We start from the raw sequence: 115,343 nt of genomic DNA, 5'->3' as shown, positions 1-115,343 counted from the left end.
TTTGGTGATCCCGATGGCCGCCACCCCCAGCAGCGGCAAGCCAACGCCTGACAATAAGAAGCCGATCAGCGCCGGCCACAAGTGGCTGCCGGCTTCTTGACCCACGAACACCGGAAAGATCAAATTCCCGGCGCCGAAGAACAAGCCAAACAACATGGTGCCGATGAAGACGAACTCCCGGCGCGTTAAGGTGTGTTGAGACATACTGGTCCTCATTTCTCACATGATTTTCCACAATTCTACCAACCAATTCTGGTAATTCTGTGACAAACGCATGAGAACGTACACACGAAAAAGGCCAGCACAGAATGTTTCACGTGAAACATTCTGTGCTGGCGCCAGTGAAGCCTAGGTAAATGCCCGTCAAATTGAGATGAACAAGCACCCTGGAGAGCCAACGACGTATCAGCACAAACCCAATTCAGTCAGCCTCACTTGGACAAGCTCAATGCTTAAACTGGTACCAAACACAAGCCAAGAATAGCTGACAGATAAGTCATTCGAGGGTACATAATCGGCGCAGCGAAGGCTAGCGGCGCAAGTAATGCAAGCTCGCCCAACAGTTGCGCGGCTGCCAGTTGATCAACGCGCGAACAATGGGCTTCATTCAGTTGATCAATAGCCACAAAAAGACACGATCTCATTGAACAGATCGCGTCAATCTTGATTACTAAATGCAGACTACGCCGCTTGGGCTGTTCATCATGCATTGACTATCCTGATTCGATCATGTAGGCCAGGTATTGCGCAGGCGCGTGGTGCGGCAAGCTGGTCAGGCCGTGAAACGATCAGCACAGTAAGACTTGTGGGCTGTGCAAGGCTTGCTGTGCTGATCGCGGCAAATTCAGAGACAAGCAGGCGAGCAAAGCGAGCGCTTGGCTCTGAATTTAGGCGGAAAACACGCGCTTTTCAGCGTGGTTGGAGCCGGCCGCACCGCCTGCGCCAGCTTGCCGCACCACGCGCCGGAGCAGCACCTGTCCGGACGCTAACGACTGTGGTCTTCGTCGAGCTGCGTGGCGCATCGCGGGCGCGGCTAGCTACGCTCTGGGGTCTTCGTCGAGCTGCGCAAAGCAACGCGATTGCGTATAAGCCATCCCGATCCAATGGCACAAACCGCCATCGGCTCAGGCTGTCTTATACACATCGCTAAACCCGCTTTGCTCCGCTCTGGTTTTCTGGTTATACCTGCAAATGCCGATGTTTGAGTTTTGGAAACACCCGCTTGTCGGCGACACCAACGATGGCGCCTTGGGCCACCAGGGAAAACAGCGTCCCGATATTTACCGCATACAATTGGCGGGTGAAGAATAAGCACAACAAATCGATGATAATCGGCGGCACGAACGAAGTCGGCTGGGCAATGGCGGCGTTGCCTTTCAAGAAGTGGAAGCGCAAGATCTGCATGAAGTCATCGTTTGGATGCAACACCACATTGATCCGCTGATAAATCGACGTCGCACACCCGATACACAAGATGCCAAACAAATCGATCGCCACGCGCGCCCACAACGGGAAAGCCACGATCGGCGTCATTTTCAACACATAAGCAAAGCCTGACACCAGGAATGAGAATGGGATCATGTACACGAAATTACCGATGATCCGCCGCCAATCGACATGGCGCAAGACGCAGGTGTTGAAAATCACCACCGCAACGCCTTCCACAAGCAGTACCGCCAACAGCGATACCCCGAAGGCATGGCTGAGGTTCACGGCACTAGACGTCCACAACGCCGAGCCTAAGTTCATCGCCACGGTCAAACCGTTGCCAAAGCCGTTGAGCGCCAATGAGAAAGCAAACATCCCCAACAGCGAAGCGCTCGATAAATGTGTCTCTTCTTGCCTTTGCACCGCCATACCACACCTCCGTTTTGCTCAGTATAGTCCGCATCGCATCAGCATACCAGCGCTATGGCCGTTGACCTGTAAATTTGTCCTACAGAGCTAAGTAATCGGCAAGATAATCGGCCATCCCGTCGCCTTCGTTATCATAAGCCGTAATCGCATCGGCGGCCGCCAACAGCTCTGGGCGCGCATTCTTCATTGCCACGCCCACGCCGGCGTATTGCAGCATATCCAAATCATTCATATCATCGCCAAACGCCACGATATCTTGTTGGTCAATGCCATAGGTTTGCGCGACGTAAGCCAACGCGCTAGACTTACTGGTATGCCCAGCGGTGACTTCAAGCGCCGTGTGCGCGCCACTCCATGCGCCCCAAGTCTTCGGCGTTAAATCCGGATATTGACTGGCGATGGCCGCCTCAAGCGGCGCCAACGTGGCTTCGTTGATAAACATCGTCACTGAAATCGGCGCCACTGTCAGCCCCGCCTCATCAAGCAAGGTCTCAGGGGCTGGCATATCCGGCAGAAACGGCACATCTTGATAACCATGATCGGCAACCAGCAGCTGCTTGCCTTCTGCCACCATCAATTGAATATCATAATCTTGCTTGAAGCGCCGCAGCGCCAGCGCCTTCGCCACCCGAATGGCGACTTGCCGCTCGCCGCGCCAAGCTTGATGCGGCTTATGGACCAAAGCACCGTTGAAGTTGATCATCGGCGTGTTTAAGGCCAATTGATCGTAGAAGGGTTCAGAAATCGAATCCGGCCGGCCTGTGGCGATCACGACCAAGTGCCCTGCAGCTTGCGCAGCTTGCAGCGTCGCCACGGTTTGTTGACTCAGCGTCCCTGCTTGATTCAAAGTCGTGCCATCCAGATCCAATGCGATCAATTTGCGTGTCATCAACAAGCCTCCATTTTTTAGCGTGTTTCTATTTTAGCAAACATTGCGCCAAAATGGCACCAAGCAATCGTCGCAACTCACCTCAAACCTTCCAAGGAGGCCCCCTTCATGCCAGGCATCACCTTATATACCGACGGCGGCAGCCGCAACACCGGCGTCCACAAAGGCGGCAAAGTCCGCCCTACCGACAAAAGCGCTTGGGCAGCGCTGTTGATCTACGGCGAACATCACAAAATGCTCACCGGCGGCGATTATGGCCGCACCAACAACTACATGGAGATCATGGCCGTCATCCAAGGCCTCGCTGCCATCAAGCAACCCAACTTGCCAGTTGCTGTTTATTCAGATTCCGCTTATGTGATCAACACCATGCACAATCGCTGGTGGGTCAAGTGGCAGCGCAACAACTGGCAGAAGAATGGCGAACCGGTGATCAACGCCGACTTGTGGCAACAACTGCTGGCGCAACTGGCGCGTTTTGACCAAGTCACATTCCACAAGGTCAAAGGCCACGCCAACGACCCTTACAATAATGCTGTAGACGCGGCGTTGAACAAGACGATGGATCAGCTGCAATAACGCCAAAGCGCCGCCCACACTTGATCAGTGCAGGCGGCGCTTGTGATTATGCCTTGGTCACTAGGCAGTCATCTGGATATTGTTGTTGCAAGTAATCAATGATCACTTCTTGCATCCGCGCGACAGAAGGCGACTTCTGGGTGGTCGGGTTCATCACCAAACATAACGTTCGGGCAAAAGGTTCCGAAAACGGATAAGTGTTGATATCGCCCACCAGCTTCTTTAACGCTAACTTCGGCAGCACCCCCAGGCCCAAGCCTGCTTCCACCATCGACAAAATTGACTGATCATCCAAGGAATAATGCAGCGAATTGGTCGATACGTTATAGCGATCCAACGCCTTCTTGGTATCGCGATCATAGTCGGATTGCTGCAAGATGAAGTTCTGATGCGCCATGTCGCGATCGGTCATGAAGGTGCCATTAGCTGGCGTGTAGGCCCGCGGGGTGATGCAATAAATCGGATCTTGCAGCAAGGGGATGGCGATCAATTGCTTGGCCACCGGCATCAGCGAGAAGCCAATATCGATGGTCCCTACGCGCACTTGCTCGGCAATTTCATTGAAGCTGGCTTGTACCAAAGACACCGCGATTTTGGGATATTGTTTCTTGAAGGCCAGAATGATCTCAGGCAGCCAGTTGTTGGATACCGATGAGAAGGCGCCAATGCGAATGCGGCCGGTGTTGATACCGTTGATGTTATCGGCGATTTGCACCAATTGATCTTCCAGGTTCAAGATCGACTGGATCGTCGGCAAGATCGTGGTGCCGTCCGGCGTCAGTTCCACCCCGGTGCGGTTTCTGATAAAAAGCGGAAAACCCAGTTCCGATTCCAACTGCGAGATGCTGTGCGACACCGCACTAGGCGTCACATTCAGCGCCTGCGCCGCTTGCATGAAGGTGCCTTTATCCACCACTGCACTGAAGACTTCATAACTAAAATTGCTCACAACGATCCCCCATTTTGGCCTGACGTGAATTTCCGTCATGTAAGTTTGAATAAGTTGAATTTTACTTAATCATAGCGACCTTGTATGCTTAAGTCAAGTTAGTACGAAAGGATGGGATCACGATGGAATTAGCACAACGTAATTATCAATCAGCGGCAGCAGGCTTAGAGGCATTGTTTGCCGCGAGTGCGCCAGACGTGATCTCTTTTGCCGGCGGCTATCCTGACCGCAGCCTTTTTCCTACACAAGCGCTCAATCAGGCTTTCGCCACCAGCTTCACCAGCGGCGATTCAGAGTTATTACAATATAATTCCGCCCGCGGCTTCTTGCCCTTGCGCCAGAAATTGGCCAAGCGCATGAGCCAAGACGGCATTCTTGTGTCTGCCGATGATGTCTTAATGACGCAAGGTGCCCAACAAGGCATCGATTTGGCGGCGCGCTTGTTGTTGGACAAAGGCGACGGCTTGGTGGTCGAAGGCCCCACTTATGTCGGCGCGCTGGCGGCTTTTGACGCGTATCAGCCGACTTATTACACCGTGCCAGTCGAAGCTGACGGCATGGACTTGCACGCCTTACAGAAGCTGTTGATGACACACAAGATCAAGATGATCTACACGGTGCCAGACTTCCAGAATCCTACCGGCACCGTAATGTCAGTGGCCAAGCGCAAAGCCTTAGTCGCTTTGGCCAACCAATATGACGTGGTGATCTTAGAAGACGGCCCGTATCGCGACTTGCGCTACGAAGGCGAGAACCTGCCGCCGATTCGCCATTTCGACACCCAAGGCCGCGTGATCTTCTTAGGCAGCTTCTCTAAGATCTTGGCCCCAAGCTTGCGCATCGGCTGGCTCACTGCCAGCGCTGCACTGTTAAAGCCGTTAATGGCATTAAAAGGCGGCGCCGACGTTGAATCCAGCACCTTAATGATGCAAGGCATCAACAATTACTTGGCTCACAACGACTTAGACGCGCACATTCAAACCATCCGTACTTGTTACAAAGCCAAGAAAGACTTAATGGTGCAAACTTTGCGGCAATACTTGCCAGCAGGTTGCAGCGTCAACGATCCGCAAGGCGGCTTCTTCTTATGGCTGAGCTTGCCGGCAGGCTTTGACGCTGAAGCGTTCATGTATGATACATTGTTGCCTAAAGCCAATGTTTCCTTCGTGCCAGCCAGCGTGATGATCCCTGGCAAAGGCTTGACCAATGGGGCGCGCTTGAACTTCACCGGCTGTTCAATGGCACAGATCCAAGCCGGCAGCCAAGCCCTAGGCGTTGCGTTAAGCACCGCCTTGCGCCCCTCTGCTGCAAACGTTCAATAAGCATCCATTGCCAATAACCCACCGCACGCGGTGGGTTATTTGTGTGATATCGCGCATTGCATATATTTTTTTCTTTAAATTTGATATTATGAGGGAAAAGCATATGGAGGAAAATGATGCAAAAATTAACTGCAGAATTCATGGGCACCTTCTTATTAGTCTTTATGGGTAGCGGTGCTGTGTTATTGGCCAAAGGCGACGCGTTGACGATCGCTTTAGGCTTCGGCTTGGCGATCACCGTGTCGGCTTACGCGTTTGGCGGGATCTCTGGCGGCCACTTCAATCCGGCAGTCACCACCGCCATGGTGATCAATGGCCGCACCCCAGCCTTTGATGGGGTAATGTATGTGATCGCGCAAGTGGTTGGTGCCATTGCCGCATCAGCATGTGTACGCGTGGCCACCAGCGCTTTGAAACTGCCAGCCAGCCAAATGGCTCAAACGGATTTCCCTAAGATCAGCGCCGCTTCCGCCTTCTTTGTTGAAGCACTGGCCACTTTCTTGTTTGTGATGGTGATTTTAGCCGTTACTGCCGATCGTTTCGGCAACGCCGATTTTGCCGGCTTAGCCATCGGCGTATCTTTGGCCTTATTGATCTTATTTGCCTTGAATCTCACCGGTGGGAGCTTGAACCCGGCACGTTCCATCGGCCCAGCCATTTTCGCTGGCGGCAGCGCCTTGCGTCATTTGTGGCTGTACATCCTCGCCCCGGAAGTCGGCGCGATCATCGCCGCTTTCGCCGCCCGCTTCTTACTGGATACAGAAGATTAACGATTCATAATGCGTATTCAATAAAAAAGGCGCTGAGCAACCGAATATTTCGGATGCTCAGCGCCTTTATTTGACTAACGGTGGATATAAGTGAAGCTGCTTGCGCCGCTAACCGTTTGAGTGTTCGGGCCGCCTGGATTGCCAAAGCCCATGCCGCCTTGTTGGACAGTGATCGTGTTGCCGGAAACACCAACAACATAAGCCACGTGACCATAACCGGCTGCGGCAGTCCAGCCGCCGAAGTTCTGGCCGCCGGCAACAACCACGATGGAGCCTACGCTAGGCGTGTGGTTGACCGTAAAGCCTTCAGCTGCAGCCGAAGCGCCCCATTGGCCGCCATTGCCCCAGTGGTTGCCAGCCCAAGGTGCAACTGACTTCACATACCAAGTGCACTGACCCCAGGCATAAGCGTTACCAGCGTTGTCGCTGGACGTCTTGTTGCCAGAAGCTGCTTGATAGGAGCTGGTGGTGTTGCTTGAAGCCGTGTTGCTTGCAGTGCTGCGGCTAGTCGCGGATTGGCTAGGCGTTGCAGTGCTGTTAGTCGTGCCATAATATGGCGTTGCACCTGCAACCCAAGCATTGGCGCCGACTTTGTACCAAGTGTAGCCGTTAGCTTGTGCCGTGGCAGAGTAGCTGCGCACAGCGCCTGCTGGTAAGGAACCAACGACGCCATAACCAGTCCCGGCATTGCTGCGCAGGTTGGAAACGACACTGGTCTTCACGCGGCCGCTGGCTGACGTAACAGCAGGGGCCGTCGTAGTTGCTTTAGCCGCTGTGCTTGCGGCAGGCTTAGCTGGCGTAGAAGCCGCAGTGCTAGGTGCAGCTTGGCTGGCAGTTGCGTTAGTCGTGGTTGCAGCAGGCTTGGCAGCCGGTGCGCTAGGTGCAGCTTGACTGGATGCAGCAGCACTAGGCGCTGCAGTGGCAGTTGTGGCCGCTGCCGTTGGCGTAGAAGCTGATGCTGCAGTAGTTGCAACAGCAGCAGTTGCCGCAGTTGCGGTCTTGGCGCCGGCAAATTCAGAAGCCCCGGCACTGGCGATCCAAGCGTTAGCGCCGACTTTGTACCAAGTGTAACCATTGGCCTTAGCCGTCGCAGTAAACGTCAGAACTTGGCCTGGGTAGTAGCCGCCGACGATCTTGTGGCTAGTGCTTGGGCCGACACGCTTGTTAGAAGCGTAGTTGACCTTAACTTGGCCGCCGGTAGATTGTGCGCCGGCATCGGCAACCCACTGGTTATCACCGATTTCAAACCAAGTATAGCCGTTCTTCGTGGCAGTGTTGGTGTAAGTATGGGTTTCGCCAACGCTTAAGCCGCCGATGATCTTAGCATCAGTGCCTGGTTGTTGACGCAGGTTGGATGAGTAGTTGACCTTCAAGCTGTTAGCCGATACGGTCTTGGATTGTGCGAACATCACACCGGCGAACACGGCGGTACTGGTCAATAAGGATGCGGTAAGTTTACTTAATTTCACGTATATTCCTCCTGGCGGGTTGCCTTCAATAACAATGGGCAATTAACGATCACAGAAAATTCATCTGTGTTCTAACTTTCAATAACTTGAGTCTAACAGGTGAATTTTACACAAGCATGACAGCACTAGCACATTTAGACTACATCCAGAATAATTTAATAACAGAAATCGCAACCGTTGTCTTACAGTGCTAATTTATCAATAACATTGTCCTGACACGTTAACCATACAAAACACCGTCATGACAGACTCTTGTAGTTAGCAAGAGCCTGCCATGACGGCGTTTTGAAAATAATCGTTTACTTTCGGCTATGCTCAGTTACGGCACACCACCCAGATGCCATTAGCGATGATGCACCACTTCGCTGACGGCTGTTCACCACGCAAGCCACTACCCTGATTCAAGCCTACTCTTCAGCAAGAGGCGCTGCTCACAGCGGCTGTTAGCCGATGTAGCCAATGATCATGGCCACCACCAAGATCACCAACACAATCGTCGTGATCCACGTATATAAGCGGTCTTGTTCCTTGATAAAGGCGTAAATCGACACCACCACCCGCAACACCGGCGTCAAGATCAGCAAGAAGATCCCAGTCATCAGCCAAGCATAGGCCTTAAAGTGGACCACGCCGCTGGCAATGGCAGTGATCGTGTGCGGATGCACCCCTGCTGGATAACCACTGGCGCCGGAAATCAACAACATGGCCATGCCGACAAGCATCACCGCCGCAGCCAGCAAAACGCCGATTTGCATGATCTTACCAATGATCAATTCGATGTCATTGATCTCTTTGCGCATATCATCGGTCATCAGATCGTCACCCCGAATCCTTTAAGCAGCATTTGGACACTCATATAGCCGATCACCGGGATAAAGATCAAGCGCAGCACCTTGGTGGGCATCACTTGCATCAGGCGCGTCCCAAGCGTTGCACCAACCAAGATCCCCAACGCGATTGGCGCAGCAATTTGCGGCTGCAAGGAACCGTTGAAGAAATACACCGTCGCACTAGCAGCGCCAGTAACACCCATCATCAAGTTGGACGTGGCAGTCGAAGGCTTCAGCGGCATTTGCATGATGGTATCCATCGCCAAGACCTTGAAAGCCCCTGAACCGATTCCTAACAAGCCGCTGGCCATCCCCGCGCCCAGCATCATCAAGAACCCGCCGGGAACATTGGTGACTTTGTATTCAACTTCTTGCTGGGTGTTCTTATCATAATACGCGCCATTCAGCCGCAGCTTCACCGCCGCAGCGTCAGGTTTGGGATCGCGCTGCTTGGCTTTTGTGCCGACGAGCTTGCGGATCATGTTATAAGTCGAAAAAAGCAGCAGCGCCCCAAACAGCATGTACAAGAATTTACCTGAAATCACCCCTGAAAGCACTGCCCCGACCACGGCACCAACCGTGGTGGCGATTTCTAAGAACATGGCCACGCGCAAATTAAGCATCTCGTCTTTGAGATAAGCGATCGTCGCCCCGGAACTAGTGGCGATCACGGCAATGATCGACGCGGCGATCGCATATTGGATCGGCAGGCCCATCACCAAGGTGATCACCGGCGTGACAATGATGCCGCCGCCTAAACCCAGCAACGCCCCCATCGCCCCGGCCAGCAGCCCCACGCCAACAAAAATCAGCGCTTGGGTGATCATGCCTTGCCAGTGCCTTTTTTCGGCGCGGCTTTAGTTGCAGGTTTGCGCGTCGTTTTGCGCGTCGTTGTTTTACGCGCGGTGGTTTTGCGGGCGGTTGTGCGCCGAGCTGGTTTCTTAGCTGCCGGCTTCTTTTCCGGCTCTGGTGCTGGTTTTGGCCGGTTGTGGTTTTCTTCGATCACTTGCAGCTTCGCCATGCCTTCTGCCACGATTGCGGCTTGTTGGGCAGACTTGGTGGCAGTATAGTCATCCAGCGTTGTCACCTCATCGATGCGCAGCCCAGAAGCGTTGACATCAGGTGAAATCACGATCAGGTACAAGCGCAGTTCCGCCATTTCTTCAGGCTCTATGAAGTTGATGATCTTCTTGGCGTCGGCAAAAGGCAAGTTGATGATCCCAGTTTCCAAGCGGATGATCGTCGGTTCTGGACTTTCAATCGTCAAAGACGCTTGGATCAGCTTGCCGTCAGCAATTGCTTGGTCAACTGCAGCAAACACCGGCGCCAGCGCCTGATCGAGCCCTTGCTGCTTGAGCTGATCTGGCGTGGTGGTAAAGTTCTCAGTAGCGAAGTTGCCGTCCATAACAGCATCTTGAAACGCCTTAGTATTGATTTGCATAGCATCCGTTCCTTTATTCAGATTCGTGACATGCCCAATGATAGCCTACTTATAGGTGCAGGTTCAACTTTTTCGGCGACAATTAAGGCACTCGCGCAGACGCGCAGGTTGTTGTACCATTAGACCAAGACCGACCAAACACATGGTCGAATATGTAAGGAGGTACGCTTGTGGCCACCAATCGGATCGGCGTGCGGGAATTCGTGGAGTTCACCGTGCGTACCGGGGACTTGAACCCGATCACCACTAACTCAAATAACACGGCTTTGATCGGCGCCAAGATCCACCGCCGCCTGCAAGCTGCCTACGACGACACCTACGAGAAAGAACTCTACCTTAAAGAAGCCGTCACCGTTAACGGCCAAGATTATGTCATCGACGGCCGCGCAGATGGCGTGCAAACCACGACCAAAGGCGTCATCATCGAAGAAATCAAAACTTCCGCCCGCGCCTGGGATCAGCTCACCCAAAACACCAAAGACCGCTACTGGGCCCAAGCGCGGGTATATGGCCATTTTCTGTGCAAGCAGCGCGACTTGGCCGAGATCACCTTGGATCTGGTGTATTATCAAACCTCTAACGATGCGGTGACGCGCTTTTCTGAAACTCACAGCGCCGAAGAGCTGAGTGTGATGTTTGACGACTTGCTGGCGGAATTCGGCGATTGGCTCAAGATCCGCTCTGACATCATCGCCTCACGCGACGAAAGTATCGCCAGCCTTGAGTTTCCGTTCCCCGCTTATCGCAAAGGCCAGCGCGAATTAGCCGCTGCGGCTTATAAAACCATCGCCGCTTCCACGCGGCTGTTCGTTGAAGCCCCCACCGGCACCGGCAAAACGATTTCCACCCTTTTCCCAACCATTAAGGCCATGGGCGAAGGCTTGATCACGCGGTGTTTCTACCTCACTGCCAAACAAAGCACCCGCCATGTGGCTGAGAATGCCATGGCGCTGCTGGAAGCGCATGGCTTGCATGCCAAAAGCATCACCTTAACGGCCAAAGACACCATTACCTTTGAAGACGAGCCTGACGACGCCAGTGTCAACCCGTATATGATCGGCTATTACGATCGGCTCAAGCCGGCGTTAAAAGACATGTTGGCCAACGAAGACAGTCTCACGCGCAAAACCATTGAGCTGTACGCCAAGAAACACACCTTGGATCCTTTTGAATTCTCGTTGGATGCCAGCTTGTTTTGCGATGTGATCATTTGCGATTACAATTATTTGTTTGACCCGGCGGTGTTTCTGCAGCGCTTCTTTGCCGAAGCCGATGACAGCAACTTCTTTCTGATCGATGAAGCCCACAACTTGGTGTCGCGGGCGCGGGACATGTATTCGGCAGAAATCGACGACGCGGCATTCACTGCGCTTAAAGTCGCCTTAGCCCCGTTCAAAGGCAAAGGTCTGCCTGCCATCAAAGCCAACATCACCAAATTGTTGACGGCGTTTGACATGGTAAGTTTAAGCATGGACAACCAACCGGAAGTCTTCCAAAAGGCGCCGGTAGAAGAATTCGTTGAAGCCTTAGACCATTTGAGCCAAAGTATCCATGAATGGCTCACCGGCGACTTGCGCACCGATCAGCAAGCCGTTGTGGACTTGCTGCTGCCGGTGTATTTTGTGTGTCTGGGGTTCTTGCGCATCTATGACTTCTATAACGACGCGTTTGAAACCAAACTCACCAAAGACGCCAAGCATTTGGTGATCAAAGAACTGTGTTTGGATCCCAGCGAATTCATCAGCAATTCTTTGGATAAAGGCCGCGGGGCGGTGTTGTTTTCTGCCACATTGTCACCTTTGCCCTATTATCAAGACGTGCTTGGCGGCCAAGAAAACAGCCTGGCTTACCGCTTGCCGTCGCCTTTTGACCAACAGCGCTTGGCGGTGCTGGTTGCTTCCAACATTCAAACCACTTACCGCATGCGCCAACAAAGCCTGCCGCAAGTGATCGCCAGCCTCACCGTGATGACTTCAGCCAAGCCTGGCCATTATCTGGTGTTTCTGCCGTCTTATGCGTACTTGGACATGGTCGCAGACGCTTTTGCCGCTGCCCATCCGGAAATGGCGGTGGTGCGGCAAGTCGCCAGCATGGACGCTGAAGCCCGCGCACAATTCCTGGATCACTTCCGCGAAGACGTGGCGCCGGTGATCGGCTTTGCAGTGTTAGGCGGGATCTTCAGCGAAGGCATCGACTTGAAAGGCGAGCAGCTGATCGGCGTGGCGATTGTTTCTGTGGGCCTGCCAGGGCTGAATTCGGAGACTGATCGGCTGAAGACGTATTTTGACGCGATCAACGGCAACGGCTTCGCTTATGCCTATCAGCTGCCAGGCTTTAACAACGTCTTGCAAGCCGGCGGGCGCGTGATCCGCGGCAAACACGACGCCGGGGTGATCTTGTTGCTGGATGCGCGTTTCTGCCGGCCGGATTACGCGACGCTGTTTCCGCCGCATTGGGCCCACGCGCGCGTGGTCAATGACTTAGATGACTTGGCCAAGCAGCTGACCAACTTCTGGCTGGCTGTCGAATAAGAAAGGACTAACATGAAAACGCCTTTGACCCTTGACCTGGAGAAAACCCTTTATGCTTATTGGGAAGCGCTAGGCGCCACTGCCGTAGAAGAAGTGACGATGCCCGATGATCAAGGCATCGTTGACACCTTGGTGCGCGAAGTTGCTGGCGATGCTGTGACTTGGTGCTGTTTTGAATTAAAAGTCACCAAAGCCGACTTCCATTCCAGCGCCAAACTCAGCTTCATCGGCAATTATAATTATTTTGTTCTGCCCGCCAGTCTTTATGCCAAAGTGGCCGCCGAGATCCCGGCTGGCATCGGCGTGTTCACCTATCGCAAATTCAACGCCCAAGCCGTCGCCGCAAGCGCCACGGTGCCAGACACCCCAGGTCAATTGACTATTGCCAAGCCGGCAAAATATCAAGCCTTGCAGGTGCCGGAAGCCGCCTTGACCACCCGCTTTATCGCCAGTCTCAACCGCGAAGTGCAAAAGGCCAAACGCATCGAACACGGCTTAAGCAGCTTCTCTAATGAACAATTGCTTAAAGAATTGCGCAAACGCAGTCAACGCTACGACGTTTATGACCCCGCTGACAACTTATACGACCAGTTTGCCGAAGAATTGACCAACACCACGATCCAAACCTTGCAAGAAGAAGTCGACGCCTTATGTGCCGAATTGGCCATGGCCAAATTGGAGGGTCAAGCGTGAAATATTATCCCTTGATCCGCGGGCGCCAATACGACTTATTGGCACTGACACAAATGGCTGACACATTAAATCCCAACATTATTCCCGTGCTTGAGCCAGTCAAAGACATCGCCGCTTTGCCGAAGCTGGTGGCGGCTTTTGCCAAGGCAAAGCACCCTTTGTATCTCATTGCGAACCCGCAAGTTGGCCAATATGGCTTGCTGGATCAGCCCAAACACGCTTTGCCTGACCCGCTGCCGCTGCCAATTCAAGCCGCGCGCTATTATGACCCGCTGGAATCACCTTTGCTCATCACCCAAACCAAACAACAAGTCGCCTTATTAAAGCCCAAGCAACTGGCGATCGTTCCAAATACTGCGCGGGTGCGGGTGCTGCATCACCCGTTGGCGATTTATCTAGAAGACCACTATCCCACCCGGGCGCGCACTGAAGATTATTACCAGATTCAAGATGAGCTATATCAATACCCCATAACGGCCTTGCCTGGTGTGGGCTTTGCTGATTATCCGCTTAGCACCCATCACTATGATGAGCACGGCTACCCGCAGCGCGCCATTGCCTTGCATTTGTTGTATCCGCGCCAAGGTGCGTTGTGGCTGCACCATTTTGTCTCGGTGAATAACGATGATTACAGTGCGCCTGGCGACAAATTCTTCGAAGCCGTGTCCACCTTGAAGCCTTTCTTGGCGGTGCATCCAGAGGCAACCACGCCGGCGACTGAGGCCTTGCTGGCGCTGGATCATTTTCCAGGATTAGGGACGCTGCGGCGCTTGCAGCTGCAACATTGGCTGACGATCATCGGCCGCTGGCTGGCCGCTGATCGCACTCGCCACAGTTTGCAGAATTAAACTGGTAAACTGCGTCAGCTGCCGATCGCTGCGATAGCGCAAAGTCACCCAGGTTTGCGGCAGCTTGACATCAACCAAGGGTAGCGGCACCACATTTGCCGGCAGCTTGATCAGATCCGCCAAGAAGCCCAGCGCCGTATTGGCCGCCACGGCATCTAAAACAACATGAGCATTATCGCTTTCAAACAAGACTTGCGGCGTTAGACCGTGATACAGCCGATCAAAGACTTGATGATTCAAGAAATTCTCACTTTGAGTCACAACTGGATACTGCAGCGTATCATGAATGGCCACATGCGTTTGCTGCGTTAAAGGGTGGGCGCTGTTGGCCAACAAGTGGAAGTGAATCGGCACCAGATATTCAGCCTGTTCAATTGCGGCACGCTCACCGATTTCACCGACAATGATCGCATCAACTGCCCCCACTGCCAGCTTCTGGCCTAACACCAAAGAACCGGCTTCAACAAAGCGCACATGTGAAAACAAGCCAGCCGCCTGCAACGCATTGATAATGGCCAATAAATAGCGCTCACTGATCGTCGGTTCGATACCGATCAGCAGCGTGGCTTTGGTCATGCGCTTGATCACCTCGCGATTGCGCTGCCAGGTACTCAACACCTCATCAGCCGTTTGCATCAGCTGCCGACCAGCTGCAGTGAGCCGCACGCTGTTGGTATGCGGATTGCGGATCAACAGCGCTGTGTCAAAATACGCCTCTAAACGCTTCACTGCTTGGGTAATGGTCGGTTGACTCACCGCGAAGCTCTTGGCCACTTGGGTAAAACTCAACACTCGACTTAACTGTTGAAAATATTCCAGATCTCTAAAATTCATAGGCACCTCATAAGCAGACGTAATAGGTCTGCTGTTTTTGACCATAATATCACTTAAATGCTAGAGTTGTTCGCATCACTGATAAGTGAAATTAATCGTGAAACCTGGTTTGATGATGCAATCAACAACTTACTGGCACCGCAATTTGGCCATTCTATGGCTCGGTGCATTCATGTCAGAAGGCGCTATTTCCTTAATCGTGCCGATCTTGCCCTTATTTCTCAAAACGCTTGGCCGCTATTCGCCAAGCCAGCTTAGTCTCCTTTCCGGCAGTATTTTTGCCGTGACGTTCCTCATTAAGGCCGCGGCTTCACCGCTATGGGGCAAGCTGTCAGACCGCATCGGCCACAAGCCAATGATGCTGCGCGCGGCTGGTGGCTTGAGCTTCTGTTGCCTGCTGATCGCCATCGCCCCAAATGTTTGGGTGATCTTACTAGCCCGTGCTATTCAAGGCATCTTCTCTGGCTACATCAACAATGCTGAGTCCATGATTGCCTCTGTCGCCCCCAAGCAGCGCAAGGGCTGGGCTTTGGGTACCTTGGCCACTGGCGATACGGCAGGCTTGTTGTGCGGTCCGATCATTGGCGGCGTGCTGGCCACTTTCGTCGGCTTTCGCGGCACGTTTCTGATCGCGGCGGTGTTAATGCTGACGGTATTTGGCTTGACTTGGGCTATGGTGAAAGAAACTTTTACCCCAGTTTCTGCCACCGCCCAAATGGGTATCCGCGACACCTTAGCCGCTCAGCCTCACGTTAAGCTACTGTTATTGATCTTCGTGTTAACACTGATCGTTCAAGCCACCAACAATGCCATCAGCCCTATCTTAAGCCTATATCTAAGCGAGCTGTTGCCGTCTGTTCCGCACCTGCCTTTGATCTCTGGCATTGTCGCAGCCTTGCCCGGCATCGCCACTGTGATTTCAGCTGGTTACTTAGGCCATTTAGGCGACTTGCATGGCCAGCGCAAATTATTGCTCATGGGATTGACTTTAGGCACAGTGGTTTATCTGCCGCAGATTTTTGTCACCAACATCTGGGGATTAAGCGGTTTGCGCTTTATCACCGGATTTTCGATCGCCGCTTTATTACCTGCCTTACAAGCCTTGCTGACGCAAAATACCAACCCTGACGCGTTAGGGCGGGTCTTTAGTTACAACCAAACTTTCCAAGCCTTAGGCAACGTGTGCGGCGCCATGATCAGCGCCGGGGTAGCCAGCGCGTTCGGTTACGTCCAAGTCTTCACCGCGGTGTGCTTGCTGGAGGCGATTGGCTTGGTGTTGGCTTGGCAGTTGAAGGGGTAAGGATTAACCCTGCTAATGTCCAATCTTCACTTAGGATAAGGCCACAACACAAGGCCAGTTTTGCTTCGGAAAGGATGCGCTCGGTTCAAACCCGCTTGCACACAATTGAGGTGAGCAAACTGCTCAAGGGTTCATCAGCCGATATCCGATCTTGATTCAGATACCGTAGGACAGGGGTTGCGTAGGCGCGTAGGGGCCGCATGCCGGTCAGGCCGTGAAACGATCAGCAGCACAAGCCAAGCGGGCTGTGCTTGGCTTGTGCTGCTGATCGCGGCAAGTTTGGAGACAGCAAGTGAGCAAAGCGAACCTGGCTCCAAACTTAGGCGAAAAACGCGCGCTCCTCAGCGCGGTTACAGCCGGCCGCACCGCCTGCGCCGGCATGCGGCCCCTACGCGCCGAAGCGACCCCTGTCCGGGCTTTGCCAAAAACTGCGCTTTGCTCAAATCCCCGCTTTATACGTTGTGGTCTTCGTCGAGCTGCGCAAAGCAACGGGCTTGCGTGTAAGTCATGACGCCGCTTGGGCAAAGTACGCCCAAACGTCATCCTGCCTTGCACTCCGCCCTAAACCCGCTTTGCTTCGCTCTGGGGACAAAAAAAAGATCCGTTCACAGATGAACGGATCCATTTTTGTGTATTTAGTGATTTTACAGAACGCGCACGCCGAAGCTTGGCATGAAGTACTTGGAAATCGATGCGATCTGAACGTTTTGGCCTGGCTTAGGCGCGTTGATGTATTGGTTGCCGCCAAGGTAAATGGCCACATGATAAGTGCTGCCGCGGCTGCCCCAGAAGACTAAGTCGCCAACTTGTAAGTTCGCAATGGAAACGACCGTGCCGGAGTATTCTTGGGCACCGGTGTAACCGCCGATTTCTTTGTTGGCGCCATTCAAGTAAGCGTAATGCGCCAAGCCTGAGCAATCAAAGGAGCTAGGGCCTTTGCCGCCCCAAACATAAGGCTTGCCCAGTTGAGCTTTAGCGACCTTGATCACAGCCGCGATCTTAGCAGAACGGCTGGCGTTGTTAGTCGTGGCAACCGGTGTGGTTGTAGCGGCTGGCTTAGTCGCAGTCGTGGTTTTAGCAGGCGTTGCCGCCTTAGCTGGTGTCGTTTTGGCTGGAGCAGCGGCTTTGGCTGGTGTTGCTGCTGGCGCAGGCGCTGGTGCTGGTGTCGCAGCAGCGCTGGAAGCAGGTGTTTGTGCCGCGGTCGTGGTAGTCGTCTTCATTTGGTTACTGTTGGCTTTGCCAGCATCACCTACAAAACGAGCCGCGATGTAGTTGCCGTCGCTTAATTGATACCAAGTTTCGCCATTGGCAGTGGTGGTGCCAACTGCGGTGACAGTCGTGCCAGCAGACAAGTACTTGCCAGCTGCTTGCGTGTAGCCAGCGGACTTCCATTCAGTCACAACGCTGTCGGTGTAAGTGACAGTCAACGATTGACTAGCCGTAGCCGTGGTTGCCGCAGTCTTAGGCGTTGCAGTCGTTGCGGCAGCGCTGGTAGTTGTCGTTGCAGCAGCACTGGTTGCGGTGCTGGTTGCAGCAGCCGGTGCGGCACTGCTAGTGGCTGTAGTTTGCGCAGTCGTAGCAGTCGTTGCGGTATCATCAGCGGTTTTGCCGGTAGTCGTGGTGGTGTCAGCAGCAGGCGCAGCACTAGCTGCAGAACTGGCAACAGAAGTTGTTGCCGTAGCAGTCGTTGCGGTGCTAGTCGCAGCAGTTGCTGCTTGAGCGGCTTGCTTGGAGCCTGCAGGCGCACTGAAGCGGGCCGGGACATAGCCACCATCAGCCAACTTGTACCAAGTTTCACCGTTAGCTTGCACCGTGGCAACAGCCTTCAGGTTGCTTGTCGCGGTCATGTAACGGCCACTGGCAGAAGCGTAGTTGGTGTTGTTCCAAATGGTCACAGCACCTTCAGTATAGGTTGCGGCAACATCAAAGCTGTCGGCAACGCTGGCAGTTGCTGTAGTCGTTGTGGCGTTGGCAGTTGAATTGTCAGCTGCGGCACCATCGACTTGGAGGTAGATTTCTGGGATCCACTCGTTTTGGCCGATTTGGTACCAAGTGGTTCCGTTGACGGTCTTTTGGCCAGTAATGGCGATTTTTTGATCCTTCACCACGTAACGTTTGACGCCTTGGAATGCTGGCTGCTGCCAGACAGTCGTAGCGCCGTCTGCGTAGGTGACGGTACCAGTAGCGGCACTGACTTGGTTAGGTGCGACGGCTAAGGTAGCGGCGCCGGCGACCCCTGCCAAACCAGCTGCGATTGCCATGGCCTTCTTTGACTCTGTCATCTAAATTCCTCCAATCGAGAATTAAGCTTGCTTTTAATAGCTTTAAGTTTTCTTTAAATAGATAATTTTAGGATAACACGATTGCCCGCAGCATACACCCGAATACCTGTTCGTCGATCTTTCTGAAAGCGCAAAAAAAGCCGTTACCGCGGCGTTTCACCCCGTTAACGACCCTATATTACAATCCCTTTACAACTGCTAATGCAAGCGCGATCATGTCATCGAAACTAGTTTGCCGCTCTTGAGCAGTCGTTTCTTCTCCGGTGACCAAATGGTTGGACACCGTCAAAATCGCCAAGGCGCGGCGAGCATACTTACGGGCCAACAGATACAATGCCGGCGTCTCCATTTCCGTGGCCAACACGCCATATTTGATCAGCTTGTGACGATCCATTTCGTCATTATAGAAGCGATCTTCACCCAGGACATTGCCGACTTTAACCGCTAAGCCGCGCGCTTGCGCCAGATGATACGCTTGATCCAACAAACCAAAATCCGCCAGCGGCGCAAAATACATCCCTGCGCCAAACGTATTCAAGATAATACTGGAATCTGTCGTCGACCCTTGCGCCAGCAGCACGTCGCGCACTTTGACCTCAGGATTCAACCCGCCGCAAGTCCCGACACGGATCAGCATCTGCACGCCGTAATCGACCATCAGCTCTGTGGCATAGATACTCATCGACGGGATCCCCATGCCAGTCGCCTGCACCGACACGCGCTTGCCGGCGTAGGTACCGGTATAGCCATACATGTTGCGCACGCTGCTGTAACAAACAGGATCTTCAAGATAAGTCTCGGCGATGTATTGCGCGCGCAGCGGATCGCCTGGCAACAAAACAACCGGCGCAATCGCGCCTGGTTTGGCATCAATATGTGTACTCATCACTTACCCCTTTGTGTGCAGTGCTGCCAGAAACGAGTGGCCCACGCCATTGCCGGCCACCCCGAAGTTGGCCAACACCGTGGCGCCAAGATCGGCAAAAGGCGAGCGCACGCCTAAGTCACCGCCATGCAAAAGCGCCTTGCTATAAGCGATCAGCGGCACGAACTCGCGCGTGTGGTCGGTGCCTTGATACGTTGGGTCATTGCCATGATCTGATGTGATCAACAACAGGTCATCTTCGCCCAAGGCTTCAAGCAACTCGCCTAAGCGATGGTCAAACGCCATCAGCGCCTCGCCATCGCCTTGTGGATTGCGGCGGTGGCCGTACATCGCGTCAAAATCCACCAAGTTGGTGAAGATGAAACCTAAACGCTTGCTGCGCACGGCCTGGATGGTTTGCACCATGCCATCGTCGTTGCTGACAGTGTGCACCCCATCGTCTAAGCCGATCCCGGAGAAAATGTCATTGATCTTGCCGATGCCATAAGTGGCCACGCCGGCTTGTTGCAAGCGATCCAGATCCGTTGGTGCAGTGGGCTTTAACGTGTAGTCGTGGCGATCTGAGGTGCGCGTGAAGTTGGTCGCACTGTCGCCGACATAAGGCCGCGCGATCACTCGCCCGATGTGATAGTCGTCGATGGTGATACTGCGGACATATTCGCAAATGTGATACAGCTCATCAAGCGGGATCACTGCGGTGTTGGCTGCGATTTGCAGCACCGAATCGCCTGAGGTGTACACGATCAAATCGCCGGTTTTAAGCTGCTGCTCGCCGTATTTTTTGATCACTTCTGTGCCAGAATATGGCAGATTCACGATCACCTTGCGCTTGGCAAAAGCCTCGATTTTGTCGATCAATGCCGCAGGAAAGCCATGCGGGAAGAAGCCCAGCGGTTGCGTGACTGGCAGGCCCATCATTTCCCAATGGCCATCCATTGAATCTTTGCCGGCAGAGATCTCAGCCATTTTGCCATAATAACCCAGCGGCTCAGGCACCGGGCCGACGCCTAAGATCGGCCGCAAACGGGCGATGTTGCCCAAACCGAGGCGCTGCCAATTCGGCAAGTACAAGTCCCCGTCAAAATGATCCCCGATATGCCCTAGCGTATCGGCACCAACATCATCGTACTTGTCAGCATCTGGCGCTTCGCCGATGCCAATCGAATCTGTCACGATTGCAATGACCCGTTTAAATTTCATGAGCAGCCTCCTTAAGAATTGTCACGCCTGCACTGGCGCCGATGCGATCATCACCGGCATCGATCAACGCTTGGACTTGCGCGTAATGGTGGATGCCGCCTGCGGCCTTGACGCCTAAGCGCGTGCCCACGGCGTGTTTCATCAACACCACATCATGCACCGTGGCGCCACCGTCGGCAAAACCAGTCGAGGTCTTCACATAATCTGCCCCAGCGGCTTCGCTGAGTTGGCAGGCTTTGACTTTCTGCGCGTCAGTCAACAGGTAGGCTTCAATGATCACCTTCACCAAGCCGCCTTTGGCATGCGCGGTATCAACCACGGCTTGGATGTCGGCTTTAACTTGATCGTCATGGCCGAAGCGCAACTCACCGATGTTTAGCACCATATCCAGTTCAGTCGCGCCTTCATCCAAGGCGTGATTGGCTTCAGCAACTTTGACCATGGTAGACGTGGCGCCTAGCGGGAAGCCGATCACGGTACACACATTGACGCCGCTTCCTGCAAGTACTGCCGCGGCGCGCGGTACCCAATACGGGTTGAGGCACACTGAGGCAAACTGGTAGCGCAAAGCTTCATCCAACACGGCGTCAATGTCTGCTTGCGTCGCATCGGCTTTCAACAGGGTGTGGTCGATATACTTGGCTAACGGCTTCATGCAATCGCTTCCTTCTGTTAGTTTAATCTCATTCTACCATATTCCTCGATTCCTGCCGAAACCCCGCCTGAAAGCGCACAAAAGCGCGCGACGTTGATCGCACGCTTTTGGTGTCACTGATAGTTTGTGGGTAATGCTCGGACAGGTCTTGCTGCGCGTCGTGGGGGAAGCGGCGGCGCAGGCGGTGCGGCCGGCTCCAACCGCGCTGACAAACGCGCGTTTTGCGCCTAAGTTTACAGCCACGCTCGCTGCGCTCACTTGTGTCTGTAAACTTGCCGCAATCAACTCAGCAAGCCAAGCACAACCCGCTTGTCTCACTGAGTTGATCGTTTCACGGCCTGACCACCGCTTCCCCCACGACGCTCCGCAACCCCTGTCCTACACGGTAGGAATCAGCTTACAATTTGCTAAATCGATCCTTGATCACGCGATATCGCAACCTGAAACAGCTGAATTAGGAAACGACGATTGCGGCAGCTGAGACGCAGGCCAAATGGCGTCAGTGGTATCATTATTCTTGGCCACGGAACGGAGCGCAACGCGCGCAGGTGTCTGGAACAAGACCGCGTCACAGAGACCCACTTTGCTGCGAAACGCAGCTCAGACGCGATGTTCGCTCTGGCGGCTCACTGCTCTACTTCGATTGCCACACCGTCTAACCGGAGCACAATGCGACCACCAAGTACCATTTCCCACACAAACCGTTTCGCCCACTGGTCTCTAGCAAGCTGCAACCTGAATCCTACTGTGTAGGACAGGTCTTGCGGCGCGTCGTGGGAAAAGCGGTGGTCAGGCCGCGAAACGATCAGCACAGTGAGACTTGCGGGTTGTGCAAGGCTTGCTGTGCTGATCGCGGCAATTTATGAGACAGGCAGGTGAGCGCAGCGAGCGCCTGGCTCATAAATTAGGTGGAAAACGCGCGCCCTTCAGCGCGGTTGGAACCGGCCGCGCCGCCTGCGCCGCCACTTTTCCCGCGACGCGCAGCAAGACCTGGCCGGCCCCGACCAGCTTATTGATACTGTTGCACAACCGGCGTGGCCAAGGCTTCGTCGATATGAGCAGGTTCCAATTCGTCTAAGCATTTGATACCAAACGGCTGATAATGTTCGGCGATATCGATCAGCGGCTGAATATCTTGCACACCTTGGCCTGGCACCACGGTTTTGATCAAGCGCGGCGCATCTGGCGTCCACTGGTAGTCCTTGATATGCACCGCCACGATGCGTTCACCGAAGCGCTCGAAGGCCTCCTTCAAGATGCCTTCTTCGTCATGTTGACCTGGCAGCAACAAGTTGGCTGGATCAATGATCAGCTTCAAGTTCGGTTCATCAGCAAAATGCGCCAATAACTCCGCGGTGCGATCCAGCGTATACAGCGGATGGTTCGCCCCCGGTTCAAGTGCCAAATATGTCCCGGCGGCATTGGCAGCCGGCAGCACTGTTTTCACCGATTCGACTAAGTCATCTAATGGCTGCTGGGTGAAGTTCTTCTCGGTGTACGGAAAACCTGCAACTACTGACCCGGTTTCAGTCGCCACGAGCCGCGTGCCAAATGCCGGCGCCATGCCTAAGTATGTCTTTAACCGATCCAGTGCGGCCTTGCGTGCTTGCTGATCGGGATCGATCATATTCACATAACAGCTCAAGATCCCTACTGCCACGCCGTGATCAGCAAAGACCCGCCGGACGTAATTGCCTAAGCCTTCAGAGATCTTGTTACCGTGATCGGTTAAAGTCGGCAAAGACAGCGGCAAGGCAAATTGCAAGGTGTGGATGCCGCGCTTTTGTGCAGCGGCTGCGATGCCTGCAATATCATCTTGAACAGGCAGATCATGCCCGCGGAACCCGAAATCATAACGCATAGTATTCCCTCCATTTTGATCATTAAATTCATTATACTCGTGCGGCCCATGGGCTTAGAAATACAAACGTCTCCGCTCCGAGGCCATTGCCGGCGACGGCGCGAAGACGCTTGAATTGTGGCTAGACTTGTCTGATCACAACGTCCGGCTGGACTTGATGCTGTCTAGCGCTTGGGCCAGTAAGCTGTAGTCCATGCCTGAGTTTGCCTCAAATTGATGAGTCTCCAGCTTGTTGAACTCTTGAGCCAAGAAGTAGGCGCTTAAGTAACGCTTCAAGATCTTCTTGGAAGCCTTGAGGTCATCTGCTTCGTCAGGTTGATAGGCACCGACAACGGTATAAGCAAACTTCTCTGGATCCAGTTGTACTTCTTCTTTTTTGGCCATAACACTCACTCCCTCAATGTGCGAAGCGGCGATTAGTCGTTCGCTTCTTCTTCAGCGCGGCGCTTAGCTAATTCAGCGTCAACATAGTTGATCCGCTTTCTGCTCAATGGGTAGAAGAGGATCAGCGTCAAGCCGCCTAAAATCATGCACCCGGCAGGAATCAAGTTCCCGATCATGTAGATTCGTTGGATAACTGCAGCAGACTGTTCGGCACCACCAGTTGTGGAAGAAACATAGCCGATCGCAGTCAACATGAAGCCGCCTAAGCCACCACCAACGGCTTGCGCGCACTTACGAGCAAAGGAGTTAACACCATACACAGTACCGTCTTCACGAAAACCCGTGAGGTATTGGTGATAGTCGATAACATCGGTGATGAATGCCCAAACCATCAGGTTGAACATCCCAGAACCCAAGGTAGCTAAGAACAAAAGCACCAAGTACAGCCATGGGTTAGTGATGTGCATGAAGTACATCAGCAAGTACATTGCCGCCCCGAAGGCCAAGCAAGCAATAGAAGCTTCCTTCTTACCAAAGTTCTTGATGAGTTTGGTGGCAAAAGGTGCCAATACCACGACAGTCCCGTAAGTGAACAGCAAAGCGATAGATAAAGCCTGCTTGTTGCGGAAGTAGTCAGTGAACATGTAAGTGGCTAAAGTCCCAGACAAGTTCTGGTTGATAACCAAGAAGAAATCAGCGAAAACCAAGGCCATTAAGGCTTTGTTGGTAACTAAGCCCTTGAGCAGCTTCTTAGCAGAAACTTTCTCAGTCTTTTCAACTTGAACACGTTCAGTCGTCATGCGATAGATCACGTTGTAGCAAGCAAACGCGATCACAGCGCAGATGATGGAAACCATGAAGAAACGGTTAGCAGAAACAGTTTGTTGACCAGCTGCGTTCTTGGAGTAAACCAGCAGTGGAATCATAAAGCCGGTAGTCGCACCACCGACGGCACTGCCGATCGAACGCCAAGTGGACAAGCTGGCACGATCGTTAGGATCACTGGAAATCGCAGAAGCCATGGAACCATAAGGGATGTTGATGCAAGAGTTCAAGATCCCATATACCAAGTAAGTGATGAAGATGTAAACAACACGCAAGCCCATGTTCCAGTCTTTAACAAATGGCAGGAACAAGATGACCGTGATGATGGTGAATGGGTACTTGACCCACTTGATCCACGGACGGAAGCGTCCGTTCTTAGTTAACGGTGTGATATCGGCCAAGCGGCCCACAGTGACATCGGCGAAAGCATCGATGAACCGTGCACTCAGGAATAACATCCCGACGACGGCACCGGAGATCCCTAATGCGTTAGTGTAATAGATGGTCAAGAAACTGTTGACCAAGCCTAAGATGAAACAGTTGCCAAGGTCCCCAAACGCATAACCGATCTTATCGACCCAGTTAAACGGGTGGGCATTGGTCTTGACCATTTTCAGGCCGGCAGCGGCTTCAGCCGCGGTAGTGTCCTTGTCTTTCATGATTGATTCCCCTTAATTTATTTTCGGTACGCATAGCCCGATTTAAGCGGGGCTCATGCACCTTAGTGTTAAATACATCGTCGCCGTTGCCGCGGCGGGATGCTGTTTAATAATTGCTGATGAAATACGAGTTTAATAGAATTCTTTGAGGTACTCAGTTAATGCCAATTCAGCCATCGACTGGCCATAAGGCATTGATGAAGTCTTGACGTGGTTGTAGAAGTCTTTGGTTTCGCCCATTGGGGTACCACCAGAAGTCCGGGCCAAGCCGCCATCTTCGTCGATGTTGTCAAACAAGGCCTTAACGCCTTTAAGCGCAACATCACGATACGACGGATCGATGTAGTGATCATGCACAGACTTCAAGATGCCATAAGTGAAACCGGCAGTCGCAGAACCTTCCAAATAACTAGATGGATCGTCGATCAACGTGTGCCACAAGCCAGTCTTTTCGTCTTGGTACTTCTTTAAGGCGTCGATTTGGTATTGCAAGTTCATGATGACAAAATCACGCAATGCGTCGCCTTTTGGCAGATCCCATAAGTTGAGCAGCTCTGGGAAGGCAATGGTGATCCAAGAATTCCCGCGGCCCCAGAAGGCACCGGCGAAGTTGTCACGCCGCAAGAAGCTCCAACCATGGAACCATAAGCCGGTTTTCTTGTCTTGCAAGAATTGAATGTGCAACAGCACTTGCTTCTTGGCTTCTTCGATGTACTCCGGCTTGTTCAAGGTCTTGCCAAGCTTTGTGAGCGTCAACACACTCATCATCAACGTGTCGGCCCACATTTCGTCTGGGTTGAGATCCCCATATGTGACATGTTGGAAGCCGCCTTTTTCAGTACGCGGCAGGCGGTAGTACAACCAGTCGCCCCAAGCTTCCAAATGTGGCAGGTAGGACTTGTCGCCAGTTTCTTCGTATAAGTATGCCAGCGTTAACATCTGAACCATGGTGTTGATGTTCTTCTCAACTGGTGGTTGTGCCAAGTGACGATCGAACCAATCCTTGATCGTTGCTAATACTTCAGGCTTGCGGCTGAGTTGATAATACTTCATCATCCCGTACAACCCAACGCCTGACGTCCATTCCCAGAAGTCGAAACTCTTGTTGTCGATCAGGGAACCATCTGCAACCTTGACGAAGAATTCGCCGGTGGGATCGCTTAGATGAATCTCGTTATCGATCAAGAGGTCGATCTTGGCTTCGACTTCTTCTTTCTTATATGCCATAACATACACCTCAATCTTTCTGTTGTGTGCTGCTCTCGCAATCGCTTACAAGTATTATTTAATAACTATTTCACAACTTCGGCAATGGCAATATCTGATGTCAATGAGACAAATTCACAGGTCGGCCCTGATGTGTTACTCAATACGTACTCAACTACGTTTATCTCATCACCCTCTGCAGCCATGAGATTAGTGATATAATTCCGAGATGAAACGTTTTTTATCGATTATTGTTTAGTCGATATCTCGAAAACTGTGAAAATGTCCTGAATGGACCATAATTTGTTGCACAAATCTCCACACAACAAATTGTAAGTAAAATCACAAGATGCTAAACTTGAGACAGCAGTTAATGGTTACGTTTTCATCAAAACATTATCATCTAATCAGGAGGTCTCTCATGACAACGATCAATGTTCTCGATTACGGCGCCGACAACACCGGTACCCGCTTAGCTACCCAAGCGATTCAACAAGCGATCAATGCCGCCGCAGCCCAAGGCACGGTGCGCATTCCCGCTGGTACTTATCTCACCGGGGCGCTGTTTCTGCACTCACATATGACGCTGGCTTTTGATGCAGGCGCCAAGTTGCTGGCTACCACTGATATCACCCAGTTCCCTGAACGCTTCGCGCGGGTCGCTGGGGTGGAAATGAACTGGCCGTCAGCGATCTTGAACCTATTGAACTTGCAAGACGTCACGATTTGCGGCCCTGGCGTCCTTGACGGCAACGGCCCATTCTGGTGGGCGAAGTATTGGGGCGAAGATCAACAAGGCGGTATGCGCGCCGAGTATGACGCCAAAGACTTGCGCTGGATCGCCGATTACGACATCAAGCGCGTGCGCTCAATGCTGGTGCAGTCGTGTTGCAACTTAACCATCAAAGACTTGACCTTCCAGCGCGCGGGCTTTTGGAACTTGCAGCTGACGTATTGTGATCAAGTCGAGGTGCAGCACGTTACCGTCCAGGAATCCAACGGTCCCAGCACTGATGGCATCGACGTTGATTCCTCAACGAATGTGCGTATCCATGACTGCTCCTTGGCTTGCGGCGACGATTGCATCGCCATTAAGTCCGGTCGTGACGGTGATGGTTTGCGCGTCAACAAGCCCAGCCAACACATTGAAATCGACCACTGCCAGATCCACTCCGGCTATGGCGTCACCATTGGCAGTGAAGTCTCCGGCTCGATTCGCGACATCCACATCCACGACATGAATTTTGAAAACTCCGGCTGCGGCTTCCGCATGAAGTCAGCCGTTGACCGCGGCGGCGTGATCGAAGACATCATCGCCGAAGACCTCACCATGACCAACGTCCAATTTCCCTTCTCTTGGATCTTGACTTGGCACAACCAATATAACCACAAAACCGCCGTGGACTTAGCTGACAAGCCGGCTGCTTGGCGCGCAGTGGCCGCCCAGATCCCAGAAGACCAACGCATCACCCAAGTGCAAAACATCACCGTCAAGAACGTCACGGCGACCTTGACGCCAGATTACGCACTGCCGGCACGGGCCTTTGACCTGGTGGCTTTGCCTGAGAAGCCGATGACCAACATCCAATTTGAGCATGTGTCGCTGCAAGCCCATGAATTTGGTCATATCGTTGCGGTTAATGACTTGCAGCTTAACGACGTGGACGTTTCCGTCAAAGCTGCTAACACGCAAGCAAACGATGAGTACGACAATCGCTAAAGCGTATTTTTCTCGCCGATAAACACAAGCCTGCCAAGCAATTCAACGCTTGGCAGGCTTGTTTTGTTGTGCAGGAACTTATCGCGCTGCACAGCCCAACGCGGGTGCAATTAGCTACGCCCTCGCACTCGCGGCAAAGAACGCCACAAGTGCAAGGACTAGGCTAATTGACCCGCTAAGAACGCTTTGCTTCGCTCTGGTTTTTTCGTCGAGCTGCGCAAAGCAACGCGATTGTGTATAAGTCGTGACGCCACTTGGGCCAAGTACGCCCAAGCGTCATCCCGCCTTATACGCATCGCTAAATTCGCTTTGGGAAAAAAAACGCGGTTCGAGAAAACTCGAACCGCGAATACGCTAAGGGATGAGTAAGTGGCAGCTTACTTAATTAAAGATTCACCATCGATAAAGTCTGGGTTTGGGGTAATGGAGAAACGGGCTGCAAGGTCTTTGAGGTTTTGGTCCGTGATTTCGTTGACGAACTTGCCGCCTTGCGCTTGAACAGTGGAGTAGATCAAGGCCGCTTTTTCAGCAGTTTCGATCAAGCCGAAAGTTTCGTCGATGGAGTCGCCGGCACCAAAGATGCCGTGTTGTGGCCACAATACCAAACGGAACTTGTTCATTTGTTCAGCAGTGGCTTCACCAATTTCGTTGGTGCCTGGCGTCATGTACGGGATCACACCAACGCCTTCAGGGAAGACCACAACAGATTCAGCTTGCATCTTCCACAAGAGCCGTGAGAAGACTTTGGCATCAAGCGGTAAGGTGAAGCTCATGGCGATGAGGTTGGTTGGGTGGCAGTGCATCACAACGCGCTCGTTAGCATCGAACTTCTGGCGCACTTCATGCGTCATCAAGTGCGCTGGGAATTCACTAGTCGGCTGGCCGCCGTCGTTGAAGCCCCACAGCAAGTCAACAGAATGGCCGTCTTCGGCGATGCGGACCAAACCGGTATCGCGTTCTGGGAAGTCCTTGACATTCTTGAAGTAACGGCCGGTCCCAGTAACCAAGTACAACTGACCCTTCAAAGCGCTGGCGTCAAAATCGATTGGCAGATTGCGCAGTACTTTGTGGCAGTCGATATATGGTGCGACTTCTTCTGGCAGCAAGCGGTAGGAGACGTTACCGCCGTTACGTTCGTCCCAGCCATGGGTGTATAAACCGTTGGTGACTTTGCACATTTGACGGACATATGGCGAATCAACGAAAGCCGGTGCAAATTCTGGGTTCATAAACGTTTCATTAGACATGAGCAATAAACTTCCTTCTTAAATGTATTGTTTAACAATTGGATGAGTAAAATGCGGGATGTTGCGCGATTGGATCGTCGAGCTGCGTGGCGCGCCGCTCCGCTCTGGTTTTTGATTACCGCTTGAGTTGCACATCTTTTTCATACTGGCGCAAATCAGACAGCCAGTCTAAGCCAACCGGAGTGCCTTGTTCTTGGCAGAACTTGTCCCAAACAGCACCGAATGGATAAGACTTTAACTCTTCTGTTTCTGCCAAACGAGTGGTGAAGTCTGCGGCGTATTCAGCGTCTTTAAGCTGTTGGGTTGGTTCAAGCAAGGCCATTAGCAAGGCCTTCTGGGTGGCGCGAGCACCAACGACCCAAGCGGCGATGCGGTTGATCGTGGCATCAAAGAAGTCCAAGCCGACATGGATGCGATCCAAGTAGCCATCACGCACGATGGAACGGGCGATGCGAATCAAGGCGTCATCCATGATGACCACGTGATCAGAATCCCAACGTACCGGACGTGAAACGTGCATGTAGATGTCTTTCTTGGCAAATGGCAGAAAGGCTGAGAACTTGTCGGAAACGTCTTCTGTAGGATGGAAGTGTCCGGCGTCGATCGTCCACAGCTTGTTGCGGGTCAGCGCGTAGTTGTTGTAGAACAAATGCGAACCTGTGGTATAAGATTCGATGCCAGGCGCCCCGAACAGCTTGCCTTCAAAGGCGTCGTCCATATTCTTTTCTGGATATGGCGTTTTTTCGATTTCATCAAGGCTGGCGATCAGGCGTTCACGCGGTGTGCGCTTGTCGATTGGGTTGTCCTTGAAGCCATCTGGGATCCATAAGTTGTTAATGACCTTCTGGCCGAGCTTTTCGCCAATGTAGTTGGCAATTTCACGGGCCAACTTACCATGTTGGATCCAGTATTCGCGAATCTTTGGATCTGGTGAAGAAAGCGTCATGTTGTCTTTGACATTGGGATGGGAGAAGAACGTTCCGTTAAAGTCCAACCCTACGCCGGCCTGCTTGGCCCAATCGATCCAATAGTCGAAGTCTTCTGGCTTGATGTCGTTGAAGTCTTTCTTCTTGCCGTCTTTAGGCACCGCGTAGAAGGCGTGCAAGGCAACTTTATGGGTGCCTGGGATCAAGGATAACGCCTTGTCGAGGTCTTGGGTCAATTCGTCTGGGGTGCGGGCAACACCTGGATAATTACCAGATACGCCGATGCCACCGGTAAGTTCTGCGTCTGGATTCAAGAACCCGCGCACGTCATCGCCTTGCCAGCAGTGGATCGATAAGGCGATTTTCTTTAATGCAGCCATTGCAGCTTCTGTATCAACGCCGAGTTCAGCGTAGCGGTCTTTAGCAACTGCATAGGCTTCATCAACTGATTGTTTTTTAACCATGAGTTTTACTCCTTTTAGGAATTTACGATTTTTGTTATTAAGAACGCTTTGGGTTTCGTCGAGCTCCGCAGCCCAACGCGGCAGGATATAAGTCGTGACGCCGCTTGGGCCAAGTGCGCCCAAACGTCATCCCGTCTTATATCAGCCGCTAAATGCGGGCTGCTGCGCTCTGGGGTCTCGTCGAGCTCCGCAAAGCAACGCGATTGTGTATAAGCCATCCTGAGTCTATGGCCAAGACCGCCATTGACTCAGGCTGTCTTATACGCATCGCTAAGTTCACTTTGCTGCGCTCTGGGGTTAATCTAGGTGGAATACTTCCTCCAGATCCAGCGCCACCGGGCTTTCATCTGGGTTGGTTTTCATGATCGGCTTCATGTAATGCCACCACTTCTTGCAAACTTCAGTGTTGGCGATGGCGTTGTAAGCTTCAACATCTGGCACTTCCAGATAAGCCAAGGTTTGGCCATTCTCCCGATTGAGGTAAATGGAATAATTTGTGGCGCCGTGAGCCTTCAAAGCTTCCTTCATTTCCGGCCAGATCTCGGCGTGGCGCTTGGCGTATTCATCATAGCAACCTGGATTGATATACATCACTTGGGCGATACGCTTCATGCGTGCACCTCTTTTCTGGCCATGAAGGCCCGATATTTGCTCAACAAGTTCGGATCAACATGCAAATCCGGCTGGTAAGTCTTTAGATCAAAAGAATCTGCGATCAATTGCCGGCCTGCCGCAACATCTTTGACATCCCCGGCTTGGATCATTTGCACGATGATATTGCCCACCGCAGTGGCTTCACTAGGGCCTGCCACCACGGTGACCCCAGCCAGATCAGCTGTCAGCTGATCAAGCAAGGCAACATTGGCGCCGCCGCCGACAATGTTTAAGGTGTCAATGGACTTGTCGATGATCTTCTCCAACTTATGGATCGAATCGGCATAATACAAAGCTAAGTTATCATACACGGCCCGCACCAGTTGGCCTGGCGTTTCTGGTACGAATTGGCCGGTGGCTCGTGCGTAATCTTGAATCGCTGTAATCATATTGTCTGGATTGGTGAAGCGCTCATCGTTGACATCGATAAACAGCTGCATCGGCGTGGCTTTAGTCGCCATTGCCGCCAATTCTGGGAAACTATATTGGTCATGGTAGTCGCGCTTGATGCACTGCACAATCCACATGCCCATGATGTTCTTTAAGAAACGGTAAGTGCCATATGCGCCCCATTCGTTGGTATAATTCTCCGCATATGCGGCAAGCCCATTCTCCGGGGTGTTCAACTCAGCGCCTAACAGCGACCAAGTGCCTGAGCTCAAGAACGCCCAGTGCTCGCCTTTGCCTGGTGTGCCCACCACCGCGCTGGCGGTATCATGGGTGGCCACGGTGATGACTTCAGTTTCTGGCAAATCATATTTGTCATACCAGTCAGCCTTCAGCTTGCCGAGGCTGGTGCCGGCTTCAACCAGTTTTGGGAATTGGTCTTGGCGCACCTGCACCTTGTTCATCAAGTCTTTGTCGAACAACCCTTGGCGCAAGTTAAGCATCTGAGTGGTGGAAGCATTGGTGACTTCAGTGACTGCGTTGCCGGTGAGGACATACCCGATATAATCTGGAATCATCAAGATCTTATCGGTTTGCTTCAACTCGCTGCGATCTTCGCGATACAGCTGATACAGCGTGTTGAAGTTGAGGAACTGAATGCCGGTTTTCTCATAGATGTACTGCTTAGGCAGATCGGAGCACAACTCGTCGATGGCGTGATCGGTGCGGTTGTCGCGATAGGAAATCGGATCTTTAAGCTTCTTGCCGTCTTCACCGACTAAGACGTAATCTACCGCCCAAGTGTCGATGCCCAGTCGTACTGAGTCGATCCCTCGTGCTTTGATCTTCTGTAAGCCGGTGAAGATCTCATTGATCAAGCGGTCGATTTGCCAACGTTCATGGCCATCCGCCATTGCAAAACCATTCTTGAAGCGGTGGACTTCTTCAAGCTGCAGCTTGCCAGCAACTTTAGTGGCTAAAATCAGCCGCCCAGAGCTGGCGCCGATATCAACGGCAACATATGCATGCATGCTTCTCACCTCGTGTTTAGAATAACTACCAGTTTTACATTTTCCGCCACATAGATTCTTTCAAACGTGGCCAGGTAACAACCTGTATATCATCCATGATTCCCCTTGTCGCTTACCATTAAACCGTTTTCATGTTATGCTAGCAATGTCAAATTATAAGCCATTTTGGAACAAAATCACAGGAGGCCACAAATGGAGCTAAGCGTATTCAAGAAATTACAAGCACTCACCCCAGTGGAGATCCAGCAGAAACGCTCACATACTGTCTCTGACGATATCCCGCCTGATGCGATCGATTTAGAATCCAGCACCGCCAATAAAGTGCCGGTATTAAACGATTACTTCTTTCGCAACCGCAACATTTTCATCTCTAAGCACAACCGCTTCGCCCCGTATCCGGAACATACCCATCAGTTCTTGGAAATCAACTATATGCTGCGCGGCCATGTCACCGAAATCGTCAACGGCCAAGAACTCACCTTGTCCGAAGGCGACGTGTTGTTGCTGGATACTGGATCGACGCATTCCATCGGCGCCGCTGGCGAAAACGACTTATTGATCAATATCTTGTTTCGCGATCGAAACATTTCTTTGGACTTGTTGAATCAGATCCACAGTACCAAAAGTGTGCTGTACGACTTCTTGCTCAACCGCGTGGATTCGCAAACCAAAGATATGCAATATATCCTATTCTCCGCGCATGACAACCAGTCGATCCAAACCACCATTGATTCCTTGATTGAAGAATATTACCAACCTGATGATTTCTCCGACACCATCATCCAAGCCAGCTTGACCATCTTGATCGCCAAGCTGATCCGCAATTACCACGTGCAAGCCAAGCACACTTCCCCTAGCCAGAAAATCGCCATTCGCATGCTCGACGACATCCGCCAGCATTATGCGACCATCACCTTGGAAAGCCTGGCTGAAAGTTACGCCTATAATAAGAACTACTTAGGCAACTTATTCCGGCATGAAGTCGGCAAAACCTTCAGCCAAGCCTTGACTGAAGAGCGCCTGATCCGTGCGCGCGAATTGATTCAAACCACCGACCAGGCAATTTCCAGCGTTTGCTCACAAGTGGGCATCTCCAACCGCAGCTTCTTCTATCATAAATACACCGATAAATTCGGCCACACCCCTAAAGAAGATCGCAAGCTCGTCACCCAAAAAGCCGGCGTCTTCGCCGATCCTGCGCAATTATTTGAATGAACGCAACACAAATACCCGCAACTTCTGCGTTGCGGGTATTTGTGTTGCTGAAAAACCTGTTTAATACAGCAATAAATAATAGGTTATCTAAGCAAATCCCATGGTCTTGACCATAACAGTTTCACCCAATGCCTTCTGAAACACATCCACAGGTCCTTGAGACAATTTCCTGAAAGCGCTTGCCTTTGACGAGTTTTGTGAAATAATCAACATTGTAAAAATCTTACACCGGAGCGTGTTATCGATGAAGATCAAAGCAGCTGTTGTTCAAGAACAAAATGCGGATTTTGAAATTAAAGACGATATTGAATTATGTGAAATGGGTCCCGATGACGTGCAGATCCATATGGTGGCTTCAGGTATCTGCCACTCTGATGAAGCACTGCGCATCGGCGATGCCGTAATCGACTACCCGATTGTCTTAGGCCATGAAGGCTCCGGGATCGTTGAGAAAGTCGGCCCAGAAGTTACCCAATTCAAGCCAGGCGACCATGTTGTCTTATCCTTCTATGCTTGCGGCCAATGTAAGTCCTGCTTGAAAGGGATCCCGACACAATGTGAGAACTACGCACATAACAACTTGTCCGGCGTTCGCCCAGACGGCAGCAGCCACTTCACTGAAAACGGCAAGCACGTGGCTGACATGTTCGACCAAAGCTCCTTCACCACCACCACGGTTGTGCGCGAACGCAACTGCGTCAAGGTACCTAAGGAACTCGACTTACGCAAGCTCGGCCCGCTGGGTTGCGGCTACGTCACTGGTTCTGGCACGGTGTTGAACACCTTGAAACCAAAGCCTGGCGACACCATCGCCGTCTTTGGTACTGGCGCGGTTGGTTTGGCGGCCATGATGGCCGGCCGGATCTCTGGCTGCACTAAGGTCATCGGCATCGACATCGTAGATTCTCGCCTTGATTTAGCCAAGGAACTTGGCGCCACTGACGTCATCAACTCCAAAGACGTGGACGTGGTCAAGGCTGTCAAGGATCTCACCGGCGGCTATGGTGTTGACTGGGCCGTTGATACCACTGGGGTCACGGCTGTGATGGAAAACTCCATCAAGGTCTTGGCTCAAGGCGGCACCACTGCCACTATCGCCGTTACCCCTAACCACATCGATGTCGACACTTGGAACGACTTGTGCGTGGACGACAAGAAGATCGTCGGTGTTAACATGGGCGATTCCATTCCGCAAATCGACATTCCGCGCTTGATCGACTTCTACAAGATGGGCGTGTTCGACTTCGATAAGACTGAGAAGTTCTACAAGTTCGATCAGATCAACGAAGCCAACGCCGATTCCCGCTCCGGCAAGACCATCAAGCCAATTTTGGTCATCGACGAAGACTACGTACCTGGCAAATAACCTCTGACAACACAAAAAAGCTCGCACCGACTGTTCATTGGCGCGAGCTTTTTTGCGTGGTTGCGGCCGGAAACGGTACCTGATGGTCACGTTGTACTCCGGTCAGATGGCGTGGAACGGGGTGGGCGGCGGGCGAGCTAACTCGACAACTCCGCTACGCTGCGCCTGTCGAGTGGATCTCGCCCGCGCGCCTTGTTCTAAGCGACTCCGCGCTGCGCGCTACGTCGCTAAGAACAACGACACCCCTGACGCCATCTGACCTCCGCACAACGCGCCCAGCAGGCGCCGTTTCCTTCAAAGTAGGGTTCAGGTTAGGCCTGATATCGATCAGACGTTAAGCTGCCAGAATTCTAACCTGCCATGATTAGCGTAGGGCCAGAGTCGCGGAGCAGCGTGGGGCAAGCGGTGGTCAGGCCGCGAAACAATCAGCGCAGCAAGACAAGCGGGTTGGGCTTGGCTTGCTGTGCTGATTGCGGCAAGTTTGCAGACACAGGCGAGCAAAGCGAGCGTGGCTGCAAACTTAGGTGGAAAACGCGCGTTTCTCAGCGCGGTTGGAACCGGCCGCGCCGCCTGCGCCACCGCTTGCCCCACGCTGCGCAGCGGCCCTGGCCCGGCCCTTTTAACGTTGCCGATGCTTGCGCCATTGTTCGCGGGCGTAGTAGAAAGCATAACAAGCCAAGACAAACGGCACCATGTAATACAGCGACGGACGCTGGGTGGGATCAAAGACGATCAGTACGCAAGACAACAAGCTCATGATAAACGCCGCCCAAGGCACCACTGGATACCACGGGGTGACAAAGCCTAACTCGCTGACTTTGTGGCCTGCTTGGCGGAATTGTTTGCGGAAGTTGATTTCGCACAACGCGATCACCATCCACACGATCACCACTGCTAGCCCGGAAATCGACACCAGCACCAGATACACGGTATCGGCAGCAACGACGCTGGACAACAGCGCCAAGATCCCGCCGAGCATGCTGACACACAGTGCGGCAAAAGGCACGCCAAAGCGGTTCGTCTGCGCAAAGCGTTGCGGGATCATGCGCTCATTGGCCAAAGACCACAGCATCCGCGTCGAGGCATATAAGCCGGAATTGGCCGCCGACATGATCGCCGTAAGCACCACGAAGTTCATGATATCGCCGGCATATGGCAAGCCAATCGAGTTGAACACTAACACGAAAGGACTTTGCGTCACGCCAGCTTTTTGCCAAGGAATCAAGGCCGCCATCACGAAGATGCTGCCAATGAAGAAGATCACCAGGCGCAACAGCGTGGTGTGAATGGCTTTGGGGATGTTGTGGGCCGGGTCTTTGGTTTCACCGGCGGTCACGCCGATCAATTCGGTGCCGGAGAAAGCGAAGTTCACCGTTAACATCGTGGTGAACACACCTTTGAAACCGGTGGGGAACCAGCCGTCTTTGACCAAATTATGCAAGCCTGGCGCGTGCTGGAAGCCTTTGATCGGAATGATCCCGACAATGGCCAACAGCCCCACCGCGATGAAGGCGATAATGGCGACCACCTTGATACTGGAAAACCAGAACTCCGCCTCGGCAAAAAAGCGCACCGACAAAGCGTTAACCGTGAAGATCACCACCATGAATAATGCGCTCCAGGCCCAAGTGGGACTGTGCGGAAACCAGGTGCGCATGATCAACCCGGCAGCAGTGAACTCTGAGCCTAACGCCACTGTCCAAGTCAGCCAATACAGAATCGCTGTGGTGAAGCCGGTGGCGGGGTTGATGAATTTATCGGCATACACATGAAACGAGCCGGTTTCCGGCATCGCCACAGACAATTCGCCAAGGCACAACATCACCAAATACACCACCACCGCACCGATGCCATAAGCCAAGATGGTGCCGATCGGGCCGGCTTGATGGATGGTGTAACCGGAGCTGAGAAACAAGCCGGTACCGATCACGCCGCCTAGCGAGATCATCAATAAGTGCCGCGATTCCATTTTGCGTTCCAAGGTGGTATGGGTCTTCTCTTCAGTCATAAACGGCCTGCTTTCTAATTAGGTTGTGCACACATGTTAATTAGATTAACATTAAATACGACTAAGGTAACGACTAAATTGCGAAAGGCGGCTTTGCTCATGCATGATCCATTAACTCAATTACTTGCCCACCACCCTTATCTCGTCAACGATGGGGCAATGGCCACCGAACTGGAAAAGCGCGGCGTCGACACCAATTCGGCGCTGTGGTCGGCAGAAGCGCTGATCAATGCACCAGAACAAGTCACCGCCGTGCACCAAAGCTACTTCGACGCTGGGGCGATGATCGCCACCACCGATTCTTATCAAGCCAACCCGCAAGCTTTCGCCAAACTCGGCTATGCCGACGCCGCCTCTGCGCAGTTGATCCAAGCATCGGTATCCCTGGCGCAAAAAGCACGCACCGATCCCAACCAGCTGATTGCCGGGTCGATCGGCCCTTATGGCGCCTACTTGGCAGACGGCAGCGAATACACCGGCGCTTATACATTAAGCGAAAGTGCCTATCAGGATTTCCATCGCCAACGCATGCAGCTGCTGCAAGCGGCTGGCGTAAACTTCTTTGCCCTGGAAACCATGCCGAATTTCGCCGAGATCAAAGCGTTGGTGCACTTGCTGGCAACAGAATTTACAACCATGACCGCTTGGGTCAGCTTGTCAGTGGGCGAAAACCATGACCGGCTGTGTGACGGCAGTGACTTTGCTACAGTATGTGATTTTCTCAACGCACAGCCGCAAGTGGTGGCGATTGGCATCAACTGCACCGCAATGACCAATGTATTGCCGACGCTGCAGCACTTGGCACCATTGACAGCCAAGCCGCTGGTGGTTTATCCCAATAACGGCGACACCTATGACCCAAGCGACAAGAGCTGGCACAAGAATCCGCACGCCTTAAGCTTTAAAGACGCGGTGCCAACTTGGCAGCAAGCCGGCGCCAGGATCATCGGCGGCTGCTGCCGCACCACGCCAGATGACATTCGCCAAATCGCCGCTGTGCTACAATAAAGGCAAAATATTTGGAGGCAGATTGCTATGCAGATCACACCGATCACCAAGCCTTATCTCAAAGCCAGCCAACAAGTCGTGGCGCAGGCTTTTGCCCAAGCGCCGCACGCTTCTGGCGACGAAGCCCAGCTGGTTGCGCGCCTGCGCCAAAGTCCGTCCTACAACGCAGATTATGATGTGATCGCGTTAGTGGATGAACAAGTGGTCGGCGCGGCGATGTTAAGCCGGGCGATGGTTGATCGTACGCCAATTTGGGTGCTGGGGCCGCTGGCGGTGCTGCCAGATCATCAAGGCCAAGGCATCGGCGGGGCTTTGATCAGTTACTTGGAAGTGCAAGCCGGTGAAGACGAGCGCCGCGCCATTTCGATTCTTGGCGACCCCGACTATTATCAACGCTTCGGCTACCAACCAGCGCAAGACTTTGGCATCACGGCACCCATGGCTGTCGAAGCCAAGTATTTCCTGATCAAAGAACTGTTCCCCCAAGCGCTGCACGGAATAGCCGGGCAGCTGCAGTATGATCCGGCTTTTGGCATCTAGGAGCAAACTATGAACGAGCGCGTATTCGATTATCCATTCGCTAAGATTTATGCGTTATACGTCCAGAAAGTCACCCGTAAAAAGCGTTCTGTGGCAGAACTTGACGCGGTGTTGAGCTGGCTGACTGGCTACGCTGCCGCTGAATTGCATGATAACACCCAATCCTTGCGCGAATTCTTCGCCGCAGCCCCAATGAATCCGGCGGCCAAGCAGATCACCGGCGTGGTGTGCGGCGTGCGCGTGGAAAACATCGCAGACCCTTTGTTGCAACAGATCCGCTGGATGGATAAAGTCGTCGACGAGCTGGCCAAAGGCAAAGCCGTCGCCGCCATTCAACGCAGCTGAGCAAATTGTTTCACGTGAAACAATGTAAATCTGGTTAATAAATAGCGCAGCCTATGTCTCCCTTTTTAGGGTGGCTAGGCTGCGCTATTTAGCGCTTCACGATTTCATATAGATTTCTCAAGCATCACCATATCTTGCAAAGTGACCCCATTGGCCACGATCGGCGTCGCGTAAGCTGCAAAGAAGCCGTGCTTAACCGCGTAGAAGCGAAAACCGCGCTTGAGATAAAACAAGATATTCTGCACATCAGCATCCCCGGTGCCCACGATCACCCGCGTCGCCGCATGCGCATAATACGTATCGACAAACTCAACTAACGCCGTGCCGATTCCTGTCCCTTGCAGATCCGGCGTCACAGCAAGGTTCTTGATTTCGATTGTCTCAGCCTCTGCAGTGATCACCAACACAACGCCAATAATCGTGTCTTGTTGCTTAGCGACAAAAGCGCGCCCCGAGTCGATATATAAAGCGACTTGTCGCGCATCTTCATCGCCAATCAACAGCAATGGCAGCAGTGCCGACCGATCAGGACTTAGATATTCTTGAATATCGATCATCAGCACCTCACCTTCACCACGGCTCAATATGCAACAACAAAGCAAAGTTTACCGCACCAAGTACCACGCCCAGAACCACCCCGCCGCTGATAAAACTTGCCGTGGACAACCCCAGTCGACTCAACGCCGGCGCTAACACGCCAATGATCACGACCATCAAGAACAGCCCCATCCCAACAAGGTTCATCCAGCGCGGCCCTGCCGCCATTGGCAACAAGGTGAGCAAGCTGCCAGCCAATGCCGCAATGACCATTAAGGTGAAGATCAAGCCAATATCTGCGCCTAAGCCGCCTGCCAAATGAAACTGCGCCAAGGAATTCGGCGTTTGGCGCTGATCTGCCAACTCCCACAAGCCCAGACTCACCGCAACAAACAAGGCCCCTGCTGCCCAAACCACAGCTAAACCAGCCGCGATATGGCGCCGACTGACCCCGCAAGCCACGCCATAGCGGATCATGGCCGCACTTTGCTTGGCGGCGATGATCAAGCCCACCAATAGCCACACGCCTAACAGCGGCACCGGCATCACGGTAGTTTTAGGATAAATCAGGTGGTTGGTGACAAAATCCCGCATGCTCACCACCCACAATAACAACACCGGCCACGCAACCGCCAGCGGCAATAAGGTGTAGCGCCATTGTTGATGCACTAAGGCTTGCATTTTTGCAGTCATGCCTGGCCTCCTTGTGGCACATTCATCCGGCTGTAAAGCCACTTGGCCAGGAGACTGACCAGTACTGCCACTATCAGCAACGCCGTATCTGTCGCCCATAGATGCGCTGTGACATAATGACCCAGCGTCTGCACGCTAGGCAGCGCCTGACTGAGCAGATAAAAAACCATGGCCACGGCGATCACGCCAACTAAGTAACCAAATACCACGAGTATCCCTAAACCAAGGCGGCCATGCTTGCTTTTAGGCAGCATAAACAGCAGCGCCACCAACAACCCGACAAAACCAAACACGACTGCCAACAACCCTAAATAGCCCCACACGGCCCATAGCGGCCGATCAGTCAGCCAATGCGCGGAGGTATTGGTCAGCACGTTGAAGAGGCCTTGCAACAGCATTGCACCAGTGGCCATAATTGCCGCAGTCACTGCCAAAGCGCTGCCCATTGCCCGGCTCATCACCTTACGCGGCACACCGAGTTGAAAGCCCAGCCCAAAGCCGTAACTTGGCAGCGTGATGCCCAACACGAAGCCCATCATGCCGCACGCCCATGGCCAATCTCTGCCGAGGATCATCACATGCCAGAAGAAGGGCACCACATTGATCAATATGAACATTAATATGAGACCCATTCCGCTGAGCGGGCCGGAAATTTTCAACAGCTGTAAGGTGATCGCTTTATACTTCATCTTCATCACCATCTTTAGTTAATTCGATAAATAAGCGTTGCAACTGGATGCCATCTAAGCTGACATCAGCCGGCAGCGGCCGCTGCAGTGGCGCGTGCAGCGTATACGCCGTCAACATCCCGCCTAAGCGGGTGCTGGAAATCACCGGCACGTCGGTTAAGTAATCTTCGACTAGCGCCGCTGGGCCGCTCACCACCCGGCCCAGCTGCTGCAAAGTTTCCGTGTCTTCATCCAGACGGACCTGGCCGCGGTCGATCACCATCACATGGCTCAACAAGCCGGAGACTTCTTCGATCAAGTGCGTGGCGATCACGAACGTTCGCGGGCGCATGGCATAAGTGGCCAAAAACTCTTGATAGAACAACTCACGGTGATTGGCATCCAGCCCCAACACTGGCTCGTCTAAGAACACGAAATCACAAGGCACGCACAAGGCGACCACCAAGTTGGCGATGGTTTGATACCCTGTTGACTGCTTGCCCAAGCGCTCGTCCACGTTCAAGCGAAACTTGCGCGCCAACTCCGCCGCCAACTTAGTGTCGAAGCTGCCATACAACTCACCCACCAGCTTGAACAACTGCTTGATCTTGATTCCGCTAGGCCACAGCTTGGCATCAGACATCAAGAAAATACGATTCTGGGCGCGTTCGTTCTCAAACACCGACTCGCCATCTAAAGTGATGGTGCCGCGGCGCACCCGCAGGCGGTTATTGATGATCTTCATCAAAGTACTTTTACCCACGCCATTGCGGCCAAGCAAACCATAAATCGTCGCTTCTTGAAAAGTCGTGGTGACGCCGGTCAGCACTGGCTTGCCGGCAAAGTCCTTGTGGATATCTGTGATCACTAATTCACTCATCGCAATATGCTCCTCACTCTTGTATCGAAACGCCTTGATACGCGGCTTTGACAGCCAACCCCATCAGACATGCCCCTATCAGTTCAGCACCGATCCATACCCCGGCATGGGTCGTGATAAACGCCTTAAGCTCTGGGACTCCGGCATTAAACATGCCGATGAACATCGACCACCAGCCGCCAATCAAGATTGAGGCAACGAAAATCACCAGAAGCATCGCCACCCCAGGCCGCTTAGGCAAATACCCCGCGCCGATGACGCCGACCCACTCGCCGATCGCACCGCTGAACATCATCAAGGCGATCAAGTACCACCAAGAAGTCCCCCAGCCACCGGCAGTCATAAACCAGGGAAAGTCCACATTGACGAAAATGGTCTTGATTCCTAAACCGTATGTGATCAGCGCTTGAAACGCCACCATGACGGTGCTGCACACAATCGCGCTGATCGGCAACATCGCCCACAAGGCGCGGGTCATCGTCTCTCGACTGACCCCCAGTTGAAAGCCCAGCCCCAAACTATATCGTACAGTGAAAGCCGCAACCAGCATGCTAGCCAGCATACAATCATGGGGCCAATTGGCAACCAGGTGGGTTTGATGTTGCGCCAACGCCAACAGCACCACCAAACAAACATCAGAGCCAACGAACAATAGCCACCATTTCAAGTCATAGCGCAGATCCCGCTTAAGGATCGCTAAGAACTTGTTGCGCATCATGCGCGATGGCACATATGTCGCGTGCAGCAGATTATTCATCAGCCCACCCCTTCTCGATGGCTGCCATCAGCTCCGATTTGCTGATGCCCAACGTCTTAGCCGCTTGGATCAACGCTTGCACCTGTTCTTGATAGAAGGTCGCTTGCGCTTGTTTGCGCAACTGCTGGCGCGCACCTTTGACCACGAACATCCCGATCCCGCGCCGCTTCTCGATCAAGCCTGCGTCCACCAGCAGGTTCATGCCTTTAAGCACCGTGGCGGGATTGAGCTGATACGCCTTAGACACTTGTGTTGTGGACGGGATCTGCGTTTCTTCAGCAAAAGCACCGCTTAAGATCCCCGCTTCAAATTGCGTGGCGATTTGTTGAAACAACGGCACCACGCTATCACTTTCAAAATGCATCCGCTGCCCCCTTACTGGTTAGTTACTCAACCAACTAACCACAAGATACGCGCAGTGAAAGCGCTTGTCAAGCAAAAAAAGCCAGAGCGGAGCAGCCCGCACTTAGCGATGTGTATAAGATGGCCTGAGCTAATGGCGGGCTTTGCCATAAGCTCGGGACAGCTTATACGCAATCGCGTTGGGCTGCGCAGCTCGACGAAGACCACAGCGTAAAAGACGTGGACTCAGGTTCTTGGCTGAGGCTCGGCCAGGCGTTGCTCCGGTGCGCGGGGAAAGCGGCGGTGCAGACGGTGCGGCCGGCTCCAACCACGCTGAAAAGCGCGTGTTTTCCGCCTAACTTTTGAGCTTTGCACTCGCCTGCGGCTCGCCTTGCAAATCTCAAAAGTTGCCGCGATCAGCCCAGCAAGCCTTGCACAAACCTCAAGGCTTTCTGGGCTGATCGTTTCACGGCCTGACCGCCGCTTTCCCCGCGCACCTCCGCAATGCCTGTCCTACCATAGTCGAATCAGGATAGTACTTGGTGTGATGGCCAGTCATCGATAAATCGTGTTTACTCACTTGATGAGAATCAGTTTATGTATTGATACACACTGCAGAGACAAATACGAATAGCCGAAACCCAAGCAGCCCCACAAAAAAGTGCCAGCATCCCCCGATTCCACAATCAGGGACGCTGGCACTTTTTCATTGATTCTAACCGACTCGCCGCAAGTTTATTTACTCAGCGACCGCATCAACGTTAACGTCGCCCGCAAGGCTTTGCCTAGGCCGCCTTCCTTGTACACCAACACATTGGCGCGATACACCCGCACTGCAAACCAAGTGAACAAGCCTAAGAACGCCACTGAGATCACTAATGAAAGCCAAGCCTGCATGCTGGTGGCATAGCCCATCGTCGCGCGCACCGGCATGATCGAAGCGCTTAAGAACGGCACGAAACTGCCGATGCGGATGATGGTGCTGTCGCCGGCTTGGGCCATCAAGGCACCAAAGTAGCCGATCATTCCTAGAATCGACAGCGGCATCACGGCTTGTTGTACCTGTTCTTGATTAGCAACCAGCGACCCGGTCAATGCCGCCAGCACCGCATAACTCAACGTTCCCACCAAGAAGAACAGCAAGATCTGCACGCCGTTAACCGACAACAGCGCCGACAAGTCGAAGTTATCCAACAGCTGCTTGACGATTTTCTGTTTCATCAGCAATGGCCAGGCCACGGCGACAGCCACCGCATAAATCGCGATTTGCGTCAGCAGCAATAACAAGATTCCGCACAGCTTGCCGAAGAATTGGGTCGTGGCGCTGACTGAAGACAGCAACATCTCCATGATCCGCAAGCCTTTCTCCGTGGCGATTTCTTGCGCAAGAATGCTGCCATACACCAGCATGAACACCATCATCAAGATCGTGATGCCAAAAGCGATCCCGCGGTTCATCAAATCAGTGTTTTCGTCCTTGGCCACTTGCTTGCCGTCTTTGATGGCCACAGTGGTGGTGGTGAGCTTCGCCGGTGTCATCAACTGCGCCAATTGCGCTTGGCTCAACTTCAACTGTGAAGCCACTACTTGGGTGCTGCGCTGATTTAACACCGCACTTAAGCCATCTGTGTCGATGCTTTGGCCGCCGACGCGTGTCACCAAATGTGCAGTCAACGCGGTATTGCTTGGCGTAAAGCTCAATACCCCATCGACTTTTTCTTTGCGCAAAGCCTGATCGGCTGCGCTTTGTGAATAGATCTGGGCTTTGGTGTCGGTGGCTTTGCCAATTGTTTTGACCCAAGCGCTGTCAAGGCTGACCACCGCCAGTTTGGCTTGGTCTTGTGAGTTGCTCATCAAGCCAGCCAAGCCCAAAACCAATGCCGCCAGCAAAATCGGCGACACCACTAAGAACAGCCACGAGCCGCTGCGGGCGCTTTTCTTGTAGACTTGCTTGGTGACGATCCAGAATTTATTCATCGACTTCACCTGCTTTCATGCGGAAGATCTCATCAAGCGTCGGCGGCTGCTGGCTGAATTCAGGAATATACCCGCCAGCCGTCGCCGCGGCAAAAATCGCCTTGCCGGCCTCTGGGTCGCTTAGCGTCACAATTTGGCGTGCACCGCTTGGCTGGACCTTGACCACCCCGGCAAAAGCTTCAAGTTCAGCCTTGGTCAATGGGGATTGAATAAACAGCTTCGTGCGGCCGAAGCTTTGGCGGATCTGCCCGACTTCGCCGCTTAACACCACGGCCCCGCGCCGCAACATGATCAAGTGATCTGACAAGGTTTCGACATTGCCCATGTTGTGGCTGGAGTAGATGATCGCCGCCCCGTCATCGCGCAACATGCGGATGCCGTCTTCTAGAATCGACGCATTCACCGGATCCAAGCCGGTAAAAGGCTCATCCAAGATCACCAAGCGCGGCATGTGGATCAATGCGGCGATCAATTGGATCTTCTGCTGGTTGCCTTTGCTAAGATCTTTGACCTTATCGGTGCGCTTGCCTTTGACTTCAAAACGCCGCATCCACTCATCGATTTGCACCCGCACGTCGCGGGCTTTCATCCCGCGCAGCTGCGCGAAGTACATGATCTGATCTTCCACGCGCATTTTGGTATATAAACCGCGTTCTTCCGGCAAATAACCCAGCGCGTTGTAATCGGCTTGAGTCAGCTTGTGACCAAGCCACGAAACAGTCCCTGAATCCGGCTCGATGAAATTCAAGATCATGCGAAACGTCGTCGTTTTGCCGGCACCGTTCTGCCCGATCAAGCCCATGATCTCGCCTGGCTTAACGACGAAACTGGCGTCAGATACTGCCACCATATCGCCGAAGCGCTTGGTGAGATGCTTCACTTCTAACATAAACTCCTCCTACCTGATCTTCCAAGTCATACGCATCGGCCCAAACCGCACGCGATGATAAACCACTATGGCCACCAGTGCCACACTGCCGCCAATTAAACCGCCCCAGAACTCTGCACTGAAGCCGCCTAACACGCCGTACATCAACCCGCACAACCCCACGACCACCAAGACACTAAGGACAAAATTGCCCAGCGTCAGCGTTTGATCCACTTTCTTGTGCATCAATAACCGATAGCGCCGATAACTCGGCCCTAGTGCCAAGGTGTTAAGCACCATTGAAGCCGTTAACACCAACTGCGCACCTGCCGGCAGAATAAACCCGGCGATTTTCAACGCGTTCAACACCACCAACCCCACTAACACCAGATCAACGGCATACACCGCGTAATACACCATGCGCGCTTCTCTTCGCTGCTGGTCTTGCTTGACCAAATCGGCAGTGACTTTACTGTCTTCCAATAACAGCGTGTCTAATGAGAGATGATAAGTTTCCGCCAGCGTGATCAAGCTGGTGATATCCGGATAACTGCGCCCGGTTTCCCACCCTGACACCGTCTGGCGGCTGACGTGCAATTCATCGGCGATGTCTTGTTGGGTCAAGACGTTCTCCCGCCGAATCGCCCGCAGCCGATCGCCTAGGTCCATATGCGTCACTTCCTTTTGATACGCTTTCAAGATACTATAAATGTACCCAAAAACCGCCGCAAAAGCGAGCAACCAAATGTGGCATCAGCCAATATTTAGTCATGCCACGCTTAGCGGCGGCCAATCTTATCAATAATGGTCGTGCTGGTTTATTTCCCAGGCAATATGGCGTCGTTAAATCGCCCCTTCGAGTTGCAACAAGGCTTGCTTGCGCTTGATGCCCCCAGCATAACCAGTCAAGCTGCCGTCCACGCCGACGACACGATGACACGGCACCACCAAACTCAACGGATTGTGGCCCACTGCCCCGCCAATGGCCCGCGGCGAAGTATGATGGCCAGCTTTGGCCAATTGCTCAGCTAAGTCGCGATAGGTGACGGTTTTGCCATAGGGAATAGCGACCAGCGCTTGTTGCACCAGCTGTCTAAACGGCGTACCAGAATAATGCAGATTTGGCCGCGGCAATTGTCGCCCAGCAAAATACGCATCCAGCCATTGCCGCGTGGCTTGCAAGCTGGCGTTATCCCCAACTGGTGTCGCCGTCAAGTCAAATTGACCACCATAATAAGCTTGATCCTCAAACCAAACCCCATACAATGCCGTCGCTGACCCTAACAGCGTCAAATTGCCTAATGGTGACGCATAAGTTGTTTGTTGCAACATGCTTCCACGACCTTTCTGGCAAACTGCCAGCGCGTTTGTTCAGACTATTTTCTTCATGTTACCGCTTTGGTCCGGTATTGTATCTAGTCGATCAGACGTTCTTTAAAATGTTACCATAATCGGTCCTCATGACAGTTGATAATTGGCGCCAAGCCAAGCCAATCAAGGGCCTGCTTCGACGACGTAGGACAGGTGGTGCGTAGGAACGTGGTGCGGCAAGCCGGTCAGGCCGTGAAACGATCAGTACAGCAAGACAAGTGGTTTGTGCTTGGCCTGCTGTACTGATCGCGGCAAGTTTAACGACCTGCGGTGAGCGCAGCGATGCAGGGCGTTAAACTTAGTCGGAAAACGCGCGTACTTTGCGCGGTTGCAGACGGCCGCACCGCCTGCGCCGGCTTGCCGCACCACGCTCCGGAACAACACCTGTCCGGGCCTGACCAAGACTAAGTCCCCCGCTTGTTATGCAGTGGTATTCGTCGAGCTACGCAGCCCAACGCGGCGTGATATAAGTCGCGACGCCGCCAAGGCAAAAAGCGCCTTTGCGTCATCCCGTCTTATATCCACCGCTAAGTACGGGCTGCTTCGCTCTGGGCTATAATAATCACGAAAGAAGGATGCCTATGTCATTATCTGCAAAATGGCTGGCCCGCCTGCCGCTGGCCGAGATCCGCGCCGTCGTGCCAGTCGGCGGTGGCGACGTCAATCAAGCCTATCGCCTATCTGCCGCTGATGGCGAATATTTCTTATTGGTGCAGCCGCAACAACCGGCAAATTTTTACGCCGGCGAAATTGCCGGACTTGAGGCTTTTGCCCAAGCGCAAATCACTGCGCCGCGAGTGATCGCGCATGGCCAGATTTATGGCGACGCGTATCTTTTATTAAATTACCTGGCGCAAGGCTCTGGCAAGCAAAGCGACCTCGGTGCATTAGTCGCCAAGCTGCACAGCTATCAAAGTCCCAGCAGACGCTTTGGTTTCAGCCAGCTATACGCCGGCACCAGCGTCAGCTTTGCCAACCCTTGGTCAACGTCTTGGCGCGAGTTATTCGTCAATCAGCGCCTTGATGTGTTAGACGCCGCGCTGCGCACCAAACATTTATGGGGCGGCATGCGCCCGGCTTTCTTGGCTGCTCGTGCCAAGATCGTCGCCGCCTTGGGCCAACGCCATAGCCAACCGGTGTTGCTGCATGGTGATTTGTGGTCAGGCAATTACATGTTCTTGGCGGATGGCCGCCCGGCATTGATCGATCCGGCAGCATGGTATGGCGATCGCGAATTTGATATCGGCATTACCACCGTGTTTGGCGGCTTTGACGCAGACTTCTATGCAAGCTATCAAGCCCACCTGCCGCTAGATGCTGGCTATCAAAAGCGGCTGGCTTTTTATCGCTTGTACTACTTGATGGTGCACTTAGACAAGTTCGGCGCAACTTATGCCAATATGGTCCAACATGAGCTAACTGCGATATTAGAATAATGAGAAGCCGGCAGGCCCGCATTGTGCTCAAACCCCAAATTTTGTACCTTTTTTCCATGATTTGATGACAGTTGATTGCGTTAACTAGACAATTATGAACGTTCTATGACCAAAATGTGTCCGATAATTTGAGTTTAGAGTTGACTTTCATCCAATTTTAATCTAAATTGAAAGCATAAACATTAGGGGGCACATTTTATGAAGATGAAGAAGGGCTTGACGGCCGGCGCCGTATTACTAGCATCCGCCGCCTTACTCGCTGCCTGCGGGGGTAAATCCTCCAGCAGCAGCGATTCAAAGAAAGACACTTGGACACGCATGGTCGGCGACGTAATTTCCACCATGGACCCATCTACCAACACCGATGTCATCGGCGGACAGCAGTTGGTTGATACCATGGAAGGTTTGTATCGTTACAACGGCTCAAAGCTTGAACCTGCTTTGGCCACGAAAGTCGTTGAACCGACTAATGGTGGTAAGACTTACACGTTCCATCTGCGCAAGTCTACTTGGAGCAACGGCAAGGCCGTTACTGCCAAGGATTTCGTTTATGGCTGGAAACGGACGGTCAATCCTAAGACCAAGTCCCAATATGCTTACCTCTTCTCTGGGGTTGAGAATGCCGATGCCATCATGGCCGGCAAGAAAGCACCTTCCACGTTGGGTGTCAAAGCAACTGACGATTATACTTTGACGGTTACCTTGGAGAAGCCATTACCTTACTTCAACACGATGATGGTCAACCCTGTCTTCTTCCCACAAGCCAAGTCCATGGTCGACAAGGCCGGCAAGAAGTATGGTACGCAAGCTAAGTATATCTTGACTAACGGCCCTTACACGTTGAAGACTTGGAACGGTACTGGTAACACTTGGACTGAAACCAAGAACCCGAAGTACTGGGATGCCAAAGACGTCAAGGTCAAGAACATCCAAACCCAAGTGGTCAAGGATCCTTCGACTGCCAACAACTTATACAAGTCTGGTAAGCTTGACGATGCCAGCTTGTCTGGTTCCTTAGCTGCGCAAGCCAAGTCCAACAAAGACTACAAAGGCTTGAAAGAAAGTGCCACCTTCTATCTTGAACTCAACGAGAAGAAAGTGCCTGCCTTCAAGAACGCCAAGATCCGTCAGGCAATCTCCATGGCTATCGACCGCGAAGGCTTCATCAAGTCTGTCATCAAAGATTCGTCGATCCCAGCCAAGACTGTGACCCCGCAAGGCTTGTTCACGGAACCTAAAGACACCTCTGTTGACTTTGCCAAAGACGCTGCCAAAGGCGAAACCGGCACTTACACCGACTACAACTTAGCCCAAGCCAAGAAGCTTTGGGACGAAGGCAAGAAAGAAGCCGGCGTCTCCAGCTTAACTGTATCCATGAACTGTGACGATACTGACGCTTCTAAGAACACATCTGAATACCTGCAAAACGCCTTACAGAAACTTGACGGCTTGAAGGTAACGATCAACGCCTTACCATTCAAGACTCGTCTGGCTCGTTCTGCTTCTAAGGACTTCCAGATGGTCATCACCGGCTGGTCTGCTGACTTCCCAGATGCCATCAGCTTCTTGGATCTCTTCACTACCGGCGGTGCTTACAACGACGGTTCATGGTCCAACAAGCAATACGATGCTTTGATTGCCGCCTCTAAGGGTGCTGATGCCACTAACGCTACTAAGCGTTATGATGACTTGAAGCAAGCCGAACAGATCCTGATGAAGGACCAAGGCGTTGTGCCATTGTATCAACGTGTTTCCGCTCACTTGATCAACCCTGCTTTGAAGGGCGCCACTTACAGCCCAGCCGGCATGTACAACTATGTTGGCGCAACGTTGAAGCGTTAATCATAACTACTCGGCAGCTTGACTGCTGAAAACAAAAATCGTCCGTGCTAGTTTGAAAACTAGCACGGGCGATTTTTTTGGACCAGAGCGGAGTGGCGCGCTCTTAGCGGGTCAATTAGCCTAGCCCTCGTGCTTGCGGCGCACTATGCCGCGAGTGCGGGGGCGTAGCTAATTGCACCCGCGTTGCGCCACGCAGCTCGACGAAGAAAAATCGCCTCAAGCTAAGCTAATGACCAGCAGCAATCAGCAGCCAGAGCTTATATATGCCCGATACCGCAGTTAGCCCACCAACAACTAATATGATCCGATCAGCTGTCGACCATCGGCTCCGATTAATCTGATTATTTCCAGCCTCATTCTCACCATGCTTAGGGGCTTGTCGATAGGATTGTACGAGATCTACAACGACAGCACAACCAATGATCGCTGCACTAATCGCACTCAGGATGAACGACCAATTATTATCATCAGTCGGCATGCTCATAATCAGCAACCCAGCAATAATTAACACGGTGAAGCTCAATGCGAACAACTTTTTCCAGTGTAGTCTCAATACAACCACCTCACTTTGCTTAACAAACTGCACGCCATTAACATATATACCAAAGCATAATCAATTTCAGTTTCACTTTGTTACCACAAAGCCTTCACCCTCCCAAAGGACAAATTCTGGACATGCAAAGTACGCTCTTGGAAAACGCTTTCGCCAATTAAAAAGCTTGTAAATGACAAGTGTAGTCTTTATATCGAGTTTTCTCAGCTGCCCCTCGGAGATTGTCTCATTTCTGTGACTGCTAAAACTAAGCGTCCCATTTTCTCGGAATTGTCCAAGTCCCCATGCGGAAGATGCGTTAAAGTTTTCCATATGTTCAGCTCATCAGATTGGCCTGTTAAATCGCAAACGCCGTCAGAATTTATACTTATGTGGGCAGGCCATCAGTCACATAGTCGCGAGACATTTTTCAACGCCAAGTAACGCAAGCGGTTCTGCACCGCGATTCATACCCGTAGCAGCCGGAGCCGCTACGGGTAGAATGAAATAGGGCAAATAGTTTCACCGCCGAGAGCCGCTGCAACACAGTTCCCAGCTGGATAAGCGGTATCATCCAAGACATGCGCGACATCGACGATTTTTACGCGTCGTTGGTCTCATAGCCGACGATAGGAAACGGGCAATCTGGTCGCAACAATAATAACGCGCTTTTGACTACGCACCCATTGCGCACAGTCTTGGCCAATGCGTACAATAAAGACATTACCGCAAAGGAGCACACCTCATGTTTGATCTGCAATTTACGACCAATGCCGATAATGCCAGCCACATGGCCGCATACATGCGCAACCAGTTCCCGTTTGCCGGGCTCAAGACACCGCAGCGCAAAGCCGAAACCAAGCCATTGCTGAAAGCTGCGGCAACTTGGTCCAGCCAACAAATCCTCGCTCAAGTCGCCGAATTATACGCCTGCGACGCTCGCGAGTACCAATATGCCGCCATCGACTTGGCTCGCCATCATGTGCGCCAATATACGTTCACAGAGCTGACCAAGCTGGCGGGATTTGTCACCGTTAAACCTTGGTGGGACACGGTAGATGCATGGCGGCCTTTGTTTTGGGATTATGTGGCGCTGCATCCGGCGCAATTGCCTGATGTGTGGGCGCTGTTTTTTGGCCAAAGCGACTTCTGGCTGCGTCGTGTCGCCATCACCTTGCAGCTGCAAGCCAAGACTGACACGAACTTGACCTTGTTGACACAAGCTATTGATGCAGATCTAACGACAGATGAATTCTTCATCCAAAAGGCAATCGGCTGGGCTTTGCGCCAATATAGCAAAGTCGATGCCGCTTGGGTGCAGGCGTTTATTCAAGCACGGCCGCAAATGCGCAAACTGGCGATCAAGGAAGGCAGCAAATATCTATGAAACGACATATCACCATGATCATTGCCAGTTTGCTGGCAATGCTGGCCTTTGCGACTGGTTTGCACCATTATTATCCCTTGCAAGCCAGCGGCGAACCGCAACTGACACAAAACACGAAACCGGTATTATGGGTGACTTCAGATACCCATTTTATCGCGCCAAGTTTGCATGACAACAAGCAGGCGTTTCAATGGATCCAAGGCAGCGCCGCAGGCAAAGACCTGAAAGACCAGCCAATCGCCATTAAAGCCTTCGTGCATGCCGCCATCAAAGCGCGGCCCACGGCGGTGATCATCACCGGTGATGTCACTTTCAATGGCGAATTAGCCAGCGCGCACAGCATCGCCAAGCGCTTGGCGCCGCTTGAACAACACGGCATCCGCTTGTTGATCATCCCCGGCAACCACGATATCTACGATGGCTGGGCCCGCAAATTCAGCGGCAAAGACCAATTGCCGGTGGCGCAAATCAGTCCCAACGACTGGCAAAGCATTTTCCATGATGGTTACGATCACGCCGCGGCCAAAGACGGCAACTCGTTAAGCTATGCGGTGAACTTGAATCAAGATTATCAATTGCTGATGTTAGATGACAACAACTACACCGTCCAGCCTTCGCATTTGGCCCCAAACACCGGCGGCAGGCTGCGCGCTGCCAGCTTGCAGTGGATCCAAGCGCGGTTGGTCAAAGCCCAAGCGCAAGGCCGCAAAACCTTGGTGTTCATGCACCACAACTTATATGTGCACTCCAGCCATGTCTCTGACGGCTGGGTATTGGACAACGCCGCCAGCCTGCGCAAGCTCTTGGCCAAATACCAGGTGCCGGTGGTGTTTTCCGGCCACATCCACGCTCAAGACATCAGCGCCGATCCTGACGGTAAGTACGCCATCAAAGAGATCATCTCTGCCAGCTTCACCCAAACACCTGGCATCTTTGGCGTGGTAACCTTAACCAAAAATCACTTCCGCTACCGCACCGCAAACCAAGATCTGACGCCGGTATTGAAAACCAATTACCGCGGGCCGCTGCGTCATTATCAGCAGCATTTGAAGACGCAATTCATTGACACCCAAGCGCTGCCAATCGTTTTCCAACAAGCCAAAGAAGCCGGGCTTACTGGTGCTGACTTGCGCAACGCCACGAATTTCTTGGCGGAATTAAACTGGCGCTTCTTCGCCGGCGCCGACAGCAAAGGCTTGGCCAGCTTGAAGCAACTGCCCGGCTATTCCGCGGTGATGCACAACGCCACGCTTAAGCGCCATGTTCAAGACATGCTGGAAGACACGAACCTGCCAGATCGCCAGTTGGATCTGAACTACTAAGAATTTGCAAAGCGCCAGCAAAATCTTTGCCAATATTTTAGTTGCGTGCTATATTGACCTCAGATAGTCACAAAGTACTATCGTAATGACTGGGGATCATGCGCAGATTTCCAGCCTTACACAAACACAAACCCGCCTGGCGATCGATCGCCAGGCGGGTTTGTCGTATAACCAGAGCGCAGTGGCGCGCACTTAGCGGGTCGGATAGCCAAGTCACCGTGCTTGGGGCGCTTTTTGCCCCGAGTTCGGTGACGTAGCTAGCCGCACCCGCGTTGCGCCACGCAGCTCGACGAACCAAAGCGCAGTGGCGCGCACTTAGCGGTGGATATAAGGCGGGATGACAGTTGGGCGCTCTTTGCCCAATTGGCGTCACGACTTATATCACGCCGCGTTGCGCCACGCAGCTCGACGAACCAGAGCGGAGCAAAGCGCATTTAGCGATGCGTATAAGGCGGGATGACGCAAAGGCGCTCTTTGCCTTGGCGGCGTCACGACTTATACACAATCGCGTTGCTTTGCGCAGCTCGACGAACCAGAGCGCCTTATTCTAACGCTGCCAATGCCTTGGCTGGCACCTGCGACTTGGCGACAACGCTTGGGCCTTGGGTCACGCGCTTGGCGGAGACTTTGGCCTTCAGATAACTGCCTGGCGCTAACGGTTTTGGATCGGTACTTTCAGTCGATTCCCAGTCTACTTGCTTGGTGTGGCCTGAAGCATCCGCCCAAGTGAGGTCATACTTATAGTAGTAAACTTGTTGACCATTCTTTTTGTAATCGGCACCGTTATCGGTTTTGGACTTGTGCTTGGCGGCAGATTGCACCACCGCGTAGCTGGTCACCCCATTGTAGGTGGTGTTCCAATAACTATAAGCCTTGTAACCACCAAAGGCGACGATCACCAACACGATGATTCCGACGATTGCTTTGCGCATGTTGAACCCTCCCATATCTGTGTTGATTCTATTATCGCATGTTGGCGGCGCTGTGCCACGAACACTTTTGTCACTTGGCTAGTTGGCCGTTGATGTTCAACCCGTCGCGCCCGGCGTGCTTGGCGGCATAAAGGTATTGATCGACGCGATTATAAATATCCAGATAATGTTCGTCGCTGGCTTGCGCTTGCGTGGCGCCTAGCGACACGGTGATGGTGAAGCTTTCGCCATGCTCCCCGTGAAAAGGCAGCGCACTCAAGCGCTTGCGCAAGCGCTGGGCAATTTGGGCAGCTTCTTGTTGATCTTGGCAATCGCTATGCACCAGCAAGCAGAATTCCTCACCGCCCATGCGATACACCGCCGTTTCATCAGGCAAGGTGGCGGCAAAAGCGCGGGTTTCTTTGGCCACGGTTTCCAACACCGTGTTGCCCACCAAATGGCCATAAGTATCGTTGATATGCTTGAAGTGATCCACATCCAACTCCAACAGCCAAAAGCCGCCTGGCGCTTGATGATGCTTGTGGTAAAGCGCTTGTAGTTCAGTGTTAAAAGTCCCGAAATTCTTCAGCCCAGTCATGCGATCGCGCACCGCTTCTTCGCGATAGCGGTTATTCATGATGCGCAATTTCACCAGCATCCGCGCATATTCATAACAGATCACAAATTCAATAATCAATGAACTGACCTGCCGCAACCAGAATTCAGGCGGCTTGGGGCTGGCGCTGTTGGCTAATACCGCCATCGTTGCGATGCCGTACACTGCCATCAACGGATAAATCACCCAGCGCTTGGCCCACAAGCGCGAACCGCGCAGTGCCAACAAACCGGCGACCCCAGCCCCGATCACAGTCAAGGCCAATTGCAGCGGCGTCGGCATGCCCACGACAAACCACAAATACCCCACGATCAAGGCCACTGATCCCAGCCAATAGATCCAAGATACCATCAGCAAGTTAAACACGAAGCCGGCGATGATCAGCAAGTTGAAATAAGTCCAATGGTCCCCAGTGAAATGCGGAGCTTGATGGCCATCGACTAACGCCATCATCACCAAATACAACAGAAACAGCCAACAGCTGCCATATTGAAGGATGTCATGGAACCTTTTCATCCAGCCAGATTGCTTCTCACCAATCCAATACACCAGCGCCAACACGCCGCTAAATAATATTAAATTGGTGACGATCGCCGCCACATAGGCTAATAATGTCCACAGCATCCCCTCACATCCCTTCGACCCAATTATACCCATATTCAGTTGCATTTGGCGCGCCCGAATTGTGGTTGCACCGACTTTCACATGCGTAAAATTGGCGCTGGCCGCCTTGGTCGTTGTACGCTATGAGTAGCAGATAACTCAAAGACCCACTCACAAAGGGGTGTGCGTGATGCAAGAAAGCTATGCGTTGACTTTAACCGTGCCGCAACGTGAGCTGCTGTTGATCCAAGCTCAGATCCTTGATGCGCCGGTGCCACCGGATTTGCGTGACACCTTGACACCGCAGTCTGTTGTTGAAGCGCCGAAACGCTTATTCGTGTCAGAAGACGATTTGGTTTATTACGCCGAATTATTCATCGAAGCGATCCGCCGTTATCCGCCAGCCTTACTGGTGGCTATTGAAGCCTTGCGCCAGATCCAGCTATTTGGCGTACATCATCAAACCATCCACAGCCGGCTGCACACCTTGCCGCCGATCCCGGTGCTAACCCAAACGCCAGAAACCATGTCCGTGGCATTAAGCTACACCCAGCGCCGCGAATTGACCCGCTTCTTATCCCAATCAGTGCTGGCTGCAGCGCAAGGCTATAACCAATACCGCCTAACGCGGCTATTGCCGCGGGTGACGACTTTGGCGCGCTTGTTGCCTAATCGCTTCTCACTATTCGCCCAGCCGCTAGCCCTCACCAGTTTGGAAGCCTTGGCGCTGGGCTTGATGGTCCTGGCACTGCGCAACACCGCTGTAGCCACTGTGTTGCCTTTTGGCGGCAATGCTTGGCAGCGGGTGTTTACTCAGCTATTGGACCAAAGCAAACAAGTCGACGCGCATGTGTATACTTTGCTGAAAGATGTCGCCAATGAACCTTAACGCCACGAAGCGAAAATCGTCGCCAACCGCGCCGTCAGCAAATGGCCAAGCAACGGGTCAAAACGGGCAAAACTCATGCGCACACAGTTCTCACGCGTGCCAAACAGCCAATCCGGCCGCACCAGCACCCGTGCTTGCAAGAAGGCTTGATAGTCGCCGGCTTTCAGCTGTCTTGGCACATTCAAGTGCACCCATAAGTGGTTATTGGCTTGCGGCTGGGCAAAACTCAGCGTGCCTTCTGCGACAAAAGGCAGCAGTGCCGACTCAAGCGCTTGGCGTCTGATCGCCAATTGTGCTTGTTGGTGCGCCACAGCGTCATTAAAGTCTGCTTGTTTGAGAAACTGCGTCGCCAATTGCTGCGGAAACACCGAGATCTCCGCTTCCATTTGTTGGCGGATCTGTGCCAAGCGCGAAACGACCCCAGGCAGCGCAATCAGCCAGCCGATCCGCGCATGCGGTCCGATCAAAGACGACAGCGACCCGATCAACAACACATTCTGCGGATCCAGCTGATATAATGCCGGCAAGGTCTTAGGCCCTGGCACCAAACCCAGCAGATCATCTTCAACGATCGGCAGCTGCAAGCTGCGACAGCGTGCCAACAACGCTTGGCGCTCTGCCAAGCTCATGGTGGTGCCAGTCGGGTTCTGCCCGGTGGGATCGACAAACAAGAAGCGCACGTGATGTTGGTGATACACCATGCTTAACGCTTCAAGATCTAACGCCCCGCCAATGCGCGGCACGCCATACACCCGGATCCCTGCCGCTTGAAAAAGTGTCAGCTGATAGAAATACGACGGCGCTTCTATTGCAATCGCGTCGCCTTGGCTCAACAAACCTTGCGCGATCAGATAATAAGCTTGTTGCGCGCCGCTGGTGATCAAGACTTGTTGCGGATTGACGGCTAAGCCGCGCTGGCGGATCAAGGCTTGTTTCAACTCCAGCAGCCCAGTCATGTCCATGGCCGCTTCTTGTTGGACCAATGCCGCCAAAGATAAGCCGGCACTGCTGATGGGCAAAGCCAGATCTGCTGCAACGGTAGAGTTGGCCAAATCGATCGCGTCAGATTCGTGTTGCAGTGCCGCCAGCCGCACGGCATAAGGCTCTGGGCCGCTGAGGCGATTGGTGTTGAGGTAATCATGCCAAGCCACCGGTGCTTGTACACCCCATTTGCCAGGGTTGACCCAGGTGCCGGCGCCGACTTTGCGCAACAACATGCCGCGCGCAACTAATTCGGCTAACGCGCGCTGAATCGTGGAGCGATTGACGCCTAAAAGCGCCGCCAGCCGCCGCTCAGCCGGCAGGCGGGTGCCTGGCAGCAAGGTGCCGTTGTTGATGCTTGATTCAATCAAGTTGATCACCCGCAAATAAGCCGGGTGCTCACTTTGTGGTAGTTGCCATTGCATAAGCCGCCTCCTTAATGACGGTGAAGGGGAAAAGAGCCGGACCGGTGTTGCTGCGCGACGTGGGGCAAGCGGTGGCGCAGGCAGCGCGGCGATGCGGGGCTTGAAACTTAGGTGGAAAACGCGCGTTCTCAAGCGCGGTTGGAACCGGCCGCGCCGCCTGCACTGACGCTTGCCCCACGCCGCGCAGCCACCCTTGCCCGGCCCGCTTCCAACCACGTTCACCAAATTGGATGGGAATAATCCCAGCCAATTGGTGGTATTCAATGGCTTCAGCCTACCATATAGTGAACACATCACACAAGTGGAGGTCAAGACATGGTAGAAACTGGTACAACATTAGTTAAGCGCGGCATGGCGCAAATGCAAAAAGGCGGCGTCATCATGGACGTCGCAAATGTCGAACAAGCAAAAATCGCAGAAGCCGCAGGGGCTGTGGCGGTGATGGCCTTGGAACGGGTGCCATCAGATATTCGCGCTGCCGGTGGGGTTGCGCGCATGTCTGATCCAGCAATGATCCAAGATATCATGGCCGCCGTTTCGATTCCGGTCATGGCCAAAGCCCGCATCGGCCACATTGCCGAAGCCCGCATCCTCGAAGCCATCGGCGTGGATTACATCGATGAATCTGAAGTGCTCACCCCGGCCGACGAGAAATATCACATCGACAAAACCACCTACCAGGTGCCTTTTGTCTGCGGGTGTCGTGATTTGGGCGAAGCCTTGCGCCGCATCGCTGAAGGCGCGTCGATGTTGCGCACCAAAGGCGAACCAGGTACCGGCAACATTGTCGAAGCCGTGCGCCACATGGAACAAGTCAACGAAGACATCGCCCGAGTCCATGCCGCAGCGGACAATCAGCTGGTGACGTTGGCCCGCGACTACCGCGTGCCGCTGGACTTGCTGCAAGGCGTGCATGAAAGCGGCCAGCTGCCAGTGGTCAACTTTGCAGCAGGCGGCGTGTCCACGCCGGCAGATGCCGCGTTGATGATGAATCTTGGCGCCGATGGCATTTTTGTCGGTTCCGGGATCTTCAAGTCTGAGAATCCCGAGAAATTCGCCAAAGCCATTGTGACGGCCACCGCGCATCCGACTGATTACGCCTTGATTGCCAAAGTCTCTGAGCACTTAGGCGCCCCGATGCGCGGCATTGAGCTCAACACCTTAAGCGAAGCGGACAAGATGTCCAAGCGAGGCCTGTAGCATGACAACAATTGGCGTATTGGCGCTGCAAGGCGCCGTTTCAGAACATGTCACCATGCTCGAACAACTCGGCGCCACCACTAAACTGGTGTTGACCCCGCAAGACCTTGAAGGTTTAGCTGGCTTGATCATCCCTGGCGGCGAAAGCACCACAATCAAGAAACTCTTGATCCGCGAAGCGATGCTTGAACCGCTGAAAGCCTTGATTGCCCAAGGCCTGCCGGTGTTTGGCACTTGTGCGGGAATGGTGTTGCTGGCCCAGCCTGACGCTTTGGCGGCTTTGCCTGCCACGGTTTTGCGCAACGGCTTCGGCCGCCAAATCGACAGCTTCCAAATTGATCTGAACGTCGCCGGCTTAGCGGCACCATATCCGGCGGTGTTTATCCGCGCACCGTATTACAGCGCGGTTGATGACGCGGTATCGGTGTTGGCCACCATTGACAACACCCGCATTGTCGCCGCGCGTTATCACCACTTGCTGGTCACCGCCTTCCACCCGGAACTCACCGAAGATTCACGGCTGCATGCACTGTTCTTGCAAATGGTTGCTGAACGTTAATTGACGACAAAAATGCTGCTGGCTTGCATTAAATTGCAAAGCCAGCAGCATTTTTGGGTTAGGCCAGACGCGGCAGTTCTGGGCGGTCAAAATAATAGCCTTGTAAGTATGGGGCTTTGATGACTTTCATGGCAAATTCAGCGTCGACACTGTTTTCAATGCCGGAAACGATGAATTTCACCTGCGCATTCGGCGAGTAATGGCGCCAGTTAGCTTCATCTGCAGCGGTGAAACCTTGCGGATAACGCTGGCGCATCACATCACAGTTGATCTTAAACACATCCAGATACTGCAAGCGCGTATTGAACGCTGACATCGGTTGTTTGCCATCGACATTGATCATGCCCACGCTTAACCCAGCGGCGTGATAGCGCGGCGCCCAAGCGGCCAATTGCAGCACGTCGCAGTGAAAATCCAGCTCAACTTGCAAATCGATGAGTTCAGGATGTCTGGCCCAATATTGCTTCAAGATATCCAGCGTTTCTTGCGCGGCAAACTGCCGCTGCGTTAAATGCATCATGATCCTAGGACAGCCGCCTGCTGCCAGCAAGTCGCTGATGTAATTCAGCTGCACCGCCAACGGAATCACAAACACCGTGGGGAAGTTCCAGCGGTCATGGCCGTATTCATACCGTGCCAACAACACTTCTTGGGCGATCGGCGCGGCGTTTAAGTCTTGGGTAACCAACACATTCTGGCTGATCAAGGTCCGTGTGGCCATCACATGATGGTTCGCATGCTTGTTGATGGTGCGATCATTGATGGTGATCGCATTGCGGCCGTTGTGCTTGCTTTGATACAAGCTGGCATCAGCGCGCGCATACACATCATCAAAGCGCGTGTCACCTGGCTGAAGTTCTGCCACCCCAATGGACAAGGTGGTGCGCACGCTATATTCTCCCGCGTCAAATTGCTGCTGCTGCACCGCGCGCCATACCGCAGTGACGATTTCTTGCACCGCATGCAGCGACTCATCCAGAAATACGATGCTGAACTCTTCGCCACCGGTGCGATACAGCGAATGCGTCCCGGGATTGGCCCGCAAGGCATGATCAATGGTGCTGGCCACGCCGATCAACACATCATCGCCGACTAAATGGCCATAGTGATCGTTGATTTGTTTAAAGTGATCGATATCGATCGCCGCCACCGTTAAATGGTGGCCGCCGTCATGGGCCTCTTTGAAGAAGCGCGTCACATCCCGGCGGTAAATCGAAGCACTTTTGGCATTAGTGAGTTGATCATATTGCGCCATTTGCGCATTGGCGGCATTCTGCAAATCGATGCGATGATCGTGCGCCAATTGAATGGCGGTGACGATCACCATGACCAAATACATCGCCAGCGCCTGCACCGTGATGATCGGCGTGATCGTCAACCCCGCCGAATGCGGCGGCAGCAGCAGCCAGAAACACGATCCCAAATACAGAAACGCCAGCACATGGCGCACCACTTGGTAGCGGATCTGATCGCGCCAATGCCGCAACACGAAGATCCCGATCAGCGCGCCGATCACCGAAATGGCAAACTCCGGCCGATCAAAATACCCCATATGGTGCATTTCCCAAACATTGGCAACGCCAACCACACGGATCAGAAATTCCCACCATGTGGTATGCCCGTCCAACAAAATGAACGTTAAGACAAACAAGCCCATGTTATGAAACATCAACCCGGAAGCATTGGTGAACACCAGCCAGCCGACCATATGCAAGGCGGTACCGATGCCGATCGCCACCAAAACGATCACCACGCGCGCAACCCAAGCAATTACCGGCTTATCTTTTTGCAAAGAAAGCACGTACCGCCAGATCTGGCGATAGTATGTGATAAAACCTGCCGCAAACATAAACGAGATCACAAGCTGCGCAAACCACACCGACCCGCTTAGCGGCCCAGTCCCCAGGGTCGCCACATGTGTGGTGGCATTCATATCCATCATATCCATTGCGCCCCCCAAAGCTCAAACGACTGGATCCACCCGAACTGCCAATAACTAAATTTACGTCAAAATATTATAATATAGTATATCGCCTTCTGGACCCAAAGGAAAGTTAATCCCCTATACATTTTCACAAATTGGTTGCAGCACCGCAGCCTTGTCGCGACGCACCGTGTCTTGTCCAAGTAACCAGTGGTATATCCTCTGGCTAAGAATCTTTTACAAAAAAATTGCTAATAAGACATAAATGTAATCGCTTGTATCGTAAAATTGGTCCCTTGTCGTGACTAATACCCGGCTACCAGTTGCATTTCGTTACACATCGTAAAAAAGCCCGGGCAGGGGTTGCTGCGCGGCGTGGGGTAAGCGGCGGTGCAAGCGGTGCGGCCGGTTCCAACCGCGCAAAGGTACGCGCGTTTTCCACCTAAGAATTGAACCAGGCGCTCGCTTTGCTCGCCTTGCCTGTCTCAATTCTTGCCGCGATCAGCACAGTCAGCCAAGCACAGCCCGCCTGGCTGACTGTGCTGACCGTTTCACGGCTTGACCGCCGCTTACCCCACGCTGCTCCGCAACCCCTGCCCTACATCATTCGAATCAGTCTACAATTGTTCGGATTCACACCGAAACGCGCAAGATAAAGTGATTGGAAATCGGAGCCCAATCGTGCAGGAAACAGGACCTGGCAGCCGCATTGTGCCAAGACCAACCAGCGTCAGTGGTGCCGTTCTTCTTGGCAACGGAACACAAGGCGCGTGAGCGAAAGCCACTCGACAGGCGCAGCGAAGCAAAGTTGGTAAGTTACCGCCCACCGCCCCCTACGTTCCACGCACTTTGGCCATAGCCCCAGCTGCTCCCAGTTACCGTTTCCGACATAATTCGTTTAAAGCTGCGATACCTTGCCACGTCAGTGCGGATCCTACCAATTGGCATTAATTTGGATGATGTCGGACAGCTGTTACGAAGCGGCGTGGGGCAAGCGTCGGTCAGGCCGTGAAACGAGCAGCGCAGAAAGACATGCGGGCTGTGCATGTCTTTCTGCGCTGCTCGCGGCAACTTTTGAGCTTTGCAAGACGAGCCGCAGGCGAGTGCAAAGCTCAAAAGTTAGGCGGAAAACACGCGCTTTTCAGCGTGGTTGAAGCCGGCCGCACCGCCTGCGCCGACGCTTACCCCACGCTGCGCAGTAACAGCTGCCCGGGCCTACACGACTGTCGTCTTCGTCGAGCCGCGCAGCCCAACGCGGCGTATAAAAAAACGCCTTTGCCCACATCAAATGTGGCCAAAGGCGCAACTTGGTTAATGGACCAGCGTGCGCTTGGTGCCGCGGCGGTCGTAATCGCGCTGGTAGTTGCACAGCGCTTGATAGATCTTGGCGGCTTCAACATCATTGCCGCGCAATTCAAACATCCCGATCACCGGTGAGTTGAAGCGCCTTGCATAATGCTTGGCCGTCAAGCCGAATTGGGCGTTGAAGTTGCGATTGCCGGAACCGATGATGCCCAGCAAATTCTCGGTGTTGCCGGCATCAAGCTCATCGCGAAAGTCGACTGTCATCACTTCTTGCACGCCGTTATTGATGCCATCGCCGCCGTCTAAATAAGTCGGCACCATGACGAAATACGGCTGATCCATGATTGCTGGGTCAACGGATTCATCATAAGCCACCGCGTTGATCAAAGGGGCCTGGGCGTCTTTGGCATGTTGGGCTTTGGCATAAGCTGTCAAGCGCTTGGCAAAAGCCGCGGTGTTGCCGGAAATGGAAACATAGAACACGTTGATCATTTGTCGTCACCAGCTTCTGGATCAGAAATCACGTCAATGTTGTAATCGTCATCGCTCATGGCTTCAACTTGGCCCAGCAAGTAGCCGTTGCCGACTTGCGAGAAGAAGTCGTGGTTAGAAGTGGTGGTGTTGATCCCGTTCATGATGATCGGGTTGACATCAGCGGCACTGGTTGGGAACATCGATTCCTTGCCTAAGTTCATCAAAGCCTTGTTGGCGTTATATTCAACGAAAGTCATGACTTCTTTGGTCCAGCCGACTTGGTCGTAGCAAAGCGCTGCGTACTTCTCTTCGTTAGCGTAAAGCTTGTACAACAAGTCGTAGGCCCAGTCGTCTTGTTTCTGCTTCTCAGCGTCAGACAATTGGTTGTAGGCGATTTGGTACTTGTAGCCGATGTAGGTGCCGTGCACGGATTCGTCGCGCAAGATCAGCTTGATGATTTCAGCGACGTTGTTGAGCTTATTATTGCCCAGGTAATAAAGTGGGGTGTAGAAGCCGGAATAGAATAAGCAAGTTTCCAAGAAAACGTTGGCGACTTTCTTGTGCATCGGGTCTGGGTCGTTGCGGTACAAATCCACGATCCATTGCGCCTTGTTTTGCAAGTATTCTTCAGAATCGGACCATTGGAAGATCTCGTCGATTTCAGATTGGGTGTTCAACGTTGAGAAAATGGTGGAATAAGACTTGGCATGGACCGATTCCATGAATTGGATGTTGTTCAACACCGCCTTTTCATGCGGGGTAATGGCGCCGGTGGTCAAAGCGCGCATGCCGTCTTGGCTTTGCACCGTGTCCAACAGTGTCAACCCGCCAAAAACATGGCCAACCACCCATTGATGGGTGCTGTCGAGTTCACGCCAGTCATCCATGTCGTTGGATACCGGGATCCGTGTGTCCAGCCAGAACTGTTCGGTGAGTTTCTCCCAAGTTGCTTTGTCGACGGCGTCTGAAACGCGGTCCCAATTAATTGCCTGATAATTTGCCATGTGTTGCTGTCTCCTTCTCCGCTTAGGTGTTAGAATGTCACTTGCGCGCTATTTATACGAAAGCCTCGCACAAGTCATTAAACGCTAGATGTTGTCTGGCGTTTGACCATAACCACAATATACAGTATTATAGCATTATTCTCAATTACTGAATTCAAAGGAGTTGCAGTCATGGGCCTTAAAGCGATCGATCCAGAGCAAGTCACCTATTTTAAACTCAACAACGAAATCAACATCCCCGTCAACGGGCAGATCCCGTTAAATAAAGATAAAGAAGCATTGGCCGCGTTCTTCAAAGAAAATGTCGAACCAAACACCATGCAATTTGCCAGCTTGCAAGCCCGCCTCGACTACTTGGTCGAACATGACTATTATGAAGCCGACTTCTTGCACAAGTATTCCTTGGCGTTCATGCAAGAGCTGAGCGATTACTTAAAGGCCCAGGACTTCCACTTCCAGTCTTTCATGGCCGCTTATAAGTTCTATGCCCAATACGCCTTGAAGACTGATGACAACGAACAATATCTCGAATCTTTTGAAGACCGCGTGTTTGCCAACGCCTTGTTCTTCTCTGATGGCAACGAAGATTTGGCGCGCAGCTTGGCTGACGAAATGATCCACCAACGCTACCAGCCTGCCACCCCCAGCTTCTTAAACGCCGGGCGTGCCCGCCGCGGGGAATTGGTGTCTTGTTTCTTGCTGCAAGTGTCTGATGACATGAACAGCATCGGCCGCGCCGTGAACTCCGCTTTGGAACTGTCTCGTATCGGCGGCGGCGTGGGGATCACTTTGTCTAACTTGCGTGAAGGCGGCGCCCCGATCAAAGGTATCGAAGGCGCAGCTTCTGGCGTGTTGCCAGTGATGAAGCTCTTGGAAGATTCTTTCTCTTATTCCAACCAGCTTGGTCAGCGCCAAGGCGCCGGCGTGGTGTATTTGAACGTTTTCCATCCTGACATCATTTCTTTCTTAGGCGCTAAGAAAGAAAACGCCGACGAGAAATATCGCCTGAAGACCTTAAGCCTCGGCGTGATCGTGCCAGACAAGTTCTATGACTTGGTCAAAGCAGACGCCGACATGTACTTGTTCTCTCCATATTCTGTGGAGCGCGAATACGGCCAACCGTTCTCTTACATCGACATCACCAAAGAATACGACAACTTGGTGGCCAACCCTAACATCACCAAAACCAAGATCCGCGCCCGCGATTTGGAAACTGAGATCTCCAAGCTTCAACAAGAATCCGGCTATCCTTACATCTTAAATGTGGACACCGCCAACAACGCCAGCCCAATCGCCGGCAAGATCATCATGTCCAACTTATGCTCTGAAATCATGCAGGTGCAAACCCCTAGTGTCATCAACAATCGCCAAGAATATGATGTGATGGGCACCGATGTTTCTTGCAACTTGGGCTCTACCAACATCCCGAACTTAATGAAGTCCCAAGACTTCGGCAAATCAGTGGAAGCAATGGTGCGGGCGTTGACCTTCGTCACCGACCACTCTGAAATCGACGTGGTGCCTTCTGTGCAAAATGGTAACGACCTCGCCCATTCCATCGGCTTAGGCGCCATGGGCTTGCACACGTATTTTGCCAAGCACCATATGCACTACGGCTCGCCTGAATCTTTGGACTTCACCAACCAATACTTCTTGTTGCTGAACTACTATTCCCTGAAGGCTTCCAACAAAATCGCGCGCGAACGCGGCGTGGTGTTCCACAACTTTGAAGCCTCCAAGTACGCTGATGGCAGCTATTTTGACAAGTATATCAATGGCGACTGGGGCATCAAATACGACACCGTGCGCGAACAATTCGCCGGCATCGATATTCCGACTGCCGACGACTGGCACGAGCTTAAAGCCGCCGTCATGAAAGATGGTTTGTACCATCAAAACCGCATGGCTGTGGCACCAAATGGTTCAATTTCTTACATCAACGACACCAGCTCTTCCTTGCACCCGATCGTCAACCGCATCGAAGACCGCCAAGAAAAAACCATCGGCACGATTTACTACCCGGCTTCCGGCTTGGCCAATGACACCTTGCCATATTATCAAAGTGCCTATGACACCAACATGTGCAAAGTGATCGATGTCTACGCCGCCGCCCAGCAACATGTCGATCAAGGCATGTCCATGACCTTGTTCATGCGCTCAACGATCCCCACCGGCTTGTACCCATGGAAGAACGGCCGCACCGACAAAATGACCACCCGCGATTTGAACATCTTGCGCAACTACGCGCATGCGAAAGGCATCAAGTCGATTTATTATATCCGCACCTTCACCGATGACGACGACGAAATCGGCGCCAACGCTTGTGAAAGCTGCTCGATCTAACCGCAATAACTGAAAACCCCTTTGCCAACCTGGCAAAGGGGTTTTCTTTGATTGATCATGCAAGCGGTTCATTTTGTGCGTAATTTATTATCGATTATTATTATCCGCATATTAATATTGTATTTAACCTGATTCTCGGGATTTGGAACCTGAAATATCTATTAAACTTCTTTAATAGTTGGTCGCGAGAGGTGATTTATATGCTATCTTTAAGTTATTAACGACATGGAGGAAAATGCTGATGAACGCTTCTCGTATCACTGCCGGCGGCTTGCCTTTCGGACTTGCCGCGCGTCAACGCCGCATGGTGTCTGAGCTATTGTTACGCAAGCTTGCGCACCACGGCTATCCGGAAACTGCCATTCACTTCGATACCGACTTGACCAAACATCACGACCACGGCGCGATCAGCTACCAGCTGACATTCACCACCGTGAGCCAACCGCGTACTTATACCGCCACTGCCATCAAGGCTGGCAAACAATGGCGCGTTGAACTAGCCAAAGACGGCCAAACGCCTGAGCTGCTGCGCTAGAATTTGTATTAATTTAATAGTTTAAATTAGGTTTATGAACCCGTTGTGTTGCGCTTTATCGCTGTATATTAGAGCCATAGGATTTTTGCGATAATGGAGGCGACTTATCATGTCGATTGCGACTTTATTCAGCCACGAAGCCCGGCAGCACCGCGCTGTCGAGCACCTGGTGTTCAACTTGCTCGCCAAAAACGGCTACCCCGAAACCGCCTTGTTAATGGCCGATGAGCTCAAGCGTGATCAAACTGCGGATCATCCCACCTACCGCTTAACGTTTGCCACTTGGGAAAGCGATGAACAATACCAAGTCATCGCCGAGAAAAACTCAGGCAGCTGGCGCGTCGCTTTACAAGTCGGCGACCAAGCTCCGCGTGACTTGCAATAATTCATCACCAGCGGTTTACGCCTTTGCGTAGACCGTTTTTGTGTGGTCTAAAGGCCGGGCAGGGGCTGCTGCGCGTCGTGGGGGAAGCGTCGGCGCAAGCGGCGCGGCCGGTTCCAACCGCGCGGTGCGTATCTATCAGTCATGCATCATTCACTACGGGTTATATTTTCGACGGCTCTCGTTCGATCAACAAGAATCGTAAGCTGAAACCTAATTTGGAGGACAGTGTGACCGGGGGCAGCTGGGGCGGAGGCCAAATGGCGTCAGGGGTGTCGTTGTTCTTAGCACCGCAGCGCAACGCGCGGAGGCGCTTAGAACAAGGCGCGCGGGCGAGATCCACTTTGCGTACGGAGCGCAGCGGAGACGCAAAGTTAGCTCGCCCGCCGCCCACCACGTTCCACGCCATTTGGCCGTAGTCCCAGCTGCCCCCGGTCGCCCTGTCCGGCCTTCACCAGCCGTAAACTTCGTCGAGCTACGCAAAGCAACGCGATTGCGTATAAGTCGTGACGCCGCTTGGGCCAAGACCGCCCAAACGTCACCCCGCCTTATACACATCGCTAAAACCGCTTTGCTGCGCTCTGGGGGACAAAAATCCCCCTTCTGTTCGGGAAGGGGGATCATTTTGGTTATATACCGATCAACACTGTGACATGGTAGAACAGACTTGATCAGATCTTCTGTTGGATATCGTCGATGGTCACGACCAACAGCCGCGTCATCCATGGGAATTGGGCGTGCTTCTTATCAAAAGCCGCGCCGCTTGCGGTGAATTCGCCAGTGCCATGCACATGAAACCCTGCGCCTGGCCCAACGGTGCCTTCGACTGCCTTGGAACCAAACGTCAACGTGACATGGTTATCGTTGGCAAAGTCGGCTTCGATGCTGTGCATCCCCGCCGCTGGGATCAACAACTGGTTGTCGCTAACAGTCACATAAGACATCCAGGTGTTAACCACATGCGCCGGCGCGGCATTCACCGTGATGATGGTCACCGGGCCTTCGTGCTGCAACACTTCAAGAAATTTCTCGTTCAATGGCACCACCTCCTTCAACGATACCATTGTAACGCGGCAGCAATTTCCCTGTTAGCGTTTAATTGTCGGAAAAGTTATGCCATTCTGTTGTTTTGCCTGGAAATCGTGGCCCTCATCAGCCGCGTTTGTGCTAGAATAGCAGATATAAACAATTTTTGCGATAACGGAGGTCAAGCTATGTACACGCCGATTTGGAGTGCCACTACCGTTCCCTTAGATTTAGGCGCCTTGAGTGCGCCACCTGATCCAGAAGCCGGTGGCACGCAGCTGGCGATCATTCAATGCCGCCGCGAGTGCATCCTGCGCCTCAAAGGCCGGCCGTTGGCGCTTAAAACCGGCGACATCGTCTTGATCCACAATCCGATGCCGGCGCAATTGGAACCATATTCCCCGACTCGGCCGTTGCAGGCGCGCTTCTTCATCCTGCCGGTAGCCAACACCGTGGGCATCGGGCCTAACGCCATGATCACCAGCCTCTTGCAAAGCACCGACACTGCCCACATTGTCTTTCGCCGCATCGCCCATGAATTAACCAACGGCTATTGCGAACAACTGGCGCGCTTGATGCTGATGAAGCCGCAAGACGGTTATTTGCGTTATGAAGCGTCAATGGTGGCCAACTTGTTGTTAACTGAATTGTCTCGGGCCCGGTTGAATGCGATGATGATCATCGAATCCGACTTTCCAGAAGACAACTTGCGCGGCGCCGACAAGGCCCATCAAGTCGGCTTGATCCTCAATTACATCATGGCCCACATCGATTCGGTGACCTTGAAGTCTGCTGCTGAATACTTCGGCTATGAGCCTAACTACTTCTCGCGGTTGTGCCACGACTTGTTCAAGAAGCCCTTCTCTGCTGAGTTGCGCTTCATTCGCATGAACCAAGCCAAGAAAATGCTGGCGATGACGGCGCAAAGCGTCGCTGAAATCGGCTTTAGCCTCGGTTACAAGAACCCAGCTAACTTCGATCACACCTTCAAGAAGCAATTTGATATCACCCCTAGCGCTTACCGCCGTCAAGCGCAGCTGGCGCAAGCCAATGACACCGAAGTGCGCTAAGAGATTCAAGCATCCGAATATTACTTCACTAATGACTTGCAGCGTCCGTCAGGCGCCGCAAGTTTTTTGCTTTTTCCCACGTTTTGCCCTTGTAATACCAGAATTTTATGCCTAAACTTATAAAAGTTTTGTTTTCTGAAAATTCGATGCCGCAAGAAAGGAATTCCGCACATGAAACCGATCATTGCCTTACCTAGTGACGAATTAGTCGAGATCAATCCGCAAAAGCCTGACGACCATCCGGTATATGCGCCGCACGACGTCAAAGAAGGGGTGCTGGCTGCCGGCGGGATCCCGATCATCTTGCCGTTTCCCGACGACATCAGCATGGTTGACGAACTCGTCGCCGACATGGTGCAAACCTTTGACGGCTTACTGCTGCCAGGCGGCCCGGATGTAAACCCGCTGCATTTTGGCGAAGAACCGATCCCAGAAATCGGCATCACTGTCGACCAGAAAGACGTCTTTGAAATCGCCTTGATCAAAGCCACCTTGGCAGCGCACAAGCCGATTTTCGGCATTTGCCGCGGCATCCAAATCGCCAACGTCGCATTAGGCGGCACCTTGTATCAAGACCTTGGCGCCCAAGATCCGGATTGCACCATTCAACATTCACAAGCCACGCTGGGTCACTGGCTGACCCACCATGTTGACACCGTGCCTGGTTCGCGGGTCAATGAATTGCTTGGCGACCGCTTCTTGGTCAACTCGCGCCACCATCAAGCGGTGCGCACCGTTGCGCCTGGCTTGAAAGTCACCGCCACCGCACCAGATGGGGTGATCGAAGCATTGGAATCCGAGGCCGACGACAGTATCTTGTTGATCCAGTGGCATTCTGAGAACCTCTGGTACAAACATCCGGAACATTTGCGGTTCTTCACCGACTTGATCCAACGCGCCCAAAAAGCGCGCGCTTAATTTGGAGGCATTTATGAACGACGAACAACTGGTTGCACAACTCAAAGAGCACGGTGTGCGCATCGTTGAATTCTTATACACTGACTACACCGGCTTGTTGCGCGGTAAAACGGTGCTGATCGACCACTTGACCAAGCACTTGCATGCCGGCATGGGCATCACCAAAGCGATGTTTGCTTCTACCGCCCGTGATGGTTTGGTCGACGTTGAAGACATGACGGCAGTGGGCGAATTGCGCCTGGTGCCAGATCTTGATTCCTTGCACATCCTGCCTTGGGCGCCGGTGGCCACGATGATGTGTGACCATTACAACACCGATCACACAAAAGCCCCGGCTGACCCGCGCAACATTTTGCAGCAAGTCGTAGCCGACCTTAAAGCTGCCGGCTTTACCGCCCAAATGACTTATGAACATGAATTTGAATTGTTCACTGATGGTCCAGACGGCCGCCAGCCTGCCAATCCGAAAGTCTGCTTCTCCACTGAAGCGATGGATTTTGGCTATACCTTCTTGCCGGAACTTTTAGACCAGCTGCAGGCTTTAGGGATCGAGCCGGTTGAGTATTACCCAGAAGCCGGCGCCGGCCAGCACGAACTGCCGCAAGCACCAGCTGCGCCATTGGCTGCGGCTGATCATATGTTGAACCTTAAGCGGGTGGTTAAACATGTCGCTTTGACGCATGACTTGTATGCCACTTTTGCCCCAAAGCCGATGTTAGATTCTGGGGCAAATGGGGCGCATATCCACTTCTCACTGTGGGATGAAGCCGGCAAGAACGCCTTTTATGATGCTGATGCCGACATGCATTTAAGCGCAGTGGGCCGCCACTTTATCGGCGGAATGTTGGCGCATATTCAAGGTTTGTTGGCTTTGACTTGCGCGTCGGTGAACTCTTATCAGCGCCTGCAGCCAGGGCATTGGTCTTCGGCCTATGCAACTTTTGGCCAAGACAATCGCGAAGCGGCCATTCGTGTGCCGTCCAGTTTCTGGGGCGACGCGGCCAATGGGGCCAACGTCGAACTCAAAGCCTCTGATGCCACGGCTAACCCGTACATGGCACTGGCTGGGATCTTGGCCGCAGGGCTTGACGGGATCCGGCGGGAATTAGAGCCAACCACTCCAGTTGACGTTGATCCGGCGCAATTATCAGCTGAGCGGCGTGAGGAATTGGGCGTCCACCGCTTGCCAACGAACTTGCAAGAAGCGCTTGATGCGCTGGCCGCGGATCCTTTGTTCACCCAAGTCTTCTCGGCGCGCACCATCGACGCTTATGTGAAGGTCAAGCACGCAGAAGTCACCCACTTTGCCAACATGGCACCAGAAGCGATTGCCGCAGAACACCGCGACTTGTACTAAAGAGAGGCTATCATGTCTACTATTCACGATTATTTGGCCAGCGTGCCGCTGGTCGACCATCATTGTCATTATTTGATCAAAGCATCTGCGCCTAATCGCGCCAAGCGCTTGGCGCAAGTTTCCACCGAAGCCGACAACGCTTATCCGCTAAGCGACACCAAGAACCGCTTGGCTTGGCACGCCTTTATCGATGAAGCCAACCGCCGTGCCATTGATCCGCAAGCGCCGCTGCGCGATCTCACCGATGCTGAATACGCAACCTATAATCAGCGCGTCTTTGGCCACTACCGCTTCACCGATTTGTTCATCGACACCGGCTTTGTGCCTGATGACCCGATCTTAGACTTAGCAGAAACAGCCAAGCTGACCGGCACGCGGGTCCACGCGATTTATCGCATTGAGACCCACGCGGAAACTTGGTTGGACCAAACGGATAACTTCAACGACTGGTTTGACGGCTTAGCCGGTCAAGTCGCTGCCGCCAAAGCTAACGGCTATGTGGGCTTTAAGTCGATCGCCGCGTACCGCTTCGGTTTGCGCTTGACTAATCCGACGCAAGCTGAGGCTGTCGCCGCTTATAATCAATGGCGCGCCAGTGGCATCAACCGCTTAACCAGCCCGACGTTGATTTCATATATCCTGTGGCAATTGGCGCCGACGTTGGCTGCGCAACACATGCCACTGCAGTTTCACGTGGGCTATGGCGACGCGGACACTGATTTGTTTGAAGGCAACCCGCTGTTGTTGCGGCCGTTTCTGCAGGAATTCTGCCCGCAAGGTTTGCCGGTGGTGTTATTGCACTGCTACCCGTATCACAAAGAAGCCGGCTACTTGGCGTCGGTATTCCCGAATTTGTATTTTGACATCAGCTTGATCGACAACCTAGGGCCGCATTCTGTCCCACGGGTGTTGGATGAAGCGCTGGACCTGGCGCCATATTCGCGCTTCTTGTTTGCCAGCGACGCATCGACTTATGCTGAGATGTATGCCGTGGGCGCGCGCACCTTCAAGCAAGCCTTGGCGCAACACTTGGATTCATTGGATTATATTTCTGAAGCGCAGAAGCAAACGTGGTGTGACATGATCTGCCACGGCAATGCGGAGCGGCTTTACTTACACAAGGCTTAATTAGCTTATTCTGGAGGAATAACTGTTTTTATGAAAAAGAACAAATTGTCTTTGCTCGAAGTCCTCGGGCTTTCTGTTGCGATGCTGGCACCGACTGGCGCGATGGCGTTCAACACCGCCGGCGCCGTGACCAACGCCGGCATCACCGCGCCTTTGGCCTTCATCTTAGGCGGGATCGCGATGCTGTTTACCGGGATCTCTTTTGTCCAACTCGGCCGCAAAACGCATGGCGACGGCTCGGCTTATGCCTATAACCGCGTGGCGTTAGGCGAAAAGGCCGGCTTCTTGTCCGGCTGGTTATTGGTGTTGACGTATGTGACTTTTGCCATGAGCAGCTCGGCGATCGTTGGTAACTTCTTGAACGTCTTCTTGAGCCACTTCGGCATCCACTTGCCGATCCCGTTGTACATCGTGTTGGTGCTGCTGGTCGGCGGCGCCTTGTCCCATCGCGGTATCGAGTTCTCCACCCGCTTTGCGTTGACTTTGGAATTCTTTGCCGTTGGCGCGTTGGTGATCTTGGCGGCAGTGATCTTGGTGCATGGCGGCAACAACGGCTTGTCCACGGCGCCAGTCAACCCAAGCAACGCCAGCTTCTCGCAAATCGGCACCGGGATGATTTTTGCCTTGATGTCTTTTGCCGGGTTTGAAGGCGCAGCGACCATCGCCCCGCGCGGGAAGAACCCGAAGAAAGCCATCACCATTTCGATCTTAGGTTCCGTGATTTTCGCGGCGGTTTTCTACTTCATCATCACTTACATCGAAATCGTTGGTTTTGGCGTAGGCAACATTGCCAAAATGGCTAACTCTGCAGCGCCGGTCAACTACTTAGCCACGCAATACATGGGCAACGGCATGGCCACGTTCTTGGACTTCGCGGCGGCCATGAGTTACTTTGCTTGCTACTTCGGCGCGTTAAACGCCGGCGCCTTCATGCTGGAAGCCTTGTCTGCGCAAGGCTACTTGCATCCATGGCTGGCCAAGCTGTCAGGCGAGAAGCAAACCCCTTCGCATGCCTTGGATCTGATCACGGTATTGTCCTTGATCTTCTATTTGATCTTTGGGATCTTTGGCGGTATCGGCGCCGGGGATTACTATAACTGGTTTGGTACGCTGGGCATGATCCCGCTGCTGCTGGTTTATGTGCTGGTCAATGCCGGTTCAATGCGCTTCTTCTTGAAGCATCGCGATGAAGGCTTCGGCTGGTTCAAACACGTGGTGGCGCCGATTTTGGGCATCATCGTGTTGATCTACCCGATTTGGTCCAACATCTACCCGATCCCAGCTTGGCCGTTGAACATGTTCCCTTATATCACTTTGATCTGGCTGATCATCGGCTTCTTCCTGCCGAAGAAAGACCCGTTGGATCTGTAAATATATACAAACGCACCGCATCACGTCGCCGTTATTGGCAGCGTGGTGCGGTGCGTTTGTGGTTTGGGGTGGGGCCGGACTGGTGGTGCTGCGCAGGATGGGCAAGTGGCGGCGCAGGCTGTGCGGCCGGTTCCAACCACACCAAGTCCGCGTGTTTTCCACCTAAGAATTGAGCCAGGCGCTCGCTTTGCTCGCCTGCCTGTCTTGATTCTTGCCGCGATCAGCGTTGCGAGCCAAGCACAGCCCGCTTGGCTCACTACGCTGATCGTTTCACGGCCTGACCGCCACTTGCCCCACCCCGCTTCGCACCACCAGTCCTACATCATGCGTGACAGGTTCAGAAGCTGTCAGCTTACAAATTCTGGCGTTGTTGACGAAATTGACAGATTATAATCGACAGTTCAGCCAATTGTCACTGATAACGGTCTTATCGCAACCGGATATTCTTTCTGATGCGTATTGGCTCGCCACAAAGCAGAAAAGGAAAGCACAAGAAAAAACCACGTTAACACTTCTGGGAAAGTAGACGTGATTTTGCAATAATATGACGTTCGAAAAGCCACCGCTCTTTACGCGGCATGCAAGGATCCGATTATCGATCCGAGTCGCAGCTTCCAATGGTACGACAAATACACGATCAGCGCCGTATTCGCTATCGTGTATTTGTCGCAACAGGCTATGTCTAGCTGTGCCTGTTGGGTTTCGTCGAGCTGCGTGGCGCAACGCGGGTGCGGCTAGCTACGCCATTGCACTTGAGGCAAAGACCGCCTCACGCACAATGGCTAGGCTACCCGACCCGCTAAAAGCGCGCCACTTCGCTCTGGTTTCGTCGAGCTGCGCAAAGCAACGCGATTGCGTGTAAGTCATCCCGATCCAATGGCACAACCCGCCATCGGCTCAGGCTGCCTTACGCACATCGCTAAGTGCGCTTTGCTCCGCTCTGGTATTCAATTAAGTACTCAGCGCCGTAAGCCTACGTGCGCTGAGGTGGTCGTGGTGCAATCTGATAACGTCCTGGCATTGCCCAAGACTACGGACATTGGGCTTCATGGCGCTCTGGCGCTTTGAACGCACGAGCCGCGGTGCATGCCGTTACACATAACACCCTCAGATCAGCTCGTGTAGGGATGCCGGGTACAGACCAACTTGTACTTTGCCAGTCTCAACACCCCACTGCAGGTTGCAAAGATAATATAGCATGGCCCTCAGCATTGGGCAAACTTTTGCCGCTAAAGTTGGCTCCTTGTGCGGCTATCCCTTGTCTGACAAGGGGTCCAGTGCTATTGTGAGACTAATTTATCTGATAAAGCAGTGTCTGATACTGCAAATTCTGTGATTATCGCGCATTCCGAATTTCAAGGTATGTTGGCGAAAGAAAGGTTTCTCATGCATTCACAAATTCGTCGCACCTATGCTTATGCGCTATTGGCATATTGCGGCATCACCCAATTGTGGGTGATCTACTTGGCCCAGCGCGGGCTGAATCTGGTTGAAGTCGGCTTGTGCGAAAGCATTTTCCATGTGGCCAGCTTCTTGTTCGAAGTGCCGTCTGGTGTGTTGGCGGATCGCTTCACTTATAAACAAATGCTCACGTTCTCGCGGATTGCGGCGGTGCTTTCTGCGGTAATCATGTTGGCTGGCGGCAGCTTCTGGTGGTTCGCGGCGAGCTTTGTGGTGTCGGCTTGGTCATACAACTTGCAATCCGGCACGCTGGAGGCACTGGTGTATGAATCCTTGCAAGACGCCAAGCGCGGGGATGATTATCCACAAGTCACCAGCCGCTTGAACGCCTTCATTGAAGTGGCAGCTACCGGCGGGTTGCTGGTGGCTGGCACTTTGACGCATGGCCACCTAGCTGCGGCGTATTGGATCGCCATCGCCTTAGCAATCGGCGCGATCGTGACGGTGGCTGGACTCAAGGAGCCGGCGATGCACCAGGCTCGAGAACGCCCGGAAACGATTGGGTCGATCACACGCGCTGCCGGCAGTGCCTTGCGCCATGATCCTAAGCTGTTGGGGCTGATGCTTTGCGACGCTTTGTTGATGGCGGTGGCCACCGGCTATTACTATTACTTTCAAAACGTCATGCAAACGCGGCATTTTCCCGGCTGGCTGATCACCGCCAGTCTCGCTGCCAGTGCGGTGGTGGCGGTCTTAGCAATCCGCTTGGCCCCGCGCTTGCTGCACTTTAACGCGCGCAAGTTGCTGGTGAGCATCAGTGCCGCATTAGGCGTAAGCTTGCTGCTGGCGGGTTTGGCCAACAGTACCATGCTGATTGTTGTTTATCTGCTGAGTTACGCCTTGTCTGCGCTGCTTGAGCCGGTGTTTAACGTGTATTACAACGCCCGCATCCCCAGCGCCCAGCGCGCAACGCTGTTATCTGTTGCGTCGCTGCTGTTTTCATTGGCCATGATCGGCTTGTTCCCGCTGTTAGGCTGGTGCATCGGTGCCTTTGGGTTTGCCGCCACCTTCGCGGTTTTAGGCGGGGTGTTGATAAGTGGCACCTTGCTCGTTTCGATAGTTATCCACAAGTGGACAACTCAATAAAAGGCGTCATTGTTTTGATTTACGCACATATCCACAGCAGTTATCCACATTTTAGTGCAAAAAAATCGCCCACCGGCAGCAGCTGGTAGGCAATTTTTTTCTGATCAAGCCGGTGCGTGATCCAATGGACCAACAATGGCGTGCTTTTGATAAGGCGCTTCTAAGGCCTTGATGTCATCTGGGATCAAGTGTACCTCAAGTGCCTCGGCGGCTTCTTGCAGGTGCTTGACCTTGGTAGCACCGACGATCGGCGAAGCAACGCCTTTGGCCCACAGCCAAGCCAGTGCCACTTGACTCATCGTGGCGTTGTGCGCCTTAGCAATGGCTGCGACTTGTTGGATGATCGGCAAGTCTAGCGCCTCTGCTTGGTCGTATTTTTGTCTTGCCACGCGATCGGTGCGGCTGCGCAGCGTGTCCGTTGTCCAGCCAAGATGGCTTAAATGCCCTGCGGCCAAAGGACTGTATGGCATCAACGACGCACCCCACTGCTTGGTTAACGGAATAAGTTCCGCTTCGTCTTCGCGATACAACAAGTTATAGTGGTTCTCCATCGCTTGAAAAGTCGCCCAGCCATGCGCTTTTGCCGTTTGCTGCATCTGCTCAAACTGGCCGGCATACATGGCACTGGCGCCGAGTGCCCGGACTTTGCCGGCAACAACCAAGTCATTCAATGCTGCCATAGTTTCTTCAATCGGGGTGGTGTAATCGAAGCGGTGAATGATATACAGATCCAAATAATCGGTGCCTAGCCGCTGCAAGCTGCCGTCGATTTCGCGCATGATTGCTTTGCGGCTGAGGTAACCAGGGTTAAAGAACACTTTAGAGGCAATGACAACTTTGTCGCGGGCGACCTGATTGCGTTTGAGCGCCTGGCCTAAGTATTCCTCACTGGTGCCTTTAGAATAAGTGTTGGCCGTATCAAAGAAGTTGATTCCCAGATCCAAGGACGTTTTGACCATGGTCGTGGTGCCGTCAGCGTCCAGTGTCCAATCGTGCATGGTGCCGGCTTTGCCGAAGCTCATCGCCCCGACACAAAGCTTCGAGATCTCAATATCGGTTTGTCCTAATTTTGTGTAATCCATCAACAAGCTTCCCTTCACTAAGCCAAGTTATAATGTTTGCGTTTACATCTACTTGGTCATTGTAGCACGCTTGGCGGCTGATTCATCGATCACAAACAAATGACCCTGCACAAACAATTGCTGGGTCATTATTTTGATTCAGTTGTGAGACCCCTCGGCCAGAACCTAGTTGATCGCGTCATCCAGCATACGCATTCGAATACCGCAGGTCAGGTGTTGCGCAGGCGCGTGGGCACTGCAAGACGGTCAGGCCGTGAAACGATCAGCAAAGTGAGCCAAGCGGGCTGTGCTTGGCTCGCTTTGCTGATCGCGGCAAGAATCAAGACGGGCATGTGAGCGAAGCGAGCGCCTGGCTTGATTCTTAGGCGTAAAACGCGCGCTTTTTGCGCGGTTGGAGCCGGCCGCACCGCCTGCGCCGTCTTGCAGTGCCCACACGCCGAAGCAACACCTGACCGGGCCCTCACCCAAACGTCATCCTGACTTATGCTCCGCTCTCGTTGTTGATCAGATAGTCATCCTTGATGTGGTTGGTGATTGCCACATGATCGCGCACGTAATGCAGGCGAATGTTCTCGGTGAACGCCGCCGCATCGGCTGGCGCAATGATCACCAACCCGGCATTGGCCGCGTACAAAATGGCGTTGGCTGCGACTAACGCTGCGGCAGTGTTGTGCCGATACATCCCATTATTCTTGGCCAGCGCCATCAAAGTGGCCACCGCCTTATCTGCTGCAGAGCGATTCGAATTCAAGTATTCATTGAAGAACCCCGCTTCCGGTGTGCTGTCGTAATCTTGCGGCGGCAATTCGCCAGTCACATCCGTATAGATCTGCGCAAAATCCGCGAAACTGATCGTCTGGCCTAACCACTTGTCAAAGGCGGCGGCGATGCGCGCCGGTTCCGCGTCTGGCAGAAACGCCAAGGCACTGGCCACTAACGCCTGCTTGTGGGTTTGATATAACGCTTGTTCAGCCAATGCTGGCCCCTTCTTTCTGCTGCAAAACCAAATGCCCGCCACCAACATCTACCAACACATCATCTGGTTTGATCACACTTGGGTCAAAGGTCAACAATTGCTTGTGGGCTTCGTATTCCGGATCGGCATGCGGCACCGCCGACAACAGCGATTGGGTGTACAAATGCCTTGGATCTTGGTACACCAAGTCCGTGGGGCCGGATTCCACAATGCGGCCATGATACATCACCAACACACTGTCGCATAAATAGCGCACCATCGACAAATCATGGGCGATAAACAAATACGTCAAGTGCCGCGCTTGTTGCAGCTGCTTTAATAAATTCACGATTTGTGCTTGAATCGAAACATCCAGCGCCGAAATCGGTTCATCCAGAAACAAGCACGCCGGTTCTACCGCCAAAGCGCGGGCAATGCCAATGCGCTGGCGCTGGCCGCCAGAGAATTCATGCGGGAAGCGATTGGCGGCATTGGCGGACAAGCCCACCGCCTCAAGCAATTCGCTGATGCGCGCAAGACGTTCGGCAGCGCCGTGCACCAGATGGAAGTTATCCAACCCTTCGGCGATAATGTCGCCGACTTTTTCCCGCGGATTCAGCGATTCAAAAGGATCTTGAAACACCATTTGCACCGCGCGGCGAAATTCATGGCGCGACACTTGGTGAAGCGGCTGGCGTTTGAATAAGACGCTGCCGCCACTAATCGGGCCGATGCCGGCCAAAGCGCGCGCCGTGGTGGTTTTACCCGAGCCGGATTCACCGACTAAACCAACGATGCGGCCGGTGGGGATCGTGAAGCTGACGTGATCGACGGCTTTTAAGGCCCCTTTTTGAAAATGCACACTCAAGTCGTTAACCGTATACATATCAACCATGCTGCACCTCCTGATATTTCTGCCAGCGCGCTTGAATGCTGGCTGGCGGCTGATAACTAGGCGCTTGCGGATCAAGCAGCCACGAGCGCACCCAATGCGTGGGACTGATGGCGGAAATAGGCGGTGCTTGTTTGAAATCGATCCCTAAGGCATACGGGTTGCGCGGGGCAAAAGCATCGCCAACTGGTTCTTGATGCAGATCCGGCGGCGTGCCTGGCAGCGAGAACAATTCACTTTGCGCCGCTTCGTCGTTAGGCACCGCGTCCAGCAGCGCCCAAGTATACGGGTGTTGCGGGTAATAGAAGATTTCTTCGGCAGTGCCCACTTCAACCACTTGCCCAGCATACATGATCGCCACGCGGTCGGCAATGTTGGCCACCACGCCTAGGTCATGGGTGATGAAAATGATCGACAGGTCTTGGCGCGTTTTCTCTTGTTTGATCAAGGCCAACACTTGCGCTTGCAACGTGACATCCAGCGCAGTGGTGGGTTCGTCAGCCACCAACACCTTAGGCTTGGCAATCAAGGCCATGGCGATCACCACGCGCTGCCGCTGGCCGCCGGACAATTCATGCGGATATTTGCGCAACAAGCCTGGCGCATCGGCCAAGCCTACTTCAGCCAACGCTTGCCCGACGCGGGCTTGGATCGCCGCTTTGGCGAGGTGTTCATGCACCACCAACACCTCCGCCAGCTGCTTGCCAATGCGCATCGTCGGATTTAACGCCGACAGCGGATCTTGAAAAATCAGCGCCAACTCTGCCCCGCGCAGGCGATCATAATCGCGGCGCTTCAACTTGGTCAAATCTTGACCAGCATAACTTAGCGTCTGCGCAGTGACTGTGGCATTATTCGGCAGCAAGCCTAACAACGCCTTGGTGGTCACTGACTTGCCGGAACCGGATTCGCCAACGATCGCCAGCGTTTCGCCTTGATGCAAGTCCAGATCCACGCCGCGCACGGCAAACACTTGTCCTTGTTCTTCTTGGAACGTGACATGCAAGTCACGCATGGTAATGATATCTGGCATGAGTTTCCTTTCTATAACGCATCAACCACTGTCCCAACCACGGCGCCCAATACTGCCGCGGCAATCAGCCACCACCAGCGCACAGCCGCCAAGCGGTGCGAGAGCATTTTGAACGCGGCGATGAAGAGACTGGCGGCGACGACTAACCAAGCTAACGTATGCATCAGGCACCTCCGTGATAGCGCGGGTCTAACGCGTCGCGCAGCGAATCGCCGAAGATGTTGAAAGCCAACACGATCACCACCAGAAACGCGATGGGGATGTACAACTCGATCGGATGTTGCAGCATTTGGTCTTGGCCGTCGGCGATCAAGATCCCCAAGCTGGTGTTCGGCGCTTGGATCCCTAGGCCTAAGAAGCTCAAGCTGGCTTCAGCGAAGATGTTTGACGGAATGCTTTGGCCGATGTCTAAGATCAGAATCGACGCCATGTTCGGAACAAAATGCCGCGCCATCAACTTCCACAACGGCGTGTCTAACATTAAAGCCGCAGTCACGTAATCCTTGTGCCGCAATTGCAACACCAACCCGCGCGCCTGCCGAGCGCCATATGACCAGCTGGTGATTGCCAAAGCAAACAGCATCGTGCCTACGCCGTTGCCTAACACCGCCATGATGATCATCGTCAATAACAGCGACGGCAGCGAATTGAAGATCTCCAGCAGCCGCATCAGCAACTCATCGACCAATCCGCCGAAAAACGCCATCACCATGCCGTAAATCGTGCCGATCACGGTACCAATGGCGGTGGCCACCAGCGCCACCAACAGCGACACGCGAATGCCGTAGCAAACTCTGGTGAACAAGTCGCGCCCTAAGCGATCGGTGCCAAACCAATGCGTGCCATTTGGCGCAATATTGCGCAAGTTAATGTGTAAGGTATTTGGGCTTTGGTTGGAGAAAAGCGGCCCCAACACCGCAAACAACACCACCAAAATCAACACAGTCAACCAGAAAATCGCCAGTTTATCATGGCGCAGCTTGCGCCCGGCTGCCCGCCAGAAGCCCACACTTGGCGGGGTTTGAACGGCAGCCAGGTTCACGTAGGCAGCGCGTTGTGCTTCAGTCACAAAGTTAAAGTCTGTCGCAGCCATGTTAAGCCTCCTTGTGTGCGTATAATTTGATGCGCGGATCTGCCGCCATGTACAACAAGTCAGTGACAAACAGCGACCCGATATACAATGCCGCCAACAACACGGTTTCCCCCATCACGATCGTCACATCGCGATTATTCAACGCCTGGACGAAATATTGGCCGACCCCAGGAATCACAAAGATACTTTCGATAAAAACCGACCCGGTGATCGAAAAGGCGATCGTCATCGGCAAGCGCGTGATCACCGGAATCGCGGCGTTGCGAATGATGTGATGCGTCACCACGCGATATTCCGGCACCCCTTTGGCCCGAGCAGTTTGCACATAGTCTGAGCCTAAGATATCAAGCATCGCGTTCTTTAACAGCCGCGCAAAGCTGGCAATATGCGGCAGCGCCCCGGCAATCGTCGGCAGCAGGGTCATCGCCCAGCCGCCAAACCATAATTGGTCGCCTTCTGGCCAACCCAAAATCGGAAACCAGCCTAACTTGCCGCCGAAATAACTTTGCAACAGCAACGCCAAGACCAAACTCGGCACCGACATCAACAACAAGCTGCCCACTGTTACCAAGCGATCGACCCAAGTATTCTTATAAATCGCCGCCAAGATCCCAAACAGCAACCCCAAAGGCACCCCTAACAAGATCTGCTGGATCCCTAAGCGAATCGATACCGGGAATTTATCATGGATCACTTGAGACATCGTCATCCCCGGATCGGCAATGGACTCACCAAAGTTGCCATGCAGCATCGACGTCATGGTGATCTTGTAGCGTTCAAGCACCGGTTTATTCAAGCCGGATTCTTTGTAGACCCGGGCTCTGGCTGCTTCCGGCAAGTTATTGGTTTGCGCCGACAGCGCATCGCCAGGCACCGCCGCCAACAAGAAGAAGGTGGCGCTGGTGATCAGAAATAATGAAACCACTAACTCGATCAAGCGCCGAATGATCACTTTGAACATGGCAAACTCTCTTTCTTCAATAGATGGTACGTTGTTGTCGTCGCGGCATCACCAATTGATGTCGTGACGACAACAAGCGATGAGCAGCAATTGGCTGCCCATCGCCAGCATCAGTTACTTCTTATAGGCGTAAGTGTAGTTAAACTGCTGGTTAAATACCGGTGTTTGCAGATTCTTCACGCGCTTAGAAATATAGATCTGGGTCTTGGAATTCAACAGCGGCGCTGCCCCGAAGTCTTTGGCCACAAGTTGTGTTTGCAAAGCCGCGAAGGTCTTTAACAGTTCGTCGTCATTCTTGGCCGTTTGCAGCTGATCGAATAACTTGTCATAAGCTGCAGAGTCGTACCCGCCGAAGTAACGCTGGAACCCATTGCTGGAAACCCATAATGCCAAGGCGTTCTGCGCCGTCGCACTTGACCAAGACAAGGTGTAAATATCATAGGCGTTCTTATCACGCGTCGCAGAAAAGGCGGTGTCATCGGCAGTGACCTTCACCTGCACGTGAATGCCTAAGTGCTTTTCGAGCTGTTGCTTGATCACTGTGCCGGAATCGCTGGCAGCTGAAGTATCGGCCAGATAAACCAGCTTGACTTGATCCAAATCATCGCTCTTGCCTAATTCCTTCAAACCTGCCTTAAACAAGGCTTGCAGCTTGGCATCGGTGTTGTATTGCTGCTTGGCCGCAGCTAACACGTCACCAGTGTATTGATAGAAGTTCTTGCCGGCAACGGTTGCCGCTTTTGGTACCACATTATCGGTTGGTGTGTCTTTGCCATCGGAGACGCCTTTGTTATACGAACTGCGATCAACGGCCAAAGACACGGCTTCTCTGATCTTGGCATTCTTAAACAAACCGGAGTGGCCGCCATTGTGCTGGTTAAACACCAAGAAGGTGGTTTTGGCGCCTGGTTGCGCCACTTTGGTGATCTTGTTGCTCTTGGCCAACTGGTCAAAGTCGCCGGCAGTGGCGCCGCTTGCGCTGATGGCATCAAGTTGGCCAGATTGCATCAAGCTCAAGATGGTGGAAGCTTTGGTCGTGGTGGTGTAAGTGACCTTCTGCAACTTGACCTGCTTGGCGTTCCAATACTTATCGTTCTTCACCAACACCAGCTTGTCATTCTTCTTCCAAGACTGATATTTGAAGGGGCCGTTAGACACTTGGGCCTTGTAGTCAGTCTTCCAAGCTTTGTTGCCGACTTTCTTGATCAGATCCAAGCACACCGGATAGAAGTAAACACTGGAGATCTCGTTTAAGAAATACGAATCCTTATAGGCCAATTGGATCTTCAGCGTATGGCTGTCTGGCGCGCTGACCCCGACGGCTTTAGCCGCCGCTTTGCCGGTGTTATACGCCTGTGCGCCTTTGATGGCATAAACGGAACTGGCATGGGCAAAAGCGTTCTTTGGGTTCAATTCCCGCAAGATCGAATCCACATATTGTTGGGCAGTGACGGCTTTGCCATCAGACCACTTGCTGTTGCGCAGCTTGAAAGTATAGGTCAACCCGTCATCAGAAACCGTATAAGACTTGGCGCCAGTGGCGACGAGCTTATCTTTGCCGTTATGGGATTCAACGGTAAACAGCCCTTCTTCGGTGGCATTCATCACGTTCACTTCAGTCATATTGCGTTCGTCGTTAACGTCTAGCGTGGTCGGGTCGCTGTCTTGCACCAAGTTCAGTTCTTGTTTGGTACTGGAAGCACTTGAAGTATTGCCGCAAGCTGCCAGCAACAACCCTAAACCGGTGATTGCTGCTGAAAAAAGATAAAGCTGTCGTTTTGCCATGTGAATTTCCCCTTTTTGTGTGATCGGCGGCGAGCTGCGTAGCGCAACGCGGCGTGATATAAGTCGTGACGCCACTTCGCTCTTGTTTTATCGGCGAGCTGCGTGGCGCAACGCGGCGTGATATAAGTCGTGACGCCGCCAAGGCACAAACCGCCTTTGCGTCATCCCGCCTTATATCCACCGCTAAATGCGCGCCACTCCGCTCTTGGACAAAAAACGGCGCCTCGAGGATTGCTCCTCGAGACGCCGCTGACGCCGATTCAATTCGACGATGATCTACGGACGTGCACAAAAGAGCCGCTATGAATTAACATACCGTCACACATGCACATCATCATCATGTTCTTACGTGCTGCCATAAATCGTCGCCTCCTTGCAATTGATTGACCATAGTGTAATCGTATCTCAGGTTGCTTGTCAACGTTTTTGCGAAAAAAGTTGTTCGCAATGAAATCAAGCTCTAATCTTTGGTGCCCGTTTAATAGGCTTTACAGCACGGATTAGAACCCGATGATAAAATTGTCGAAGTGAAAAAACTTGTTTTTTGTCAGCATTCGCGGTTTAATCAAGGGCAAATCAAACAGGAGGCCCGCGTATGTCGATCACGACCAGCGACTTATTCGCTTTGCACACCTATTCACAACCCGTGGCAATGCCTGATGGCGTCATTGTTGTCGAAAATTGGCTGGATCAAGCCAGCAACAGTTACCAATCGCAAATGCGCTGCTTTGGCAGCCACGCGCCTGACTTTGGCTTCGATCACCGCCATGACACGGCACCGCAACTGGCGCCTGATCAAAGTCAATTGGCATGGTTGAGCCGCACAGGGGATGGTACCACGCAGCTTTTCAGCCAAAACTGGCACGGGGTCGCCTTGCAGCGCACCTGGTTTACCCAAGGCGTTAAGCGCTTCTTCTGGGATCACGACAGCCGCGGCTGGTTTATCCAGCCAAACTCAACGCTGCCAACAGATCCGCTGCCGCATCCGCTTAAGATCACGTCACTGCACTATCACCATAACGGCCAAGGTATCCTGCGCGAGGACTTGACCCATGAAGTGTGGCATCAAGGCTTCCTGCCGCAAGCGCAACGGCTGATTTTTCAAAGTCCGCGCGCTTTTATCTTAAAAGCAGTGGGCATTGACAAATTAGTGATCGAACAAGAAGCCCCAAGTAATGATCACAACGGTGCACCGAAAACCACCGTCAGTTTTGTTAACATCGACAATGGCCAAGTGAACCCGGTTTTCTCCGGCAATGGTCAGGTGCAAGACTTGGCCGCTGATGATGAAACGGTATTGTTAACCGGTGACCCTCTCGATCGGCAAGGCTTCTTAGGCAACACCTTATTCACGATTGCAAACGGCCATGTTCGCCGCTTGCTGGCAGATGACGATTTGGAAGTCGGCCGCCATGTCACCAGCGACACTCAATATCACCTCAATGCCCCAAGCGCGCGTTTTACCGCTAATGGGCAAGTGATCTTCACTTATTCCCGCGCTGGCGGCACGTACTTGGCAGAAACGACAAGCGATGGCGCCTTCAAAACACTGACCACGCCTACCGGAACCTTAGGCGACTTCGCCTTGGCTCAAGACGGCAGCGTATATTACACCTACACCAGCCACACCACAGTCAGCGCCTTATACCACGACACCACGTTACTATCATCTGCCATGCCTGACTGGCCAGCCCAAGCACCTGAAGTGTTGCACTTCAAGCGCGGCGCCTACACGATTTCCGGCTGGTACTTTAGGCCCAAAACCACCCAGTTGCATCCTTTGCTGCTTTCGGTGCATGGCGGCCCGCATGCCGCTTATGGCAACAGCTACATGCACGAATTTCAAGTGTATTTAAGCCAAGGTTACGGCGTGTTGGCGCTGAATCCGCGCGGCAGCGCCACATATGGCCTGGAATTCTTAACGGCAGGCATTGGCGATTATGGCGGTGAAGATTTTGCCGATTTAATGGCCGGTGTCGATCATGCCTTGCAATTAGATCCTTTGATCGATGCGACCAGGTTGTTTCTAACCGGCGGCTCTTATGGCGGCTTCATTGCCAATTGGGCGCAGACGCACACCACGCGCTTTGCCGGCATTATCTCAGAACGGGCCATCAGCGACTGGGTAAGCTTTATTAACACCAGCGATATCGGCTTCTACTTCGCCCCGCGCGAACTTAGCGGAGCTGATTACGCCACACTTTGGCGGCAAAGCCCGCTGGCCTATGCCGACGCGGCGCAAACACCGATGTTATTGATCCACAGCACCGACGACTTGCGCGTACCGCTTAGCCAAGGCGAAGAATTCTACACCGCCTTGAAACGCCGCGGCGTGCCGGTGACGCTCTTGCGCTTTCCTGAAAGCGACCATGAATTGTCACGCAGCGGCTTGCCGAACTTGCGCTACGAACGCTTAGCGGCTTCGGTGCAATGGCTGAATGAGTTACAAAATAACGAGGGATAAAATGGACGAAGATATTAAATTGTTAGAAGACTTGATCCGCGTCGATTCATCGACGTCTCACGGCAACGAAACCGGTGTCGCCAAAATCCTGCAGGCCAAATTACAAGCCGCCGGCATCCAAAGCCAATTGATCAACTATGCGCCTGGCCGCGACAACTTAGTCGCTGAAATCAACGCCGATGCGCCTGGGCCGGTGCTGGGTTTGACTGGTCACGAAGACGTGGTCGATCCAGGCGATTTAAGTGCTTGGACGCATGATCCATTTGACCCTTGGATCGATGGCGACCGATTATATGGCCGCGGTGCCGAAGACATGAAACCAGGCTTGGCGGCATTGACTTTGACGCTGATCCGCTTAAAGCAAGCTGGTTTCAAACACCATGTGCGATTACTCGCCACTGTCGGCGAAGAATATGGCTTGCTAGGCGCGCATCAACTCACTAAATTAGCCTATGTTGATGACTTAGCCGGCCTCATCGTGGGCGAAGGCGGCGATAACGCGTTGAAGTGGGGCCACGGCGGCTCATACAACTACAAAGTCATCAGCCACGGCCGCTCGGCGCATTCTGGCAACCCTGCCCAAGGGATCAATGCGTTGACGAAATTGGCGGCGTTTTATCAAGCTGAAGCGCACCTGTTTGACGACGTGCCGGCTAATCCTTATATTGGCAAATTCGTGCATTCGGTGACGATGCTGCATGGCGGCACGCAAATCAACACCATTCCCGACACCGCCGAATTGCGCGGCAACGCGCGGCCGACGCCGACTTTTGACAACACGCAAGTTACCAAGCGCTTCGAGAAATTGGTCAGCCAGCTTAATCAAACCGGCGAAGGCCGCTTGGAATTCGTGCCGATCCACAACATTATCCCAGTCACTTCAGACCCGAACGGCAAGCTGCTGACCACCTTGCGCCAAGCGGTCAAAAGTGTGCGCGGCTTGGACTTCACGCCGATTTTCACCCAAGGCGCCACTGACGCCAGTGCGTTTGTGGAAAGTCCGCACCACTTCGACGTCGTTTGGTATGGCCCAACGGCAGACGAGGGGGCTACCGGCCACCGCATCGACGAATACGTCAGCATCACCCGCTTTCGCCAAGCGCAGCAGATCTATGAACAAGTGATTAGGAACTTCTTTGCCTAACAGCGCGCCAACCACCCATGTTAGATAAGTGCACACCAAATACGCCTGTGAGATCTTTTGATTTCACAAGCGTATTTGGTGTTCTGATCCCGATTACGGTTTGGGGATCTGGTTAAGCTGTTCATTGGCCTTTTGAGCGATGGCTTGCAACATATGATCACTGAGCTTGCCAGTGGCTTGTTGTAAAGTCTGCTTCAAGGTCAACTGGGCCAATTGCGCTTGCATGGCCGCTGGGATCTTCACATTCTTGGCCACATCGCCAAACGCTTGCACGAGTTGTTGATTGATGGCCGCCACCAGCTTGGCCGCAGTTGGATTCTTCTGCAAGTCGACAATGCGATCATTCAACGAGTAGTAACCATCCGGTGCGGTAACTTGAATGGTATCAAACCAATTCGTCACCGTCGCTTGCGGCAAGCGATAACTGGCGTTGGGCTGGGTCACATGGCGGATCTTGATCTCATCACTGAACTGACCGGCTACGGCTTTAAGCTGGTGGACGCCAGTAATCGGCACCTTGAAGGTAAAGACCTTGTCGCCAGTTTCTTGGGCAAACTGCTTACCGTCAACTATTAACGTCACTTGCGGCTGGTTGCTGTACACCTTGATTTCAGTCGTGGTCTCGGCGCGATCTGCATACCGCCTTCCGCACAGGTGCACGAATGGCTCGGGACTTAAATAAGCTTTGTACAGATAAAAGGCGTCTTTCTTAAGCTTGCGGTCGAAGGTGACCAGCCCTTTATGATTGATGCCAGGTTCGCCGCTGTCGGCACGCCCGTCTGCGGCAAAATCAAACATGTTCCACGCGTGCATCGCCCACAGATATGGCCGCTTTGCCCACATTGCCAGCATATGTTCATGATACACGGCTTGATATTCCTCAGAGAAGTCGCCTTTGGCCGGTTTGGCCGCATGCAGCGTAACTAAAGCATCGGCACCGTATTCGGACAACCCGATCACTAATTGCGGATGGGCTTGATGGAAGGCATCCAACCAAGCTTCATTCTGTTCGAGTTCGCCCACATACCAGCCGTAATACAGGTTGTAAGAGCGGATATCTGGCACGGTGACTAGCGGCGAGTCCCCGTCTAACATGAATAAATTGGCCATAGTCGTCGGTCGCGTAGCATCTAATTGGTGGGCCAAGTCATTTAATTGCTGGTGAAACGCCAATAATTCAGAACCGTCTTCGCTGCCCACGGTGATCTCATTGGACAGGCTCCAACAAGCGATGCTGGGGTGATGGCGATTCTGGCAGATCAACTCCCGCAACTGACTCATGGCGTTCTCATCGCCGTGCGCCAGGCGCTCAGAGATCACCGGTACTTCCGCCCATACCACCAGCCCGTAGCGATCGCACAGATCATAGACATGTTGCGACTGCTGGTAATGGGCCAAGCGGACTGTGGTGGCGCCTAACTCACGGATCAATTCGAAGTCCTCATCTTCCATCGCCGCACTGACCGCGTTGCCAACGCCAGCGCGATCTTGGTGCCGGGCCACACCGCACAAGCGATACGCATGATGGTTCAAGAAGAACCCGTGTTGAGGATCAAAAGTCATGGTGCGAAAGCCGCAATGCAGCTGGACTTCATCAACCACCCCGCTGCGATCATGCAACCGGGCTGTGACAGGATACAAGAACGGATCTGCCTTGCCGTTCCACAAGTGCACAGATTCGATCGTCATGGTCGCTTGGGCGTGACCTGCGACCACTGCTGCTGAGCACTGTTGATCACCGACGATGAAATCAACCGTCTGCGCCGCACCTGCCACACTGGCATCTAAGTCAATGATCCCGGCTTGCGCTGCCACGCGGGTGCTGATGGTGATCCCGCTGTCGCCTGCATGATCCAAGGCAAAATGCGCCGGCTCGACTAACACCAAGGCCACCGGCCGATACAAACCGCCATAGAATGTAAAGTCCGCCCGTTGCGGATACACCGTGTCATTGACGCTGTTATCCACCGCAATGCTTAATAAATTCTCTTTCGCCAAGTCAGTTAGCGCCACCCGAAATGTTGCATAACCGCCGTGATGCGTCGCTAGCTTGCGGCCATTGAGATAAACCGTCGCCGACATTGCCGCCCCTTGAATTTCCAGCCAAGCGCTTTGCCCTTGATGAGTGGGATCAGCAAAGCGCTTCTGATACCAGCATGTGCCGCGATAGTAATCATTGCCGCCATCTTGGCCGTCTTGCGCATTCCAGGTGTGCGGCAAGGTGACCGGCGTTAAGTTTTCGGCCGGCTGAGCCGGATCGATCTGGGCTTTGGTGAAGCCCCAGCCATCATTGAATGCAAGCTGTTGTCTCATTGTGCACCTTCTTTGAACTGCAGTTGGCCAAGCACTTGCAAGCTGCGCTTAGGGTGGCGCACTTGGGTCTTTCGATCAACGGCCACCACACCAAAGTGCTTGGCAAAGCCTTTCTGCCATTCGAAGTTATCCAACAAACTCCAGCAGAAGTAGCCGTGCACCGGCACGCCGGCATCAATGGCAACTTGAATACTTTGCGCCGCCTCCTTAAGAAATGTGCAGCGCCGCTCATCATCATCAGTAGCGATGCCGTTTTCAGTCACGATCAACGGCTGCTTGAAGTCCTTGGCCACAGTTTGCAACACATGGCCGATGGCTGCCGGATAGTCTTCATAATCCATTTGCGTCATTGGCACATCAGCTGGGGCAGGCTGTACACCTTGCGGGCCGATCAGCTCGCGGCTGTAACACTGCACGCCTAAGAAGTCATCATCGGCAATGGCGGGCAAATAATGCGTGAACTCATCAGCCCAAGTTGCCGCCAGATTCTCCTTGGTCGCCGCACTGTCGTCGACTGGCTGCAAGTCGTGCAAACTCAAGGTCAACCCGACTTTAAGCTGTGGGGCCACGCGGCGAATAACCGCCACTGCCGCACGATGCGCGGCCATGATCAATTCATCCCCATGCGACGTGCGTTGCGATAAGAACGTCTGCGGTGTCTGGCCCTTCGCTAAGCCAAAGACTTGCTCAGATTCAGCGTTTTGCAGCTGCATTTCTTCAGGCAGCGGCAAGTTGATTCCGGCTTGCAGCTTGATGCCCATTTGGCGCATGATGCGCTGAGCGATCGCGGCGATTTGAATACCCATGTTGGCTTCATTGATTGTGCAAACATAATGAAGCTTGTCGCCAAGGCGCGTGATCACATATTCGACGTACTTAGCAAAAGCCGGCACAACTGAATCCGCCTCCCAGCCGCCTTGGCTGATCAGCCACTTGGGACTGGAGAAGTGCATCAGCGTCACCACCGGTTCCAACCCAGCGGCAAGACAAGCGTCGATCACCGCTTGATAATGCGCCAACGCCGCTTCATCAAAGGTCGTCGGGGTCGGCTGAATGCGGGCCCATTCGATCGAGAAGCGGTAAGCATTCAGCCCGGCCTGCTGCATCAAGGCAATGTCTTCTTGATAATGATGATAATGATCCACGGCTGCCCCAGACGGCTCGGCAAAAATCGAGTGTGTCTGGTGTTCCATCGCCCAATAATCACTATTGGTGTTGTTGCCTTCAACTTGATGTGCCGCCGTGGCGGTACCTAATAAGAATGTCATGACTTTGCCTCCAAATCGATCGTGTATTGATAATGTCCGGCGGTGATATCTTGCGCCCCAAGCGTCGGCAGGATCAAGCGCGTCGCAGTTGGCGTTTGGATATCAAAGGCCACAGTGTGCGCATCAACATAGCGCCAAGCCACCGCAATTTTCCCATGCCGGGACAAATACCTGCCAGCAGCGCGGCCTATGCGTTCATCGATGACTGGCTTGATCAAGACCCGCGCATAACCTGGCGCTGCTGGCTGGATTCCTAAGACGTCTTGATACAAGAACTGCGCCACACTGCCGAATGCATAGTGGTTAAACGACACCATGTTGTCATCGCCGACTGCACTGTCATTAACCGTGCCATCTGCCTGCAAGGCATCCCAGCGCTCCCAGATTGTCGTAGCCCCATTGGCGACTTCAAACAACCACCCGGGCTGCTTGGGATTCAACAAAACGTCATAAGCCAAATGTTCAGCCCCTGCTTCAACCAGCAGCGGCAACAGGTGTTGGGTGGCAAAGAAGCCGGTATTCAAGCCGTTGTGTTGCACATCTTCGACCAACTGACGCAACAGCGGTTGACGTTGCGCTTGGTCGGTCACCACCAGTGCCAAAGCCATCACTTCGGCCCCTTGGTAATCGGCTTTCATCGTACCATCGTCATGCATGAACTGTGCTTGATAAGCGGCTAAGCTGGCTTTGAGTTGTTGAGCATAGCGTTTGGCATCGGCTGGCTTGTCCAGGTGCTGGGCCAGTTGGGTCAAGGTGCGCAGATCATGGATCACGAACGCATTAGACACTTCACCGTTATGCATCGCCATCCAGGCAATGTCTTTGCCTGGCATCAGCCAATCGCCAAGATTGGGGCTCAACCACAAGTCATGGCCATGCATTTGACTGATCACAAAATCAACATAGCGCTTAAGGTTAGGATAAACCGCCGCTAGGGTTTGGGTATCGCCGAACTGTTGAGCCAGCATCTCTGGAATCAAGCTGATGGCACTGCCCCAGCCCAGCATGCTGAGCATACTCGGGACCATGGGTTTAGTGGCCGGCACTGTGGAGCCGATGTAGCCTTGCGGTGAATCCGCTTGGCTGTCGACCATATCTTGGACGAACTGTTGCATAAAGGCTTCAGTATCGTAGTTGTACGCCCCGCTCAAAGCATAAACCTGGGCATCGCCGGTATAACCCATGCGCTCATCGCGTTGCGGACAGTCGGTAGGTACGCTGAGGTAATTAGACCGTTGGCTCCACAATTGATTCTGATACAGCCGCTCAACTTGCGCATTGCCGCATTCGAAATAGCCGGTGCGCGTCATTTGGGTATGCAAGACGTAGGCCTTGATCAACCCTGGCTGATAAGCCACCCCGGCCACACTCACATAGCGAAAGCCCATATAAGTAAACTGGGGCAGGTACCAACCGCCGGCTTCGCCTTTGGTATACTGCAGCGTCGCCTTGGCTTGCCGCAGGTTAGCGGTGTATAACGTCCCGGCTTTGGTCAAGCGTTCCGCATGGCGCACCGTGATCGTTGCGCCTTGAGGCAGTAGGTCCAAGTTAATCGCCACGATCCCTGCAAAATTCTGGCCAAAATCCAGGATCGTTTCATCACCATGCAATTGCACCTTTTGCACCTGCATGGTTTGTTGTAAACGTACGGCCGTGGTACTTGGCGTCAATTGTGCCGGCAGCGAGCCATCATAGGCAACAGCTTGCCCTAGCGGGGTTATGGCAAGCGTGGCGTCGATCACTTCGCCATCATAGAAGCCGGCATAGCGATATGGCGAAGTCCATTCTGTCACCGTTTGATCTGAATACATTGGCCCAGTCGGCAAATTCAACTGCCAAGCGATCGCGTTGACCTGGCCATACAAGCCGGTTTGATTGTCGAAGGTGTAGCGGCCGGAATACCAGCCTTGCGCCAAATATGCGCGCAACTCATGCTCTCCAGCTGACAGGTCAATATGATAAGTCTGATAATCCAAGCGCTTGGGATAATAAGTATACCCCGGCGCAAACCACTCATCCGAAACCCGTTGGCCATCGATTTCAAACACATAGACTCCCAGTGCCGTGGCCTGCAGCGCAACGGCTGATGCCGCCTGGGCCAGCGAGAATTGCTGGGTAAAAACAATCACCCGGCCTTCTTGATAAGCTTGATTTGCACTGGTGATGAAATGGTTGAGCAGCTCATTCATCACCGTCACCTCCTAACTGTTCATGTTGAATGAACGCTGCACTGCGCTGCATCGACAACAAGCCAGAATTGTTGCACCAATGACTGGTACTTTCCAACACAATGGCTTGTACTTGATTGCGCTTGGCTTGCTGAATCAAGGCAGGCAGCGGCATCACGCCATCACCAAGTTCCGTGCTGCGGCTTTTCAAGATCGGACCGCTGCGCCCTTTTGAAAAAGGCACCCGATCAGTGAGGTGCATCAGGTGTTGGCGCGGGCCTAAATGCGCCATCACCGCTTGCACATCGACCCCGGCATCGGCAGCCCAGAACGCATCAAATTCAAAGCCCACCAGCTTTGGTTCAGTGGCTTCGATCAGCGCATCATAGCTGATCCTACCGTCATGCAGGCGTTGAAATTCGGTGTTGTGGTTGTGATAAAGCAGCTGCAAGCCTTGTGCTTGCACCAGTTGACCAGCTTGATTCAAGCGGCTGGCCAACTGCGCCACAGCGGCATCATCGCGATAATCGAATTGCCGCATGCCGGTGATCACCAAGTTGCGGGTCTGCAGCTTCTTCGCGGTGGCCAAATAGCCGCTGGGATCTTTAAGCAAGCCGTTTAGATCCACATGCAAAGCAATCACCGGCAGCTTGGCGGCTTCGATCAGCTTAGGCCAATCGAACTTGCCGCCGCCGCCCAGCGGCATGCCGGCTAAGCGGCACAACATCCTGACGCCTAAAGACATTCTGTGCAGCATGAAATCATTCAACTCGATGCCGCCAAAGCCTGCGTCGCGCACTGCTTGCAAGGTCGTCTGAGCTTGGTGCAAGCTGTTGAATTCCTGGCGCAATTGAAACTGCTGCACACCCCAGATCATGACGCTGTGCCATTGGCCCGATCCAAGACCGTTTGCAAGACTTGCCGCTGCGCGTCGTCCACATGGCTGGCAATGGCACCTAATGAGATCTCTTGGATATAGGCGGCTTGCGCAGCATCCAGATACTCAGGCGCCGCGGTTTTGAGATAAGCGATCACCGCTGGCAGCTTCAATAATTCACCCATTTTGGTTTGTTCAGTATACATAGTAATATCCTCCTATTGCTTGGCTTGTTGCTTGAGCTTGGCTTCGATGGCTGGGATCTTGCGTTCCAACTTGGAGAAAATGCCGGCAAACACGATAATCAATAACGTTGCTGCCAACGGGATCAGCGCGTATATGCTGCGGATCATCAACAAGCTGCTGGCCGGCTGAATCGCTTTGGCACCCACGTAGCCGGCAACGGACAACAAGACACCCATCAAGCCGGTACCTAACCCGTTGAAAATCGAGTTCACCAAGCCCACAGCCACATTGGTACTGCCTTCCATCCGCGGCAAGCCCAATGACTCGTTATATGTGGCCAAGCTCATGATGATCACGTTGCCCATGTAAGACAGCGGCAAGACCAGCAGGCTGATCAAGATGTTCCCGAAAATCAAGACTGGGATATTCTTGCCGGCAAAGAACAAGATGATGTAGCCGACAGCAGAAACGACCGCGGCCACTTGAATCAGATTGGCCACCGTTAATTTCTTCATCAACTTAGGAAAGACGAACATGACCGGCAGCATCACGATCGATAACACACCCATGATGCCTTGCAAGCGAATGTCGCCCACTACGTACTTGAAGTACTGTGCTGCAATATTCATCCCTTGGATCACGTTAAACATCCCCATGATCCCGGCGTAGACCCAGACGTACTTGTTCGTCTTGACCATTCGCCAAATATCTTTGACGGAAACACGATCTTGTTCATGCCCAGGCAATTCGATGTGATGCTCCGGCACAAAGATCAGCCGCAACACCCCGATCAGCATCAACGGGATCCCATAAATCAAGATCAGCGTGCGCCAGCCGCCATCAGAAGTGGCGAGATAGCCCATGGCAACTGGGAAGCTGGTGCTGACCACCACAGCCCCAAGCATCGTGACGATGCCGCCGAATGATGAGACCTTGATCACCTGATCGCGGCTGGGAAAAGCCCGCAACATGTATGGCGTCTCACCGGCAAACAACAACGAGTTGAAAATCGAGAAAATGAAGAAATACATCACGATGATCCAGGCGCTTTTCACGACGGTGCTCCAGCCTGGAGGGCAGCTGAATAGCAAGATCGTGCACAGCCAAGCGCCGATAATACAGAACTCCCAAGGCCGCCCTTTGCCTAACTTGGTATGCGTATTGTCGACAATGTAGCCGGCAAATAATTGCGTAACGGCTTGAATAAACTTGGAAATCATCAATAACGCGCCGACGAATGCCGGCGATAACTGCAGAACATCAGTACAAAACAGCAACAAGTAGCTGGTGACGATGACTTGCAACCCTGATAGCGACACGTCGCGACCCTTCCAAGCGAAGAATTTCCCTAATGGAAACTTCTCGGCTGGTTTAGTGTCAGCTGGTGCCGGCTGCGTTGCTGGTGCGATTTTCTTTTCCATTGCTTCAACCGACCTTTCTTTGTGATCGCTTTCAGGATATTATATAATGTAACCGGATTCTTTATAATTCATGCGAAATATTATAAAATCCAACGCATTTCATCAAAGGGGTAATATCATGCAGCCTGCGACTCAACATCATCTTCTGCCATTACTGGCCGACGCCTTCAATGTGCCATTGTTACATTATCGCACAGCCGATGCGGCCTTGATCGAATCATTTATCGCGCCGGTGGGCGACTATACGGACTTCTTGAAGCTCCAACCCAGCTTGTTGACGCCTGACACCCCACCAGTCAGCTGCCGCTTCGATCAGGCGTTCATCTGTTATGGTTATGTGCGCAGCACTAGTGACTTGATCATCGTGGGCCCGGGCAAGTTGTGTGCCTTAAACGATCGCGACTATCGCGAGTTTGAAAACCGGGTGCGCAAATTCATGCCGAAACTGGCGCCGCATGCTGCGACCTTCATTCGTCAAACGCCAATGTTGGGCCTGGAAACCATTCTCAAGGCGCTGTCGACTTTGGCTGCAATCTACAACGATACGGTGATCACCCCCCAAGAGATCCTGCCGCAAGAGCATCTCGACCAGACGCTGGAGGCAATTCGCAAGCAACTGACCGCCTACAAACAAGCGCAACTGATCGCGCCTAAGCGTCCCCAACCTGATATGCAAGACCGCATCGCGCTTTATGTCCGCCACGGCTTGCTTGATGAATTGAAAACCTACATCAACACCACCGATTACCAACTGCAGCGCCTAGGCCCCACCATGTTGCGTCACTACCAGAACGCCACGATCATCCTGAACTCTTTGTGCATGCGCGCCGCCATCAGCGGCGGGGCCAATGCCGACACCTGCTATGCTTTAGGCGGATTTTATATCGAACAAATCGAAGGCGTTGCCGACAGCCAATCCTTAACCACCGTGTCCAACGCCATGCTGCTCGATTATTGCCAACGCGTTCGCGCTAGCCAGGCCTTGCATGTCAAAGACCCGACCATCGTGGCTTGCTTGACTTACATCGAAAACCACCTGAACCAGAAGCTGACCGTGACCATCTTAGCGCAAGCCGTGAACTTGTCGCCCACTTATCTCTCCAGCCGCTTCAAGCAGCAAACTCATCGCAACTTGCCTGACTACATCAACAACCGCCGCATCGACGCCTCCAAAGAGCTCTTGGCCTATTCGCAGATGCCGATCGCTGACATTGCAGCTTATTTTGCCTTTGCCAATCAAAGTTATTATCAAACGCTGTTTAAGAAGTTAGTGGGCCAAACCCCGCTGCAATATCGCAAGCGCACTAGCAAATAACCCAAACAAAGCGCCACCCCGCAATTCAATGTGAATCGCGAGGTGGCGCTGTTTGGATGATTGGGCAACACTGCTTGATATCCCTGCCTTTAATTAACTTAAGCACCTTCCGCCGAATCGTCAAAATGCAGCGTGAACGGAACATTTATCTCAACTTTAAGCAGTTACGATCAGCTTTTAGTCCCAATCCAGCAGCATAGCGATTTAGGGTTGCAAGCGAAGGAATAGAATCCAAACGTTCAATTTTTGCCAATTGCGGCTGCTTCATCCCAATCCGGTCGGCGAGTTCCCGCTGAGATAACCCCTGCTTTAATCGTTCAGCATGCAAAGTCGCAAGCGTATCAATAACTTCCATTTCTGCAGCAGGAAAAACTGCATCCATCTTTTGCTTGAAATTGTCAAAGTCAGCCATTACCATTTCCCCTTTCGTTTCAGCCAGTCATCCATTCGAACCAAAGCACGCTTGATTTCCCGCGGACCGGTCTTATTCTGCCGCTTAGTGTAATGAGATAAGATGACGTAGCAATCAGACGGCAAAGAAGACGCGCTCCGGCAGTGGACGCAGCTCAAACAGCTTATATCTATATCCCTTCAAATTTCATTCAGCAGTGAGGATAAATACGCCTGCAAAATCTTCCTGATTTCGCAGACGTGCTCGTGTAAGACTATCCAACATTTTGACAAAACGCCATCTGGTCAAATTCTGCTTGCATGGTACTGGGATTTTCACGCGCTGAAACGGGGGTGCAATTAGCTACGCGCTCGCACTCGCCGGCAAAATACGCCGCAAGCATGTCCACTAAACCCGCTTTGCGCCGCTCTGGTTCTCCAGATATGCTTTCAGCACCACCGCATTATTGTGTTCAGTGTCCTTAGCCCCATACAGCAGCAGCACGCGCTGAGCGCCGCTGTTTTGCAGCATCGTGACAAACTCAGCCGTGGCTGGGTTGGCATCGAGTTCAGCTTGGTAACGCGTTGTAAATTCTTCAAACTTCGCTGGATCATGGCCGAACCACTTGCGCAACTCGGTACTTGGCGCGATGGTCTTGGCCCATTCATCTAACGCGGCTTTGTCTTTGCTGATGCCCCGCGGCCACACGCGATCGATCAGCACCCGCAAGCCTGTTGGCGCTTCGTGTTCGTAGATCCGATACGGCAATATTTCCATACGCTCACCTGCTTTCTCTTCTATTCTACGCGCATTTGCTTGTGCAGGCCTACGCTGATGTTTGACTGACCCTATCATTATGTGTACAAGAACGGGTACAATGGAATCATAACTTCTCGACCGACTGCTCACCTCAAGGAGATCAAAATGCGCAAATCAACTTATACCATCATTGGCAGCGTCATTGCCGTTGTCGTCATCGCAAGCGGCGGCTTCTTCTGGTTTCGCCACCACCAACAAGTCCAAGAACAACAAGCTGTTGCCCGCACCGCAAGAGACTACACGCAAGCTTTTGCCGCAAGACAATACAAATCAATGAGCAGTTACGTCGACACAACGCACCTCAAAGGCACCGGCTGGCATTACACCACCAAGTCGCTGGTGGCGCGCAATCAGGCGGTGTTTGACCGCATCGGCGCCAGTCACATCAAGCTTTCAAAGCTTAATACCACCAAGCAAAACGCCACCACCTACACCTTAAGCTTCACCGCCAACATGACCACCACCATCGGCAAGCTCAAGGCGCAACATTACACCACCACGATCAAGCAAGTCGGCGATGCTTGGCGCGTGCGCTGGGATCCCAGCATGCTGCTGCCGGAAATGGGCGCTTCAGACACTGTTCAAATCACGACCCTTAACGCCACGCGCGGGCAGATCTATGACCGCAACCATCAGCTGCTAGCCAAGAATGGCACCGTCATCCAAGCCGGCTTGCTGCCAAATGCACTAGGCAGCGGCAGCGCGCGCACTGCCAACTTGCAGAAAATCGCCACCGCTTGGTCGGTGAAAGTCAGCAGCTTGGAAACCTTGCTCAAGCAAAGCTGGGTCAGCGACGACACTTTTGTCCCAGTCAAAGTCGTCACCCAAACCCCGACTTTGACTGGTGCCAGTTACAAGACGATTGGCAGCCGCACCTATCCGCTTGGCGCTGCCGCGGCGCAATTGATCGGCTATGTCGGCACCGCAACTGCTGATGACATCAAACAAGACCCGACTTTAGCCGCCGACAGCAACGTCGGCAAAGCCGGGCTGGAACAAACTTACGACAAAGAATTGCGTGGGCACAATGGCGGCACCATCACCATTCAAAACGGCAACAACGTGCGCACCTTATTGAAAACCAAGGCCCAAGCCGGCAAAGACCTCACCTTGACCATTGATGCCGCCAAACAAAAAACCGCCTACACAAAACTAGACAACAAGGCCGGCAGTGTCGTGACGATGGATCCGCAAACCGGCGAATTATTGACCTTGGCCTCCAGCCCCAGCTACGATCCCAATAAGTTCGTCAATGGTATCAGTCAAAGCGACTACGATCAATATGCCAACAACAAGGCCTTGCCTTTTGTCAGCCGCTACACGCAGCGTTATGCCCCAGGGTCAACGTTCAAAATGCTCACCGCCGCCATTGCGCTGGATAACGGCACCATCACAACTAACACCACCAAGTCGATTTCCGGCTTGAAGTGGCAGCAATCCAGCAGCTGGGGCAGCTACCAAGTCACCCGTACCGTTGACGCCAGCCCAGAAAATATGACACAGGCTTTGGTCAATTCCGATAACATCTGGTTTGCCCAAGTGGCCTTGAAAATGGGCCAAGCCAAATACCTCGCAGGCCTCGCCCCATTCTTCAATACCCAAGCCAACGTGCCGCTTAATATGCACGACGCATCAATTTCAAACTCCGGCAAACTCGCAAGCAGTACCTTGTTAGCCGACACCGCATACGGCCAAGGCCAATTGCTGCTGTCGCCGATCCAACAAGCCGCCATGTACAGCGCCATTGCCAATTCCGGCATCATGCAGCAGCCGACTTTGATCAAAGGCGCTAACGCCACGCGCACCAGCGTCGTCAAAGCCGAAAGCGCCAAAGCCGTCAAAGCGGCCTTGGTCCATGTGGTATCAGACGCCAACGGCACCGCGCACGGTTTGCAAATGAGCGGCCACACCATCGCCGCCAAAACCGGCACCGCCGAGCTCAAGCAGAAACAAGACACCGACGGCAAACAAAATGGCTTCGTCGTCGCCATGGACGCCGATAACAACACGTATTTAACTGTCGCGATGTTAGAAAACGCCAGCTCAGGCGATGTGGTATCGCTGATCAAACCATATCTGCAAAGCCTATACTAAGTTATAAAAGGCCACCGACAACAACGTCGGTGGCCTTTGGCATATTATTCTTTAGTGCGCTCGATAGCTTCTAAGGCATCAGCCGCGGCTAACACCCCTTCGATCAAAGCCGCCAGCGCTTGGCGCGAAAGTTGACTCAAAGGCTGGTCAGCATAAGTAACTGCAGCAGTATCATCGCGCAGCATATGGCGCAGCGCTTTGAGCTCGGTGTCAACGGCATGCCTTGGCGCGGCCGTTGGCAAGTCGCTGTTGCCGACCAAATAATCTACCGACACGCCAAAATATCGCGCCAGCTTAAGTTTGGTTTCGTCATCCGGCTCGCGCAAACCTTGCTCGTACATGGAATAGGTACTGGTGCCGATGCCCAATACTTCGGCCACATCGGCTTGGCGTAATCGTGGATGCTCGTGTCTCAGATCTGTCAGTCGCTCTGCGTTCACTCAACCGCCTCCCTTTGTTTCTAGCCTATACCACAATTCTGTGGAACTAGAAATTCGTGCAAATCGTATGCAAGAATTCCTGCTCATGCATTATGCATTGCAAAAAAGAGGCGTTTGGTTCGGTATTTGATGTTCGTGTCCTGCACAACTTTTGCCGCGCATTAGAAAGTTACCAAGACATAGGTCACACAGTCGCGAGACATTTTGCAACGCCAAGTAACGCAAACTGCTCTGTACCGCGATTCATAGTGCGAATCGTGGTGCAGAGCAGCTTGCGTTATTGGCACAACCGCTTTATGTCTCAGCCTCGCGCATATTACCTAATGGAATGTGTTATATCCCGTCAGACTTGTGGTGACTGGGTTTACAAGTCGAGCTTTGATTCACACACACGTCAATGTTTGTTGGTTAATATAAACGTCTATGTATGTATTAATTAGCTTACTAATAATTAGTTAATTGACGGTTTTCATGTTAAACTATCTAAAGCAAGAAGTGATATGAGCGGTGGTCTTCTGACGAAAGTAGGTGATGCGATGGCAGATAATGCCAGACATCCTGAAAGAAAGGAGATCTGTATTGTTTACGATTGGTTGCATTCACGCAGCCATTCTTGCCTGTATCTATTTGGTAGGCTACTACTGCGATGCACTGAACTTCAGTGTTCGCAAAGCCACCAAGTTGGTTCGATCCTTGAGCCAGCTCGTACAGGCAGCCCGAACTTTCTGGGAAAAGTAAGCAAGCAAAAAGCCGCACTCATTCAACTTGGCCAGTTGATGCGGCTTTAGCTTAGCAATAATATGACCATCGCTCTTCTAGCGACCTTGCGAGGACGATTTGTCCCGAAAACACCGTGCGATGCACGGTGTTTTTGCATGGCTTAAGTATATCATGACAGCCGCCATGAGAACAACTGATGGAAGCTGTGTGCTCGTATCCTAATTCGAATATGTAGGCCAGGTACTGCGTAGGCACGTGGTGCGGCAAACCGGTCAGGCCGTGAAACGTGCAGTGTCAGGTGAGACCGCGCACTTTGCGAGGCTCACCTGACACTGCACGCGGCAACTTTTGAGATTTGCAAGGCGAGCGCCAGCGAGCGCAAAGCTCAAAAGTTAGGCGTAAAACACGCGCACTTCGCGTGGTTGGAGCCGGCCGCACAGCCTGCGCCGGCTTGCCGCACCACGCGCCGAAGCAGCACCTGGCCGGGGCCTTGCCGAAAGTCCCCGCTTGATACGCTGTGGTCTTCGTCGAGCTGCGCAGCCCAACGCGGCGTGATATAAGTCGTGACGCCAATTGGGCAAAGAGCGCCCAACTGTCATCCCGCCTTATATCCACCGCTAAGTACGGGCTGCTCCGCTCTGGGTTCTTCGTCGAGCTGCGCAAAGCAACGGGCTTGCGTGTAAGTCATGACGCCGCTTGGGCATAAACCGCCCAAACGTCATCCTGCCTTACACTCCGCCCTAAAACCGCTTTGCTCCGCTCTGGGTTCTTCGTCAAGCTGCGCAAAGCAACGCGGGTACAATTAGCTACGCCCCCGCACTCGCGGCATAATACACCGCAAGCACGAGGGCTAGGCTAATTGACCCGCTAAATGCGCTTTGCTCCGCTCTGGGGTTTAACTTTCTACCACAACCGTATCGCGGCCGGCGTGTTTGGCTTCGTATAAGTACGCATCGGCGCGGGCGATTGTTGCGGAATCATCCTCATCCTTGGCTTGCACCCGCGCGACGCCGCTGGAAATCGTTAAGTGGATCGTGTGGCCTGAGCTTTGCACCTCAAGTTTCTTTAGGCGCTTCATGTAATCGGCAACGATCTGTTGTGCTTGCGCAGTGCTGGCGCCACCGTGGATCAGCACGCTGAACTCTTCACCGCCGGTGCGGTAAGCTTCAGCTGGGAAATTCAAGTTGGCCAAGTAATCGGCAAGATCTGTCGCAAAGCTGCGCAACACATCGTTGCCAGTCAAGTGGCCATAAGTATCGTTGATATGCTTGAAATGATCGATATCGATCATCACCAAATGCACCGGCATCATCGTGCCTGCAGCCGACAACTTGCGATAGCGGCTGAAATCGGCAGTGAACTTGGCCAGGCTGTACACGCCGGTCAACGCGTCATGCTGATTGTCATAAGCCAGCGCCGAAGTTTCCTGCTTGCGGTAAGCCAACAGATAATCATAACCATGCGCCATGGCCAGCACGCCAATGAACATCGCGGTCACCGCCAGCGTTTCGCCCAGCGGATAGCCATAGCTGTACATATCAAACAGCCAGTATATCAAACTGATCCCCACCAGCACCACGCCATGTCGCAGATTATTGGCCTTGATCCAGTCTTGGTGATCATTCAGCGGGATCAGCAACAACAACGTCACGATAAACCAGCCTGTCGCCGCCAGATCCCAATTCCAAAATGGATAATACGTCGCAAACACCGCAACTAACAACCAGCGAAACACCTTGCGATCTTTAAGGCGCTTAGAAATAAAGATCAGCGTCCCATTGCGGATCGCATTGGCCGTCCACGTGTATGTCGAGCCGTAGATGCGCAACATTCGCACGAACAACAACAGCGCAAACACATAACAAGCGATCAGCACAGGCGTCGCCACGCGATGCTTGAGGTAATGCTGCGACAGCTCACCACCGAGATCCTCAAGCAGCCCCACCGAAGCCACGAACCCGATCATATAAAAGAAACTCCAGAAGAATGTATTACCGACTAACGCCATGGATAACTCCTACTTGGTTGTCTGCTTAAAACCGAACAATAAATTCTTGGGTTTAAGCATACAACATTTCTCATCACAATTCACCATTTTCACTATAGCATTTTCAGAATATTCAGGCCAGTTTCCAGCCAGCAAAAAAGCCATCGATAACGATGGCTGGCTTGCAGAACTTATTACCGAATTAACGGCTCGTATACGCACACAGTTTGATTGCTCGATGATGATTTGGGGGGGATCATCGGGAAACCTGAACAAGAACAAAACGACCCGTCACAGCAGGCTTAAGCCTCTGCGAACGGGTCGTCCCAAACTGATGAAAGCCTGGGTGAGCATTTATATCCACTTGTTCTTGATTACATGCTTCATCATAAGCCTCTGACGCCGAAACTGCAAGCATTTTTAAATAAAACGTTCACGGCATACCGGATTCGAAACTATTTTCATAAAAGCCGCATCGCCAAGGCGTTTTCACGCCATCAACAGGCTTGACCACCACTTTTGTATAAATGTCGCTACACTGGCAATAAAGAGGTGAATGATTATGGTAGAAAATCCCCGAGTTTACTACAACACATTAACTGTCCAACGCGCTGGCATCGGCTTCATCGTCGGTTTGATCAAAGAAGTGTACCGCGGCGAAGCTCATCCGCCAGCGCGCAGTCGCCGCTTGTTAACGTATCTGCCGCAGATCCCCAGCAGCCAACCAGGCCTGCCGGTTTTCCATGAACAATTATTCGTCAGCACCCGCAACGACTGGGCCGCGCAAAACCGCAGCGACCGCCTTACTGCTGTCAGTGCCTTCTTTAACGCCTACCCCAACGTCACTGCCGCTTTGTACTTTCGCACCTATGTCCCGGAGCACGGGGCAGAAGGCGGCGCTAAAACCACCTGGCACGTGCTGCCAGACACAACGTTTCCTTATCTGGTAGCCAGCGCCTATCAACAACTCGACGTCGACTTTGCCAGCTTCAAGAAGCGCAAGCGCGCCCGCTTGCCGCAACAGCCGCTGACTTACACGCAACTCGGCTACTTCTGGGGCTGAACCGTCAAGATGGTGTCTAAAGCCACATCGAAGGCTTCAATTGGCCACTCAGCCGGCGCATAGGCCATCACCGGAGCCGCCAAAGCCACAGTGACGCCGTGATAGCGTTTCAAGAAGCGGTCATAATACCCGCCGCCAAAGCCGATGCGATAATGGCTGTCAGTGGCATAAGCGATCCCTGGCACTACAAGCAAGTCAGGCTGATCATTGACAAGTGCTTCAGCGTACGCCGGTTCGGGAATACCGAACTTGCTGACGATCCGCGCCGATTCGCCAGGATCTGGCAAGAACGCCATTTGACGCTTAGGCAAGCACTTCGGGATCAGCACCTGTTTGCCGGCTTGCTTTGCCGCTTCAATGATCGGCGCAGTCGGCACTTCAATGGGACTGCTGACCGTCAAGCCGATGGTGTGCGCCGCTTGCCACTCAGGCATGGCCATCAGCTGTTGCAATAAACTGGCCCCAGCGGCTTGCGTTTGGGCCTGATCAGCTTGCATGCGCGCGATTTGTGCTTGGCGAAACATGCGCTTTGCTTCATTCAATTGACTACCTCCGCTAAGTTGTCACGTCACGATTCAAGGCTATTACACCACGCAGGGCCTCTTGAGGCAATATCTGAATTATTGGTGCATAAACCCTTACAACACTAAGGACCTGTGAAAACCGAGTGTCCGGTTTCACAGGTCCTTGTGCTTGATCAAATATTCCAATGCAGCTCATTGCCCTTAGGCAGCAGCCCTGGCTTGCCTAACAAGTAACCTTGATAAATATCTGCTGGATACTCACGCGTCAAGCGCGCCAAGCCGCTGGCAGTTTCGATGCCTTCAATGGCAAAATGCTTACCGCACTTGGCCGCCTTGCGATACCAAGGCTCAAGCACCGCCACCACATCGCTGAGGTCGTTAAACGGCCGCAGGTTCTGAAAAGCAAACTTGTATTCGTTGATATACGGATCCAACGCCGCCACTAAATCTGCGTCGTTGCCTTCGGTGCCAACATCGTCGATGCACACCGCGATCCCGGCGGCTTTGAAGCGCTTGGCTCCGGCGCGCAGCTGCGCCAAGTTCACTGCCGGATCTTTGCGTTCAGTCAGCTCCACCACCAATTCGATCGGCGTGCGCTGCTGGACGAGATGGGCCGCATTGGCGAAATCCGCGTCTATGAATTGACGCTGCTCCAAGTTGAACGACAACAGTTGAATGTGGTTATCCATATGCAGCAGCGCCTCAGAAAGCATGCGCCGAATATCGATCGCCGTGATCGCATTAAAGTCTTCTGGCAGCCGCCACTGACCGGCTTCATATTCGCGCACGAACAGCTCATAGCCGATCTGCTGCCGGCTGCCATCGCCGCGAAATTTAGGCTGTCCAATAAACCGTCGCACGTTTGTGTCCCCCTGATAGCATTGTACCTAACTGCAATTTGCTGATTAATGGCACAATTATATCGCTAAACTTGGCACTGTAGAAAGTACATTGTGCACGGTTTAAATTTGGCTTTTGCCGCTATCGTTATTTAATTGCTGCCAGCGCTTGTTGGGCCAGCGCGAAGTCACCCACTGTAGCACTGGAATTATTCGGCATTTGCGACAACACGATCAAATCATCCAGATCCGGTGTAGTCACATATCCGTTATTATATTGGTCAAAAAACTTCTTGATCTTCGGCAATTCCGCTTCGGAAAGCACCGATCCGCCTAGCACCAGCTTCGCCGGCCGCAAGTTAAGATAAGTGTTGAATAACATTTGCGCCACGTAATCACTGATGAAAGTGAACACCTTGTGATCCCGCGGCAAGTCTTGCCCAGGGATCCCGGTGCGGCCTTTGATCGACGGCCCGGCTGCCATGCCTTCAAAACAATGCCGGCCGTGGAATGGGCAAGTCCCTGCGTAATCATCGTCATCCCGCGGCACCACCAAAGCGTGACCCATTTCCGCATGGCCTAAGCCGCCAATAAATTCGCCATTCTGGATCGCGCCGCCGCCAATGCCGGTACCGATGGTGAAGTACACCAGCGAATCCACATCCTTGCCGGCGCCTTGCGTATATTCGCCATATGCAGAAGCGTTGACATCAGTAGTGAACGCCACTGGCACGTTCAACTTGGCTTTGAGATACCCCACCACATCGGTACCTGCCCAACCAGGCTTTGGCGTGGCCAAGATGTGCCCGTAAGTTGCCGACTGCTTGTCGATATCGATCGGCCCAAAAGAACCCACCCCCAGTGCCGCCACTGGATGAGCTGTGAAGAACGTCACGCACGCCGTCAAGGTTTCTTCAGGCGTCGTGGTTGGGAATTGCTCCTTCACCAAAATCTCGTGATCCTCATTGCCGACTGCCACCACAAACTTCGTCCCACCAGCCTCAATGCTGCCAAACTGTGTCATATGTATACGCCTCCAATAATGTTTGCCTATAGGATACCACAGAATGCAGGCCGATTCGCTTACAAAATGCAGAACCCGTGAAAAAGTTAACAATCATTAAGGGCGAAAAATAGATAGCGGCGGGCGCTGGAAAAAAATATAGCAAAATGAGCGACAATCCTGTCACCCGCCTTTTAGATAGAGCAGGCGATAGCGATACTGGATAAACTTTTATTGCCGTATTTGTACCTTATTAGTGATTTCGAAGTTTCTTGACTTAGCTGTTGTGTCGGAACTGATGGCTATTCGTAAACTAGGTCTATTGATGAGTTTCCGTTTATCGCACGACGTATTAGCTTCATTGAGATGTTGTAGGCTAGGTGTCGCGTAGGCGCGTGGTGCGGCAAGCTGGTCAGGCCGTGAAACGATCAGCACAGTAAGACTTGCGGGTTGTGCAAGGCTTGCTGTGCTGATCGCGGCAAATTCAGAGACAAGCAGGCGAGCAAAGCGAGCGCTTGGCTCTGAATTTAGGCGGAAAACACGCGCTTTTCAGCGTGGTTGGAGCCGGCCGCACAGCCTGCGCCAGCTTGCCGCGCCACGCGCCGGAGCAACACCTGGCCGGGCCTGACCAAAACCACGCCCTGATCAAGTCCTCGCCTTAGACGCTGTGGTCTTCGTCGAGCTGCGTGGCGCAACGCGGGTACGGTTAGCTACGCTATTGCACTCGGGATAAAGTACGTCCCAAGCGCAATAGCTAGGCTACCCGACCCGCTAAAAGCGCGCCACTCCGCTCTGGGGTACAAAAAAGAACCAGGTGCCGCCGTAAGGGCCCTGGTCCATCTAAATAGAAAAAGCTCGATTCATCGACACCCGTCGCACGTCATCCCACAAACGCACATACCAGGGAGGCGCTCCTTCCTCCCTATGTGTACTATAGCAGAGATAGAAAGCGTTGTCACGAGTTTTGTATGCGTTTTAACAAAATCACGCGACGGCATGGACGCGGATGCGGCGATAATCGGCTTCCCAATGATCATCGACCCACAAACTTGGCGCCAAAGCCGCATCGATTTCATCAAATAACGCAGCTTGATCGGCTTCTGGCACGCGCGCCAAATCTTCTTGGAAGAACTGAGCGATCCAGTTGCGCAAGCCGGCCTTGCCGTCTTTCAGCGGCGTCGGACGTGAGTAGACTTTGATCTGGACATCAGAGAAGCCGTGGCGCGTCAACAAGTCGCGATACTCGTCTTCGCTGGGAAAATAAAACGGTGAGGTATAAGTCAAATCGCGCTTAGCCAAAGAATTGGCAAAGGCGTCTTGGATCTGCTTGATATTGCCTTGCGCGCCAAATTCCGCCACCAAGACGCCTTCTGGCCGCAACAGACGGTGCATCACGTTGGCCAAGCGGTCTTGCGCCTTGATCCAATGGAAGCACGCGTTAGAAAACAGCACATCATATTGCGCCGGCTTGCCACCGTAGTTTAAGATATCTGCTACCTTGAACTCAACGGCTGGATAATGCGCTGCAGCGATATCGAGCATCTCCTCGGATTGGTCGATGCCCACCACGTCAAAACCGGCTTCTGCCAGCTCTTGGCTCAGCTCGCCGGTACCACAGCCGATATCCAACACCCGACCAGGCGCCTTGGGCATATCTGCGAGTAAACTCTCGCCATATTTGAAGACGAAATCGTGTTGTTCATCGTACTGTGCTGCATCCCATTCCATGGCTTTACCTCGTTAGATTTTAGTTAGACAATTAATATTTTATCATAATTTGCGCCTATATACAAAAAAGGCCCCGCTGCGGTAGCGTGACCATCTAATTTAACGATAATAACGATAAGCGCTGCACCGCCTTGACGACACCGTTGTCGTGGTTGGTCTGCAAGCGCTACTTCTCCTCCAGATACTTCATTGCGTCCATATACTTGTCAATGAACTGATCAATTAACTGATTAGCTTCACGGACCGATTTGTCAGTACCGGCGACTTGCTTTGGCGTTGCAGCAAACGAATCCATTTCCTGATGCGCTTTTTTGATCTCATTCATGTTCTTCACCTCTATGTCGTCATATGCACTCGATACTCGATATCGCCAACAATCAATTTAACGATAATAACGATAAGCGCTGCACCGCCTTGGCGACACCGTTATCGTTGTTACTGGTGGTGATGTAATCCGCATCGGCGCGCAGGCTGGCATCGGCATTGGCCATGGCGATTTGCACCCCGGCAAAATCCGCAGCGCGCACCTCATCGTCATGACAGCCAAAATAAATAATATCCCCAGCATACAAACGATACCGCGTCATAATGTAATCAATCGCCCGCGTCGGTCTTGCATCGCGACTGACAATGTCCAACTGCCGCTCCCCGCATGGCACCACGCGAATCTCGCGCACATGCAAACGATGTACAAAATCCGCCACCGCTTGCAGCGCGGCTGGATTCTCAGCGATCAAGCTGATCTTATAGACTTCCTTGAGCTTCGTGCTAAACAACACATGCATCGGCGTGACCTCTAAGCGCTTCTTGCCCAGCATCTGATAGCGCTGGCCGGCAGCTTCGCGCACCGCATAGCCGTGTTGTGCGTCAAAGACACTCACCCCTAAAGTCGGAAAACTCGCCAGCAAGGAGCGCACCAGCGCCATCATCGACAACGGCTGCAACGGCCAAGCACCCAGCAGACTTTTCTTACCAGAGCGTGGGGCGAAGATCATCCCACCATGAAACGCGATTTGCGGCGCGTCGGTTTGCAGCCGCTTAAGCACCGGCATGAATTCAAAAGGCGCGCGGCCGCTGATAATGGACAGCGGCACCCCCAGATTATTCAACGCAAAGGCGGTGGTAGTGGTCAAGTTTCCCAGATCATTCAACAAGGTGCCGTCTAAGGCTGTAAAAATATATTTGGCCACAACGGCACCCCCTTTTTCGACAACGGTTACATTTTACCATGCAAATCAGGTAATTACAGCCGATTATCCATGAAAAGGTTGTCACCGCACAGAAAAAAGGGACTTGTTTATCTGTTCCGCCAAGCCGAGCAGCCAAACAAGTTAAGTCCACTGTCTGCTGCAGCGAAAATATGATACGCAAAATCGCTTAAAAGTTGTAAGTCTCACGAGGCATGCTATAATGAGTTTAGAGAAGAAGTCATTGTCAAATGGCTCACAGATAGCGGCCTCCTGCCAGAGACCGCTTTTTTGTTGGGCGCCAAAAAGCCGTCGCTTCTGCCAAAGCGACGACTCCTTTTTTCGCCGTTTCCGGCGTTGGGTTAGAAGCAACTGCGATCAATTATCGACGCCGATCCAACCAGTCAGCGTATGTTGCAAGAACAATCCCCACCACGACTGGGGCGATAATATCAGAGAAGAAGTCTGTCAAATGGACCACCCCCTCTTGGGGCTAGTTGCCAGATTTGATTATAACAAACAAGCCGCTGTCATTACACCACATATTAACCGCTAAGTACGCTCAGCTTCGCTCTGGTTTTTTCGTCGAGCTGCGTGGCGCAACGCGATTGCGTACAAGTTGTGCCGGCACTTGGACCACAAGCCGGTCCGAGCGCCAGCCCATCTTATACACATCGCTAAGTGCGCGCCACTCCGCTCTGGTTTTTTTGGTTAATATTCAAACTGCCAGCTGGTTTCCAGATCATATGGGGCGCTTGGCAACAAGGTGATCGCTGACCAATCGTATCCGGCGGCTGGGGCGATTTGGGCTTCTAACGCGACCCCGTTGTGGGCGCCGATGTTGTGCGCGATGCCGGTGTGATCAAAGTGATTGGCGGTATACACCACCACCGCTGGCGCCGTGGTGGTCAAAGTCATGCTGCGGCCAGAAGCGCCGGTGAGTTTGGCGGCTTGGGCGCTGTGATTCAAGAATGGATGATCCAAACCGGCCCCGTCTAAGACTTGCGGCATCACTTCGCCCAGCTTGCGGCCCTTGGTGAAATCAAACACCGTGCCTGCCACCGGCTCCCAGCCGACTGCTGGCAAGTGTGCGTCAGTCAGCGGTGCGTAATAGTCGCAAGCCAATTGCAGCGTCGTGTCGTCCACCGTGGAATCCGGCCCGTCTAAGGCGAAATACACATGGTTGGTCGGATTAAACAACGTTGCTTCATCACTTACCGCATGCACGTGATACGTTAACGTATCGTTTTCAGCCAAGGTGTAGGTTACTGTGACCAAGACGTTGCCTGGGAACTGATTGTGCCCGGCAGGGTCTAAGAAAGTAAACGTCACGGTGTTATCGCGATACGTGCCGGTAAAGACTTGGGTATCCAAGCCTTCAACGCCGCCGTGGATCGCATTCTCGCCTTCGCCTTTAGGCAATACCGTTGCGGTGTTGCCGTGCTGCCACACATGGCCTGGCAAGCGGCCCACCACGCGGCCCACGGTGCCGCCTAAGAAGTTGCGGGCCTTGGAATAATCCTCAGGAGACGGCAGCGACAAGATCAAATTACTACCATCAGGCGTCAACACCGACTCCAGCGTGGCGCCATAGTTAAGCAGGCGCACCTGCATTCCGTGGGCATTTTGAATGGTGAATTCATATAACGGCTCGCCGCGCAGGCTGCCATAACGTTGCATCGTGACTGTCATGATCACGCCTCCTTTGCGTAAACTTCAAGTTCTGTCAGTGCCGGAAAACTCGACGCATCAACGTCTTTGACCAGATGTGTCAGTTTCAAGCTGGTGACCGTTTTGGCTGGGAAGGCAAAATGCTGCATGTCTGCCGTTTTCTGCGGCGCCAATTGCAACTCGGAGCCGTCTGAGAATGCCACCGTCATCGCCGTCCAATGCGAGTCATGCGGATAATCGGCGCGCAGCAACAAGCCGATGCCGTCGATGGTCACCGGCCGGCCGAAGTCCAAGGTGAACTCCGCGTCGTCGCGGCTGTCGATGCCCCAAGACTGATACGGATAGCGCCCGTGCACGTGATTGGCCACGATGCCGTCGATTGCGTTGCGCGCGTAGAAAACGTACTCCCCGCGCGTTTCGGCATTGGCGCTGGCATGCGGATACGCGCCAGTGTCGGCGTGTTGGTCATGCGAGTTCACCGCAACATTCTTACCTATTGCACTTTCATCTACCAACTTAGCCGTCACATAATGCCCTGACCCAGCAAAAGCACTATCAGGATACCCCCATTCACCTTGGTCATTGACGGGGATCGTAAAGCGCCACGGACTCTTAGTGATATACAGCACCGCCGGGCTCAACGCCGCGTCTAGCTGCACCTGCACATAGGCTGGTACACTCGCCAAGCGCAACTGATAGTAATCCCCTGGCGCGTATTCGTAATGGGTGGCTAAGTACAAACTTTGGTCATCACTGGCCGCCGCCACGATAGTATTGTCGTGATACAAACTCAAACTTAAATTTGCCATATCGTCCTCCAAATGTCTCATTGTCGCCAATATACCGCCCGATAGCGCTTGCGTCAACCGCTTTCATCTTGGCTAATGAGTGTTAGCGTTGGCAATTTATAACCAGTTAGTAAATATCTATTGACTGAATCTTCCCAGCTTTCATTTATTACTTATATTGTTGTTCTAGAAAGTTTAAGAGTTCGCTCGCACCGCAGAACTTGAGAACGTATTTTAACTCTGCAACAACATCAGTCACATTAACCCCGAGACGTCCGGCCATAATTGCATCGTATACGCACAAATGTAAATTAAGTGCAAAATCATTGTATGTTTTACTAGTGTCCAGAAGTTCTTTGTGAAATAATTCGTAATTATCTGGATCATTGCGATCTATTGCGAGTTGTATTCCGTTGAGCAAAAAGTTCAAGATGTCTTTTGAATAGTTAGGGTTATCTATATACGCCCTTGTTTTGAGAATCACTCGCTTGAATTTTACTCTGATGTACTCTTCACTAAAAACAAATAAGCAATTATAGAATAATACCACTTCAAACCGATTCCATGTATCAACTGTTTCCAGGTATGTTGTGATTTTCTCTTTTATCGCATTAGCGCTGTCAACCGAATACCATCCAGGGTCAACATCTTGTAATCTCGCGCGATATCCACAAACTAAATAATATTGAGCATACAGACTGTAATAGAAAAAGTCATTGGTCTGACGATAGTTCCGCAATAATTCACAAGAAATTTCATCATTGTAAGGCGCTGCAAAGCTCCGATGGACAAGCACTGAGCAATGCCTTTTACTTGATAATTGGCTGTTTTCCCTCATGAATTCATATTCTTCGAGACTGATGTTAAGCCGGTGACAGTATGCAATAAACAACTGAACCGGAAGATGAGTATCGTTTAATTCAAAGCTTGCCAAGGTCGATCTCGGCGAAATGTTCCTCGCTAATTGTTCTTGGGTTAGACCACGGTTAATACGCAAACTTCTAATCAATTCGCCGTCATTCATCATATTCCTCCAAATTAGATGTTGAGAACCTGACAAATCGTAATAATAGCGTTTTCATATGCGATAATAAGTTTGCACATGATGTGTTCCAATACAAAGGAGATGTGTACAATATAATCTGTGTCAAACCGGTACCAGCTATTTTGGAAAATTGAAGGCGCTTGCTAACAACTTCATTGCAGAGATTTAAACCTGCGTGGCAACAGAAGCCGCGTTAATCAAACGATTGGAGAATGTAATTATGAAAGCATTCAAAACATCAAGCATACTATTGACCGCCATCACAAGCATCGGCTTAATCACACCAACAGTACTGACCATACACAATAGTCAACAACAGGTATCCGCGGCGGAGCAGGCAACCATTAATCCAGCAAAAGATGATGCCAACACGACACCATCTCTTAATACCGCCAAAGCATTAAACAGTAGAGATTATGCTAACAATGGAATTATGACAACAACTAATGTAGTGGCTGGTGAATAATTTGTCCAAGTTATCTGTAACAGCTCCTTAACCCGTTATCGTTGTATAATAGATGCATAGGAATTCCCGGTATTCCGTCAATCCCCATGCACTTTACACAACCCTATCGGAGGCGTTATCCATGGTTTATCGTCAAACAGTCACGCAACTCTCAATTGAATCCTTTGGTACTGCACTGAGCACACCGCTCAGTGCAGACAACGAGTGGGTTCAGCTTGCGGATCAAATGCCATGGCAGAAGTTAAGCGAGGCATACCAAT

Annotated in this window: 104 protein-coding genes (1 of these 104 running past the window's edge); 35 read left to right on the top strand and 69 right to left on the bottom strand. The window is 52.8% G+C overall.

The window, feature by feature from the left end; all coding sequences use genetic code 11:
• From brnQ to ACGG90_RS06395, 4 genes are all read right to left on the bottom strand, one after another.
• Positions 1-204, bottom strand: partial view of a branched-chain amino acid transport system II carrier protein gene (gene brnQ, locus ACGG90_RS06410; protein ID WP_390407281.1) — the 5' end (the start) only. The gene continues 1,128 nt to the left of window position 1, outside the view; the window shows 204 of its 1,332 coding nt (coding positions 1-204); it begins with the start codon at positions 202-204; its stop codon lies beyond the left edge, outside the window.
• 248 nt (positions 205-452) lie between these two features.
• Positions 453-710, bottom strand: a complete 258-nt coding sequence (locus ACGG90_RS06405) for a hypothetical protein (protein WP_390407278.1) — start codon at positions 708-710, stop codon at positions 453-455.
• A gap of 469 nt (positions 711-1,179) precedes the next feature.
• Positions 1,180-1,857: a YczE/YyaS/YitT family protein gene (locus ACGG90_RS06400; protein ID WP_390407275.1), complete on the bottom strand. Its 678-nt coding sequence runs from the start codon at positions 1,855-1,857 to the stop codon at positions 1,180-1,182.
• A gap of 79 nt (positions 1,858-1,936) precedes the next feature.
• A complete protein-coding gene (locus ACGG90_RS06395; RefSeq protein WP_390407272.1) occupies positions 1,937-2,746 on the bottom strand; it encodes a Cof-type HAD-IIB family hydrolase in 810 nt (269 codons plus the stop codon).
• A gap of 108 nt (positions 2,747-2,854) precedes the next feature.
• On the opposite strand from ACGG90_RS06395, the gene ACGG90_RS06390 reads away from it, so the two are divergent.
• Positions 2,855-3,325 (top strand): ribonuclease H family protein, encoded by a 471-nt coding sequence (locus ACGG90_RS06390; RefSeq protein ID WP_390407269.1) that lies wholly within the window; start codon positions 2,855-2,857, stop codon positions 3,323-3,325.
• Between the two features lie 46 nt (positions 3,326-3,371).
• Here ACGG90_RS06390 and ACGG90_RS06385 read toward each other — a convergent pair whose 3' ends face one another.
• On the bottom strand, positions 3,372-4,274 hold the full coding sequence (locus tag ACGG90_RS06385) for a LysR family transcriptional regulator (protein WP_390407266.1): 903 nt from the start codon (positions 4,272-4,274) through the stop codon (positions 3,372-3,374).
• A 122-nt stretch (positions 4,275-4,396) separates the two neighbouring features.
• Here ACGG90_RS06385 and ACGG90_RS06380 point away from each other — a divergent pair, with 122 nt between their 5' ends.
• Both ACGG90_RS06380 and ACGG90_RS06375 read left to right on the top strand, forming a co-directional pair.
• Positions 4,397-5,596, top strand: coding sequence for an aminotransferase-like domain-containing protein (locus ACGG90_RS06380; protein WP_390407263.1), 1,200 nt, complete (start codon positions 4,397-4,399; stop codon positions 5,594-5,596).
• A 116-nt stretch (positions 5,597-5,712) separates the two neighbouring features.
• The gene (locus tag ACGG90_RS06375; protein WP_390407261.1) at positions 5,713-6,366 is read left to right on the top strand and encodes an MIP/aquaporin family protein; all 654 of its coding nucleotides are present in this window, start codon (positions 5,713-5,715) and stop codon (positions 6,364-6,366) included.
• Positions 6,367-6,440: 74 nt separating this feature from the next.
• On the opposite strand, the gene ACGG90_RS06370 is transcribed toward ACGG90_RS06375, so the two are convergent.
• The 4 genes from ACGG90_RS06370 to ACGG90_RS06355 form a co-directional block, all read right to left on the bottom strand.
• Complete coding sequence (locus tag ACGG90_RS06370; RefSeq protein ID WP_390407258.1) at positions 6,441-7,835, bottom strand: CHAP domain-containing protein; 1,395 nt, start codon at positions 7,833-7,835, stop codon at positions 6,441-6,443.
• Between the two features lie 443 nt (positions 7,836-8,278).
• Positions 8,279-8,647 (bottom strand): DUF1634 domain-containing protein, encoded by a 369-nt coding sequence (locus ACGG90_RS06365; protein WP_390407256.1) that lies wholly within the window; start codon positions 8,645-8,647, stop codon positions 8,279-8,281.
• The gene (locus ACGG90_RS06360; RefSeq protein WP_390407254.1) at positions 8,647-9,492 is read right to left on the bottom strand and encodes a sulfite exporter TauE/SafE family protein; all 846 of its coding nucleotides are present in this window, start codon (positions 9,490-9,492) and stop codon (positions 8,647-8,649) included. Before ACGG90_RS06360 ends, ACGG90_RS06365 begins: the two co-directional genes overlap by 1 nt.
• Complete coding sequence (locus tag ACGG90_RS06355; protein ID WP_390407252.1) at positions 9,489-10,106, bottom strand: hypothetical protein; 618 nt, start codon at positions 10,104-10,106, stop codon at positions 9,489-9,491. Before ACGG90_RS06355 ends, ACGG90_RS06360 begins: the two co-directional genes overlap by 4 nt.
• Before the next feature lie 170 nt (positions 10,107-10,276).
• On the opposite strand from ACGG90_RS06355, the gene ACGG90_RS06350 reads away from it, so the two are divergent.
• The 3 genes from ACGG90_RS06350 to ACGG90_RS06340 are packed head-to-tail and all read left to right on the top strand — an operon-like array spanning position 10,277 to position 14,178.
• Positions 10,277-12,637 carry an ATP-dependent DNA helicase gene (locus ACGG90_RS06350; protein ID WP_390407249.1) on the top strand — a complete coding sequence of 787 codons (2,361 nt, stop codon included), beginning with the start codon at positions 10,277-10,279 and terminating at the stop codon, positions 12,635-12,637.
• 12 nt (positions 12,638-12,649) lie between these two features.
• Positions 12,650-13,330, top strand: a complete 681-nt coding sequence (locus tag ACGG90_RS06345) for a hypothetical protein (RefSeq protein WP_390407246.1) — start codon at positions 12,650-12,652, stop codon at positions 13,328-13,330.
• Complete coding sequence (locus ACGG90_RS06340) at positions 13,327-14,178, top strand: sce7725 family protein (protein WP_390407243.1); 852 nt, start codon at positions 13,327-13,329, stop codon at positions 14,176-14,178. Before ACGG90_RS06345 ends, ACGG90_RS06340 begins: the two co-directional genes overlap by 4 nt.
• On the opposite strand, the gene ACGG90_RS06335 is transcribed toward ACGG90_RS06340, so the two are convergent.
• Positions 14,083-15,012, bottom strand: coding sequence for a LysR family transcriptional regulator (locus ACGG90_RS06335; RefSeq protein WP_390407240.1), 930 nt, complete (start codon positions 15,010-15,012; stop codon positions 14,083-14,085). The two genes, ACGG90_RS06340 and ACGG90_RS06335, sit on opposite strands and share 96 nt — an antisense overlap.
• A 112-nt stretch (positions 15,013-15,124) precedes the next feature.
• Between ACGG90_RS06335 and ACGG90_RS06330 the strand changes: the two genes are divergently transcribed.
• Positions 15,125-16,312, top strand: a complete 1,188-nt coding sequence (locus ACGG90_RS06330) for an MFS transporter (RefSeq protein ID WP_390407237.1) — start codon at positions 15,125-15,127, stop codon at positions 16,310-16,312.
• 644 nt (positions 16,313-16,956) lie between these two features.
• On the opposite strand, the gene ACGG90_RS06325 is transcribed toward ACGG90_RS06330, so the two are convergent.
• From ACGG90_RS06325 to ACGG90_RS06290, 8 genes are all read right to left on the bottom strand, one after another.
• Positions 16,957-18,594, bottom strand: coding sequence for a C40 family peptidase (locus ACGG90_RS06325; protein ID WP_390407235.1), 1,638 nt, complete (start codon positions 18,592-18,594; stop codon positions 16,957-16,959).
• Positions 18,595-18,772: 178 nt separating this feature from the next.
• Entirely contained in the window at positions 18,773-19,480 is a 708-nt protein-coding gene (deoD, locus tag ACGG90_RS06320) for a purine-nucleoside phosphorylase (protein ID WP_390407232.1), read from the bottom strand.
• A 3-nt stretch (positions 19,481-19,483) separates the two neighbouring features.
• A complete protein-coding gene (locus ACGG90_RS06315) occupies positions 19,484-20,680 on the bottom strand; it encodes a phosphopentomutase (RefSeq protein WP_390407230.1) in 1,197 nt (398 codons plus the stop codon).
• Positions 20,670-21,335: a deoxyribose-phosphate aldolase gene (gene deoC, locus ACGG90_RS06310; RefSeq protein WP_390407227.1), complete on the bottom strand. Its 666-nt coding sequence runs from the start codon at positions 21,333-21,335 to the stop codon at positions 20,670-20,672. Before deoC ends, ACGG90_RS06315 begins: the two co-directional genes overlap by 11 nt.
• 1,009 nt (positions 21,336-22,344) lie before the next feature.
• Positions 22,345-23,196 (bottom strand): sugar phosphate isomerase/epimerase family protein, encoded by an 852-nt coding sequence (locus ACGG90_RS06305; RefSeq protein ID WP_390407224.1) that lies wholly within the window; start codon positions 23,194-23,196, stop codon positions 22,345-22,347.
• 135 nt (positions 23,197-23,331) lie between these two features.
• Entirely contained in the window at positions 23,332-23,580 is a 249-nt protein-coding gene (locus ACGG90_RS06300; protein ID WP_390407220.1) for a hypothetical protein, read from the bottom strand.
• A 32-nt stretch (positions 23,581-23,612) separates the two neighbouring features.
• Complete coding sequence (locus tag ACGG90_RS06295) at positions 23,613-25,064, bottom strand: MFS transporter (protein ID WP_390407217.1); 1,452 nt, start codon at positions 25,062-25,064, stop codon at positions 23,613-23,615.
• Between the two features lie 132 nt (positions 25,065-25,196).
• Entirely contained in the window at positions 25,197-26,291 is a 1,095-nt protein-coding gene (locus ACGG90_RS06290; RefSeq protein WP_390407216.1) for a glycoside hydrolase family 88/105 protein, read from the bottom strand.
• Positions 26,292-26,691: 400 nt separating this feature from the next.
• Between ACGG90_RS06290 and ACGG90_RS06285 the strand changes: the two genes are divergently transcribed.
• On the top strand, positions 26,692-27,990 hold the full coding sequence (locus ACGG90_RS06285; protein ID WP_390407213.1) for a glycoside hydrolase family 28 protein: 1,299 nt from the start codon (positions 26,692-26,694) through the stop codon (positions 27,988-27,990).
• 377 nt (positions 27,991-28,367) lie between these two features.
• Here the strand turns inward: ACGG90_RS06285 and rhaD are convergent, their stop codons facing one another.
• The 4 genes from rhaD to rhaB all read right to left on the bottom strand — a co-directional run bounded on the left by rhaD (position 28,368) and on the right by rhaB (position 32,699).
• Positions 28,368-29,237, bottom strand: coding sequence for a rhamnulose-1-phosphate aldolase (rhaD, locus tag ACGG90_RS06280; protein ID WP_390407210.1), 870 nt, complete (start codon positions 29,235-29,237; stop codon positions 28,368-28,370).
• A 115-nt stretch (positions 29,238-29,352) separates the two neighbouring features.
• Positions 29,353-30,627: an L-rhamnose isomerase gene (locus tag ACGG90_RS06275; protein WP_390407208.1), complete on the bottom strand. Its 1,275-nt coding sequence runs from the start codon at positions 30,625-30,627 to the stop codon at positions 29,353-29,355.
• Between the two features lie 297 nt (positions 30,628-30,924).
• The gene (gene rhaM / locus ACGG90_RS06270; RefSeq protein ID WP_390407205.1) at positions 30,925-31,239 is read right to left on the bottom strand and encodes an L-rhamnose mutarotase; all 315 of its coding nucleotides are present in this window, start codon (positions 31,237-31,239) and stop codon (positions 30,925-30,927) included.
• On the bottom strand, positions 31,236-32,699 hold the full coding sequence (gene rhaB, locus ACGG90_RS06265; RefSeq protein ID WP_390407202.1) for a rhamnulokinase: 1,464 nt from the start codon (positions 32,697-32,699) through the stop codon (positions 31,236-31,238). The genes rhaM and rhaB overlap by 4 nt, the downstream gene beginning before the upstream one ends.
• Positions 32,700-32,891: 192 nt before the next feature.
• On the opposite strand from rhaB, the gene ACGG90_RS06260 reads away from it, so the two are divergent.
• The gene (locus ACGG90_RS06260; RefSeq protein ID WP_390407200.1) at positions 32,892-33,914 is read left to right on the top strand and encodes an AraC family transcriptional regulator; all 1,023 of its coding nucleotides are present in this window, start codon (positions 32,892-32,894) and stop codon (positions 33,912-33,914) included.
• A 244-nt stretch (positions 33,915-34,158) separates the two neighbouring features.
• Positions 34,159-35,280, top strand: a complete 1,122-nt coding sequence (locus ACGG90_RS06255; protein ID WP_390407197.1) for an NAD(P)-dependent alcohol dehydrogenase — start codon at positions 34,159-34,161, stop codon at positions 35,278-35,280.
• Between the two features lie 619 nt (positions 35,281-35,899).
• Here ACGG90_RS06255 and ACGG90_RS06250 read toward each other — a convergent pair.
• Positions 35,900-37,288 (bottom strand): amino acid permease, encoded by a 1,389-nt coding sequence (locus ACGG90_RS06250; RefSeq protein WP_390407194.1) that lies wholly within the window; start codon positions 37,286-37,288, stop codon positions 35,900-35,902.
• A 99-nt stretch (positions 37,289-37,387) separates the two neighbouring features.
• Here ACGG90_RS06250 and mmuM point away from each other — a divergent pair, with 99 nt between their 5' ends.
• Genes mmuM through ACGG90_RS06235 form a run of 3 tightly spaced genes read left to right on the top strand, consistent with a single transcriptional unit; the run spans position 37,388 to position 39,181 of the window.
• Complete coding sequence (gene mmuM, locus ACGG90_RS06245) at positions 37,388-38,296, top strand: homocysteine S-methyltransferase (RefSeq protein WP_390407191.1); 909 nt, start codon at positions 37,388-37,390, stop codon at positions 38,294-38,296.
• Positions 38,297-38,323: 27 nt separating this feature from the next.
• Positions 38,324-38,836 (top strand): GNAT family N-acetyltransferase, encoded by a 513-nt coding sequence (locus tag ACGG90_RS06240; protein WP_390407188.1) that lies wholly within the window; start codon positions 38,324-38,326, stop codon positions 38,834-38,836.
• 9 nt (positions 38,837-38,845) lie between these two features.
• Positions 38,846-39,181, top strand: a complete 336-nt coding sequence (locus tag ACGG90_RS06235; protein ID WP_390407185.1) for a DUF2200 family protein — start codon at positions 38,846-38,848, stop codon at positions 39,179-39,181.
• Between the two features lie 104 nt (positions 39,182-39,285).
• On the opposite strand, the gene ACGG90_RS06230 is transcribed toward ACGG90_RS06235, so the two are convergent.
• From ACGG90_RS06230 to ACGG90_RS06185, 10 genes are all read right to left on the bottom strand, one after another.
• Complete coding sequence (locus ACGG90_RS06230) at positions 39,286-39,738, bottom strand: GNAT family N-acetyltransferase (protein ID WP_390407183.1); 453 nt, start codon at positions 39,736-39,738, stop codon at positions 39,286-39,288.
• Between the two features lie 13 nt (positions 39,739-39,751).
• Complete coding sequence (locus ACGG90_RS06225) at positions 39,752-40,411, bottom strand: hypothetical protein (protein ID WP_390407180.1); 660 nt, start codon at positions 40,409-40,411, stop codon at positions 39,752-39,754.
• Complete coding sequence (locus ACGG90_RS06220; RefSeq protein ID WP_390407178.1) at positions 40,408-41,100, bottom strand: hypothetical protein; 693 nt, start codon at positions 41,098-41,100, stop codon at positions 40,408-40,410. The genes ACGG90_RS06225 and ACGG90_RS06220 overlap by 4 nt, the downstream gene beginning before the upstream one ends.
• Positions 41,090-41,959 carry an ATP-binding cassette domain-containing protein gene (locus tag ACGG90_RS06215; RefSeq protein ID WP_390407175.1) on the bottom strand — a complete coding sequence of 290 codons (870 nt, stop codon included), beginning with the start codon at positions 41,957-41,959 and terminating at the stop codon, positions 41,090-41,092. Before ACGG90_RS06215 ends, ACGG90_RS06220 begins: the two co-directional genes overlap by 11 nt.
• A 13-nt stretch (positions 41,960-41,972) precedes the next feature.
• Positions 41,973-42,716 (bottom strand): hypothetical protein, encoded by a 744-nt coding sequence (locus ACGG90_RS06210; RefSeq protein WP_390407173.1) that lies wholly within the window; start codon positions 42,714-42,716, stop codon positions 41,973-41,975.
• Positions 42,709-43,080 (bottom strand): GntR family transcriptional regulator, encoded by a 372-nt coding sequence (locus ACGG90_RS06205; protein WP_390407170.1) that lies wholly within the window; start codon positions 43,078-43,080, stop codon positions 42,709-42,711. The genes ACGG90_RS06210 and ACGG90_RS06205 overlap by 8 nt, the downstream gene beginning before the upstream one ends.
• Positions 43,081-43,793: 713 nt before the next feature.
• Entirely contained in the window at positions 43,794-45,035 is a 1,242-nt protein-coding gene (locus tag ACGG90_RS06200; RefSeq protein ID WP_390407167.1) for an ABC transporter permease, read from the bottom strand.
• Positions 45,028-45,924 (bottom strand): ABC transporter ATP-binding protein, encoded by an 897-nt coding sequence (locus tag ACGG90_RS06195; protein WP_390407165.1) that lies wholly within the window; start codon positions 45,922-45,924, stop codon positions 45,028-45,030. The genes ACGG90_RS06200 and ACGG90_RS06195 overlap by 8 nt, the downstream gene beginning before the upstream one ends.
• Positions 45,925-45,933: 9 nt before the next feature.
• Positions 45,934-46,572, bottom strand: a complete 639-nt coding sequence (locus ACGG90_RS06190; protein WP_390407163.1) for a helix-turn-helix domain-containing protein — start codon at positions 46,570-46,572, stop codon at positions 45,934-45,936.
• A 174-nt stretch (positions 46,573-46,746) separates the two neighbouring features.
• Entirely contained in the window at positions 46,747-47,235 is a 489-nt protein-coding gene (locus ACGG90_RS06185; protein WP_390407160.1) for a methylated-DNA--[protein]-cysteine S-methyltransferase, read from the bottom strand.
• A gap of 620 nt (positions 47,236-47,855) precedes the next feature.
• Here ACGG90_RS06185 and ACGG90_RS06180 point away from each other — a divergent pair.
• A complete protein-coding gene (locus ACGG90_RS06180) occupies positions 47,856-48,710 on the top strand; it encodes a fructosamine kinase family protein (protein ID WP_390407157.1) in 855 nt (284 codons plus the stop codon).
• Between the two features lie 198 nt (positions 48,711-48,908).
• Positions 48,909-50,552 (top strand): peptide ABC transporter substrate-binding protein, encoded by a 1,644-nt coding sequence (locus ACGG90_RS06175; protein WP_390407154.1) that lies wholly within the window; start codon positions 48,909-48,911, stop codon positions 50,550-50,552.
• Positions 50,553-50,778: 226 nt separating this feature from the next.
• Here ACGG90_RS06175 and ACGG90_RS06170 read toward each other — a convergent pair whose 3' ends face one another.
• Positions 50,779-51,105: a hypothetical protein gene (locus tag ACGG90_RS06170; RefSeq protein ID WP_390407152.1), complete on the bottom strand. Its 327-nt coding sequence runs from the start codon at positions 51,103-51,105 to the stop codon at positions 50,779-50,781.
• A 724-nt stretch (positions 51,106-51,829) separates the two neighbouring features.
• Between ACGG90_RS06170 and ACGG90_RS06165 the strand changes: the two genes are divergently transcribed.
• Together ACGG90_RS06165 and ACGG90_RS06160 are read left to right on the top strand one after the other, a co-directional pair.
• On the top strand, positions 51,830-52,471 hold the full coding sequence (locus ACGG90_RS06165) for a DNA alkylation repair protein (RefSeq protein ID WP_390407150.1): 642 nt from the start codon (positions 51,830-51,832) through the stop codon (positions 52,469-52,471).
• Positions 52,468-53,793, top strand: a complete 1,326-nt coding sequence (locus tag ACGG90_RS06160; RefSeq protein WP_390407148.1) for a metallophosphoesterase — start codon at positions 52,468-52,470, stop codon at positions 53,791-53,793. The genes ACGG90_RS06165 and ACGG90_RS06160 overlap by 4 nt, the downstream gene beginning before the upstream one ends.
• Before the next feature lie 542 nt (positions 53,794-54,335).
• Here the strand turns inward: ACGG90_RS06160 and ACGG90_RS06155 are convergent.
• Together ACGG90_RS06155 and ACGG90_RS06150 are read right to left on the bottom strand one after the other, a co-directional pair.
• On the bottom strand, positions 54,336-54,725 hold the full coding sequence (locus tag ACGG90_RS06155) for a DUF1093 domain-containing protein (protein ID WP_390407145.1): 390 nt from the start codon (positions 54,723-54,725) through the stop codon (positions 54,336-54,338).
• A gap of 70 nt (positions 54,726-54,795) precedes the next feature.
• Positions 54,796-55,944: a GGDEF domain-containing protein gene (locus ACGG90_RS06150; protein ID WP_390407142.1), complete on the bottom strand. Its 1,149-nt coding sequence runs from the start codon at positions 55,942-55,944 to the stop codon at positions 54,796-54,798.
• 169 nt (positions 55,945-56,113) lie between these two features.
• Between ACGG90_RS06150 and ACGG90_RS06145 the strand changes: the two genes are divergently transcribed.
• Positions 56,114-56,812, top strand: coding sequence for a hypothetical protein (locus ACGG90_RS06145; protein WP_390407140.1), 699 nt, complete (start codon positions 56,114-56,116; stop codon positions 56,810-56,812).
• Here the strand turns inward: ACGG90_RS06145 and ACGG90_RS06140 are convergent.
• Positions 56,809-58,218 carry an aminotransferase-like domain-containing protein gene (locus ACGG90_RS06140; RefSeq protein WP_390407137.1) on the bottom strand — a complete coding sequence of 470 codons (1,410 nt, stop codon included), beginning with the start codon at positions 58,216-58,218 and terminating at the stop codon, positions 56,809-56,811. The genes ACGG90_RS06145 and ACGG90_RS06140 overlap by 4 nt on opposite strands.
• A gap of 315 nt (positions 58,219-58,533) precedes the next feature.
• Here ACGG90_RS06140 and pdxS point away from each other — a divergent pair, with 315 nt between their 5' ends.
• Both pdxS and pdxT read left to right on the top strand, forming a co-directional pair.
• Positions 58,534-59,418, top strand: coding sequence for a pyridoxal 5'-phosphate synthase lyase subunit PdxS (gene pdxS, locus ACGG90_RS06135; RefSeq protein WP_390407134.1), 885 nt, complete (start codon positions 58,534-58,536; stop codon positions 59,416-59,418).
• Between the two features lies 1 nt (position 59,419).
• A complete protein-coding gene (gene pdxT, locus ACGG90_RS06130) occupies positions 59,420-59,977 on the top strand; it encodes a pyridoxal 5'-phosphate synthase glutaminase subunit PdxT (protein ID WP_390407133.1) in 558 nt (185 codons plus the stop codon).
• A 58-nt stretch (positions 59,978-60,035) separates the two neighbouring features.
• Here the strand turns inward: pdxT and ACGG90_RS06125 are convergent, their stop codons facing one another.
• The 3 genes from ACGG90_RS06125 to nrdF form a co-directional block, all read right to left on the bottom strand.
• Positions 60,036-61,925 carry a GGDEF domain-containing protein gene (locus ACGG90_RS06125; protein ID WP_390407130.1) on the bottom strand — a complete coding sequence of 630 codons (1,890 nt, stop codon included), beginning with the start codon at positions 61,923-61,925 and terminating at the stop codon, positions 60,036-60,038.
• A 1,287-nt stretch (positions 61,926-63,212) separates the two neighbouring features.
• A complete protein-coding gene (locus ACGG90_RS06120; RefSeq protein WP_390407127.1) occupies positions 63,213-63,698 on the bottom strand; it encodes a class Ib ribonucleoside-diphosphate reductase assembly flavoprotein NrdI in 486 nt (161 codons plus the stop codon).
• Positions 63,695-64,684, bottom strand: coding sequence for a class 1b ribonucleoside-diphosphate reductase subunit beta (gene nrdF, locus ACGG90_RS06115; RefSeq protein ID WP_390407124.1), 990 nt, complete (start codon positions 64,682-64,684; stop codon positions 63,695-63,697). Before nrdF ends, ACGG90_RS06120 begins: the two co-directional genes overlap by 4 nt.
• 171 nt (positions 64,685-64,855) lie before the next feature.
• On the opposite strand from nrdF, the gene nrdE reads away from it, so the two are divergent.
• The 3 genes from nrdE (at position 64,856) to ACGG90_RS06100 (ending at position 67,947) form a co-directional block, all read left to right on the top strand.
• Positions 64,856-67,027, top strand: a complete 2,172-nt coding sequence (gene nrdE, locus ACGG90_RS06110; RefSeq protein ID WP_390407122.1) for a class 1b ribonucleoside-diphosphate reductase subunit alpha — start codon at positions 64,856-64,858, stop codon at positions 67,025-67,027.
• A 241-nt stretch (positions 67,028-67,268) separates the two neighbouring features.
• Positions 67,269-67,562 carry a hypothetical protein gene (locus ACGG90_RS06105; RefSeq protein ID WP_390407120.1) on the top strand — a complete coding sequence of 98 codons (294 nt, stop codon included), beginning with the start codon at positions 67,269-67,271 and terminating at the stop codon, positions 67,560-67,562.
• Positions 67,563-67,671: 109 nt separating this feature from the next.
• Positions 67,672-67,947 (top strand): hypothetical protein, encoded by a 276-nt coding sequence (locus tag ACGG90_RS06100; RefSeq protein ID WP_390407118.1) that lies wholly within the window; start codon positions 67,672-67,674, stop codon positions 67,945-67,947.
• A 668-nt stretch (positions 67,948-68,615) separates the two neighbouring features.
• On the opposite strand, the gene ACGG90_RS06095 is transcribed toward ACGG90_RS06100, so the two are convergent.
• Entirely contained in the window at positions 68,616-68,981 is a 366-nt protein-coding gene (locus ACGG90_RS06095) for a pyridoxamine 5'-phosphate oxidase family protein (protein WP_390407116.1), read from the bottom strand.
• A 177-nt stretch (positions 68,982-69,158) separates the two neighbouring features.
• Between ACGG90_RS06095 and ACGG90_RS06090 the strand changes: the two genes are divergently transcribed.
• The 6 genes from ACGG90_RS06090 to ACGG90_RS06065 all read left to right on the top strand — a co-directional run bounded on the left by ACGG90_RS06090 (position 69,159) and on the right by ACGG90_RS06065 (position 77,361).
• Entirely contained in the window at positions 69,159-70,040 is an 882-nt protein-coding gene (locus ACGG90_RS06090) for a helix-turn-helix transcriptional regulator (protein WP_390407114.1), read from the top strand.
• Between the two features lie 171 nt (positions 70,041-70,211).
• Positions 70,212-70,958: a gamma-glutamyl-gamma-aminobutyrate hydrolase family protein gene (locus tag ACGG90_RS06085; protein ID WP_390407112.1), complete on the top strand. Its 747-nt coding sequence runs from the start codon at positions 70,212-70,214 to the stop codon at positions 70,956-70,958.
• A 13-nt stretch (positions 70,959-70,971) separates the two neighbouring features.
• Positions 70,972-72,315 (top strand): glutamine synthetase family protein, encoded by a 1,344-nt coding sequence (locus tag ACGG90_RS06080; RefSeq protein WP_390407110.1) that lies wholly within the window; start codon positions 70,972-70,974, stop codon positions 72,313-72,315.
• A gap of 12 nt (positions 72,316-72,327) precedes the next feature.
• Positions 72,328-73,443, top strand: coding sequence for an amidohydrolase family protein (locus tag ACGG90_RS06075; protein ID WP_390407108.1), 1,116 nt, complete (start codon positions 72,328-72,330; stop codon positions 73,441-73,443).
• Positions 73,444-73,473: 30 nt separating this feature from the next.
• Positions 73,474-74,814 (top strand): APC family permease, encoded by a 1,341-nt coding sequence (locus tag ACGG90_RS06070; protein WP_390407107.1) that lies wholly within the window; start codon positions 73,474-73,476, stop codon positions 74,812-74,814.
• A 1,386-nt stretch (positions 74,815-76,200) separates the two neighbouring features.
• Positions 76,201-77,361, top strand: a complete 1,161-nt coding sequence (locus ACGG90_RS06065) for an MFS transporter (protein ID WP_390407106.1) — start codon at positions 76,201-76,203, stop codon at positions 77,359-77,361.
• Between the two features lie 104 nt (positions 77,362-77,465).
• Here ACGG90_RS06065 and ACGG90_RS06060 read toward each other — a convergent pair whose 3' ends face one another.
• The 8 genes from ACGG90_RS06060 to ACGG90_RS06025 form a co-directional block, all read right to left on the bottom strand.
• A complete protein-coding gene (locus ACGG90_RS06060) occupies positions 77,466-78,443 on the bottom strand; it encodes an aldo/keto reductase (RefSeq protein WP_390407105.1) in 978 nt (325 codons plus the stop codon).
• A gap of 481 nt (positions 78,444-78,924) precedes the next feature.
• Positions 78,925-79,419 (bottom strand): hypothetical protein, encoded by a 495-nt coding sequence (locus ACGG90_RS06055; RefSeq protein WP_390407104.1) that lies wholly within the window; start codon positions 79,417-79,419, stop codon positions 78,925-78,927.
• Complete coding sequence (locus ACGG90_RS06050; RefSeq protein ID WP_390407414.1) at positions 79,412-80,284, bottom strand: ATP-binding cassette domain-containing protein; 873 nt, start codon at positions 80,282-80,284, stop codon at positions 79,412-79,414. Before ACGG90_RS06050 ends, ACGG90_RS06055 begins: the two co-directional genes overlap by 8 nt.
• A 1-nt stretch (position 80,285) precedes the next feature.
• Positions 80,286-81,323, bottom strand: a complete 1,038-nt coding sequence (locus tag ACGG90_RS06045; protein ID WP_390407103.1) for an ABC transporter ATP-binding protein — start codon at positions 81,321-81,323, stop codon at positions 80,286-80,288.
• 11 nt (positions 81,324-81,334) lie between these two features.
• Positions 81,335-81,487 carry a hypothetical protein gene (locus ACGG90_RS06040; RefSeq protein WP_390407102.1) on the bottom strand — a complete coding sequence of 51 codons (153 nt, stop codon included), beginning with the start codon at positions 81,485-81,487 and terminating at the stop codon, positions 81,335-81,337.
• Complete coding sequence (locus ACGG90_RS06035) at positions 81,487-82,416, bottom strand: ABC transporter permease (RefSeq protein ID WP_390407101.1); 930 nt, start codon at positions 82,414-82,416, stop codon at positions 81,487-81,489. Before ACGG90_RS06035 ends, ACGG90_RS06040 begins: the two co-directional genes overlap by 1 nt.
• A 1-nt stretch (position 82,417) precedes the next feature.
• Positions 82,418-83,377, bottom strand: a complete 960-nt coding sequence (locus ACGG90_RS06030; protein ID WP_390407100.1) for an ABC transporter permease — start codon at positions 83,375-83,377, stop codon at positions 82,418-82,420.
• A 114-nt stretch (positions 83,378-83,491) separates the two neighbouring features.
• The gene (locus ACGG90_RS06025; RefSeq protein ID WP_390407099.1) at positions 83,492-85,162 is read right to left on the bottom strand and encodes a peptide ABC transporter substrate-binding protein; all 1,671 of its coding nucleotides are present in this window, start codon (positions 85,160-85,162) and stop codon (positions 83,492-83,494) included.
• Between the two features lie 595 nt (positions 85,163-85,757).
• Between ACGG90_RS06025 and ACGG90_RS06020 the strand changes: the two genes are divergently transcribed.
• A complete protein-coding gene (locus ACGG90_RS06020; RefSeq protein WP_390407098.1) occupies positions 85,758-87,626 on the top strand; it encodes an alpha/beta hydrolase family protein in 1,869 nt (622 codons plus the stop codon).
• Position 87,627: 1 nt separating this feature from the next.
• Complete coding sequence (locus ACGG90_RS06015; protein ID WP_390407097.1) at positions 87,628-88,770, top strand: ArgE/DapE family deacylase; 1,143 nt, start codon at positions 87,628-87,630, stop codon at positions 88,768-88,770.
• 93 nt (positions 88,771-88,863) lie between these two features.
• Here the strand turns inward: ACGG90_RS06015 and ACGG90_RS06010 are convergent, their stop codons facing one another.
• The 6 genes from ACGG90_RS06010 to ACGG90_RS05985 are packed head-to-tail and all read right to left on the bottom strand — an operon-like array spanning position 88,864 to position 97,003.
• Positions 88,864-91,083 (bottom strand): glycoside hydrolase family 2 protein, encoded by a 2,220-nt coding sequence (locus ACGG90_RS06010; protein ID WP_390407096.1) that lies wholly within the window; start codon positions 91,081-91,083, stop codon positions 88,864-88,866.
• Positions 91,080-92,351 (bottom strand): glycoside hydrolase family 1 protein, encoded by a 1,272-nt coding sequence (locus ACGG90_RS06005; RefSeq protein WP_390407094.1) that lies wholly within the window; start codon positions 92,349-92,351, stop codon positions 91,080-91,082. The genes ACGG90_RS06010 and ACGG90_RS06005 overlap by 4 nt, the downstream gene beginning before the upstream one ends.
• On the bottom strand, positions 92,348-94,540 hold the full coding sequence (locus ACGG90_RS06000; RefSeq protein WP_390407093.1) for a family 78 glycoside hydrolase catalytic domain: 2,193 nt from the start codon (positions 94,538-94,540) through the stop codon (positions 92,348-92,350). The genes ACGG90_RS06005 and ACGG90_RS06000 overlap by 4 nt, the downstream gene beginning before the upstream one ends.
• Complete coding sequence (locus ACGG90_RS05995) at positions 94,533-95,396, bottom strand: sugar phosphate isomerase/epimerase family protein (RefSeq protein ID WP_390407092.1); 864 nt, start codon at positions 95,394-95,396, stop codon at positions 94,533-94,535. Before ACGG90_RS05995 ends, ACGG90_RS06000 begins: the two co-directional genes overlap by 8 nt.
• Positions 95,393-95,602: a hypothetical protein gene (locus ACGG90_RS05990; protein WP_390407091.1), complete on the bottom strand. Its 210-nt coding sequence runs from the start codon at positions 95,600-95,602 to the stop codon at positions 95,393-95,395. The genes ACGG90_RS05995 and ACGG90_RS05990 overlap by 4 nt, the downstream gene beginning before the upstream one ends.
• Positions 95,603-95,614: 12 nt before the next feature.
• A complete protein-coding gene (locus ACGG90_RS05985; protein WP_390407089.1) occupies positions 95,615-97,003 on the bottom strand; it encodes an MFS transporter in 1,389 nt (462 codons plus the stop codon).
• A gap of 118 nt (positions 97,004-97,121) precedes the next feature.
• On the opposite strand from ACGG90_RS05985, the gene ACGG90_RS05980 reads away from it, so the two are divergent.
• Positions 97,122-98,318 (top strand): helix-turn-helix transcriptional regulator, encoded by a 1,197-nt coding sequence (locus tag ACGG90_RS05980; RefSeq protein WP_390407086.1) that lies wholly within the window; start codon positions 97,122-97,124, stop codon positions 98,316-98,318.
• 145 nt (positions 98,319-98,463) lie between these two features.
• Here the strand turns inward: ACGG90_RS05980 and ACGG90_RS05975 are convergent, their stop codons facing one another.
• Both ACGG90_RS05975 and ACGG90_RS05970 read right to left on the bottom strand, forming a co-directional pair.
• Positions 98,464-98,700 carry a helix-turn-helix domain-containing protein gene (locus ACGG90_RS05975; RefSeq protein ID WP_390407412.1) on the bottom strand — a complete coding sequence of 79 codons (237 nt, stop codon included), beginning with the start codon at positions 98,698-98,700 and terminating at the stop codon, positions 98,464-98,466.
• 417 nt (positions 98,701-99,117) lie between these two features.
• A complete protein-coding gene (locus ACGG90_RS05970) occupies positions 99,118-99,486 on the bottom strand; it encodes a DUF488 domain-containing protein (protein ID WP_390407083.1) in 369 nt (122 codons plus the stop codon).
• A 147-nt stretch (positions 99,487-99,633) separates the two neighbouring features.
• On the opposite strand from ACGG90_RS05970, the gene pbp4 reads away from it, so the two are divergent.
• Entirely contained in the window at positions 99,634-101,622 is a 1,989-nt protein-coding gene (gene pbp4, locus ACGG90_RS05965; protein WP_390407080.1) for a penicillin-binding protein PBP4(5), read from the top strand.
• A 44-nt stretch (positions 101,623-101,666) separates the two neighbouring features.
• Here pbp4 and ACGG90_RS05960 read toward each other — a convergent pair whose 3' ends face one another.
• Complete coding sequence (locus ACGG90_RS05960) at positions 101,667-102,062, bottom strand: helix-turn-helix domain-containing protein (RefSeq protein WP_390407077.1); 396 nt, start codon at positions 102,060-102,062, stop codon at positions 101,667-101,669.
• A 1,615-nt stretch (positions 102,063-103,677) separates the two neighbouring features.
• The gene (locus ACGG90_RS05955; protein ID WP_390407075.1) at positions 103,678-104,790 is read right to left on the bottom strand and encodes a GGDEF domain-containing protein; all 1,113 of its coding nucleotides are present in this window, start codon (positions 104,788-104,790) and stop codon (positions 103,678-103,680) included.
• Positions 104,791-105,331: 541 nt separating this feature from the next.
• Here ACGG90_RS05955 and ACGG90_RS05950 point away from each other — a divergent pair.
• On the top strand, positions 105,332-105,832 hold the full coding sequence (locus ACGG90_RS05950) for a hypothetical protein (RefSeq protein ID WP_390407072.1): 501 nt from the start codon (positions 105,332-105,334) through the stop codon (positions 105,830-105,832).
• On the opposite strand, the gene ACGG90_RS05945 is transcribed toward ACGG90_RS05950, so the two are convergent.
• The 10 genes from ACGG90_RS05945 to ACGG90_RS05900 form a co-directional block, all read right to left on the bottom strand.
• Positions 105,817-106,356 (bottom strand): 5-formyltetrahydrofolate cyclo-ligase, encoded by a 540-nt coding sequence (locus ACGG90_RS05945; RefSeq protein ID WP_390407411.1) that lies wholly within the window; start codon positions 106,354-106,356, stop codon positions 105,817-105,819. The genes ACGG90_RS05950 and ACGG90_RS05945 overlap by 16 nt on opposite strands.
• Before the next feature lie 173 nt (positions 106,357-106,529).
• Positions 106,530-107,216 (bottom strand): EAL domain-containing protein, encoded by a 687-nt coding sequence (locus tag ACGG90_RS05940; RefSeq protein WP_390407069.1) that lies wholly within the window; start codon positions 107,214-107,216, stop codon positions 106,530-106,532.
• A gap of 127 nt (positions 107,217-107,343) precedes the next feature.
• Positions 107,344-108,219 (bottom strand): ROK family protein, encoded by an 876-nt coding sequence (locus ACGG90_RS05935; protein ID WP_390407066.1) that lies wholly within the window; start codon positions 108,217-108,219, stop codon positions 107,344-107,346.
• A gap of 963 nt (positions 108,220-109,182) precedes the next feature.
• Complete coding sequence (locus tag ACGG90_RS05930; RefSeq protein WP_390407064.1) at positions 109,183-109,926, bottom strand: class I SAM-dependent methyltransferase; 744 nt, start codon at positions 109,924-109,926, stop codon at positions 109,183-109,185.
• Positions 109,927-110,092: 166 nt separating this feature from the next.
• Entirely contained in the window at positions 110,093-110,251 is a 159-nt protein-coding gene (locus tag ACGG90_RS05925; RefSeq protein WP_390407062.1) for a hypothetical protein, read from the bottom strand.
• A gap of 52 nt (positions 110,252-110,303) precedes the next feature.
• Positions 110,304-111,116 (bottom strand): HAD hydrolase family protein, encoded by an 813-nt coding sequence (locus ACGG90_RS05920; RefSeq protein WP_390407059.1) that lies wholly within the window; start codon positions 111,114-111,116, stop codon positions 110,304-110,306.
• A 379-nt stretch (positions 111,117-111,495) separates the two neighbouring features.
• Positions 111,496-111,594, bottom strand: coding sequence for a type I toxin-antitoxin system Fst family toxin (locus ACGG90_RS05915; RefSeq protein WP_390407056.1), 99 nt, complete (start codon positions 111,592-111,594; stop codon positions 111,496-111,498).
• A 230-nt stretch (positions 111,595-111,824) separates the two neighbouring features.
• Positions 111,825-112,805: an aldose epimerase family protein gene (locus tag ACGG90_RS05910; RefSeq protein WP_390407053.1), complete on the bottom strand. Its 981-nt coding sequence runs from the start codon at positions 112,803-112,805 to the stop codon at positions 111,825-111,827.
• A gap of 2 nt (positions 112,806-112,807) precedes the next feature.
• A complete protein-coding gene (locus tag ACGG90_RS05905; RefSeq protein ID WP_390407050.1) occupies positions 112,808-113,593 on the bottom strand; it encodes a DUF7402 domain-containing protein in 786 nt (261 codons plus the stop codon).
• A gap of 148 nt (positions 113,594-113,741) precedes the next feature.
• Positions 113,742-114,596 (bottom strand): helix-turn-helix domain-containing protein, encoded by an 855-nt coding sequence (locus ACGG90_RS05900; RefSeq protein ID WP_390407048.1) that lies wholly within the window; start codon positions 114,594-114,596, stop codon positions 113,742-113,744.
• 241 nt (positions 114,597-114,837) lie between these two features.
• Here ACGG90_RS05900 and ACGG90_RS05895 point away from each other — a divergent pair, with 241 nt between their 5' ends.
• Positions 114,838-115,083 (top strand): hypothetical protein, encoded by a 246-nt coding sequence (locus tag ACGG90_RS05895; RefSeq protein WP_390407046.1) that lies wholly within the window; start codon positions 114,838-114,840, stop codon positions 115,081-115,083.
• The last annotated feature ends 260 nt before the right edge of the window (positions 115,084-115,343 follow it).

Source organism: Lacticaseibacillus jixiensis (assembly GCF_042847315.1).
Taxonomy (GTDB): Bacteria; Bacillota; Bacilli; order Lactobacillales; family Lactobacillaceae; genus Lacticaseibacillus; species Lacticaseibacillus jixiensis.
This window is presented reverse-complemented; position numbering and strand designations above follow the sequence as displayed.

Bases quoted from the DNA above. Each gene is read 5' to 3' on its own strand.
- ACGG90_RS06405 (WP_390407278.1), bottom strand. From the start codon at position 710: ATGCATGATGAACAGCCCAAGCGGCGTAGTCTGCATTTAGTAATCAAG.
- ACGG90_RS06400 (WP_390407275.1), bottom strand. From the start codon at position 1,857: ATGGCGGTGCAAAGGCAAGAAGAGACACATTTATCGAGCGCTTCGCTG.
- ACGG90_RS06395 (WP_390407272.1), bottom strand. From the start codon at position 2,746: ATGACACGCAAATTGATCGCATTGGATCTGGATGGCACGACTTTGAAT.
- ACGG90_RS06390 (WP_390407269.1), top strand. From the start codon at position 2,855: ATGCCAGGCATCACCTTATATACCGACGGCGGCAGCCGCAACACCGGC.
- ACGG90_RS06380 (WP_390407263.1), top strand. From the start codon at position 4,397: ATGGAATTAGCACAACGTAATTATCAATCAGCGGCAGCAGGCTTAGAG.
- ACGG90_RS06375 (WP_390407261.1), top strand. From the start codon at position 5,713: ATGCAAAAATTAACTGCAGAATTCATGGGCACCTTCTTATTAGTCTTT.
- ACGG90_RS06365 (WP_390407256.1), bottom strand. From the start codon at position 8,647: ATGACCGATGATATGCGCAAAGAGATCAATGACATCGAATTGATCATT.
- ACGG90_RS06360 (WP_390407254.1), bottom strand. From the start codon at position 9,492: ATGATCACCCAAGCGCTGATTTTTGTTGGCGTGGGGCTGCTGGCCGGG.
- ACGG90_RS06355 (WP_390407252.1), bottom strand. From the start codon at position 10,106: ATGCAAATCAATACTAAGGCGTTTCAAGATGCTGTTATGGACGGCAAC.
- ACGG90_RS06345 (WP_390407246.1), top strand. From the start codon at position 12,650: ATGAAAACGCCTTTGACCCTTGACCTGGAGAAAACCCTTTATGCTTAT.
- ACGG90_RS06335 (WP_390407240.1), bottom strand. From the start codon at position 15,012: ATGAATTTTAGAGATCTGGAATATTTTCAACAGTTAAGTCGAGTGTTG.
- ACGG90_RS06330 (WP_390407237.1), top strand. From the start codon at position 15,125: ATGATGCAATCAACAACTTACTGGCACCGCAATTTGGCCATTCTATGG.
- ACGG90_RS06325 (WP_390407235.1), bottom strand. From the start codon at position 18,594: ATGACAGAGTCAAAGAAGGCCATGGCAATCGCAGCTGGTTTGGCAGGG.
- deoD (WP_390407232.1), bottom strand. From the start codon at position 19,480: ATGAGTACACATATTGATGCCAAACCAGGCGCGATTGCGCCGGTTGTT.
- ACGG90_RS06315 (WP_390407230.1), bottom strand. From the start codon at position 20,680: ATGAAATTTAAACGGGTCATTGCAATCGTGACAGATTCGATTGGCATC.
- deoC (WP_390407227.1), bottom strand. From the start codon at position 21,335: ATGAAGCCGTTAGCCAAGTATATCGACCACACCCTGTTGAAAGCCGAT.
- ACGG90_RS06305 (WP_390407224.1), bottom strand. From the start codon at position 23,196: ATGCGTTATGATTTCGGGTTCCGCGGGCATGATCTGCCTGTTCAAGAT.
- ACGG90_RS06300 (WP_390407220.1), bottom strand. From the start codon at position 23,580: ATGGCCAAAAAAGAAGAAGTACAACTGGATCCAGAGAAGTTTGCTTAT.
- ACGG90_RS06295 (WP_390407217.1), bottom strand. From the start codon at position 25,064: ATGAAAGACAAGGACACTACCGCGGCTGAAGCCGCTGCCGGCCTGAAA.
- ACGG90_RS06290 (WP_390407216.1), bottom strand. From the start codon at position 26,291: ATGGCATATAAGAAAGAAGAAGTCGAAGCCAAGATCGACCTCTTGATC.
- ACGG90_RS06285 (WP_390407213.1), top strand. From the start codon at position 26,692: ATGACAACGATCAATGTTCTCGATTACGGCGCCGACAACACCGGTACC.
- rhaD (WP_390407210.1), bottom strand. From the start codon at position 29,237: ATGTCTAATGAAACGTTTATGAACCCAGAATTTGCACCGGCTTTCGTT.
- ACGG90_RS06275 (WP_390407208.1), bottom strand. From the start codon at position 30,627: ATGGTTAAAAAACAATCAGTTGATGAAGCCTATGCAGTTGCTAAAGAC.
- rhaM (WP_390407205.1), bottom strand. From the start codon at position 31,239: ATGAAGCGTATCGCCCAAGTGATGTATATCAATCCAGGTTGCTATGAT.
- rhaB (WP_390407202.1), bottom strand. From the start codon at position 32,699: ATGCATGCATATGTTGCCGTTGATATCGGCGCCAGCTCTGGGCGGCTG.
- ACGG90_RS06260 (WP_390407200.1), top strand. From the start codon at position 32,892: ATGGAGCTAAGCGTATTCAAGAAATTACAAGCACTCACCCCAGTGGAG.
- ACGG90_RS06255 (WP_390407197.1), top strand. From the start codon at position 34,159: ATGAAGATCAAAGCAGCTGTTGTTCAAGAACAAAATGCGGATTTTGAA.
- ACGG90_RS06250 (WP_390407194.1), bottom strand. From the start codon at position 37,288: ATGACTGAAGAGAAGACCCATACCACCTTGGAACGCAAAATGGAATCG.
- mmuM (WP_390407191.1), top strand. From the start codon at position 37,388: ATGCATGATCCATTAACTCAATTACTTGCCCACCACCCTTATCTCGTC.
- ACGG90_RS06240 (WP_390407188.1), top strand. From the start codon at position 38,324: ATGCAGATCACACCGATCACCAAGCCTTATCTCAAAGCCAGCCAACAA.
- ACGG90_RS06235 (WP_390407185.1), top strand. From the start codon at position 38,846: ATGAACGAGCGCGTATTCGATTATCCATTCGCTAAGATTTATGCGTTA.
- ACGG90_RS06230 (WP_390407183.1), bottom strand. From the start codon at position 39,738: ATGATCGATATTCAAGAATATCTAAGTCCTGATCGGTCGGCACTGCTG.
- ACGG90_RS06225 (WP_390407180.1), bottom strand. From the start codon at position 40,411: ATGACTGCAAAAATGCAAGCCTTAGTGCATCAACAATGGCGCTACACC.
- ACGG90_RS06220 (WP_390407178.1), bottom strand. From the start codon at position 41,100: ATGAAGTATAAAGCGATCACCTTACAGCTGTTGAAAATTTCCGGCCCG.
- ACGG90_RS06215 (WP_390407175.1), bottom strand. From the start codon at position 41,959: ATGAGTGAATTAGTGATCACAGATATCCACAAGGACTTTGCCGGCAAG.
- ACGG90_RS06210 (WP_390407173.1), bottom strand. From the start codon at position 42,716: ATGAATAATCTGCTGCACGCGACATATGTGCCATCGCGCATGATGCGC.
- ACGG90_RS06205 (WP_390407170.1), bottom strand. From the start codon at position 43,080: ATGCATTTTGAAAGTGATAGCGTGGTGCCGTTGTTTCAACAAATCGCC.
- ACGG90_RS06200 (WP_390407167.1), bottom strand. From the start codon at position 45,035: ATGAATAAATTCTGGATCGTCACCAAGCAAGTCTACAAGAAAAGCGCC.
- ACGG90_RS06195 (WP_390407165.1), bottom strand. From the start codon at position 45,924: ATGTTAGAAGTGAAGCATCTCACCAAGCGCTTCGGCGATATGGTGGCA.
- ACGG90_RS06190 (WP_390407163.1), bottom strand. From the start codon at position 46,572: ATGGACCTAGGCGATCGGCTGCGGGCGATTCGGCGGGAGAACGTCTTG.
- ACGG90_RS06185 (WP_390407160.1), bottom strand. From the start codon at position 47,235: ATGTTGCAACAAACAACTTATGCGTCACCATTAGGCAATTTGACGCTG.
- ACGG90_RS06180 (WP_390407157.1), top strand. From the start codon at position 47,856: ATGTCATTATCTGCAAAATGGCTGGCCCGCCTGCCGCTGGCCGAGATC.
- ACGG90_RS06175 (WP_390407154.1), top strand. From the start codon at position 48,909: ATGAAGATGAAGAAGGGCTTGACGGCCGGCGCCGTATTACTAGCATCC.
- ACGG90_RS06165 (WP_390407150.1), top strand. From the start codon at position 51,830: ATGTTTGATCTGCAATTTACGACCAATGCCGATAATGCCAGCCACATG.
- ACGG90_RS06160 (WP_390407148.1), top strand. From the start codon at position 52,468: ATGAAACGACATATCACCATGATCATTGCCAGTTTGCTGGCAATGCTG.
- ACGG90_RS06155 (WP_390407145.1), bottom strand. From the start codon at position 54,725: ATGCGCAAAGCAATCGTCGGAATCATCGTGTTGGTGATCGTCGCCTTT.
- ACGG90_RS06150 (WP_390407142.1), bottom strand. From the start codon at position 55,944: ATGCTGTGGACATTATTAGCCTATGTGGCGGCGATCGTCACCAATTTA.
- ACGG90_RS06145 (WP_390407140.1), top strand. From the start codon at position 56,114: ATGCAAGAAAGCTATGCGTTGACTTTAACCGTGCCGCAACGTGAGCTG.
- ACGG90_RS06140 (WP_390407137.1), bottom strand. From the start codon at position 58,218: ATGCAATGGCAACTACCACAAAGTGAGCACCCGGCTTATTTGCGGGTG.
- pdxS (WP_390407134.1), top strand. From the start codon at position 58,534: ATGGTAGAAACTGGTACAACATTAGTTAAGCGCGGCATGGCGCAAATG.
- pdxT (WP_390407133.1), top strand. From the start codon at position 59,420: ATGACAACAATTGGCGTATTGGCGCTGCAAGGCGCCGTTTCAGAACAT.
- ACGG90_RS06125 (WP_390407130.1), bottom strand. From the start codon at position 61,925: ATGGATATGATGGATATGAATGCCACCACACATGTGGCGACCCTGGGG.
- ACGG90_RS06120 (WP_390407127.1), bottom strand. From the start codon at position 63,698: ATGATCAACGTGTTCTATGTTTCCATTTCCGGCAACACCGCGGCTTTT.
- nrdF (WP_390407124.1), bottom strand. From the start codon at position 64,684: ATGGCAAATTATCAGGCAATTAATTGGGACCGCGTTTCAGACGCCGTC.
- nrdE (WP_390407122.1), top strand. From the start codon at position 64,856: ATGGGCCTTAAAGCGATCGATCCAGAGCAAGTCACCTATTTTAAACTC.
- ACGG90_RS06105 (WP_390407120.1), top strand. From the start codon at position 67,269: ATGAACGCTTCTCGTATCACTGCCGGCGGCTTGCCTTTCGGACTTGCC.
- ACGG90_RS06100 (WP_390407118.1), top strand. From the start codon at position 67,672: ATGTCGATTGCGACTTTATTCAGCCACGAAGCCCGGCAGCACCGCGCT.
- ACGG90_RS06090 (WP_390407114.1), top strand. From the start codon at position 69,159: ATGTACACGCCGATTTGGAGTGCCACTACCGTTCCCTTAGATTTAGGC.
- ACGG90_RS06085 (WP_390407112.1), top strand. From the start codon at position 70,212: ATGAAACCGATCATTGCCTTACCTAGTGACGAATTAGTCGAGATCAAT.
- ACGG90_RS06080 (WP_390407110.1), top strand. From the start codon at position 70,972: ATGAACGACGAACAACTGGTTGCACAACTCAAAGAGCACGGTGTGCGC.
- ACGG90_RS06075 (WP_390407108.1), top strand. From the start codon at position 72,328: ATGTCTACTATTCACGATTATTTGGCCAGCGTGCCGCTGGTCGACCAT.
- ACGG90_RS06070 (WP_390407107.1), top strand. From the start codon at position 73,474: ATGAAAAAGAACAAATTGTCTTTGCTCGAAGTCCTCGGGCTTTCTGTT.
- ACGG90_RS06065 (WP_390407106.1), top strand. From the start codon at position 76,201: ATGCATTCACAAATTCGTCGCACCTATGCTTATGCGCTATTGGCATAT.
- ACGG90_RS06060 (WP_390407105.1), bottom strand. From the start codon at position 78,443: ATGGATTACACAAAATTAGGACAAACCGATATTGAGATCTCGAAGCTT.
- ACGG90_RS06050 (WP_390407414.1), bottom strand. From the start codon at position 80,284: ATGTATACGGTTAACGACTTGAGTGTGCATTTTCAAAAAGGGGCCTTA.
- ACGG90_RS06045 (WP_390407103.1), bottom strand. From the start codon at position 81,323: ATGCCAGATATCATTACCATGCGTGACTTGCATGTCACGTTCCAAGAA.
- ACGG90_RS06040 (WP_390407102.1), bottom strand. From the start codon at position 81,487: ATGCATACGTTAGCTTGGTTAGTCGTCGCCGCCAGTCTCTTCATCGCC.
- ACGG90_RS06035 (WP_390407101.1), bottom strand. From the start codon at position 82,416: ATGGCTGCGACAGACTTTAACTTTGTGACTGAAGCACAACGCGCTGCC.
- ACGG90_RS06030 (WP_390407100.1), bottom strand. From the start codon at position 83,377: ATGTTCAAAGTGATCATTCGGCGCTTGATCGAGTTAGTGGTTTCATTA.
- ACGG90_RS06025 (WP_390407099.1), bottom strand. From the start codon at position 85,162: ATGGCAAAACGACAGCTTTATCTTTTTTCAGCAGCAATCACCGGTTTA.
- ACGG90_RS06020 (WP_390407098.1), top strand. From the start codon at position 85,758: ATGTCGATCACGACCAGCGACTTATTCGCTTTGCACACCTATTCACAA.
- ACGG90_RS06015 (WP_390407097.1), top strand. From the start codon at position 87,628: ATGGACGAAGATATTAAATTGTTAGAAGACTTGATCCGCGTCGATTCA.
- ACGG90_RS06010 (WP_390407096.1), bottom strand. From the start codon at position 91,083: ATGAGACAACAGCTTGCATTCAATGATGGCTGGGGCTTCACCAAAGCC.
- ACGG90_RS06005 (WP_390407094.1), bottom strand. From the start codon at position 92,351: ATGACATTCTTATTAGGTACCGCCACGGCGGCACATCAAGTTGAAGGC.
- ACGG90_RS06000 (WP_390407093.1), bottom strand. From the start codon at position 94,540: ATGAATGAGCTGCTCAACCATTTCATCACCAGTGCAAATCAAGCTTAT.
- ACGG90_RS05995 (WP_390407092.1), bottom strand. From the start codon at position 95,396: ATGATCTGGGGTGTGCAGCAGTTTCAATTGCGCCAGGAATTCAACAGC.
- ACGG90_RS05990 (WP_390407091.1), bottom strand. From the start codon at position 95,602: ATGTATACTGAACAAACCAAAATGGGTGAATTATTGAAGCTGCCAGCG.
- ACGG90_RS05985 (WP_390407089.1), bottom strand. From the start codon at position 97,003: ATGGAAAAGAAAATCGCACCAGCAACGCAGCCGGCACCAGCTGACACT.
- ACGG90_RS05980 (WP_390407086.1), top strand. From the start codon at position 97,122: ATGCAGCCTGCGACTCAACATCATCTTCTGCCATTACTGGCCGACGCC.
- ACGG90_RS05975 (WP_390407412.1), bottom strand. From the start codon at position 98,700: ATGGATGCAGTTTTTCCTGCTGCAGAAATGGAAGTTATTGATACGCTT.
- ACGG90_RS05970 (WP_390407083.1), bottom strand. From the start codon at position 99,486: ATGGAAATATTGCCGTATCGGATCTACGAACACGAAGCGCCAACAGGC.
- pbp4 (WP_390407080.1), top strand. From the start codon at position 99,634: ATGCGCAAATCAACTTATACCATCATTGGCAGCGTCATTGCCGTTGTC.
- ACGG90_RS05955 (WP_390407075.1), bottom strand. From the start codon at position 104,790: ATGGCGTTAGTCGGTAATACATTCTTCTGGAGTTTCTTTTATATGATC.
- ACGG90_RS05950 (WP_390407072.1), top strand. From the start codon at position 105,332: ATGGTAGAAAATCCCCGAGTTTACTACAACACATTAACTGTCCAACGC.
- ACGG90_RS05945 (WP_390407411.1), bottom strand. From the start codon at position 106,356: ATGTTTCGCCAAGCACAAATCGCGCGCATGCAAGCTGATCAGGCCCAA.
- ACGG90_RS05935 (WP_390407066.1), bottom strand. From the start codon at position 108,219: ATGACACAGTTTGGCAGCATTGAGGCTGGTGGGACGAAGTTTGTGGTG.
- ACGG90_RS05930 (WP_390407064.1), bottom strand. From the start codon at position 109,926: ATGGAATGGGATGCAGCACAGTACGATGAACAACACGATTTCGTCTTC.
- ACGG90_RS05925 (WP_390407062.1), bottom strand. From the start codon at position 110,251: ATGAATGAGATCAAAAAAGCGCATCAGGAAATGGATTCGTTTGCTGCA.
- ACGG90_RS05910 (WP_390407053.1), bottom strand. From the start codon at position 112,805: ATGACAGTCACGATGCAACGTTATGGCAGCCTGCGCGGCGAGCCGTTA.
- ACGG90_RS05905 (WP_390407050.1), bottom strand. From the start codon at position 113,593: ATGGCAAATTTAAGTTTGAGTTTGTATCACGACAATACTATCGTGGCG.
- ACGG90_RS05900 (WP_390407048.1), bottom strand. From the start codon at position 114,596: ATGAATGACGGCGAATTGATTAGAAGTTTGCGTATTAACCGTGGTCTA.
- ACGG90_RS05895 (WP_390407046.1), top strand. From the start codon at position 114,838: ATGAAAGCATTCAAAACATCAAGCATACTATTGACCGCCATCACAAGC.